Here is a 115,343-nt window from a genome sequence, read left to right on the forward strand (position 1 = left end):
GAACACACGGCGAACAACCCGCTCGGAAGCCCGGCCATCATCCAGATAGCAGAAGCGCTTTCGGAACAAAGACCGTGCGGCTGTCGCTTCCGCACCGACGACCGCCCCGGAGCGGAACATCCCGACGAGTTCGTCCTCGGACTTCGCCGCAACGCCCGGGCCTTCTTCGAACACGTCCAGGTATGCGCCGCGGTTGGTCCGGTACGTCTCCCAGTCGGCAGCAAAGATCACCAGCGGCCGGTCCAGGACCGCGTAGTCGAACATGACCGACGAATAGTCGGTGATCAGGATATCCGCCGCCAGGTAGATGTCCTCCACCAAGGGGTAGTCGCAGAGATCGATGACTCGGGGATGGTCGCCGCTCACGATGGTGCGGTCGAAGTGATGGACTCGAACCAGCAGTACCATCTCGGGGGAAAGCTGGTCGACGAAGCGACCCACGTTCAGTAGTGCGTCGCTACCGAACTCGTAGTCGCGGTAGGTCGGCAGATAGGCGACCGCGACCTGACCCGGCTGCAGACCGAGCCGCTCACGCGCCTCAGCCACATCCTTATCGGTAGCGTTGGCCAGCACATCGTTACGTGGATAGCCGACTTCCAGCGTCTCGTAACCGCACGGGTAGGCCCGCTCCCAGATTTCGGTGGTATACGCGTTCGGGCTGATGCTGTAGGTCCAGCGATCGCACCTCTTGAGCAGCCAGTTCATGTTCATCCCCCGAATGCCGGCGGGATACTTCAACTGGTCCACACCCATCGCCTTCACCGGGGTGCCGTGGTTCGTCGACAGGTGCACGGCACCGGCCCGCTTCACCACCCAGCCGGGATAGTTGACGTTGGTCACGAGAAACTTGGCCCGAGCAAGGGTGCGGTAGTGCCGGAGAGTACCGATGGTCACCGTCTCGACACCAGCAGGAACGGCGCCCTCCTGGCCGGGCTTGACCTCCCACACCCCCGCACGCGAGGGGCAAGTTCGGTCATCTTCTCGTAGACCGCCCGTGGGTTGCAGCCGTATCCCTTGCCCCAGTACGCGGAGAACAGGGCCAGGCCCTCGTCCATCGGCCTGCGCAGTTGGAAGCGGTAATAGCCCATCCGGAGCCGACTACGTAGCCGCACCTTCCGCTGCAACTGCTTCTTCTTGGCCTCCGCCTTGCGGCGCAGTCCAAATCCCATCCGCAGGAGGAACCAGAGGGCGTAGGCGCCGCGGGAGACAAGGAGGTGCTTCACCCGTTCCCGACCAACCAGGTTTCGCGTAGCCCTGCGCTGGTCGGTGCCGGGTGAACGCCTTCGCGAGCGCGGAGAAGAACTCCCGCTGATGCGACCGCGCGACTCGATCCGGGTTCTCCAGCACGAGAAGGCACTGGTACATCATCCGCTCGAATACCAGGCTCCGGAACTGAGTGGCACGCTCTCCGATGTCGTCGAGGCGCGAGAAGAGGCGATCGTACTGGTCGAAGACCTCGAAGTGCCGGTAGCCGGGGGTAGAGGTGATGGCACCCTGCCGACGTTGGCGGTAGTAGATGCAGACCCGCTCCAGAACGGTGATCCGGTCCGCGAGGATCAGCACCGAGTAGCCAACCGGCACATCTTCGTAGAGCCCGGTCGGGAAGGTGATCTCGTTCTGTTCGAGGAAGTCACGTCGGAATATCTTGTTCCAGGCAACGTGGAACAGCTTGATCATGCTGGGGTGCTCGGCGAGCGTGAAGACCTTCGGCAGCTTCTCCGCTCGCACCAGCTGCGAGAGTTTGCTGCGCCGGCTCTGATTGTTCCACCAGACCTTGGCATAGTCCACCACGAGTACGTCCGGGTCCGCGCTCCGCAACTGATCAGCCACCGCTGCGAGCGCTCCAGGAGCGATCCAGTCGTCACTATCGACGAACCAGACGTACTCCCCGGTCACATGCCGCATGCCGACGTTCCGCGCTTGGCCCAAGCCAACATTCTCGGAGAGATGCACAACGCGGACACGTGGGTCACGGGCAGCGTATTCGTCGAGAATCGCTCCGCAGTGGTCCGGTGAGCAATCATCAACTGCGATGATCTCAACATCGCCAAAGGACTGCTGCAGAATCGAATCGAGGCACTCCCGTAGGTAGGCCTGCACCCGGTAGACGGGAAGAACGATGCTCAGTAACGGCATCAGGTCATACCCTTTTCTCAAGCGACCGACGAAGCCCACGGTTCCCCAACGGATACTTCGCCGACCAGCAACGACGCGGCATGCCCCATCGGACGCCCCGTTGTCTCGTCGACCGCTTGCCCATCGCATCCCCGTGTACCACCCGCCGCAAGCGCCGGAACGCTGGAGGCACCTACACACCGGCAGCCGCCAACCGCGCCGCAAGGTGCGATTGGGGTGCTGGCACTGGGCCCGGCGGCTGATCACCTACACCGGACGGCGGCTGCCAGCCGCTAACAGGGCGGGCGCGGAATGTCACTCAACCGCCTGGCGCCGGTCGAAGTGGGAAAGGCTTTTTGGGTTAATTGAAGATTAAATGTACGGTAAGATTCAGCCTTTCGTACATAATCGGCTGACATCCGGCCGACCAGTGCAGGCAGCCTGGCTGACTGTTCCACCGGTGCTGCTGCCGTACTCACCGCTCCCGGATGCTGATCGATGTCCCGGCCTATACCAACCGCCGGTATCAGGCGGCCTCGCGCAGGTCGGCCAGGTCGACCGGGGTACGCCGACGCAGCAACTCCGCCAGTTCGTCCACCGAACCCACCTCGCCGAGCACGTTCCTGCCGCCACCGAAGCGCCGGGGATAGGTGTGCGCCAACCGGTACAGGTACCGGCCGTGGATCAGCTCGACGCTGACCCGCCACCGCCCGCAGCACCCGCACATCCACTCCGCCACCTCGCGAAAGTAGCTCTGAACTGCGGTTTTCCGATCCGCCCGAGCAGGACGTGACGGGCCGGAGGCGGACACGCCGCCCACCGGGCGGGCGTGATCCGGGTCACCGCTGTCGGTGCCGTCTGGTTGACTGATCGCCGTGGACCTGCCGATCAACCCGCCGGTGGAGCCGATGCTCGCCCGCAGCGTCAACTCGATCCCCACCGGCCCGGGGATGACCTACGAACCCAAGTGGGACGGCTTCCGCTGCATCGTCTTCCGCGACGGCGACGAGGTGGAGCTGGCCAGCCGGGGCGGCAAGATGATGACCCGCTACTTCCCCGAGGTGGTGGAGCAGGCCCGCCGGCAGTTGCCGCCGCGCTGCGCGGTCGACGGCGAGCTGATCGTGATCCGCCGCGACGGCCCGGACGGGCAGCCCCGGCTCGACTTCGAGCTGCTGGCCCAGCGCATCCACCCGGCGGCCTCCCGGGTGAAGCTGCTCGCCGAGACGACGCCGGCCGACTTCGTCGCCTTCGACCTGCTCGCGCTCGATGACGAGAGCCTGCTCGACGCGCCCTACCCGACCCGCCGGGCCCGGCTGGAGCAGGCGTTGTCCGGGGTGCAGCCGCCGGTGCACGTCACCCAGATCACCACCGACGCCGAGGTGGCGCGCCGCTGGTTCGACGTCTTCGAGGGCGCCGGCCTGGACGGGTTGATCGCCAAGCCGGCCGACCTGCCGTACGAGCCGGGCAAGCGACTCATGTCCAAGGTCAAGCACGCCCGCACCGCCGACGCGGTGGTGGCTGGCTTCCGCTGGCACAAGTCCGGTCCGGTGGTCGGGTCGCTGCTGCTCGGCCTCTACGACGACGCCGGGGTGCTGCACCACGTCGGGGTGAGCGCCTCGTTCACCATGGCCCGCCGAGCCGAGCTGCTGGAGGAGCTGGCCCCCTACCGCGACGTCGGGCCCGAGCACCCGTGGGTGCACGGCGACCACGAACGCGGGCAACGCATCCCCGGCGGGGTCAGCCGGTGGACCGGCACCAAGAACCTGGAATGGGAGCCGCTGCGCCCGCAACTCGTGGTCGAGGTGGCGTACGACGCGATGGAGGGTGACCGGTTCCGGCACACCGCGCGCTTCGTTCGCTGGCGACCCGACCGTGACCCGCTCTCCTGCCGATACGATCAACTTGACCGGCCGGTCCGGTTCGACGTGGACCAGGTGCTGCGGGGTGACCCGGCGGTGCCGGCCGGGCCCGCGTAGCTTGGCCGTCGACCCGATCACGGAGGTTCGTTCGTGACCCGCACGCCCGACCGGACCCGCCGTTTCCGGCTCACCGTGGCCGGCCTCACCGCCGCCGTGGTGGTCACCGCCGGCTGCACGCTGCCGGCGTTCGCGCCGCGCACCGACGTCGACGGCGAGGCCGCGGCACCGGGGACCGCGCCGACCTGGCGGTCCTGCCCGGAGGTGGCCGACGAGGTGGTCGGGCGGCGCGCTCCGGACATCCGGTACGAGTGCACCCGCATCCAGGTGCCGCAGGACTGGGCGGGCGGCAGCGCCGCCACAACCGGCCCGGGCGCCGGTGAGACCTTCGAGATCGCGCTGCTGCGGGCCCGCTCCACCAACCAACGCGACCGGATCGGCTCGCTGCTGGTCAACCCGGGCGGCCCCGGCGGCTCGGGCGTCGACACCGCCGTCTACCTCACCTTCGGCGAGCAGTACGGCGGCCTGCCCGACGCCATCCTCGAACGCTTCGACATCGTCGGCTTCGACCCGCGCGGGGTGTCCCGGTCCAGCCCGGTCGAGTGCATCTCCGACGCCGACCTCGACGCCGTCTTCGGTTACAACCCCGACCCGGAGAGCCAGGCGTCGTTCGACGACTTCGTCGCGCTCAACGAGCGCATCGGCCAGGGCTGCGGCGCCAAGTACGGCGACCAACTACCGCTGTACGGCACCGAGCAGGCGGCCCGCGACATGGACGCGATCCGGGCCGCCGTCGGCGACGACAAGTTGACCTACCTCGGCTACTCCTACGGCACCCTGCTGGGGGCCACGTACGCCCAGTTGTTCCCGCAGCGGGTGCGGGCGCTGGTGCTCGACGGCGCGGTCGACCCCCGGCAAGACCTGATCGAGGGTTCGGAGAGCCAGGCGAGAGGCTTCGAACGCGCCTTCGACAACTTCACCAGGTGGTGCGCGGCGAACGCGGCCCGCTGCCCCATCGCCCCCGACGCCCGGGCGGCGGTCACCTCGGCGATCGACAAGGCCGAAGTCTCCCCCGTCCGTTCCGCCGACGGGCGGGAGGCCACCGCCGGCTGGATCTTCTACGCGATCGTCTCGTCGCTGTACTCCGAGCCCGGCTGGGAGCAACTGGCCCGGGCCATCGACCGGCTCAACGAGGGCAACCCGAGCGACGTGTTCCGGCTCGCCGACAACTACACCGACCGCGACTCCGACGGCGACTACAGCAACCTCTTCGACGCCAACCTGGCCATCAACTGCGCCGACGAGGAGCAACGCCCCAACCTGGAGCGGATCCGCCAACTCCAGTCCGAGTGGCGCAGCCGGTATCCACTGTTCGGCGCGCCACTGGCCGCCGGCCTGGTCTCCTGCACCGAGTGGCCCGGCGGCAGCGACCCCTACCCGACCGGCCGCGCCGAGGGCGCCCCGCCGATCCTTGTCGTCGGCACCACAGGCGACCCCGCCACGCCGTACGAGCAGACCCCGGCGCTGGCCGAGATGCTGGGCGTGGGGCGGGTGCTCACCTGGGAAGGTGAGGGGCATACCGCCTACCCGCAGACGGCCTGCATCACCCAGGCCGTCAATGCGTACCTGATCGACCTGACCGTCCCGCCCGAGGGCGAGCGCTGCCCCGCGCGCTAACGTCTAGAAAGTCAGGGAATGAACGGAAGCTTGCGGCCTCAGGCGGATGAAGCTGACAGCACGAATACCCTGAGGGTCGACAAGCGCGGCGGAATTCTGTAGTACACGATCGCTGGTCAAACGGCGAGGCCGAGATGCACCGTCAGCCGCAGCTTGATTACCGGCCACGACCACCGACGGCATACGCGACGGAGCGCAGGTAGCATGCTGAATGACCGAGTGCAAGCCTTCTTCCTACGAAGGATTCGCAGCCGAGACAGCTTTTGTGCTGCCCGCGACCACCAGAATGATGGAAGTCTTAAAGCGGCTCGTCGGCCACTCCACTATATCCGACGAGCCCATGCGCCTTTGCCATAGCCAATAACTCGGGAATATAATTTAGCTGCCGAACCGAAAGAGTTAAAAGAACATATTTTGTGACATCTTCTGGGTTCTCTTCCAAATCGTGCTCCGACGGTTCCAAAACGTCACCGATATCCGGCCAACGCGCCAACACATCATCACGAAACCGCAACACGGCGGGGTCAGGCCTCAAGCCCTCAGTAACACCTTCGGCAATATTGTCAAATATATCACCCGGATCACCCGCGCCGTGCTTCCAGAAGCCAAAATCACTACTCACAAAGTCTCCAGTCGTCGCATCCAGCTCGCAGTGCTATGCGTCCGAGAACGCCCCGATCGACAAATGCCCCATCAAGCCAATCACCCCCTAACCATATCAGTCAAATTCCACCGATACGACCTGGCACGTACCTCGGAGCGCTCGACCTTGACGAGGAGGGCTTAGGCTTTGATCCGGAGCAGATAGGGCACTTCGTGTTGCGCCGCAAGACCGTAGTTTTGAAGCCATATGTCTCTTCGAGCCACTTATCCTTCTTGCGCTGCCCTCTCGTGTAGTTGGAGCGATTCACCTTGACCTCATAGAGGTCCAAACCACCATTCCTATTCTTGACTGCGATGTCAACCTGGCGATTTCCGTAAGGCGTCCAGAACTCAAATCCATTACCATACGACTCGCTGTAGATGTCCGATCGGCGATGGAATCGCTCGAACGTCGCCGTCGTTTCATCGACACCCTGAGCGCCCCGGGCTTTATCATGCGTTCGATTGCCGCAGTTGTGGACGAGGACTAGTGCCGTCCCCGCCAAAACGAAGTAGGTATGAATATCGTCTACGGTCAGGTTGTGGACTTTCGCGGCGCCGCGGTAGCCAACGACGACGGTAACGCCGACCTGAGCGCCGTCCGGCTTCAACAACTGATCGCCCGGGGTTAGGCGGTCCGCACCCAGCCACTCCCGCCGGTTGTCGACCCAGAACGGGTGTTCATCAGTGGCGGTCACTCTGCCGTCGGCAGATCCGTCACCGTCGGAGTCGACGCCTATATCGACGAGCGCCTTATCGCCGTCGCCGGTGATAAGTGCCGTGACCGGACGGGCCCCCTCCTCACCCGTCTGGGGGTCGGCGGCCCAGACCACGTCGTCTACTTCAATTTCCTCGATAGCCTTGTAGCTGCCGTCCGCCAGCAACACCTGAGTGCCTGGCAGGAAGCTGTTAGGTCTGCGACAGCCCTGCGCACTGTTCTTGACGGCGTTCTTAACCGCACCGGCACCACGAGCGGCGGTCTTGGCCTGGCGGACGCCGGGAACCATGCCCGCCACGCCCATCGCGCAGTCCAGACCACTGCCGCCCGCGCAGGTCTTGATCGTGTCGATGGCTCCGGCCACCGCGGCCACCGCACCCGCAGCCGCTGCTACCACCTGTGCTGGCGGCGGCAGCACGGCGGACACCATCGCTACCGTGCCGGCGACGGCCGAGATGGTGCCGGCGTTGTTGACCACAGCCTTGGCGACCGACGTGGCGGCGTTGGCGATCCCACCACCGAGTTTCTTGGCCGCACCCCAGAAGAGTCCATCCGGGTCGGCGAAGGTGATCGGGTTGTTGTTCGCGTACGCGAACGGGTGCATCCGTTGCGGGTCGTATTCGTCGGTTTGTGGGTCGACGGAGATGAAGGCACCCAGCGCCGCGTCGTAGAACCGGGCACCCAGCAACGACAGACCTGTGGGGTCCTCGATACCGCCGACGAAGCCACGCTGGCCCGAGGGCCAGGTGCCGCCAGCGCCACCGGAACGCTTGTTGCCGTACGGGTCGGAGTAGCGGACAGTGTCGACCCGGGTCACCGAGTTGACCGCCCAGTGGGCCGAGTCGTGCTGGTCCGAGGCCAGCCAGATCAGGTCCTTCGCACCGCTGGCGGTGGACGCCGTACGCGAGGCGACGACATCACCGGCGTGCTCGTAGTAGCGGGTCGCCGTCTTGTTCTGGCCGGAGACGGTCAACTCTTGGCCGGCCACGAAGACGGTGGCGTCGCCGTTCGGGTCGATCCGAGCGATCCGGTTGCCGTCCACGTCGTAGTGCATCCGGGTCGTGCCGTCGGGTCCGGTGATCTCGCTGAGCTTGCCCTGGGCGTTCCAGTCGAGGGTTTCGGTGACCCCGCCGACCCGCCGGTAGGTCAGGTTGCCGGTGGCATCCCAGTCGTAGTGGTCGACCCGTTCGCCGGTGGTGACCGTCCGCACCGCGTGCGGCTGGCCGCCGGTGGTGGCGTACCCGTAGGTAGAGGTCACGCCGGCGCGCTCGTCGGTCACCGACTCGCGGGAGCCGGCCTTGTCGTAGGCGTACGACTTCCAGTACGGCGACGCTCCACCCACGTCGCCCGACTGCGGAGTGCCGGCACACGTGCTCGTGCTCTGCGTCCATGCCTGGGTAAGCCGACGCAACTGGTCGTACTGGAAGCACTGGACATCGCTGTCCCCGGGCCGGGCGTTGCCGTCGTTGTCCTGCGGCCGGTTGGCCATCGACAGCACGTTGCCTGCCGGGTCGTACTCGTAGTTCAGCGCGGCGACGTTTGTGATGCTGGCGTCGCGGTCGAAGTAGAACTCGGCCAGCCGCCGGGTCACGTCGTCGTAGACGTAGGTCTGGTACGCCTGCGGCTTGTTGTTGACGCCGAGCTTGCGTTGCAGCAGCTCACCGTAGGGCGAGTAGGTCGCGTCGTCGACGTAAACAGTGACCGTGCGGGACGGCAGCAACTCGCCTAGCAGCCGCGTCACGTTGCCCAGGTCGTCGTAGGTGTAGTTGAGCACTTCGCGCTCAAGAGCACCGGCCCGCGGCATGGTGACCCGTTCGGGCGAGCCGTCGACCTTGAACGTGAAGGTGGAGACGTAGGTGCCTGCGGCACCGGCCAGGCCAGGCATGGCCGGCACGACCGACTCCTCGTCGCGGATCTGGTAGGCGTCGTTGTAGTCGAAGATCTGACGGGTGAAGTGATAGCCGTCGACGATCGACAACTGCTTGGTCAGGTGGCCCTTGGCGACGGTGTCGTAGGTCCACTCGGCGGCAAGCTGACCATTCACCAGACGCTTGTATTGCCGCCCGAGCAGGTCGTACTCGGTGGACACCACCTCACCCCGCGCGTCGGTCGACGAGGTCACGTCGTCGCTGTTGTCGTACGTCAGGGTGGTGACGCCCTTGTCCGGGTCGGTGGTGCGTCGCTCCCGTCCCCGCAGGTCGTACTCGTACTGCCACACCTTGCCGGTCGGGCCGGTCACGGTTTTCAGGTCGTCGCGCGGGGTGTAGCTGTACGTGGTGGTGTCGAACCCGCCGGTGGGGGTCCGGCCGTGGAACTGACGCAGCTCGAACGTCCGGCCGTGGACATCGCTCAGAGTGGCGGTGGCGGTGCCGCCGAGCGGCGGGGTGACCGTCACCTGCCAGCCGTCCGGGTTACCGCCGTAACTGGTGACCGTTGCCCACAGCTGGCTGTCCCCCGACCACAGCCCTTCGTTGATCACCCGACCAACGGCGTCGTGGCTGAACACCGTCCGCACCCGGTCCGCACCCGGGTTCAGCGCCAACAGCCCGGTGCCGGGTTGGCCGGTGACGTATGCCGGACCTGCCTGGTACGCCTCCAGACCTCGGTCGTTGTAGCCGGTCGAGGACACCAGGCGTCGGCCGTCGAGGGCGTCCTCCTGGGTCTGCACCGGCCGGTAGAGGGAGTCGAAGAGCCCGATCTCGGTGATGTAGTTGCCGTTGGGGCCGAGCCGCTTCGTGGTCACGGCCAGCGGCCCGTCGGCCCGTACCAGGTAGCCGAACTCCAGGTTCGGTGTCTGGGTCGCCTTGGCCCGGCCGGGCAACCACACCTTGGTGAGCCGGCCCAGCGGGTCGTGCAATAGGTCGGTGCGCTTGTTGTTCGCGTCGACCACCGCGGTCGGCTCGGCCCAGGCCGGCTGCTGATAGGTGGTGACCTTGTGCTGTAGGGGGTTGAGGGTGACCGTCTGGGTCACCGGACCCGGTCCCGCCGGGGTGTACGCGGTGGTGGTGACACCGCCACGGGCGTCCGTGACGCTCTCGACCCGACCCAGATCGTCGTAGCTGGTACGGGAGGTGGTGGCGTAGACCGGCCCACCGTTCCAGGTGTCGAGGATGTCCTCGCGGGTGACCAACCCTGCGCTCGGGGTGGCACCGTGGGTGTCCGAGCCGTCGTGGTAGGTGCGGACGTCGGAGACGACGTCGTCCGGTCGGGAGATCGTCGCGCCGCACGCCTTGGCGACGGTCTCCACCCGGGACACGGCTGCCCGGATCCACGCGGTGTCGTTGCTGACGTACGTGGTGCGGGTGCAGGTCTCGTCGCCGGTCTGCGCGGTGTCTCCCAGGTCGGACACCGTCTCCGGCAGACCCTCCGAGGTGTACGTCGTGCGGGACTCGGTGCGCGCCCACTTGTTCGCCGCGAGGAGCTTGCGGGTCTTCTGCACGGACGGACCGCTGAGGTAGGCGCGGGCGGTACCCCCGTCGTGGTCACGCTCGGCGGTCTGGCGGGTCCAGTACTGCGTGGTTGACGCCTCGACCAGTGTCGAGTTGTCGAGGGTCGCCTCCTCCAGGGGCATTCCGGCCAACGCCGGGTGGTCGGTGAAGGTGTTGCCCTCGGAATCGGACACCTGGACGTCACGCTGCCCTCCGCCGGGCAGCGGCTGGTCGTGCATGCCTCGGTGGAACCGCTTCCGGGTGGTCAGTGGCACGCCCTGGCCGGGCTCACCGACCTTGGTGACCACCTGGGAGTAGCCGCGCCACTGTCCGTACGTGCGGTGCTTCTTCTTGGTGAACTCGCTGTCGTCGTAACCCCACAGCGTCGACGTGCCACCGCCGGTGGTGGAGTACTCGTAGCTGGTGGTGATGGCGGGCTGGTCGGCGGTGCGGTCGATCTCGGAGATCTCGGTGACCACGTACTTGCGGAACCAGTCCAACTTCGGCGAGGCGTAGCCGTCCGGCGTCCAGTACACCGGGAAGCAGAGCCGGGAGTTGTTCTCCGGCGCGGCCGGCACGTCGTTGTAGTCGCAGTCCGCCTCCGAGTACGTGACGTGGATGTCAGCGCCAGATTCGGTGCGGATATTCTGGATCCGCCACCTGGAGAACAGGGGCGCCCCGGCGAGCACGTTGGCCCGGTTGGACAGCTCCACTCCGGTGAACTGCACCGCCGGCTCGGTGACGGTGCCACCGACGTGCCCGGCGTGCACGATCTCCTTGAGCCACAGTGACGCGGACCCGGCCACCTTCGGTGCCTTGAACTCGTGAGTCAGCGCCCACGACTCGACGTCCGAGAAGTCGCTGCCGCTCCACACCTGAGTGGTGATCTTCGTGAGCCGTTTGGTGGTGAAGAAGACCGGAGCCAGCTTGTCCGTGCAGGGAGCCGCGTCGCAGTACTTGTCCCACGGCACGTCCGGCCAGTTCGCCTTGACCGGCTTGCCGTCCTTGTGGCATTCGGTGGCCAGGCACCGGTCGGCGACGTCGAACATGACTCGTCCGGTGGCGGCGACGCTCGGGTGATCCGCGTGTAGGCCGTACTCGATCCGCCTCAGGTGGCCGCCGCGGTGAAACGACTGCCGGTTGTCCTTGTCATCGGCCGCACCGTAGTAGCCGGTCTCGCTCTCGTAGTAGTAGCGGACCGTGTTGCCGTGCACGTCCACGGCCTTGTCCAGCAGCCAACGCCACGCCTGCTTGCACGACGAGTCCTTGAAGGCGGTGCCGTGGCACTTCTCGCCGGCGTGGTTGCCGAAGACGGGGATCGTCCATCGGGAGTTCGCCGAGGTGACCTCGCTGGCGAAGAAGTAGCGGATGCCGTCCGGCGTGGTGATCGTCCAACGTTCGGTCGTGGCGTTACCCGACGTCGCTGCCGCGCCCTCCAGGCGGATCCGCCAGTTGCTGTCGTTCTGGACCCGCCAGGTGCCGCTGCTGTCGTCCCGGATCAGCGAGGCATTGGTGCCGTTGAGTGAGACGGTGACGTTGTGGGAGTCACCCTTCCAGCACTGGTCGTAGGTCTTCTTGTCCTTGTTGTTCGGGTCATTACCGTCGACCGCGTCGCGGTCGTCGGTGCAGGTGACGTAGGAACGCTCGATGAATCCCGGCGCGTACTCCCAGCCGTCGCCGACCCACGACGCCTGGTTGTTGGCACCGGCCATCCGGCCGTCCACCACCTGCGACGAGTAGTCCAACGACACCTCGGGTAGCGGACCCTCCGCCGGGGGCAGCCGCAGCGGGTTCGAGTACGAGAAGGCACCGGAACTGTCGCCCGCCGTCCACGAGCCCGACGCCTTCAGGTCGGTGGCCTTGTAGTCGCCCTCCTCCGAGGACTCGTCGGCCGTCATGGCGAACACCATCGGCGCCGCTCCGGTGAGCGTGACCTGAGTCGAGACCGTACTGGTGACGGGGTTGTTGGTCGCCTGGACCGCCTCGATCTCCTGGCACTCCGACCGCTGCGGGGTGGTCGCCGCGCAGGCCGGTAGCCGCTTGAGGGTCAGCCGCTCCCCCCACCCCGCGCCGTAGAGTTCGCGGATCCCGGCGTAGTCGAAGGCGGCCTCGATGGCACCGGCACTGCCGTCGACGACGACGACCGGGCCACTGACACCCAGCCGACGTGAGTGTTGCTCGGCCAAGACCTGCACCCGCGCCTGGTCCGGAGCCCGTTTACCGGCGACGGCTGAGGCCGTGACAGGAAGGCCGCCTGCGGTTCCCCGCACCGTCCGGCCGGACTGCCGGTCGCCGTCAAGACGTCGGTCCGGCCGAGCGCCCGCGACCGCAAGGCTGGTCTCGCCCGCCGCTGGCCACGTCGCTCGCCCCGCGCCGGTCCATCGGCCGCCGTCATCGGGCAACGGCGTCCGGTCGACCGGTGCTCGCCGGAGCGATTCGGCAGCGATCGTCTTGACCTCGCGGTCGCCGGACGGCACCTCGGCCGCCTGGGCTGGCTGAGTCGCGGCGAGGGTCGAGGCCACCAGCACCGCGACGGTACCGAACGTGACGAGTCGTCGGGGACGGGAGGGGACGGTGCGAGGCTGCGACATGACACCTTCCTGACGCAGAGGGGTGAGGGAAAGTCAGGTGGGCGGGGTTGGGGCGGCTTGAGGCCGCCCCGACCCACGGCTCAAAGAGCAGCGAGGTCGGCGATCCGATCCGGATCGACGGTGGAAGTCCAGATCCGTACGTCGTCAACGACACCGCCCAATGGCGACCAACGGCGTCCGTCGGCGGCACCGTTGCATCCGATCAGCGTCGGTCCGGCAGCCATCCACGGCGTGGTAGGGCCGTCTGCCTCGCCCTGCAACTCACCGTCGACGTAGAGCCGCAGCTTGCCGGCCGCGACGTCGTATACACCGGCCAGGTGCGTCCACTTGCCCAACTCGGGTGGTTGCTGTGACTCGGCGGTGTGCCAGATCGCGGAAGTGCTGTCTCCGGTCGACGGGATGCCGAAGTGCCAACGATCGTGGGTCGGGTTGTACTTCAGGAAGAAGCCGCCGTGCACGTTGCCGACCTGCGAGAGCACCGTATGGTGATCGGTTGTCTGTTCCAGCAGCACCCATGCGGCCACGGTGAACGAGGCATCGGTTCGTACCGCCGGACCGGCCGACTCCGCGCAGGAGTTGTCGGAGAGCTCCAGGCCTAGTGCGCCGTCACGGCCGAAACCCCGGTCACGCGCCCAGGCATACGGTCCAGTGATGCTCAGATCGCGACCGTTACCTGACCAGTCCGTCAGATAGGTAGGGGTGTCGCTCGCTGGACCGTCCAGCGGCCACATCCCCTCCAGCTTCACCTCCGGATTGCCCCCATGCACCTCGGCCACTTCAGCCGCACTCAGCACACCCCGCCAGGCACGAACCCCGGAAACCGCTCCGGTCACGTAGTCGCCGCTTGCTCCGGCATACAGTGCGCATCCGACGGTCAACGGCCCAGACGCCCGCCACGGGCTCCCGGTACGAGTGACCGAAGCTGCCGGAGTGCCGTTGACGTAGAGGCTCATCCGCTGGGCGGTGGCGTCGTAGACGCCTGTCACGTGCGTCCAGCGGCCCACATCGGCGTTGATCGCCGAGGTTGAGCGGGTGAACTGTGAAGGGGAGTTTTCGTCATCCGCCGGCTTCATCATCAGCGCCCAGTACGGCACTCCGCCCGAGTACCGGGTGCCCAGATACCACCCGCTGACGCGGTTGCCGTCCTGCCCGAGAATCGTTTGATTACCGACTCCCACGGTGCTCAATTTGACCCAGGCGGCAACCGTGAATGATTCGTCAGTACGCAACACCGCTCCCGTGCTGCGCCCGCACTGTGTACCGTCCAACTCGACCGCCGACTCGACCCGCCCATACTGGTCGTCCGACCAGGACACGGTCTCCGGCAAGATCACGTCCGTGGATCGACCCGTGGCATCAGTTCCGCTGCCGCGCATCTGCCAATTTCCGACTTCACCGGCGGGCAGTTCGGTGGCCGCGCGCGCGATCTGGGCGTCGGAAAGTAGGCCCTGCCAAACGCCGACGTGATCGATGGATCCGGTCATCTGGTGCCAAGAGAACGACTCACTGCCGGCACACCCGATCAGGAGCCTCGCCTGGGCGTTCCACGGAGTGAAGGGAATAGCCTTCTCCGCTACTAGCGCGCCACCTACGTATAGGCGGACTACCTTCGCCACCGGGTCGACGGTCGTGGCGATGTGCTGCCAGACGCCCATAGCGCCGGCCGGCGCCAAAGTCGCGACGAATCCGAACGCCGACGAATCCGCATCGGTAAGCGACATCTGCCACGCGTCGGCATCGGCGTTGTAGCTCAGTACAAAGGCGGGCGCGGCCGAGCCCGCTTGAGAGACGACGGCCTTGTTGGCACTCTTCGAGTCCAGTCTCACCCAGCCTGCCACGGTGTACTCGGCGTCGGTGCGAATCACTGGGGACGTCTGGGCGCAACCTGTGCCGTCGAAGTTAAGCGCGGCGTTCGCGTTACCTCTCCGGTCGGCGCCATACCCTGCCCCACTGCCCAGTGTCAGGTCATGACCTTGACCGGAGTCGTCGAGGGCGTCGCCGTCGAACCGCCAGGCACCCTGTGACTGGGCCTCGGTGATGCGGCCGGTGAAGAAGTTGTACGCGGTACGCACCGAGTAGTTGCCGGCGATGTCCTGCGCCCAGACGTAGACGACAGTACGTCCGACCTCCGGTGTGAACGTGACCGTCGTCGTGCCCGTCGACGCCTTGAAGTTCTGCTGGGCGTCGACCCCGATGCCGTACGCGAACTGCTTCATGCCTGAGCGAGCGTCGGACGATTTGAAGGACAGCGTCACCGGCTGACCCTCGATCGGGGTACCGGAGGTGCGCGTGACCACCGGCGCGGTGGGTGGGGTGTAGTCCAGCCGGAAGTAGCAGAGGCTTGTCCAGTCGGTGTCGTCCACCCCGTCGGTACCCCGGATTCGCCAGTTGTAGTTCCCCTCGGCCAGGGTGGGCGCGGGCCAGGAACGCTCGGCACCCGACTTGGTCGAACCCGAGGTGCTTTCGGCGGGAGTGGTCGGACCGTTGAGGTCGAACCGGATCTTGACGGTGCCGTCGCCGTCGCTGGCCTTGCCCCACAACATCGGCGTGCGGTCGGTGATCCACGGCCCCGGCGACGTCTTGGCGCAGGCACCGCCAGGGGTAGTTCTTACCGCTACCGGCGAATGCGGCTTGTGCTGGTAATCCGTGATGAGCTTAACCTTGGCCGGGTCGAACTTGGCCCATCGTCCACCGCTCTCGGTCGCCATCCGCAGACCGAAGGTGATCGAGGTGTGGCCTTCGTCAGCGTGGCGTTGAACATGGTGGCCGATCTGCGTGCCGTTGAAGGCCATCCAGTTGGGATCTTGGGAAGGGCTGCATCCGCCGTTCGCTTTGCCCAGCTTGGTCTGCAGCGGCTCGCCGTGCAGCCATTTGTCCTTCATGCCGTTCCAGGTAGGCGTGTTGGCGGCCAGGGAGTTCGTCTGCCAGACGGAGATCGACTCACCGGCACAGTCGGCGGTGTGCACGAGATAGGCGTCCAGACTGGCTCGGTCGATCAAGCGCTTGCCGGCCAGCGCCGACGTGTCAAAGTAGAAGTGCGACCGCCAGATGTCTCCGTGGTCGTCATGGTTCGATCCCACCCGGGCGACCTCTCTGGGCCAGTCGCTGCCGGAGGTCCACTGGGTGCTCGCCCTGGAGTCGTTCACCGGAGCCCAGCTGGCCCACTTCTTGTCATAGGTAGGGTCGATGAAGACGGGAAACCGGCCGGCGTCAAGCAGCTCGGGGTCTGCGGAAACGCTCATATGACCGTCGCCGACCTGGACGTCGACCGCCGCGGTTCTGGCGGCGTCCGCCGGACCACGAGCGGTGGAACGATCCGGCCTCGGATCAGATGGCGCACCGTCAGCCAGGAACCCGGCCCGCGCACCGGCGACCTCATGTGTCGAATCCCATGCTTTGGCCGGTGGGGCGGCCGCCAGCAGCCCCTCCGGGCCGGACACGGTGACGCCTCCGCCCACCGCGGACACCGTCGCTGACCCGCCCACGACGTAGCGTGTCTCGCGGACCAGCGGATTGGCCGCCGCCGCTGCGCTCTTGACCACGAGAAGGTGGGAGAAGCCACCCCGCTCGGCGCGCACCACGAGGTCGACGTCCGGGTACACGTTCGGGTAGGTGATGCTGTCTCCGGCGATCACACCCTGCGGAAGTGGATCCACCCAGCCGAGTGAGAACGTGGCACCGCCCCCGGTCATGGTGGCGAAGGCCCCCGCACCGCCTGAGGAGAAGACCACGTCGGCCGTTGAGGCAACCGGCCGTACCAGACCGTCCTGCCCCACCTGCAACGTCGTGTCGATCTCAGTCCAGTCGCCGTCTTGTCTGGTCCATTGCGGCTCGGCCCACGATTCGAAGGCGAAGTCACCGGACGGCTGGGCAAAGACCTTCGTCGTCTCCGAGGCCGCATCGAGCACTTCCACGGCGACCTCACACGCCTCGGCCATGGCCTGGGCCGCGTGCTCCGAACCCACTCCAGATGGGGCACCACTCGGGCACGGGTCGGTGACTTCGGCGCTGGCAGGAGCAATTGGCGATAACGCGGACAGGGAGCCAGCCAACACCACGAGGGCCACAGTGGACCGAATCCAGGCAGGACGAATCGACAAGCCGCACCCCCGTGAAGCAAACGTGATCAAGCTTGCGGCACAACGTACAGATAGATGAAGCCCAACACCAGAGCGAATCTGCGGCAACACTCTCCGTGTACCCATTACGGCGCAATCGCCGGTTTTGGCGGCCCCTATGTTTCACGGTGGTTGCTGCCCATTCACTCCCGATAGCCCGTTTCGCGCCGTGCTGGCTTCGCTGCTGCGTGGCGTGCCGATGCTCGTCGTACGTCCGCCGCATCGACGCTCACCATCGACCGCAACCCGACCGAACGCACCTCGCTAAGGGCAGGCGGCCGCGAGGTAGAGGCGAACAACGCGGGTGACGGTTTCGCGGTCGCCCTCGATGCGTACGGTGCCGGCGCGTTCGGCGTCGGTGAGCGGCAGGCCACCGAAGAGCACCTCGCTCCAGGCCGTCGAGTCGGCGGTCACGGTCGCCACCGGGCCGACGGCGGCACCGGGCCGGACGTCCAGCATCCCGTTGACGGTGGTCAGCCGGTAGTCGCCGACCGGCGGGTCGGGCTGCCGGGCGTCGTAGAGGCGCAGGGCGGTCAGCGGCAGGCCCTCGGGGACGGGGGGCACCATGGTGCGCATGGCGAGGACCATGGCGTCCGGGGTCATGCCACCGCTGGTGCGCGGGTCCGGCCCAGAGGAGTACCAGCGACCCAGGGACGCGAGGACCGATTCCAGGCCACGGCCCCACTCGGTGACGGCGTACGCGCGGGTGCGCGCCAGGTCGGTAAGCGTCACTTGGTCGACGATGCCGGCCTGACGCAGGGATCTGAGCCGGTCACTGAGGACGGCCGGCGTGATGCCCCGGACGGACTCCTGAAGGTCGGCGAAACGCTTGGGGCCGAGGAGCAGCTCGCGGACGACGATCAACGTCCACCGGTCACCCACCAGGTCAAGGGCGTTGGCAGCCCGGCAGGCGTCGCCGTGGTGGGCGTAGGTCAACTTGACAGGCAATCCCGATCAACTTCTTTCACACGAGTAGACGCTATGTTTATAGTAGCGGTATGCCAAGTATGGATAGACAACCAGCGCCGCCGGTGGTCGACCGCGACACCTGGCTTCGGGAACGGAACGCACTGCTCGTACGGGAGAAGGAGCACACCCGAGCGGGTGATGCCATCGCGGCCGCCCGCCGTCGCCTCCCGATGACCGAGGTCAACCCGGTCAAACTGGTCGGCGAGCAGGGCCCGGTCTCGTTGCTCGACATCTTCGACGGGCGAGACCAACTCGTGGTCTACAAGCACATGTGGCACCTCGGCAAGCCGTTCGAGGAGCAGTGCGAAGGCTGCACCATCAGCATCTGGAACTTTCACGAGGCTAGCCACCTGGCGGCACGGGGCATCAGGTTCGCGGTCTTCGCCGAGGGACCGTACGAGGAGATCGCGCCGTTCCGCGAGTTCATGGGCTACCTCCACCCGTGGTACTCGACGTACGGCATCGACGAGTCCGCCGTCGCCGGCGGCGGCAACATCGCCTGCTACCTGCGCCGGGGTGACCGGGTGTTCCTCACCTACGAGACGACCGGCCGCGGCGTCGAGGCGATCATGAGTTCGCTCAAACTGCTCGACATGACCGCCTACGGACGACAGGAAGCCTGGGAGGACTCCCCCGACGGCTGGCCGCAGGCCGACCCGACGTACAGCTGGTGGCGCAAGGACGGCCGCCCGGTAGCCCAGTGGACCCGCCCCGGCGTCACGCCCGTCCAGTCGGACCAGCACCACTGCCACTGAAGACCAGAGCCGAACGGTTGCCAGCTACCTCGTGGCCGTCGGCGGCAGAGACCACGCCACACCGGCCGGCATGTCGCTAAGGGATGGACGTGGACATTGCGGATCTAATGGGTCGGTGCTGAGAATCGATGTCGTTGCTGCCGCGTTGTTGCTGGCATTGACCGGCTGCGCCGGTGGCTCTCGGACACCCACCAGCACCGAGAAGGCCCCTGGAATCTCGTCGGGGCAGGCGCCGGCACCGGCGCCTGCCCCGATGGTCGGGCGCGGCCGGGTGCTGAACGGCGACGATTACCGGACCCTGGTCGCCGGTGCCACGTACGACTTCCTCGCGGCGATGCACGGTCGGGTAGCCGTCGGTGATGGCGGTTGTCTGATCCTGCGGGACGAAGCAGGGGCCGCACAGGTGGTGGTCTGGCCGCCGGGCACCACGCTGCTTCCGAACGGCCGAGTGGGCGTACACGTGCCTGACGTCGGGGAGATCGTCGTGGGCGATCGGGTCGACGGCGGCGGCGGATTCTTCGATGCCCCGCTCGCCGAGGGCGGCCCGCCGGAACACCTGCCGCCCGTGCCTGTCGGATGCGCACCCGCCGGCGCCTCCGTGGCGGTGCTCGAACGCGTCACCCGGCGCAGCGACAGTTGACGGTGCTCTGTCGCACATCGGGTCGCACCGTTGTGGGACGCTCGCGGGATGGGTGAGGTGATCTTCCGTGAGGCGGTCCGGGCGGACCTGCCGGCCGTGCTCGACCTGCTCGCCGACGACATGCTCGGTCGTACCCGTGACGTCGGGGAGGTCGACGCCACGTACGAGAAGGCGTTCGCGGACATCACCGCCGACCCGCGCAACCAGCTCGTGGTCGGTGAGACCGACGGCGAGGTGGTGGGATGCATGCAGCTCACCTACATTCCAGGGCTCGGCTGGCACGGCGCCGAGCGGTTGCTCGTCGAGGCGGTCCGGATCCGCTCGGACCAGCGCGGACGGGGTCTAGGCCGGCAGATGATGACCTGGGCAATCGAACAGGCGCGGCAGCACGGCTGCGGCCTGGTGCAGCTCACCACCGACAAGGCCCGCCACGACGCGCACCGCTTCTATCTCGGGCTCGGCTTCGTCGCCAGCCACGAGGGTATGAAGCTCAGTCTCTGACACCGGCGGACGGAGGCTCTGCCAGCCTGGGTCGCCCCACGTCGCATCGGAGGACGGTGGCCCAGAAGGTCGTCAGCGTCGCCAGACTCGACCCGTGGGCCAAGGACCGGGTGGACTTCCGGATCAGCCAGAAATCCCCCTCGGGCAGGACGATCGCCCAGCCAATGGGTACGTCGTTCTCCGCCACGAGCACCAGCAGTTCCGGCTTGCTGTCGACTTCGATCTCGGGCAGGTCCGCCATCTCGACGGACCCCATCCCCTGCTCCCCGCTCACCGGTAGCTCCGCCGGTGGCATCGCCGCACGGCGTGGCGAGACCGCCACAGCCTGGCCAGCCGCAGCAACGGCCGCTGCTGCGGCTGAACCGGCATTGGGGCGTACCGCTCGGGTTCAAGGGTGCGGTACGCACCGGCCCGCTCGGAATAGGCGGGCCGCTGTACCACGTCGATCGGGTCGTCCTGCCGCTGAAACCACTTCCACCGAGCCATCACGAGCCTCCGCGAACACGCACCGATACTGCCGATGCCTGCCACAATCGGCCCGCGCTTCGCCGATCTGCAACGTCTCATGCGGAGATTTGGAGAAAGATATTTGCGGTGTGTCATCTGGGCCTCGATGCTGTTCCAAACGAGACACTGGCAGCACCGATCTGAGACGGGGTGACATGAGCGACGTTGGGTCTTCGGTGCCACGGCGGCAACTGGGCAGGTTGCTGCGCCGGGCCAGGGAGGAAGCCGGCATCAACCTGGAGGCTGCCGCCGAGGCCCTCGAATGGTCGCGCGCCAAGATGTACCGCCTGGAGAGCGGACAGACCTCTCTGCGTACCCACGATGTGACGCTGATGTGCCAGCACTACGGCACCTCCGCCGAGCTGACCGAGGTCATGGTCAGCCTGGCCCGGGAAGGCAAGAGTCGGGGTTGGTGGCACGCCTACGGTGAAGCCATCCCGGCGTGGTTCGAGCTGTACGTCGGGCTGGAGGCCGCGGCCCGCCGCGTGCGTCAGTACGAGCCGACGCTGATCCCTGGGTTGCTCCAGACCGCCGAATACGCTGCGGTCATCTTCAGCGCCAAGGCTGGCCGGAGCCAGGATGAGATAGCGCAGAAGGTCGCGCTACGCATGGAGCGTCAGAAGCTGCTCGCTCGCCGCAGCCCAAAAGCTCCGAGCTTCGAAGCCATCATCGACGAGGCCGTGATCCGCCGCCCCATCACCGACCTGGACGCCTGGCGCAGCCAACTCGCACACCTGGTGAACGCCGCACAGCGACCGAACGTCTCGGTCCGGGTGCTGCCGCTGGGCAGCGGCCCCCACGCGGCATCCGTTGCCGGGTCGTTCATCATGCTGGACTTTCCAGCGGTCGGCACGCGGCCCGCAGAGCCGTCGACCGTCTACAGCGAGTCGCTGACCGGCAGCCTTTACCTGGACAAGCCGACAGAAGTGGCGGCGTACGCTGACGCCTGGTCCACCCTCCTGGACCTTTCACTGGGCGTGCGCGAGTCTGAAGATCTGATCGGGACGGTTATCAAGGAGAGCTTCGATGAATGACCTGACCAACGCCCGGTGGCGCAAGAGCAGCCGGAGCGGTGAAGGCGAGTGCGTCGAGGTGGCCGACGACCTGGCTGGCGCGGTCGGGGTGCGGGACAGCAAGGACGTCGCCGGGCCGGTGCTGCTGTTCGCCCCCACCCGGTGGCGGTCCTTCGTCGAGACCCTCAAGGTCAACGGCCTCCCGTAGCCCCTTCGCCACAACCTGCGGGCAGCGGGTCCCACCTCGTTCCGCGCCCAAGTTCACACCTCCTGCCCAAGCCTCGTTGACCATGGGGTTAGCGGCAGTTTGAAGATCCAGTACTGCCGCCAACCTCATGATCAACGGATACGAAAGGTGGGAGGGGACGGAAGAAGCAGGTGGGTCAGCGGGGGCGGTCGCGGTCCTTGGAGGGTTGGACCCGTTTCGGCTCGCCCGGCATCTTCGGGTGGTCGGGCGGGTAGGGCAGGTCACCCTCTCCGGCGGCGGCGTCCCGCTCGGCCCACTCCAAAAGCGGGGTGATGTCCCACCCGGCGTCGTCGATGCCGGCGTGCGGGTCGCCGCGCTGGGCCAGCCGTTCCGGCACGGTACGCAGGTCGAAGTCGTCCGGCTCGACGTCGGGTAGCTCGTCCCAGGTGACCGGGGTGGAGACGGTCGCCCGGGCGTTGGCGCGCAGCGAGTACGCGCAGGCGATGGTGCGGTCCCGCGCCATCTGGTTGTAGTCCACGAAGACCCGCTCGCCGCGCTCCTCCTTCCACCAGGCGGTGGTGACCAGGTCGGGCCGGCGGCGGGCCAGTTCCCGGGCCAGCGCGATGGTGGCCCGGCGTACCTCGACGAACGTCCAGCGCGGCTGGATGCGCAGGTAGACGTGCACGCCCCGGCCGCCGGAGGTCTTCGGCCAGCCCGGCACGCCCAGCTCGTCGAGGATCGCCCGCAGCTCGGCGGCGGCGGTGGCGGCGTGGGCGAAGTCGGTGCCGGGCTGCGGATCTAGGTCGACCCGCAGCTCATCGGGCCGGTCGACGTCGGCGGCGCGGACCGGCCACGGGTGGAACACCACGGTGCCCATCTGCGCCGCCCAGGCGACATGGGCCAGGTCGGCCGGGCACAGCTCCGCGGCCTTGCGACCGCTGGGAAAGCTGATCTCGGCAGTCCGCACCCACGGCGGCACGCCCCGGGTCGGCACCCGCTTCTGGAAGAACATCTCCCCCGCGATGCCGTCGGGGAAGCGCTGCAACGTCGTCGGTCGGTCGCCGAGCGCCCGCATGATGCCGTCGCCGACGCTGACGTAGTAGTGGAAGACGTCGGCCTTGGTGAAGCCCCGCTCCGGGAAGATCACCCGATCGGGGCTGGACAGTCGTACGGTGTGCCCGGCCACCTCGATCTGCTCGGCCGCAGCCTTCGTGCCACCCATTGCGCGACCATATGCGATGGGTCCGACCTTCGGCGTACCGTTGACCTGTGACTGTTCCCGACAGCGAACTGCCCCGCACCGAGGACGAGTGGCGGGTCCGGCTCAGCCCCGCCGAGTTCCGGGTGCTGCGCGAGCACGGCACCGAACCGGCGTGGACCGGCGAGTACGTCGACACCAAGACGCCCGGCATGTACCGGTGCCGGGCCTGCGGTGTCGAGCTGTACCCGAGCGACACCAAGTTCGATTCGCACTGCGGCTGGCCGAGCTTCGACGACGCCATCCCGGGCGCGATCAAGGAGATCGAGGACAACTCCCTCGGCATGAGTCGCACCGAGATCCGCTGCGCCCGCTGCGACAGCCACCTCGGTCACGTCTTCCGGGGTGAGGGCTTCACCTCGAAGGACACCCGGCACTGCGTGAACTCGCTCTCCATCCGCCTGGACCCGAGCGCAGCCTGACCCGGTCACCCGGCCCGCGCCGCCGGGCGGTCAGCCGGCTGCGGGCCGGCCGGCCATCAGCGCGACCTGAGCGGTACGCGACTGCTCGACGCGTCGGGCCAGGTCGAGCACCCGTGCGTCGGTACCCGCCGCCTGGTGTGCCCGGGCCAGGTCGGCCGCGGCCTGCTGGTGCGCGCTGAGCACCTCGATCAGCACCGCGTCGACCTCGGCGTCCGGGGCGTCGCGCAGCCGTGCCAACTGCTCGGGGCCGGTGCCGTGCCCGGCGTGGTCGTCGGCGCGGGCGCTGCGCCCGGCCCGTGCCAGCCAGCCGCGTGCGGTGGCCAGTTCGTCGGACTCGGTCGCCTCGACGGCGGCGACGAGCGTGCGCAGCTCGCTGTCGCTCAGTCGGTCCCGGACGAGCCGGACGATCTGGAGGGTCTGCTCGGTGTGCCCGGCCATCATCGACAGGAACAGCAGGTCGATGCCGGTCATCTCGCTGGTGACACCAGGCGTCGCGGCGGAGGTCGCGGCCACCGGCGGCAGCGGCGCGTCGGAAGGCGCGGGCGCGCCGCCACAGCCGGCAACCAGCAGCACCGCGATCAGGTGCAGCGGCAGCACGCGCAGCGTGGCACGCCGTACCCCCGACACGGCGGCTCCGGCCGACAGCACACCAGCTCCCGCCCGCAGCACTGCGCGCGGGTGCGACGGTACGGCGGGCGGGAGGTGCGGCCAGCTCCGGCCGCACCTCCCGTCGGTCAGATCTGGCTCCACAGCGCCGGTACGTTCGGCGGCTCCCAACCGGCGATAGCGGTGTGCGCCTGCCGGCAGCGGTAGGTGCGGCCACCGTAGGTGACCTGGTCCCCGACCGCGTACGCGCGACCGGCGGTCCAGGTGCCGCCGGTCGGCGGGTTGGTGGTCGGGGCGACCGTCGGGGTGGGCGACGGTGCGGGCGGGTTGATGGTGGGGCTCGGGCTGGGCGTGGGGTTGCCGCCGCCACCGCCGATCTGCAGGTCGACGCAGGAGTAGAAGGCGTTCGCGGTGTCGGAGATGTTCCACACCGCCAGCAGCTTCTGCCGGCCGGAGTAGCCCGACAGGTTGACGGTGTGCGAGACGGTCGCGCCGGGCTGGCGTCCGCCACCGGAGAAGACCGCGACCCGGGTGTTGCCGATGAAGTACTCCCAGTCGCGGGTGGCATGCATGGCCGTGTTGACCCACGTGAACGTCACGGTGGTGCCGACCGAGGTGGCCGGCCAGCCCCGGTTGTCGTCGTTGAGGACGGCGAAGTGCGAGATGTTGGCGTGGCAGTTGCGCAGCCCCTTCGGGCCCTCGACGCTCTGCGGTTCCCATCTGATCTGCCCGCAGTCGGGCACCCGGTTCTGGGCGCAGAGCGCCTGGCGGCTCGGTGGTGACGAGACGTAGCCGTGGGCCTGGGCGGGAGTGGCGACGGCCAGGGTGGAGACCATCGCGCCCGTCGCGACGAGCGGAAGGGTGAATCTTCGACGCATGGCGGCAGCTCCTTGTCGGCGTGGTGCCTGGTGAGGTGCCACAAACATAATTTAAACCTTGTTAACAGTAAAGACCGCTGTCGATAAAACGGGGGTCAGCCAGCGCCGTGCCGCAAGATGGGACAAAAGGTCTCTCTGATGGAGGTACGGGGCGTGGCTACCTGCGAGGTCTGCGGCAACGACTACTGGTTGGCGTTCGAGGTGCGTACGGTCAGCGGTGACGTGCACACCTTCGACAGCTTCGAGTGCGCCGCCCACAAGCTCGCCCCGATCTGCGAACACTGCAATGTCAAGATCGTCGGCCACGGGGTCGAGGTCTCCGGTCGGTTCTTCTGCTGCGGTCACTGCGCCCGCGCGGTGGAGACGGAACAGGGCGCCGAGATCCGCGACACCGTCGGCGCCCGCCCCGCCTGATCGTCCCGCACCGACACCAGCACCAGGTGCCAGCAGGGTCGCGGGGACACGGCACTAGCCTGGCGGGATGCCTGACACGCCGCTGCACAGCGCGAGTTTCGCCGAGTTGGACACGCACACCTTCCACGACCTGGTGCGGCTGCGCGTCGACGTGTTCGTGGTCGAGCAGGAGTGCGCGTACCCGGAGCTCGACGGGCGGGACGTCGAACCCGGCACCCGGCACCTGTGGCTGACCCGCGACGGCGCTCCGGTGGCGTACCTGCGAATCCTGGCCGACCCAGGCGGGGTAGCCCGGATCGGACGAGTGGTGGTCGCCCCGACGGCCCGGGGCGACGGGCACGCGGGCCGGCTGATGACGGCGGCCCTCGCGGAGATCGGTGACCGGCCGTGCGTGTTGGACGCCCAGTCGCATCTTGTCGACTTCTACACGCGACACGGCTTCACGGTCAGCGGGCCGGAGTACGTCGAGGACGGCATCCCGCACACACCCATGAGCCGGAAGCGGTGACCGACCGCGAAACCAGTGCTGGAAGCGCTTCGACGACCCCGTGCACCCGGTGCTGGAAATCGCTTTCCTCATTGACGGATGACGATCGAACGTGCCATCCTTCCGGTCGAGTCAGCACGCGAGGGCCACACCGACGGCACGGGAGAGGGCAACTCCCGAGCGTCCGGGCGATGTCGAGATCCGACGACTCCCCCTGGGGGCTCCCATGTCCAACTCGCTCAGATCATCACGGGCGCTCTGGCTGCTGGCCGTCGCGGCCGTCGCCACGCTGCTGCTCTCCACGGCATACGTACGACCCGCCGCCGCGCACGGCTCGGTGGCCAACCCCATCTCCCGCAACTACGGCTGCTGGCAGCGCTGGGGCGGTGACTTCCAGAACCCACGGATGGCCACCGAGGACCCGATGTGCTGGCAGGCGTGGCAGACCGACACCAACGCCATGTGGAACTGGAACGGCCTCTACCGCGAGGGCGTGGCCGGCAACCACCAGGCCGCCATCCCCAACGGCCAGCTCTGCTCCGGCGGGCGCACCGAGAACGGGCGCTACCGGGCGATGGACGTGCCGGGTGCCTGGCGGACGACCTCGGTCGGCAACAGCTTCCGGCTGAAGTTCTACGACCAGGCCAGCCACGGCGCCGACTACATCCGGGTGTACGCCACCCGGCAGGGCTACGACGCGCTGACCACGCCGCTGGCCTGGTCGCACCTGGAACTTGTCGGCCAGATCGGCAACACGCCGGCGTCGCAGTGGCAGCAGGAGCCCGGCGGGGTCTCCATCGAGATCCCGGTCAACGCCCCGGGGCGCACCGGTCGGCACGTCATCTACACGATCTGGCAGGCCAGTCACTCCGACCAGTCGTACTACATCTGCAGCGACGTGCAGTTCGGCGGCGGATCCAACCCTCCGCCCACCACGCCCCCGCCGACCACGCCCCCGCCCACGACGCCGCCGCCCACCACGCCCCCACCCACCTCGCCGCCGCCCACCAACCCGCCACCGGCAGGGGCATGCTCGGCGACCTACCGGGTCACCTCGACCTGGTCTGGCGGATTCCAGGGCGAGATCCAAGTGACCGCCGGCAACGCCGCCATCCGCGGCTGGCGGGTGAACTGGACCAACGGCAGCGGACAACAGGTCAACCAGGCCTGGAACGCCACCGTCACCTCCAGCGGCGCCACCGTGACCGCCACCAACGTCAGCTACAACGGCAACCTCGGCGCCGGCGCCAGCACCAGCTTCGGCTTCCTGGCCTCCGGCAGCAGCACGAACACCCCGACGCTGACCTGCACGGCCACCTCCTGACCCCGGCCGGGGCCGCGCCACACTCCCTCGGGCGCGGCCCCGCCCGGCTCACTGAGCGGCAGCCAGCACCTGGCTGGTGGTGGTGCCGGAGCCCCGACCTGGAGAGCGCTTCCCGCGTTGACGTACGCCGATGCCCCATGGCACGCTTCCTCCGGAGCCAACACCACAGGGCAACGCGGATCGGCCACGGGAGAGGCAACTCCCGAGCGTCCGGGCGCAGTCGCGAACTGACGATTCCCTTGGGGAGCTCCATGTCGAACGTACTCAGATCACCACGCGCTGCCTGGCTGCTGGCCGTCGCGGCCGTCGCCCTGTTGCTGCTCACCACCGCGCTGACCAACTCCGCCTCCGCGCACGGCGCCACCGTCAACCCCGGGTCCCGCGCCTACGGCTGCTGGGAGCGCTGGGGTGGTGACCACATGAACCCGCGGATGGCCACCGAGGACCCGATGTGCTGGCAGGCCTGGCAGGCCAACCCGGCCGCCATGTGGAACTGGAACGGCCAACTCCGCGAGGGTGTGGGCGGCAACCACCAGGCGGCCGTACCGAACGGCCAGCTCTGCTCCGGCGGGCGGGCCGAGGGCGGTCGCTACAACGCCCTCGACACGCTCGGTGCCTGGCGGACCACCCCGGTCCCCAACAGCTTCCAGTTGAAGTTCTTCGACCAGGCCAGCCACGGTGCCGACTACATCCGGGTGTACGCCACCCGGCAGGGCGTCGACACGCTCACCAAGCCACTGGCCTGGTCCGATCTGGAACTGGTCGGCCAGATCGGCAACACGCCGGCGTCGCAGTGGCAACGGGAGGTCGACGGGGTGTCGATCCAGATTCCGGTGAACGCGCCGGGCCGCACCGGCCGGCACATCATCTTCACCGTCTGGCAGGCCAGCCACTTCGACCAGTCGTACTACCACTGCAGCGACGTCCAGTTCGGTGGCGGCACCACCCCGCCGCCCACGACGACGCCGCCGACCACCACGCCACCCACCACCACCCCGCCGACCACTACCCCGCCCACCACCAACCCGCCGGTGACCGGGGCCTGCTCGGCGACGTACCGGGTCACCTCGACCTGGTCCGGCGGATTCCAGGGCGAGGTCCAGGTGACCGCCGGCAACGCCGCCATCCGCGGCTGGCGGGTGAACTGGACCAACGGCAGCGGACAACAGGTCAACCAGGCCTGGAACGCCACCGTCACCTCCAGCGGCTCCACCGTGACCGCCACCAACGTCAGCTACAACGGCAACCTCGGCGCCGGCGCCAGCACCAGCTTCGGCTTCCTGGCCTCCGGCAGCAGCACGAACACCCCGACACTGACCTGCACCGCCACCTCCTGACCCCGGCCGGGGCCGCGCCACACTCCCTCGGGCGCGGCCCCGCCCGGATCAGCCGGCCAGATCGGCAGGCCAGAACCGGCCAGCCGGCCGGCGCCTCAGGCCAGTGCGGAGACGATGTCGGCGACCGAGCGGCGACGGCCGGTGTAGAACGGCACCTCCTCGCGGACGTGCAGCCGGGCGCGGGAGGCACGCAGGTCACGCATCAGGTCGACGATGCGGTGCAACTCGTCGGCCTCGAAGGCGAGCATCCACTCGTAGTCGCCGAGCGCGAACGAGGCGACCGTGTTGGCCCGTACGTCGGGATAGCCGCGGGCCATCTTGCCGTGCTCGGCCAGCAGTTCCCGCCGCTCGGCGTCGGGCAGCAGGTACCAGTCGTACGACCGGACGAACGGGTAGACGCAGAGGTAGGCGCGAGCCTCCTCGCCGGCCAGGAACGCCGGGATGTGGCTCTTGTTGAACTCGGCCGGCCGGTGCAGCGCCATCTGCGACCAGACCGGGGTCATCGCCCGGCCCAGGGCGGTCCGCCGCAACCGCAGGTACGCGTCCTGGAGCGCGTCGCTCGACGCGGAGTGCCACCAGACCATCAGGTCGGCGTCGGCGCGCAGCCCGGACACGTCGTAGGTGCCGCGCACCACCACGTCCTTGCCGGCCAACTCCTCGATCAGCGACTCGACCTCGCCGGTGACGTTGTCCCGCAGCGACGGCAGCGGCGCGCTGGCCCGGAACACCGACCACATGGTGTAGCGGATGGTGTCGTTGAGTTCCTTCAGTCGGGCCGCGTTGCTCTGCTCGGTCATCTCCCCGATCCTTCCAGTGCCGTGATGATCTCCTCGGCCGCCGTCTCACCGGAGCGGACGCAGACCGGGATGCCGACCCCGTCGTAGCCGGCACCGGCCAGCCGCAGCGTCGGATGTGCCGCCCGCAGCGCCGAACGGGCGGCGACGACCCGGTCGAGATGACCGGGGGTGTACTGCGGCAGCGCGCCGCCCCAGCGCTGCACGTGCCCGGCGACCGGGGCGGGCAGCGGGGCACCCAGCACCGCCGACACCTCCCGGTGCACGGTGGCGGCGAGGTCCTCGTCGGGGCGCTGGAGCTGCTCCTCGTCGCCGTACCGGCCGACCGAGGCGCGCACCAGGGCCAACCCGTCCGGCCGGCGCAGGTGCCCCCATTTGGTGGTGAAGAAGGTGGCCGCCTTGACCAGCAGCCCTTCGGTGGCGGGCACCAGGAAGCCGGAGAGGTCCGGCAGCACCGCTGCGGGCAGCGCGAGGGTGACCAGCGCGACGCTCGCGTAGTCCAGTCCGCCGATCTCCTTCGCCGCCTCCGGGGCGACGTCGGCGAGCAGCCGCGCCGCCGGCCGGGCCGGCACCGCGAGCACCACCGCGTCCACCTCGACCTGCTCCGGGTCACGGGTCGGGCCGACGGTCAGCCGCCAACCGACGCCGGTCGGAGTGAGTTCGCGTACCGCCGCGTTGCGGCGGATGGTCGCGCCGCTGGCCGCCACCGCCGCGTCGACCAAGGTGCTCAGCCCGCCGTCGAGGGTGCCGAAGACCGGCTCGCCGGGGGCGCGCGGCGCGGCGGCCTGGGCCGTGCGGACCGCAGCGAGCAGCGTGTGTTCCACCCGGGCGGCCCGGGCCAGCGCCGGCATGGTGGTGACCAGGGACAGGTCGTCAGCGCGGCCCGCGTACACCCCGCCGAGCATCGGGTCGACCAGCCGGTCGACCACCTCGTCACCGAACCTCGCGCGGACCAGTGCCCCCACGGCGACGTCCTGGTCGGCACCGAGCAGCGGCCCGCCGCCGTCGCGGTCGGCCTCCGGAGTCGGCCGCGCCACCGCCGCCGCCTTGTCCAGATCACCGGGTACGCCGACAAGCGTGCCGCCCGGAATCGGGCGCAGCCCGGCGTCGACGGCCAGCGCCGCCTGCCCGACGGTCGGGTGCACGATCCGTGCCGCCAGGCCGAGCCGGCGGATCAGGGCCACGGCGGCGGACTCCCCGCCGGTTGGGTCGCGCATCAGGAACGACTCGGCGCCGAACTCGACCGGCCCGCCGGCCAACTCGCCGGTGCGCAGCTTGCCACCGAGCGCGCCGGACTGCTCGTACACGGTGATGTCGACGTCGGCGGGGGCGCGGTCGCGCAACCGGACCGCGGCGGCCAGGCCGGCGATGCCGCCGCCGACCACCGCCACCCGCCGCCTCGCCACGGCGGTCAGCCCCGGTCGACCGGTCGCGCGGACAACTCGTGCACCAGGGCGACCACCCGGGTCAACACCTCCGGGTCGGTCTCCGGCAGCACACCGTGGCCGAGGTTGAACACGTGCCCCGGAGCGGCCCGGCCCTGCTCCAGGATCCGGCGCACCTCGGCCTCCACCACCGGCCACGGAGCCAGCAGCAGGGTCGGGTCGAGGTTGCCCTGCACCGCCCGGTCCGACCCGATCCGGCGGGTCGCGACGTCCAGCGGCGTACGCCAGTCGACGCCGACCACGTCGGCGCCGGCCTCGCCCATCGCGCCGAGCAGTTCGGCGGTGCCCACCCCGAAGTGGATCCGGGGCACGCCGGTGTCGGCGAGCCCGGTCAGCACCTTCGTCGAGTGGGGCAGCACGAACCGGCGGTAGTCGGCCTCGGAGAGCGCGCCGGCCCACGAGTCGAACAGCTGCACCGCCGACACCCCGGCTTCGATCTGCACCCGCAGGAACGCCAGGGTCACCTCGGCCAGCCGGTCGGCGAGGGTGTGCCACAGCTCGGGCTCACCGTGCATCAGCGCCTTCGTCTTGGCGTGGGTACGCGACGGACCACCCTCCACCAGGTAGCTGGCCAGCGTGAACGGGGCCCCGGCGAAGCCGATCAGCGGGGTGTCGCCCAGTTCCTTGACCAGCAGCCGGACCGCCTCGTCGACGTAGTCGACGTCGTCGCGGCCGATGGGCCGGATCCGTTCGACGTCGGCGGCGGTACGCACCGGTTCGGCCACCACCGGACCGGTGCCGGGCACGATGTCCAGGTCGACCCCGGCGGCGGCCACCGGCACCACGATGTCGCTGAACAGGATCGCCGCGTCCACGTTGTGCCGGCGTACCGGCTGAAGGGTGATCTCGGTGACCAGGTCGGGCCGGCGGCACGACTCCAGCATCGCCACGTTGGCCCGGATCTCGCGGTACTCCGGCAGCGACCGGCCCGCCTGGCGCATGAACCAGACCGGGGTGTGCGGAACCGGCCTGCGGCGGCACGCCCGCACGAAGGGCGAATCGGCGGGCCCGCCGGGGCGGGATTCGTCGTCTCGGGCGGCGGTGCCCGTGGTGTCGGTGGTCATCGCGGCAATCGTGCCACGCGGCCGATCGTCACCCCCCGCCCACCGCCACATTTGTGACGTGAGAGGAGAAGCACGCCGTCGACAGTCATGGATCATCGGGGCGTCGGCTCGGCGTGCCGACGCGACCGAACCGGTACGGCGGCCTAGGCTGCGGGACATGGCCCCCCCGATCGCGCTTCCGGACACGTTCGCCCGCGCGGTCGCGGGTCTCCGGTCGGCGACGCCCCGGCCGGAGATCCTGCTGGAGGAGGTGGGGGCGCCGCAGCGGCTGGCCCCCTACTCCTTCGCGCTCTCCGCCTCCGTGCTGCGCGACGGTGACGAGGTGGCGTCCGGGCGGCTGATCCTGCTGCACGATCCGGCCGGGCACGAGGCGTGGCAGGGCACGCTGCGGCTGGTCACCTACGTGACCGCCGAGATGGAGGTCGACCTCGCCGCCGACCCGCTGCTGCCCGGCGTGGGATGGACCTGGCTCACCGACGCCCTCGACGCCCAGGACGCGGGGTACCGGGCCATCGGCGGGACGATCACGCAGACGATGTCGACCCGGTTCGGTGAGCTGGCCGGCCCGCCCGCGACCGGCGACGTGGAGATCCGCGCCTCCTGGACACCGACCGGCGTCGACCTCGCCGCGCACCTGGACGCCTGGTGCACCCTGCTGGCCTCCACCGCCGGCCTGCCGCCGCCCGGCGTCATCGCCCTGCCGGAGCGCCGCCCGGCCGCCGCCGGCTGAGTCGGCCGCGCCTCTCCCGGCCGGTCAGCCGACACGCGGCGGGGCGGGTGGCGGCACTCGATCCACTCGGGCACTAGGGTTGTCAGGTGACCGACGAACCACCCCTGCGCCGTCGGGCCGCCGCAAGCCGTACGGGAAACGACACGCAGCACCCGCCGTCGGCGCGGTCGGAGCCCTCGGACGCGGGGACCGAGCCCACCGGCGGCGAGTCCGTGCCGCTGACCGCGCCCCGCGAGGGCACCCCCGAGCCAGTCGCCACCCCGGATCAGCTCGCCGAGGTGGTGGCGCGTTTCGCCGGCGGTGCCGGCCCGGTGGCCCTGGACGCGGAACGCGCCTCCGGCTACCGGTACAGCCAGCGCGCGTACCTCGTACAGCTGCGTCGCGCCGGTGCCGGCACCGCATTGATCGACCCCTTGCCGCTGCCCGACCTGAGCACCCTCGACGCCGCGATCGCCGAGACGGAGTGGGTGCTGCACGCGGCGAACCAGGATCTGCCCTGCCTCGCGGAGTTGGGGCTGCGGCCACGCCGGCTGTTCGACACCGAGTTGGCGGCGCGGCTGGCCGGCTTCGAGCGGGTGGGTCTCGCCGCCCTCACCGAGCAGTTGCTCGGATTCAGCCTGGAGAAGCACCACTCCGCGGCGGACTGGTCGAGCCGGCCACTGCCCGAGTCCTGGCTGACCTACGCCGCGCTGGACGTCGAGCTGCTGACCGACCTGCGCGACGCGCTCGACGCGGAGCTGGTTCGGCAGGGCAAGTCCGAGTGGGCGGCGGAAGAGTTCGCCGCGCTCGTGGCCAGTGGCACCCGACCGCCCCGGGTACGCGCCGAACCGTGGCGACGGACGTCCGGGATCCACCGGGTGCGGGGCGCGCGGGCACAGGCCCGGGTCCGTTCCCTGTGGTACGCCCGGGACCAGATCGCCGCTCGGCGGGACTCGGCACCGGGCCGGGTGCTGCCCGACTCGGCCATCGTCGCGGCGGCGGAGTTGGATCCGAGAGACGAGAAGGCGTTGCTCACCCTGCCCGGCTTCGGCGGCCGGTCGGTGCGGCGGTTGGCGCGTACCTGGCTGGCGGCGCTGGACGACGCGCGGCAGTTGCCGGACGACGCCCTGCCGGTGGCGCCGACCGTGGAGGGCCCACCCCCGCCGCACCGGTGGGCCGAACGGGACCCGGTTGCCGCCGCCCGGCTGACCCGCTGCCGGGAGGTGGTGTTGCGGGTGGCCGGCGAGCACAACCTGCCCCCGGAGAACCTGATCTCGCCCGACACCATCCGCCGGGTCGCCTGGCAGCCCCCCGAGGAGATCACCGAGGCCACCGTCGCCGAGGCCCTGCGCGCCCACCACGCCCGCGATTGGCAGATCACCCTCCTCCTCCCCCACCTCCCCACCGCCCTCACCCCCACCTCCTGACAGCGCCCCCGCCCGCACCCCCGCCCGGTTCCAACCCGGCGCGCGGGCACGGGCGGGAGCCCGGTGGGTGTGGGATGGGTTACAGGGGGAGGTGGCGCGGGGGTTATTACTGGCGAGTAGCATCGGGGAAACGCCAGTGCTGGCGACCTTTGTCCGGTCCGTCGCGCGCCTCGGGCGACACGAACCGGATCGTGGTCGAATAGGAGGCTCATCGTGCCCCGTGAAGTCCGGGATGTCGTCTTCGTCGACGGCGTCCGCACCCCCTTCGGCAAGGCGGGTGGCATGTACGCCAACACCCGCGCCGACGACCTGGTGATCCGCTGCATCCGCGAACTGCTGCGCCGTAACCCGCAACTGCCGCCGGAGCGGGTCGAGGAGGTGGCGATCGCCGCCACCACCCAGATCGGCGACCAGGGCCTGACCATCGGCCGCACCGCCGCGCTGCTGGCGGGCCTGCCCAAGACCGTTCCGGGCTTCGCCATCGACCGGATGTGTGCCGGGGCCATGACCGCCGTGACCACCGTCGCGGGCGGCATCGCCATGGGCGCGTACGACATCGCGATCGCCGGTGGCGTCGAGCACATGGGCCGGCACCCGATGGGCGAGGGTGTCGACCCGAACCCGCGCATCATCGCCGAGAAGCTTGTCGACCCGTCCGCGCTGGTGATGGGCTCCACCGCGGAGAACCTGCACGACCGGGTCCCGCACATCACCAAGCAGCGCACCGACGCGTTCGCGCTCGCCTCGCAGCAGAAGACCGCGAAGGCGTACGCCAACGGCAAGCTCCAGGACGACCTGGTGCCGGTGGCGATCCGCGATGAGGAGAACGGCTGGGGCCTGGCCACGGTGGACGAGGCGCCCCGGGACACCTCGATGGAGAAGCTCGCCACCCTCAAGACCCCGTTCCGTCCGCACGGCAAGGTCACCGCGGGCAACGCGGCCGGTCTGAACGACGGCGCCACCGCCAGCCTGCTCGCCGACGAGGCCACCGCCCGCGAGTTGGGCCTGCCGGTGGCGATGCGGCTGGTGTCGTACGGCTTCGTCGGCGTCGAGCCGGAGGTGATGGGGGTCGGCCCGATCCCGTCGACCGAGAAGGCGCTGCGCATCGCCGGCCTGACCATCGACGACATCGGCCTGTTCGAGCTGAACGAGGCGTTCGCCGTGCAGGTGCTCGCCTTCCTCGACCACTTCGGCATCGCCGACGACGACCCGCGGGTCAACCCGTGGGGCGGCGCCATCGCCATCGGGCACCCGCTCGCCTCCTCCGGCGTACGGCTGATGACCCAGCTCGCCCGGCAGTTCGCCGAGCACCCGGAGGTCCGTTACGGCATCACCGCCATGTGCATCGGCATCGGCATGGGCGGCACCGTGATCTGGGAGAACCCGAACTGGGAGGGTGGAGACAAGTGAGCCTCACCGCACCGAACGAGGTGGTCACCAAGGCGCTGCTGCGGCAGGTGAACGTGCCGGGGCTGGACCGCCCGGCCGCCCTGATCACCCTCGACAACGGATTCGACCACACCAAGCCGAACACCTTCGGCCCCGGCGGCCTGACCAGCCTGGACGAGGCGATCAGCGCCGCGCTCGCGGCCGACCCGGCGTTCATCGCGGTCACCGGCAAGCCGTACATCTTCTGTGTCGGCGCGGACATCACCGGCCTGCCGCAGCTCGCGGACCGCGAGCAGGCGCTGGAGATCGGCCGGCTGGGTCACCGGGTCTTCGCCCGGCTCAAGGACAGCTCCGTACCGACCTTCGCCTTCGTCAACGGCGCGGCGATGGGCGGCGGCCTGGAGCTGGCGCTGCACTGCCACTACCGGACCCTGTCGGCCGGCGCGGCGGCGCTGGCGCTGCCGGAGGTCTCGCTCGGGCTGATCCCGGGCTGGGGCGGCACCCAACTGCTGCCGAACCTGATCGGCATCCCGGCCGCCACCCAGGTGATCATCCAGAACCCGTTGATGCAGAACAAGATGCTCAAGCCGAAGCAGGCGGCCGAGCTGGGCATCGCGGACGTGCTGCTGGAGCCGGCCGACTTCCTGGAGCGGTCGCTGGAGTGGGCCGCCGGTGTCGTCCGGGGCCAGGTCGAGGTGACCCGGCCCGAGGTCGACAAGGACATGTGGGCGGGCGTGCTCTACTTCGCCCGGCAGACGCTGGACCAGCGGCTGCACGGCGCGGTACCGGCCGCGTACAAGGCGCTCGATCTGCTGGAGACGGCGAAGGACGCCGACTTCACCACCGGCACCGCGGCGGAGGACGAGGCCCTGGCCGACCTGGTCTTCTCCGAGGAGCTGCGCAGCGGCCTGTACGCCTTCGACCTGGTGCAGCGGCGGGCCAAGCGGCCGGCCGGCGCGCCGGACAAGGGCCTGGCCCGGCCGGTGACGAAGGTCGGCATCGTCGGCGCCGGTCTGATGGCCAGCCAGCTGGCGCTGCTGTTCGCCCGCCGCCTCCAGGTGCCGGTCGTGCTGACCGACCTGGACCAGTCGCGGGTCGACAAGGGCGTGGGCTACGTGCACACCCAGATCGAGAAGGCGGTCAGCAAGGGCCGGATGGACAAGGGCACGGCCGCGAAGCTGTACGGCCTGGTGTCCGGCTCGGTCGACAAGTCCGTCTTCGCCGACGCCGACTTCGTCATCGAGGCGGTCTTCGAGGACCTGAACGTCAAGAAGCAGGTCTGGGCCGAACTGGAGAAGATCGTCAAGCCGGAGGCGGTGCTCGCCACCAACACCTCCTCGTTGTCGATCACCGAGATGGCGGCGGAGCTGGAGCACCCCGAGCGGGTGGTCGGCTTCCACTTCTTCAACCCGGTAGCGGTACTGCCGCTGCTGGAGATCGTCCGGGGCGAGCGGACCGACGACGCCACCCTGGCAACCGCGTTCGCGGTCGGCAAGCAGCTCAAGAAGTCGAGTGTGCTGGTGAAGGACGCCCCCGCGTTCGTGGTGAACCGGCTGCTGACCCGCTTCCTGGGCACCGTGTTCGCCGCCGTCGACGCCGGCACCCCGCTGGAGGTGGCGAACCGCGCGCTGGACCCGCTGGGTCTGCCGATGCGTCCCCTCGCCCTGCTCCAGTTGGTCGGGCCGGCCGTCGCGTACCACGTGGGCGGCACCCTGCACGCGGCGTTCCCGGACCGGTTCGGGGTCAGCGAGAACCTCAAGCGGATCGCCGACTCCGGCCAGCCGATCGTGGTCGACGACGAGATCAACGCCGAGGTGGCGAAGCTGCTGGTGGTCGGCGACCAGCCGCTCACCGAGGAGCAGGTACGCCGCAACGCGCTCGACGCGCTGGCGCAGGAGATCCGGCTGATGCTGGACGAGGGCGTCGTCGCCGAGGCGCAGGACATCGACCTGTGCATGATCCTCGGTGCCGGTTGGCCGTTCCACCTGGGCGGCGTCACGCCGTACCTGGACCGGACCGGCACCAGCGAGCGGGTCACCGGTAAGCGGTTCCTGCCGCGCGGCGCGGCCAGCCTGGCCGGCTGAGCGGCAAACGACACCGATCGCGGTGGTCGCCCGACCAGGGCGGCCACCGCGAATCGCGTTCTCGTGGTGCTGCTGGTGCGGATGCGACACCTGGCTACGATGACCGATCCACCCGAACCCAGGAGCTGACCGCATGTCCCACCCCTCGGACGAGCACCACAACCCGCCGCCCGCCGGCCCGTACCCACCCCCGGGTACGTACCCGAACCCGGCCCCGGGGGCGTACCCCCAGCCGGGCCAGGCGCCGTACCCTCAGCCGGGCCAGGCGCCGTACCCACCGGCCGGCACCCAGCCGGCCCCGCCGCAGCCGCCCGGCGGCCAACCGGTGCCCGGCACCTACCCTCCGCCCGCCTACCCACCACCCGGCCAGCCGTACCCAACCGGTTCAGGCTTCCCCGGCCCGGGGCCGGCCGGTCCGGGATTCGCTGCTCCAGGGCTCGCCGATGCAGGGCCGGTCGGTGCAGGGCCGGTCGGTGCAGGGCCGGTCGGTGCAGGGCCGGTCGGTGCAGGGCCGGTCGGTGCAGGGCCGGTCGGTGCAGGGCCGGTCGGTGCAGGGCCGGTCGGTGCAGGGCCGGTCGGTGCAGGGCCGGTCGGTGCAGGGCCGGTCGGTGCAGGGCCGGTCGGTGCAGGGCCGGTCGGTGCAGGGCCGGTCGGTGCAGGGCCGGTCGGTGCAGGGCCGGTCGGTGCAGGGCCGGTCGGTGCAGGGCCGGTCGGTGCAGGGCCGGTCGGTGCAGGGCCGGTCGGTGCAGGGCCGGTCGGTGCAGGGCCGGTCGGTGCAGGGCCGGTCGGTGCAGGGCCGGTCGGTGCAGGGCCGGTCGGTGCAGGGCCGGTCGGTGCAGGGCCGGTCGGTGCAGGGCCGGTCGGTGCAGGGCCGGTCGGTGCAGGGCCGGTCGGTCCGCCGAAGAAGAAGTTCCGGGTCTGGATGATCGTACTGATCGTTCTCGCGGTCCTGCTGGTGCTCTGCGGCGGGGGTGGCGCCGCCATCTGGTTCGCGGTCAAGGACGACGTCAGCGAGGCCGTGGACGCTTCCCGGACCCGGATGGTCGCCCCGGCCACCCTGGCCGGCCGGCCCAAGAACACGGACCCGGAGTTGCAGCGGGCGGCCGATGAGATGGTCAGCGAAATTCGGTCCACGGTGAGCAACGAGACCAGCGCGGTGGGTGCCTTCTACGGTGACCCGGCCGGCGAGGACCTCGTCATGATCACAGGCGCGTCCGGCCTGATGTCCGACCCGAAGCAGGAACTAGATGCGGCGGTCCAGGGCCTCTCCGCCGACTTGGGCCTCAGCAACATGACCTCGGTCGATCCAGGTCCGCTCGGCGGTGAGGCCAGCTGCGGCGACGGCCTGACCGAGGACGTGCCGCTCGGTGTCTGCACCTGGGCCGACCGGGGCAGCGTCGGCCTGATCGTGATGTTCTTCTCGTCTCGCGCCGACGCCCAGGCCGAGTTCGTCACCATTCGCAGCCAGATCCAGCAGCGCGACTGATCGCAGCCGGCAACAGGGCGGCGGAGGCGACCCCGCCAGCCCTGTTGCCGGCCGTTTCGCGTCGCGCGCCGGGGTCGGTGGTGTACGACAGGCGCCGCGTCAGGAGGCGGATGCGTCGTAGTCGTCGCGGTGCGCGAGAACCTCGCCCATATTGGCCTGAGCCCAGTACCTGATCTCGCGTGTCGTGCGGTGGAGCGACAGACCGAGGTCGGTCAGCTCGTAGGTGACGGTGACCGGGACGGTCGGCGTCACGGTACGGGTGAGCAGGCCGTCACGTTCAAGCGAACGCAGGGTCTGGGTCAGCATCTTCTGACTGACCCCGGCCAGCAGGCGAGCAAGCTCGGAGTACCGCATCGCCCTCGGCCCGTCCGAACCGCCGGGTTGCGGGGAGGCGTCGCCGCCCAACGCGCACAGGATCAGCACGACCCACTTGTCCGAGATCCGATCGAGCAGTTGGCGGCTGGGGCAGGCTGCGAGGAACGCGTTGTAGTCCGCTCTGGCCTGCGCCTGCCGCTGAGCTGCCCTCATCGTGGTCATTGCCGTCCTCTCGCTGCTGGGGCGTTACGCACTTTGAAGTGCCTACTTCCCGATGGAAAGTGGCTCTCCAAGAATGATGCGGGCAAGCAAGACATGCCACCGTCTCTCCAGCGAGGAAGCGACACCATGAGCACCCGCACCACTCCCCTTCCCGGCGGCACCTGGACACTTGGCGATCGGGCAGTCACCCGTTTCGGGTACGGTGCCATGCAACTCGCCGGGCCATGGGTGATGGGGCCACCCGCCGACCGCGACGGCGCCCTGGCCGTGCTGCGCGAAGCCGTCGACCGGGGAATCACCCACATCGACACGAGCGACGCCTACGGGCCGCGCGTCACCAACGAGCTGATCCGCGAAGCACTGCACCCCTACCCCGAGTCGCTGCTCATCGCCACCAAGGTCGGGGCGAACCGCGACGCACAGGGCGGCTGGCCGACGGCCCGCCGACCCGAGGATCTTCGCCGGCAGGTCCACCAGAACCTGCGCTCCCTCGGGGTCGACACCCTCGATCTGGTCAACATGCGGATGGGTGACGCCGAAGGCCCCCAGCCCGGCTCGATCACCGAGGCGTTCGAGACGCTCGCCGCGCTCCAGCAGCAGGGCCTGATCCGTCACCTTGGCGTCAGCAACGTCACCGCAGAGCAGGTCGCCGAGGCCCGGGCCGTCGCCCCGGTGGTGTGCGTGCAGAACCTGTACAACCTCGCCCACCGCCACGACGACGACCTCGTCGAGCAGCTCGCCGCCGACGGCATCGCCTACGTGCCGTTCTTCCCGCTCGGCGGCTTCTCGCCGGTGCAGTCCAAGGCACTCTCGGCCGTCGCCGCCCGGCTGAACTCGACACCGATGTCCGTCGCCCTCGCCTGGCTGGTGCAGCGCGCACCGAACATCCTGCTGATCCCCGGCACCTCGAAGGTGGCACACCTACGCGAGAACATCGTCGGCGCGGGGCTCTCGCTGTCCGCCGAGGACGTCGCCACGCTGGACGGCATCGGCCGCTGATCGGTACGCAGGGCTGACATCGGAGCGGCGGGGTGCCGCTCCGATGTCACGCGTCGCTCCGCTCAGCCGTCCGTCCCGGGGCCTTCCGCCGTTTGCCCGGCCGCCGCCTTCTCGGCAGCGCTGCGCAGTACGCAGAACTCGTTGCCCTCCGGGTCGGCGAGCACCACCCAACCGGCACCGGTCGGCCCGATGTGGTCGGCGACGTGCCGGGCCCCGATGCCGAGCAGCCGCTCGACCTCCTCGTCCCGGGTCCGGTCGGTCGGTTCCAGGTCGAGGTGCAGTCGGTTCTTCACCGTCTTGCCCTCGGGTACCGCCAGGAACAGCACCTCCGGACCGCCTGGCGGCAGCAACATGGCCTCCGGGTCGCCCGGGAAGTCGTCCGGTTGGCGGGGGCACTCGAAGACCTGGGCCCAGAAACCGGCCAGGGCGTACGTGTCGTGACAGTCGATTCCGATGTTGTGGATCCGTGCGCTCATGTGTCGTCCTCGTGGTCTTCGCCACCGACTGAGTAGCCCCACCGGCCGCCGTCCGCCCGTGCCGACAAGCCTGCGACAGGCTGGACGTGGCACGGCGGGATCGGAGGCGGCCTTGCGGGCACGGACGTCGGGGCGGTCAGAACTGGCGTGACTGGTCCGCTGAGTTGCGGGACAGCGATCCCGCTTGAGGTGCCCCGCGAAGGTGAGCGGTCAGCCGGCAGAGCGGGGCGCGGACAGCATCATGGTGAACATCGACGCACCCCCCTCCTCGATCGAGCTGACCCGAAGATCTTTGCACTAGTGATCCCGGGCTGCAACCATAGCGCGTCACAAAACACAGACCTGCACCAACTGTCGATATAAGGTCACGATTACCGTCGGCCAGGGCACCGGGGCCCCTCCTTCCAGGCGAGGGCTCGGCAGTTGTTGAGCCTGGGACGAGCCCGGAACGCCGAAGGATTTGCCCGATAGCCGGCACGAGCCGCAGATCCCCGGGCCGAGCCATCGGTCTCGGTCGCTTAATCGGATTTGCCGGCCCCACCGACAACAGTGGCGGTGATCCCGGGCGGCGGAGTTACCGCCCGAGATCACCAGCCAGCCGGTTACTTACAATTGCTCGTTCCGGTGGTGCCTCTGCTTCTTGGCAAGAGTGGATGCGGCGAGCCCAACCGCAAACATAGCCGGGACACCCGCCACAATCCCCATCCACAAGGGGCTGCCTGTAATGAGGCAGTAGATCAGCGCCGCAGGAATCCACGCCGCAGCGACACCTAGTACAATTTTGGCAGTTTCACTCTTCAAAGTCGGCTCCTAGCTTGTCGGCTACCGGGGCGGGATACTAGTACCCATCCGCTTCAGCCTCTTCCTCCACGTAGGCACCTGCTGCGACGCCCAAAGTGAAGCATCCGGCCGCACCGACCGCTCCAACCCCACCAGTCGCCATCGTGATTACCGCCGTGCAGGAATAGGTAACAGCACCTGTGGTGATTCCCCCCATAAATTTGGCCCAGAAATCCTGACCCGAAGGATCGACATAGTTCGTTGGATTGCCTCCCGCATATGCGTATCGGTTGCCGCGCTGCGTGCTGCCGATGAAGCTGAGGTTGTCCTGCTGGGTGAAGCGGCCCTGGGTGGGGTTGTACCAGCGCTGGCCGTATTTGGTGTAGGCGGTTGCCGGGTCGTAGGTGCCGCCAGCGTATCGGAGGATGTTGGCCTGCCCGAGGCCCGTTTCTGAGGCGCTGAGGGTGTTGCCGTAGGGGTCGTAGGTGTAGTTGGCGGACAACGAGCCATCGGCTTTGACGGCGGCGACGACGGAGCCAAGGCCGTCTAGGACGAAGGCGTGGTCGGTGGTGCCGATGCGCAGGCCGAGCGGGGTGCCGAGGCCGTCGCGCTCGACGTAGGCGTTCAGGTTGACGCCGTTCTTCCAGGACTGGAGCCACGGCATGCCGTGTTGGTCTTCGTACCCGTAGGTCAGGTTGATTCCACCGGCACGGGTGAGTTCGACCTGGTCGGTGCCGGCGTAGCCGTAGGTGGTGGTGCCGGTGGTGGTGGCAGTGGTCATCTGTCGGGCGGCGTTGTAACCGATGCCGCTGACCGCCGGCGTGCTGGTCCGGGTCTGGTTGCCGCGGGTGTCGTAGGTGTTGTTAGTGGTGGTGACCTGGTTGGCGCTGTTGTAGGTCAGGGTCTGGGTGGTGGTGCCGTCGACCTTGACGGTCTCCCGGTTGCCGTTGGTGTCATAGGTGTAGTCGTAGGTCTTGGCATGATGGTTGGCGGCCTTGGTGAGTCGGTCGCCCTTGTCGTAGGTGTACTGGGTGACCTGTCCGCTGGCTTCGTGCTTCTGCCACTGCCGTAGGCCGGTGTCGTCGGCCTTTGCGGTGGAGCAGGGCTGCCCGGAGACGTACTTCGCGTAGCAGTACGTGACGTCGAAGACGGTGGCGGGAGTGGCTGAATTGCGGGTGGCGGTGATGCGCTTGGGCCGGTCGGACTTGTCGTACGTGGTAGTGACGCGCAAGGCCCAGGTGCTGTTGGTGTCGTTTGTGGCGAACCACATGTTGGTGCGGTTGCCGTCCTTGTCGTAGGCGAAGTTGTAGCGGGTGCCGCCGGCGGTGTCCATCCGGACCAGCCAGTTGCGGGTGTTGTAGTAGTACTTCGTGGTGCCGCGCCCGTCGACGATTTCGTCGAGGTTGCCGGCGGCGTCGGGGCGGTAGGTCTGCTCCGGGGTGCCGGGGGCGGTGCGCTTGCGCAGGCGGTTGAGCTGGTCGTACTGGTACAGGGTGGTGCCGGTTACATCGGTACGGATCAGCAGGTTCCCGGAGCCACCGTGCTCGTAGGTGACCGTGCCGGTGGCGGCGCAGCCGGAATAGCTGGTCTTCGTCATCCGGTCGTCGAGGCTGTATTCGTAGGTGGTGGTGCAACCCCCTGCGGTCTCGGTGCGCAGCCGGCCGTATGTGTCGTAGGTGAACGTCTTCGCCGACAGATTGTTACCGGTCGGCGGCGTCATCGTCTTGAGTTGCTTGTCGCTGTCGTAGCTGTAGGTCGTGGAGTTGGTGCCGTTCCCGGGGTCGGTGGACGACTTGACGGTGCCGTCGCTGTTGTAGTCGACCTTCGCCTCGGCGGCGAGGGCGTCCTCGCTGGAGGTCTTGTTGCCGGCACCGTTGTACGTGTAGGTCGAGCTGTTGCCCTGCGTGTTGATTGACGACGACGGCTGGAAGTTCGCTGTCGGATTCGTCGAGGTCGCCGTGTTCGCGTACGCGGCCGACGCGCTGGCGCCGGTGGGCGACTCGGACTTCGTCTGGGATTGGCCGCTGTTGGCGCCGTGCGTGTTGGTGGTGGTGCCGCCCTCGGCGGAGACGCTCGTCGCGACGTCGCTGAACGGGGTGTACGTCTTGCTACGGCTGTTTCCGGCCGGGTCGGTGACCTTCGTGACCCGCTTGTTGGAGTTCAGCTCGTAGGTGGTGTGCGGCACCGAGGTGACCGGCAGCGACAGATCCTGCCGGGGGTCAGCCACGTCGGTGACCGTGGAACTGGTGTAGGCCAGGCGGGTGGTGGAGCCCTTCATCGTGGCGTTGTCGGTGACCTGGGTCAGCGAGGTCACCCGATGCTGCCCGTCGTAGGTGATCGTGACGAAGGTGTCGTCCTCCATGAGGATCTTCGTCAGGTCACCGGAGCCGTCGTACTCGAAGGACACCTTGCGCCAGGTCGCACTCTGGATCGTCTTCAGTCGGTTGTTGGCGTCGTAGACGTACGACACGTCACGCCAGTTGCCGTCGCTGCCGGTGTGCCGGTAACGGGTCAGCCGGTCACCGGTGTAGGTCACCGCTGCCGTGCGCACCGACCCGACGCCCCGGTTCGAGGTCACGGTCGACATCTTCCCCCCGCTGTAGGAGAAGTCGACGATGTTGTCGTTTCGATCCTCGGTCTTGTCCAGCACCCCGTCCGAGGTAAAGAACAACTCCTTGCCGCTGTCGTTCTCGGTCAGCTTCCAGCCCGTGCCGTTGCGGGCCAGCTTCGCCTTGAACTCACCCGGCGAGGTGTAGCCCGAGCCCGACGCGGTGAACTTCCCGACCACCCCGTCGGCGGCCACGTAGGTGACCGAGTTGTCGTCGGTGGCCTCGATCAGCCGTACGTCCACTCCCGAGCGGGTCCGCCACCCTGGGCCGTGCGCCCCGTTGGCGATGTCGCTGCCCAGGAGCAGGCTGTTGAACGACGCCCCGAGGGTCACGTTCTCCGCGATCCCCGGCAGCGTCAACTCCGTGCTGGTCAACAGCAGATTCCCGGAGCCGACGTTCACCTTCGCCTGCAGTCGGTCGGTCAACGAGAACGACAACTGCGTACCGTTGCGCACCGGCCCGGTGCCCTTCGGCACCGACGGTGCCGCCCCCGCCGCCATCGCCCGCGCCACCGGCTCAGACGCGGAGTCGAACAGCCACACGTTCGGCCCCGACTGCGGCGACACCACCGGCTCAATTCCGGCGGACGGCGGAACCGCAGCCTCCGGTGCCGCCGCCTGCACCGGCAGCGCAACCAGGGTCGACGCGGCGATGAACACCGACGCCACCCCGACACTTACCTGACGAGATAACACGCATCCTCCCAATGTGAAATCCAATGTGAAATTCGGCGGGCCGATCCCGCCGAATGAACAACCACCTTCGAATCGCCGACAAAGCGCACGGTGCCGCGCGACGCATCCCAAGACTGGTAATGCACCGCTCAGCAGATAGAACTAGGCGACTTGCCTCAGTTCATCGTCCTTGTCAGGCGCCGAATCGTCCTGCCGATTCGACGGCAGCGACGCGAGAATGCGCAAATCGCGGTCGACTCTGCGAGACGCTCGAACCAACGCCCATGTGGCGTACAAACTCAGGAGAAGACAAAATAATCCGACAGCAGCCGCCCTCATGGACAGCGCACAATGGCATAGCGCACGAAGCTCCCCGTAACAGCTCGTCCAGCCGATAGTTGCTTCACGACAAGCTATAGCAGCTCTTGAATCAGGGCAATGCACGTTACAAATTGCACGGAGCTTCCCTCTCAAACCGGGCAATAAGAATCTTTGGTATCACAGTCAGTTACTTGTGACGGTCCTGTCTGAGTGACGTCGAAGAGGCATCTGACGGACAACCCGTACCCGACCCTGGCATCAGCCGACGAATGGCGTCACCGTCGCCTCCGCAGCGGTCGGGTTTGGCCGCCGAACCGGCCGGGGGATCGCGTCCTGCCTGCGCAGACATTCAGTCTCCGGGCAGATGCACCGGAAGCACTACTCTTCGGTGGGGATCTTCGACCCGCCGCAGTCGTGCTCGATGCCGGGCAGGATCGTCGGCACGCATCCCATGCACCGGGTCGCCGCGATGGGCTGCGCACGACGCACCCAGCCGACGATCCGCAGGTGCAGCTCCTGCGGCGACACGTCGGTCAGGTCGGCGATGGCGTCGTAGTAGTGGGCCGCCATCGCCAGGGACAGGCCGGACACATCCGAACCGTACGCGTGCAGCAGGTGGGCCCGGACGTGCCGCACGGCCACGCGTCGCCGCACCCGGCGCAGTCCCAGGAAGGGCGGTCCGGGTGGTGTCGGTCAGGATCGGTCGCGACGACGAACCGCAGCCGATCCCGTGACTCACTGTCGGTCATCGCGCGCCGGCCAGGCACGCCCTGTTGGCGGCGACCAGCACGTACGCCTCCCTGCAGTGATGGCGTCCGCATTCGGGATGCCGGTGGTCGCAGTCGTGCGCATGCGTCAGGACCAGTCCGGCGGCGACCTGCCGGCTCACCGCGACCACCGACACGAGGACGCCGCGCCCGGCGGCCCTGCCCGGCTCCGGATACCACTCGCCGGGCAGCAGAAGCAGCACCTGGCCGGGTGGCACGTCAAGGTCTACCGGCACGCCACACCACTCCTTCGTGGAAGGGCTGCGGCGACCGTGCGCCACCTTCGCCGACGGGGGATGCCACGTATGGCTGGCCCGGTCACCGCAGCCCTGAGGACGCCACAGCTACCCGCCTCGACCACGACGTCAGCGATCATGGCCATGGGCGTATCCACGACCGCATTGCACGGCACGGCACGTCGCTGGTGGGATGACGCTTTGCCGCTACGCCGACCGATCTGGCTGCCTCGACACCCGCCTGTGGGTGAGGGACTGGGAAACGGTCAACGGCACCTATGAGGGCCGCCCGATCGCGGCGATCCTGGATCGGGCGGACGAGACGGTCAGGCTCGCGGGAAACAGGGTCTGCGTTGGGCACGTCGGCGTGCTCTCCGGACGGGCACAGGCGCTCGCCGTTGCCGACCGGGTAACCGAGGCGAGATCAGCCCTTGCGGCGACGGCGGAGATGACCGACCGGATGCCGCCCGACACGGTGGCCGACGCCGACAGCATTTTCGGATTGGCCCGAGGTCAGGTTGCGGCACACCGAGTCGTACGTCTTGACCAACATCGGAGACACCGCCGCCGCAATGGCGGCGCAGGACCGGGCCTTGGAGCTTTACCCGACGGAACTGCGCCGAGAGCGGGCGCAGCTGCTCATGCACCGCGCGTCCTGTCTCATCCAGGATGGGGATGTCCCGGCCGGGCTCCGTTATGCCGCCGACGTACTCGACGGACTACCAGTCATTGATCACACAGTACTGCTGTACCAGGTGGCCCGGTCAGTGATCGAGGTAGTGCCCGAGCGGGAGCGACGCCGAATCGAGGCCATCGACCCGCGGGACCGGATCATCACACTGCCCACTGGATAGGGTGCTCGGCATGGGCCTCACCTGGACGCTCGCCGACGCGGACACGGCGCGGCCGGCCATGGCCATCGCCTACGCCCGGCACACCAGCCTGACCAGCGCTTTGGTGGCGGCCCTCGCCGACCTGTACGCGGTGGTGTACGCCGAACCTCCGTATGAAGAGGGGCCGGACGAGGTGGCCGGTTTCCGCGACGGCCTACCCGAGCAGGCCGAACGCAAGGGCTTCACCCTGCACACCGCCCACCAGGGTGATGTGTTGACCGGAGCCGCGTACGGATGGACGATGCCGGCCGGGGCGTGGTGACGCAACGCCGACCGGAATCCGCCCTGCGATCTCCACGCCGCCGACAAGCTCGCGGTCATGGAATGGATCGTCCATCCACGGTTCCGCCGTCGAGGTGTCGGTGCTGAGCTGATGCGACGCCTGCTCGACGGGCGGCCTGAGCCGGTCGCGACCCTGGCAGCCAACCCGGAGTCGGCCGCCCGAAGCATGTACGAGCGGGCCGGGTGGATGCGGGTCACGAAGTCGACGTTGCCGTGGGGCACGCCGATGGACGTATTGGTGTTGCGGCTATCCGCCGACAGCCTCGACGGCTGACGCCTGCTCAATGACCCCCGTGTCACCGACCACCGGAGCGGGCTCCAACGACGTCCCTGTCACACCTTGAGGAGATCGACGTCGTACATCGCTATCGACATGTCACGGGAGGCCAGCGTCAAGCCTTCGGCGGTCGCTTGCGCCACCAACATCCGATCGAAGGGGTCGCGGTGATGCAGTGGGAGACGGCCGGCGAGAATCGCGTGCCCGTGGGTCACCGCCAGTTCACGAAAGCCCATGTCCCGTACCCGCTCGGCGAGATCGGGCAGTCCGGCGAGTTTGCCGGCCGCCTGCTTGATGGTGATCTCCCACAGGCTGACCGGAGACAGGAAGATGTCCGGGTCGTGGCGAAGCCGCTCGAGGAACTCCGCGTCAAGAGTGTCATCACCAACGATGGCCCACAGTGCGACGTGGGTGTCGAGCAGCAAGCTCATGCGCCGATACCGAAATCGGTGGCGATCGGCGCGTTGGTCTGGGGCGAGTCCCAGTCACCCGACAGATCCACCTGCCCCGCGAGGGAGCCGATCGCGGTGCGGTTGACCCGCCGCACCAACGGCACGACTTTCGCCACCGGCGTGCCCGCCCGGTCGATGATGACCTCCTCGCCGCGTTCCACACGCTCGATGATGCGCGACAGATGGGTCTTGGCGTCATGCATGTTGTAGTGCACAGCGTCGGCCGACATGCCCACCTCCCAGGTTAGCTAGCACGTTAGTCTACCCCGCCTTTGCTGGGCCTTGGGCGGTACTCGCCGCGCCTCACCGGGCGGCTTCGGCAGCCGGCAGGCTGACGGTCACCTCCAGGCCGCCGCCGGGCTGCGCGACGGCGGTCACCGTGCCGCAGTGCGCGTCGCAGACCGCCCGCACGATGGACAGGCCGAGGCCCGACCCGCGTGCCCCGGTCCGTTCCCGGCCGCCCCGCCGGAAGGGCTCGAACAGCCCCGGCACGTCGGCCGGGTCCACCTCGAAGCCGGTGTTGCCGACCACCAGCCAGGACCGCTGCCCGTCCGAGCCGGTGTGCACCCAGAGCCGACCGTGCAGGTGGTTGTAGCGGACCGCGTTCTCGATCAGGTTGCCGGCCAGCCGGTCCAGCAGCCCGGGATCACCCACCACCGGCGCCGGCTTCAGCGACGTCTGGACCGCCAGCTTGATCCGCTCCACCTCCCGGCGTACGGCAGAGAGCGCGTTGACGGTGCCGGCGGCCAGGTCGAACTCGCTGCGCCGGCCGAGCCGTTGGCCGGCCTGCGCCTCGCTGCGCGCCAGCACCAACAGCGCGTCGACCAGACCGTTGGCGCGCTCGGAGGCGTCGCGGACCACGGTCGCCATCCGGCGGTACTCGGCCGTGTCCGCTTCGTCGTCGCTGAGCGTCACGTCGATTTCGGTACGCATCACCGCCAGCGGCGTACGCAGTTCGTGCGAGGCGTTGGCCACGAACCGTCGCTGCGCCTCGAAGGCGGCGGCGATCCGGTCCAGCATGGCGTCGAACGTGTCAGCCAACTCGGCCACCTCGTCGTCCGCCCCGGAGTAGCCGATGCGCTGGTCCAGCGTGGTCTCGCCGAGCCGGCGCGCGGTGGCGGTGACCTGGTGCAGCGGGCGTAACGCGCGCCCGGCGACCGCGTACGCCCCGACCACGCCGACGATGCCGATCGCCAGCAGCGCGGCCAGCCCCTTGGCCAGCAGTTCCCCGGAGGCCGCGTCGACGAGCCGCTGCTGCCATGCGGCGGCCTCCAGGGTGCTCCCGTCGGCGAGCACCACTGTGGTGCCGGGCAACAGCTCGTCGGTGGGGCGCAACGCGTCCCGCACCAGCAGCCAGGCCAGCAGCACCAGGATCGCGCCGGCACCGACCAGCAGCACGCCGTTGAGCAGGGTCAGCCGCAGCCGCAGCGTGGGACGTAGCCGCAGGGCGGGCCGCCGCAGCGCGGGCAGCCGGCGGCGCGCCGTACCCGTCACTGCACGACCTCGGCCGTCCGGTAGCCGGCGCCGACCACGGTCTCGATCAGCGGTGGGTCACCGAGCTTGCGACGTAACGTCATCACGGTGACCCGGACGATCGTGGTGAACGGATCGGTGTTGGCGTCCCAGACACGTTCCAGCAGTTCCTCGCTGGAGACCACCGCACCCCGGGCCTTGAGCAGCTCGCAGAGCACGCCGAACTCCTTGTTGGTCAACTCGACCGGCACTCCGCCGCGGGTGGCGGTGCGGCGGGCCGGGTCCACCACCAGGTCCGCGACCTCCAGCACCGGCGGGGCGGCCGGGGTGGCCCGCCGGCCGAGTGCCTGCACCCGGGCGACCAGTTCGTCGAAGGCGAACGGCTTCGGCAGATAGTCGTCGGCACCGAGTTGCAACCCCTCGACCCGGTCGGCGACCGTGCCGCTGGCGGTCAACATCAGCACCCGGGTCAGTTCGCCGGACGCGGCCAGCTCCGCGCAGATCTGGTCGCCGTGCCGGCCGGGCAGGTCACGGTCGAGCACCACCACGTCGTACCGGGTCACGAAGGCCATCTCGTGGCCACTGTCGCCGTCGTACGCGACGTCCACCGCCATGCCCCGTTTGCGCAGCCCCCGCGCTATCGCGTCGGCGAGGTTGCGCTCGTCCTCGACCACCAGTACCCGCATGCCCGCCTCTTTTCGCCCGCCGACCACCGACAACGTAACGCCGCCGACCAAGCCGGCCGGCACGGGTGCCGACCGGACCGGCCGGGACGAAGGTGCGTGCCAGCCGCGCGGGACGGGATCAGTCGGGCAGTTGCCAGATGCCGTAACGACCGTCGCGCAGGCGGCAGCCGACCAGGTCGTACCGGCTCTGGCAGTCACCGCCGGCGTCGAGCAGCAGGTCGAGCCGGCGCGCCGGTGCCCCGGTGGGGTCGAGTCGGGCCAGCACCAGCCCCACCTCGGGCACCGGACGCACCACGTGCACCTGCGGCGCGTACTCGTAGCGGGCCACCATGTTCCACGATCCGTGTTCGGTCAGGGTCGCGCCGGTGTCCAGGTCGAGGGTGAGCATCTCGTTGGTGTTCCGCGCCACCGCGAGGACGTGACGCTCATCGACAAGCACGAGGTCGAGAATGTCGTCACTGCTCCAGCGCACCGCCCCGGTGGCCGGGTCGAGGACCTGCAACCCGCCGCCGGCCAGCCCGGCGCAGAGCAGTGGCCCACAGTCGGTGACGTAGGTCGCCGTCGGCACGGTCACCTGCCAGCGCTGGGTCAGACCGTCGACGCTGAGCGCGGTGATGCTGCTGGAGTTGCGTACCACCGTCACCAGGTCGCCGGCGACCCACGCCTGCTGGTAGCCGCTCGCGTGGTCGGCGGGTGGGGGAAGGCGATGGCGTACCGTCCCGGTCATCGGGTCGATCACCTGGACCTCGCCGTCGACCGTGGCCACCACGATGCTGTCGAGCGTCCCGTCGTCCCGCTGCCGGTAGTCGACGCTGGCCGCCGACAACGACATGGACCACAGCTCACGGGCGTCGGCCAGCTCGATCACCCGTAGCACGGTCGGCTCACTGTCGGTGAAGGTGCGCAGCAGCGCCCAGCCGGGCGTGTCGAGAACCGCGATACCGGGTACCCGCCAGCGTTCCTCGCCGGTGTGGGCGTCGAGTCGCAACGTCTGGCTGGTGCCGGTTTCCTGCCGACCCATGGCGACCAGGACCCCGGCGTCGGCGACCGGATGCACCCGGTAGACCCGGTTGCCCGGGGGCACTGGCACCCGCCACAGCGGTGTCAGCAGCTGCGGTGCGTCGGTGGGACGATCGGGCCGCGGATAGGCGAGCAGTTCCTGGCTGCCGTCGGTGGCCCCGGGCGTCGGGGAGACGGTGAAGACCTGATCGGCGGCGATGAACAGGTCGCTGCCCAGGGTTGCGGGCACGATCGCGTGGATCCGTCCGGCCGGCGGTGCGCCGCCCGCCAGGGTCAGCAGCGCGACAAGTGCCACCACGACGACCGCCACCCGGTGACCACCCGGCCCGGATCGACGGCGTGGCACTGGCGGATCGGTCCGCTCGGTCAGCTCACCGAGGTCGATCAACGTCACGCCTGTCCTCCCCTGACACACACCAGACGCGCGGCGGGCGGGCGGGGTTCCGCCTGTACGATGGCCCGTCGTGGCTGTGCCGGTGGTGAATCCCTCGCTGAACCCCGTCTCCGAGACCGTCGAGACGCGATCAACGACAACACGTCCCCGGCGGCGGCCGACACGCGCCGACGTGCTGGCCATCGGAGCCTACGTGCTGCTCGGCGTCGTCGTCTGCCTGAACTACTGGGCCGACGTGAACAACCGGGTCTCGTCGCACCTGCCCACCGACCACAGCTGGTTCGAGTGGCTCTTCGCACACGGTGCGTACTCGGTGCAGCATCTGGAGAACCCGCTCTTCACCGCCCGGCAGAACGCCCCGGACGGGGTCAACATGATGGCCAACACCTCGCTGCTCGGGGTGACCCTGCCGTTGGCGCCGCTGACCATGCTGCTCGGTCCCCAGGTCGTGTACGCGCTCTACCTGGGTGGGGCGTTGGCCGCCACCGCCGGCACCTCGTACTGGATGCTGTCGCGGCACCTGGTGCGCTCCCGCGCGGCGGCCTTCGTCGGTGGCGCGTTCCTGGGCTTCGCCCCGGGCATCGTGCACCACGCCAACGGTCAGCCCAACTTCGTCTCCAACTTCCTGCTGCCGCTGATCGTGGTGCGGGTGTTCCGGTTGGTCGAGCCGGGCCGGTGGCGGCGCAACGGGCTGGTGCTGGGGCTGCTGGTCGCGTACCAGATCTTCATCAACGAGGAGATGCTGCTGCTCACGGCGCTGGCCTGCCTGGTCGTCGTGATCGCGTACGCGGCGATGCGTCCGCGCGTGGCGTGGGCACGGGCCGGCACGTTCGCGGCCGGCCTGGGCGTCGGTGGTGGGGTGGCGCTGCTGCTGACCGCGTACCCGATCTGGTTCCAGTTCAACGGTCCGCAGTCCTACCGGGGGCTTCAGGGCGGGGTGTTCCACAGCTGGGGCGAGGACGTCGTCGCGTTCGTCACCTTCCCCCGCGACACCATCGCCGGTGACGAGGCGGTGGAGGCGACCATCGGCATGACCGAACAGAACACCTGGTTCGGCTGGCCGCTGGTGCTGCTGTCGGTGGTGGCCCTGGCCCTGCTGGTACGCCGCTCGCTGGTGGCCCGGATCCTGGCCGTGCTGGTGGTGGTCTTCTCGGTCGCCGCGCTCGGCCCGGAGATCCGGTTCAACGGCGAGCTGACCGGGATCGCCGGCCCGTGGTCGTACATTCCGGCGGATCTGCCACTCGTCGAGATGATGATGCCGACCCGGCTGACCCTGGTGACCACCGCCGCGCTCGGCGTACTGCTGACGTTGGCCTGGGACGCGGTGGCACGCAGCCACCGGCCGCCGGTGCCGGCGCCCCGCGCCCCGGAGGCCACGGTCACCGACCGGCGGCGACTGCGCTGGCAGCACGTCGTCGGGTACGCCGCGATCACCCTCGCCCTGCTGCCGCTGCTGCCCCGTCCGCTGCCCGCCGAGCCGGTCGACGCGCCGCCGGACTTCATCACCTCGGGCGCCTGGCGACCGTACGTGCCGGACGGCCGCACGCTGGTGCCGGTGCCCATCCCCAGCAACGTGCACGGCCTGTCCACGCTGCGGTGGAGCGCGCTGACCGGGCACGAGTTCCCGATCCCGGCCGGCTACTTCATCGGCCCGAACGAGGACGGCGAGGGGGTCTTCGGTGCCCCGAACCGGCCCACCAGCACCCTCATCTACCAGACCATGGACGCCGGTGAGCTGCCCGAGATCAGCGACGAGAACCGCCAGCAGGCGGTGGCGGACCTGCGCTTCTGGCGGGCGTCGGTGGTGGTGCTCGGCGCGCATCCCCGCGAGCCGGTGCTGCGGGAACTGCTGACCGCGCTGCTCGGTGAGCCGCAGCGGGTCGACGACGTCTGGCTCTGGGACGTACGCGACCGGGTGTGAGAGGTGGTCATCCCGGGTCGGACGGCAGCGGCTCGGAGACGTGGGCGGTGACGATCCGCCAGCCCTCCGGTAGGCGTACCCAGGTCTGCGTCTGCCGGCCCGTGGTGGCGCCGCCCGCGTACCCGAACCGGGTCGTGACGACCGCGAGGTCCGCGCCGAAGGCGGTGACCACCGTGTCGACCAGCCGGCGGCCGGGCGGCAGCGGTGGTTGCACGGCCCGCCACTTGCGCTGCTCGTCGAGCCCGTACTGGTGGTCGGCCAGGCCGAAGCGCACGGTGGCCTCGGAGTCCCAGAAGTATCCACAGATTCCGTCGACGTCGCCGGCCACGAGCGCCTGCTCGTAGCCGGCGAAGGCGGCCGTCACCTCGGCGACCACGTCCGTCCGGTCGATCTCCATCCGGCGAGGGTCCTTTCTGGGCGGGCGGGACGTGGGTGGGCGCACCCGGCCGGGCGGCGGCGGGCTGGTGCGGGCCGCACCGCCGCCCGGCCGGAGTTCAGCTGTTCACCGCCGGTTCGCGCTTCTCGTCGCCGACCGGCTCGCCGGTCGCCACCGGAACCGCCGGGCCGGTGACGGCGGGAGTCGGGGGTGCCGGAGAGTCCCCGCCGTGCAGGCGGTCCAGTTCGGCCTCCTCCGGCTCGGGCACCCGGGGCGGGTACTTGCCGAGCGCGAAGATCGCGCAGATCACCGCCACGAACAGGTAGCCGAGCGCCACCTGACCGTTGGCGTTCCACCGCACCTCCTCGCCGTGGATCAGGCCGATGAAGGCGAGCACCGATCCCGAGGCGGCGAAGATGGCCGCCTGGACGAAGCGTTTGTCGATGATGAAGGCGACGATCGCGCCGAGCACCAGACCGGCGAGGATCGCGCCCTCGCCGAGAATGCGCAGGCCGTCGTAGACCACTCCGGCACCGGCCAGGGCCTCGTCGCCGACCTCGGCGGCGGTGGTGCCGGCCGCCGCCAGGGCGTTGTTCATCTGCCCGGTCGCCCACGCGGCGATGTTGGGTATCAGGGCCGCCACCACCGCCGCGGCGTGTGCCCGGGGCGTCGCCTGGAACGCCTGGGCGCCGATCAGCAGCCCGATGTAGAGCAGGATCGGCACGATCGCCGCGGTCGGGAAGATCGCGCCGAGCAGGGAGAACATCCCGAGGAAGCAGAGCAGGGCGATGACGATCCCGGTCGCCATCGAATAGCCGGTACGCCCACCGGCGGCCTTCCAGCCCGGGTGGCCGACGTAGACCGCCGGGGGGAACGGCGAGCCGAGGGCGGAGCCGATGACCGCGCCGGCCCCGTCGGCGAGCAGCACACTGCGCAGGTTGTAGTTGTCCCCGGCGGTGGCCGCGCTCTCCACGTTCGTCATCGCCTCGGTGAAGTTGTAGACCCCCAGCGGGATCGCGGTCGCCAGCAGCGGCGCCATGTCGGAGAGCCCACGCAGCAGCAGGTCGAGTTGGAAGGTGGGGACGGCGAACGCGATGTCCCGGGCCGCAGCGGTGACGTCCGGCACCGACATCGCCCCGCCGAGCCAGCCGATCGCCGTACCGAGCAGCAGGGCGGCCAGCCCGATCGGGAAGTTGAACGGCAGTTTCACGTCGGTGAGCAGGCCGATCAGCAGCAGCGCCAGGACCGGCAGAGCGATCCAGGCCAGCCGCCACATCTGGCCGGCCGGGTTCATCGAGATGAAGGTGATCGAGATGCCGGCGAGCGTGCCGAGCAGCGCCGCACGCGGCGTGTAGCGACGGATGTACGGACCGACGAACGCACCGATCAGCACGATCACGCCGATGATGAAGGCCCAGGCCAGCCCCGCTTCCCAGGCGCGCACCGGGTCACCGGTGCTGAGGTAGATGGGCAGCATGATGACGAAGATGACGATGAACATGTGCGGCACGCTCGGCCCGTACGGCAGGGCGGTCACGTCGGAGCGGTTCTCCCGCCGGGCCAGCCGGCGGGCCAGGTGCGTGTAGTAGATGTTTCCCGCGACCAGGGCGATGCCGAGGGCCGGCAGGATCGTGCCGAACACCTCCCGCTCGGGCAGGTTCACCACGAAGAGGCAGAGCCCGGTCAGGGTGAGCACGTTGACCAGGACGTTGACGCCGAAACCGAAGAACGCGTTGGTGTCGCCGCGCACCCAGTACGGCAGCGACGCGACGGAGGGTCTGGTGGGGACCATGGTTGCTCCCGGTCAGGAGGAGGATTGCAACACGGGGGTGGTGGGCAGCACGGCGAGCACGTCCGTCGAGTCGGCGACCCACCCGAAGATGCCGCCCTGGGCGGCGATCATGTCGAGCCCCACCCGATGGAACTCGGGGAAGTAGGACCCGACGCAGTCGGCGAGCACGAGGCACTCGTACCCACGGTCGTTGGCCTCCCGGACCGTGGTGTGCACGCACACCTCGGTGGTCACCCCGGTGACCAGGAGACTGTGGATGGTCCGCTCGGTGAGCAGGGCGTCCAGCCCGGTGGCGTGGAAGGCGCCCTTGCCCGGCTTGTCCACGACCGGCTCGCCGGGCAGCGGCGCCAACTCGTCGACGATGTCGTGGCCGTACTCGCCCCGGACGAGGATCCGGCCCTTGGGCCCCGGGTCGCCGATCCGCTTGCTCGGCAGGCCCCGGTTGAGCTTGGCCGGTGGGCAGTCGGAGAGGTCGGGCAGGTGCCCCTCCCGGGTGTGCACGACCGTCAGTCCGGCGGCCCGGGCGGCGGCCAGCAGCCTCGTCAGCGGCGCGATGGTCCGCCGCAGCTGGCCGACGTCGTTGCCCAAACTCTCGCCGAAACCGCCGGGCTCCAGGAAGTCGCGCTGCATGTCGATGACGAGCAGCGCGGTGGTCGCGGGGTCGAAGGTGTACGGGAAGGGCCGCGCCGCGGCAACTGTCAACATGGCTCACCTCACCTGGTCGTGGCGGCGATGACGGCGTCGGAGGTGGCGACGCAGCCGAACACGCCGCCCTGCATGGTCACCATGTGCAGCGCGGCGTCGTGGTTGTCCTTGTCGGTGGCACCGGTGCAGTCGGCGAGGATCAGACACTCGTAGCCCCGGTCGTTCGCCTCGCGCATCGTGGTGTGCACGCAGACGTCGGTGGTGATGCCGGTGAGGATCAGGTGGGTGATCCCCCGGGTACGCAGCACCAGGTCGAGATTCGTGGCGTAGAAGGCGCCCTTGCCGGGCTTGTCGACGACCACCTCGCCGGGCGCCGGGGCGACCTCGGGCACGATCTCCCAGCCGGGCTCGCCCTTGACCAGGATCCGTCCGCACGGTCCGGCCGCGCCGATCTCGGCGCCGATCTGCGCCGAGCGCCAGCGTTTGTTCGCCGGCAGGTCGGACAGGTCGGGGTCGTGCCCCTCCCGGGTGTGCACGACGAGCATGCCGAGCGACCGGGCGTGCTCCAGCAGCCGGGCGGTGGCCGGCAGCCCGGCCCGGGTGAGGCCGATGTCGTAGCCCATCGCGTCGACGTAGCCGCCCGGGCCGCAGAAGTCGGTCTGCCAGTCGATGCAGAGCAGTGCGGTACGCGCGGTGTCGGCCGTGCCGTCGTACGGCCACGGGTAGGGGTTCGCCGTTACCGGCCCGATGCTGCCCATCCTCTCCTCCTCCGGTTGTCAACTCCGCTGCGCCGCGGCCCGGCGGTAGGCCCGCCACCCGCCGGCGGCGCTGATGTCCTCGGCACCCGAAACGGCCGCGTACGCCTCGCAGAGGAAACCGAGCACGTCCCGCCCGTCGTGCAGCCGGACCCAGCCCAGCGACAGCGGGGCCGGCACCCCGGTCAGCAGCTCGCCGACGGCGGCCACCGGCAGCCGCCACAGCTCGACCTCGATCGGGTGCCCGTCCGGGTCGGTGTCGGCGACCCGGACCAGGCCGGGCAGTCCTGCGCCGTCGGCCGTCGCCAGGCGGTAGAGCCGGTAGCGCGGCGCGGTGCGTGCGGCACCGGCGAGCGTGGCGCCCCGTTCGGTCAGCTCCGCGTTGCGGGACTCGCCGGCCAGGTGCCGCCCGACGACGGCGATCAGCACCTGCGCCGACCCGGTCACCGAGGCGGTGGGTACGGCCGGCGGACGGGCACCCACCGGGGTTGGCGCCGGCAGGTCCGTGCCGGCCTGGTCGGCGGGCGCGGCGGCAGCAGGGGTGGCCCGGGAAGCGGCGGTGAAGGCGGCGGCGAGCTGCGCCAAAGTGGTGTCGCTGAACGCGGGGCCGAGCAGGGTCAGGCTCGCCGGCCGGCCCGCTGCGGTGAACCCGTTGGGCACGGTCACCGCCGCCAGGTCGAGCAGGTTGGCGAACTGGGTGTAGCGGCCGAGCACCGTGTTACGGCCGATCGGGTCCTCGGCGACCTCGGCGAGCGTGAAGGTCGTGCCGACGGTGGGCAGCACCAGCACGTCGACCTCGTGCCACAGCTGGTCGACCTGGGCCCGCAACTCGCGCAACCGGTGCTGCCCCCGGAAGGCGTCGATCGCGTCGTAGCGCCGGCCGGTCTCCAGCACGCTGCGGGTCACCGGCAGGACGGCCTCGGGATGTTCCCGCAGGAAGCCGTCCAGCCCGGCGAGCCGTTCGGCCACCCACGGTCCCTGGTAGAGCAGCTCGCCCGCCTCGAGGAAGCTCTGCAACGGCACCGACCCGACCTGGCCGACCAGACCCCGTAGCGCCTGCACGCCCGCGGCTAACCGGACCGCCTGTCCGGCGTCGCCGAAGAACTCCAGGTCTTCTGCGTGGGGCACACCGAGGCGTAGCGTGCCCGGCATGCGGGCCACCACCCGCTCCGCCGGTAGCGGACGCCCCCACGGGTCGGCCGCCGAGACGCCGCGCGCGGCGTGCAGCACGTCCACCGCGTCCGCGACGTCGGTGGCGAAGACCGAGACGCAGTCGAGCGAACGGCAGGCGGGCACCACTCCGGCGGTGCTGAGCAGGCCCCGGGTGGGCTTGAGGCCGACGATGCCGTTCAGCGCCGCCGGCACCCGGCCGGAGCCGGCCGTGTCCGTGCCCAGGGCGAAGCTGACCTGGCCGGCGGCGACCGCCACGGCCGAGCCGGAGCTGGAACCGCCGGAGATCAACCCTCCGCCGAAGACGCTCGCGCAGCTGCCGTACGGCGAACGCGACCCGGTCAGGCCGGTGGCGAACTGGTCGAGGTTGGTCTTGCCGACGAGCAGGGCACCGGCGTCGAGCAGCCGGCGCACCACGGGCGCGTCCTCGACGGCGGCGTACCCGAAGTCGGGGCAGCCGGCGGTGGTGGTCATGCCGGCGACGTCGATGTTGTCCTTGACCGCGAACGGTATCCCGTACAGCGGCAGGGTCGCGGGGTCGGCGGTGGCCGCCAGCCGCTCGGCGCGGGCGAGGAGCTGGCCGGCCGGCACGGTGCTGATCCAGACCGGCCCGTCGTCCGCTCCGGACAGCCCGGCCAGGACCCGTTCCGCCAGGTCGGTGGGGGTCAGGCCGCCGTGGCGGTACGCCGACCGCAGCTCCGAGATCGATCCGATCCGCTCTGGCATACAGTCGATTGTCGACAGTTGTGTTTCCAGGGGGCGCGCGCCAGGTAACGACGCCGTGACGGCCGACCGGAGGAGCTAGCCGAGATACGAGCGCGCCCCGTGCTCGGACAGCACGGCAAGCACCAGCTCCGGGTCACCGGCGGCGACCGCCTCGAAGAGCCGTTCGTGCCGGTGGACGCCGTCCTGCGGCTGCGCCACCTCCGCCTCGCGGCGCAGGTTGATCGCCATGTACAGCTGCAACTTCACCAGAATCGAGTCGTACACGGTGGAGAGCTGCCGATTGCCGGCCAGCGCCACCAGCGCGACGTGGAACGCCCGGTGCGACTCGGCCACCGCCAGCCGATCACCGTCCCGGGTCGCCTCCCGCATCTGGTCCAACGCCGCCCGCAGTCCGGCCAGGTCGCTGTCCCGACGCACCGGGATCGCCGACCGCACCGCGAAGCGTTCCAGCACGTCACGCAGCTCGTACAGCTCCCGCACGTCGCGATCGGACAGGGTGGCGACCCGGACCCCCCGGCGCGGGACGTGCTCGACCAGGCCCCGCTGCGCCAGCAGCCGCAACGCTTCGCGCAGCGGCGCCCGGCTGATCCCGAGCCGTCGGGTCAGTTGCTCCTCCACCAGCCGTTCACCGGGATCACTCCGGCCGCTGAGGATCTCCCGGGTCAGCCGGGCGACGGCGAGCTCCACCAGACTGACACTCTCCAGCTCGCCCTCCGCCGGCGATGCGGCCACGTCGTTCACCCCGACGAGTGTGCCACCTGCCGCCGGAGCCGCCCGCGGACGCGTCAGCCCACGAGAGGCCGGACATCCCAGACGAGGGCACCGTCGATCTCCCGGGCCGGGCCGAGCAGCGCCTCGACCGTCCTACGCACCGGGTCACCGTGGTGCAGTCCGCCCTGCACGACCACGGCCGCCCGCCAGTGCCTCAGGTCGGCCACCGCCTGCCGGCGGTCGGTGTCGCTGATCGGCGGCAGCTCACCGGTGTCGGCCACCCGGCGCAGCAGCAACGACGTGGGCCGGTCCGGGGCGCCCCACCGGGCCGCCGGGTCGTCCGGGGAACGGGGGCCGATGAAGAATCCGCCCGGTGCGGTGAAGGCCAACCCGGTGCGGGCGGACCAGAGCATCGCCGGGCTCTGGCCCGCGTTGGTCACCGGCGGCACGGCCACCACGGTCCGCCCCGCCGGCACGTAGGCCCGCCAGGTGCCCTCCGCCACGAACGCCGGCACCTGCCAGACCGGGACGGTACGGATCGGGGTCGGGGTCAGCGGCAGCAGCGCGGCGGCCATCGCGCCGGCCCAGAGCAGCCGCACCGGCACCGCGTCCGGTCGCGTCGCGGTGCTGACCGCCTGCCGTCGCACCCGGTCCACGGAGAGGGCGAGCAGGATGCCCAGCACCGGCACGCAGACCAGCGCGAACCGGGCCGGCACCACGTGGTCGAGCAGGGGCAGCTCGGCGATCAGCCGGTACGGACCGGGCAGGTCGGTCAACGCTCCGTCGAGGCGTACCCGGGGACCGAGGGAGAGCAGGGCGAACACCACTGCGCAGCCGGCCAGCGCCCGGACCAGCGGGCGACGCCACAGCCACACCGTCACGACCAGGGCCAGCACCAGCAGACCCGGCCCGAAGAAGGAGTTCTCCTCGGTGGCGTTGGGTGCCAGCAGAGCCGGCAGGCGATGGTCGCCGAAGACGGTCTGCCGGGCGGTGGCGGTGAACGACGCGGCGTCCAACTGAAAGCCGTACGCGTGGAACGGCATCCCCCGGTAGTGGCCGGGGCCGAAGAACTGGAACCACAGCGGGTAGGCCAGCAGCGCCGCCGCCACCACCGCGCCGACCGCGATCCGGCCGGCCGTGGCCGGGGCGAGCCGACGTGCGGCGGCCCGGTCGGCCAGCGCGTACCCGACGACGAGGACGCCGGCGGCCAGCGCCGCCAGGAGCAGCACCTCCTCGCCGAGGAAGACCTGGTACGTCACGACCAGACCGAGCAGCACCCCGGGGCGCCACACCCGCGACCAGATGCCCGACGAGGACGCGTTCGCATCGGCGGGGTCGGGGGCGAACACCAGTGCCAGGATCACCGGCACCAGGAACTGGGCGGCCATGTGCAGGTGCGATCCGGCCTGCGCGACCATGCCGGGCGCGAAGCCGCAGACCAGTCCGCCGACCGCGGCGGCCAGCCGGGATTCGACCAGCCGGCGGCGCAGCAGTACGTACCAGGCGGTGGCCGTGCCGGCCAGGCACCCGACCACCGCCACCCCGAAGGCCACCTGCGAGCCGAACAGCAGGGTGACCGGGGCCAGCGGGACGCCGAGGCCGAGCACCGAGGTGTTGGCCATCAGGTTCACCCCGTCGGGCGCGTTCAGCGCTTCGCTCCACAGTGGATGTGCCCGACCGGAGACGACCCGGGCGGCGTGGGCCAGCATCCACTCGAAGAGGATCTGGTCGCCGGCCTGGTGGAAGAGTCGGTCCGGTCGGCCCCACTGCCGGCTGGTCAGCCAGCCGGCCAGCGCCAGGTAGCCGGCCACCACCGCCAAATCAGGCATACCCGGGCGGAGCCGCCAACGGCGACGGGGGCGGGTCTGCGCCTCCCGATCGAGCGTACCGACCGACATCAGGCCCGGGGGTCGGTGAGTGACCGTACGTCCCACACCCAGACGTCCAGTTCGAGCCGGGCCGGTCCGACCAGTTGCTCGACGGTCTGCCGCAGTGACTCCGAGTGCGGCTGCCGGACCGGCAGCACCAGGATCGCCGCCCGCCAGTACCGCAGCTCGTCCAGGGACCGGCGTCGCTGGCGGTCGTTCAGCTCAGGGGTCCGGCCGGTGGTGGCGACCTCCTCCAGCAGCTTCCCGATGCCGCTGGGTCGGCCACCGAAGCGACCGGGGTCGCCGGTGTTGCCGTTGCGGGGGGCGAGGAAGTAGCCGCCGGGGATCTTGAAATCGAGGTTGGTGGCGGCGGCCCAGCGCATGCCGTGGGTGTTGCCCATGCTCGGCACCGGGATCGGCACCAGCGTCTGGTCCGGCGCGACGTAGGCGCGCCACCGGTCGGAGGTGATGAAGTCCGGCACCGGCGGTCGGGACGTCATCGGCAGCGGCATGGGGGTGATCGGCAGCAACGCGAGCACCAGACCGGCGGCGGTGAGCGTACGCACGGTCCGCCGGTCCAGGGACAGCGTACTGGTCCGCTCGATGGCCAGGGCCAGCAGGATCGCCACCACCACGCTGGTGATCATGCCGAACCGGGTCGGCACCACCGCGTCGAGCAACGGCAGCCGGACCAGCCACTCCCACGGACCGACGACCAGTTCCCGGTCCCACCAGCTGACCCGCTCGCCGAGGGAGAGGATGGCGTAGAACGCGGCGGTCGCGGCGAGCGCCCGGACCAGCACCTCCCGCCGGAGCCAGAGGACGATCCCGACGGCGATCAGCGCCAGACTCCACCCGAAGAACGCGTTCTCCTCCGAGTAGTTCGGCGCGAGGTTGACGTTCGCCCGCTGGTTGCCGCCGACGGTGGGTGAACCGGGGGCGAAGTAGGCGGCGATGTCGTTGCCGTAGTCACGCACCGCCTCACTGAGCCCGTGATACGCCATCGGACCGGCGAACTGGATGTACAGCGGGTACGCCAGCAGCGCGCCGGCGATCACCGTGCAGGTGGCCAGCGCCTTGGCCAACGGCCGCCAGGCCGCCGACCAGAGCCCGGGCCGCTGGACGACCACCGCGATCAGGAAGATCCCGCAACCCATCGCGGTGAAGAGCAGGATCTCCTCATTGATGAACGCCTGCACGGTGACCAGCAGGGCCAGCAGCGCACCGTCCCGAAACGGTCGGGTCGACCTCGTGATCACCATGACCCGCCACACGATGAACGGCAGCAGGAACTGACTGATGATGTTCGGATGCCAGCTGGCGTGCGACAGCATCGCCGGTGAGAAGCCACAGAACCAACCGCCCACCACCGCGGCGAGCCGGTTGCTCACCACGTGCCGGGACAGCACGAAGTACCAGGCCGAGGCGGTCCCGGCCAGACCGAGCGTCACCAGCAGCACGAAGGTCACGGCCGGTCCGAACAGCAGGGTCACCGGCACCATCGGGATGCCCAGGGCGAGGATGGCCGTGTTGGCCATCAGGTTGACCCCGTCGGGGTAGTTGAACTGCTCGGTGAAGAAGGGGAACTCGCCGTGCAGGACCACTCGTACCGAGTGGGCGAGGAAGAACTGCACCTGGGCCGGGTCGCTGCTGTAGAGCGAGGCCACCCGCCCGGCCGGGTCCATCCAGATCTGGCTGGTCACCCAGAGCGCGGTCACCAGGAACCCGCCGAAGACGGCGAGATCCCGTCGCCGGGGAGTCCACCTGAACCGGCGTCGGCGTTCCGGTGCGGCGTCGACGTCGTCGGCACCTCGCGTACCGTCGGCCGACGCGGTCTCCGGCAGCTGCCCGTCAGCCCCGGCCTCGGTGGCGGGTGCCTCGGTGGCGGGTGCCGCTCCGTCGATCGCCACGGCCTGGACCATGGCCGGCTCGACGGTGGGTGCGGTCTCCGGTGTGAGCGCGTCGGCGTCGTTGCGCGCCCCGTCACCCACGGTGACAACTTCGGACGGAGAGTCGGCGACGTCGGCGGATCTCGGCAGCGCGGCGGCGCGGGTCTCGGCAGGCGTCACAGTCGGCGGAGTCTACCCGAGTGGGGAAAGTGCCCCAAGTCAGACGCGATGTCCCCTGTGGCCGGTGTGGTGACCGCGCGACGCAGCGTACGGTGGCCCGAAGCATCGGCGGGACATCTCGTACTATTGCCCTCCGACACGACGACGCGATCCGATCGGGGGCGTGACAGGTGGCTCCAGCCCGTTGGCGCGGCTTGACCGCCACCGGCCTGTCCACCCTGCTGATCGCGGTCACCGCGTGCGGGCCGGTCGCCGAGCGTCAGGCACGGGACCTGCGGGTCGGCTACGACAGCATGGACGGCGCCTTGACGGTGTGGCCGCCGCGCGGCTCACTGGCCGAGGACACGACGGCGACCGCCGCCGTCACCGAGGCGGTACGCGACTGGCGCTCGCCCGTGGACGACCGGGTGCACGTACCCTCCTCCGGCATTCTCTTCTCCGGTGAGGTCGACGGCCGTCCGCTGGCCCTGGTCGCCGCTTCGGTACCCGGCGAGGCCGCGTCCTGGCTGCTTCAGCTCACCGGCGACGGCGACCGGTACACGGTCAGTCACGCCACCGAGTACACCGACCCCGGCTACCTGGTCTACTCCGACGTGCTGCCGGTCCAGTCCGCCGACGGCCGGCGCTACCTGACCTCCGAACGGGTTCGGCGGCTCGTCGGGCCGAACGGTCGCATCGTCTCCGACCGCGACGGCCTGACCAGCCCCGTCGAGGTGCCCCGGTGCCGAGCGGTGACCGTCACCGCCACCCTGCGCTCCACCGAGTCGTTGCCTCGGGGTCGGGCCACCGACCGGCTGCTCGACCTCGGCACCGGCATCACCGCCCCGCGATATCCGCTGGTACGCGACGAGAGCGGCTCCGGCCGACGCGCCCTGACCGGCCTCGACACCTGCCTGCTGGCCGACGAGGACGGCCCGTTCGGCAGCATCGACCGGCGGGTCGGCGACCGGGACGTCCCGCAGTCGGTGCCGGCGTCCTGGCCGATGGCGAAACTCGCGGTGCGTACGCTCGGCGAGTTGTCGCTCGACGGGGGCGAGCCGGCCGAGTTGGAGCAGCTCACCTGGGAGAGTGCCGAGGGCACGATGAGCGCGGTGGTGTACCGGCCCGCCGGCGACGGTGCGGTGGTGCTCTCCCCCGCCGACCGGACGAACCCGTTGCAGGTCTACGAGCTGCCGGTGCCGGATCAGCCGCTGGTCGTGCTGAGCTGGCGCGCCACCAAGGACACCGCGCTCTCGGTGCCGCCCAACACGATCCGCCTGGTCGACCGCCCCGGCCTGGTGGTGGCTCCCCTCCCCGAGCGCCGCGAGACCTTCAGCCTGGCCGCCGCCGAAAAGACCCACTACCGCTCCGCCGGCTCCCCCCGCCGCTAACCCCCACTCCCCACCCCCACCCCCCGGCCCCCGCCCCCGGGTTGATCATGAAGTTGTTGTCGCGCCACGCCGGAGGCAGTGACAACAACTTCATGATCAACGCCGCGAGGCACCCGCGCGGGGTCGGGCGGGAAGGTTAGTTGGGGGTGGAGTTGGCGGTGAGGTGGGGTGGGTCGACCGGCTCGGTGTCGAGGCGGGAGATCCAGCCGGTCACGTCGCGGGCCACGTCCTGAGCGGTCAGGCCGAGGTCGGTCAGGAGCTGGTTGCGGGAGCCGTGCGGATACCAGCCGGCCGGTACGCCCAGATCGCGCAGCGGCACCCGGACACCGGCGTCGCGCATGGCCTGGGCGAGCGCGTCGCCGACCCCGCCGGAGCGGACGCCGTCCTCGACGGTCACCACCAGCCGGTGCTCGGTGGCCAGCTCGACCAGCTCCGCCGGAACCGGACGGACCCAGCGCGGGTCGACCACGGTCACCCCGTAGCCCTGCTCGGCCACCCGGGCGGCGACGTCCACGCCGAGCTGACCGAAGGCACCCACCGCGACCAGCAGCACGTCGGTACGCGCCGACTCCGCCAGCACGTCGACCGGCCCGACCCGCCGCAGAGCGGGCAGATCGGCGGCGACCGCGCCGGTCGGGAAGCGGACGATCGTCGGGCCGTCGTCGACGGCGACCGCCTCGCGCAGCTCCTCACGCAGCGTGGCGGCGTCCCGGGGGGCCGCGATCCGCAGGCCCGGCACCACGCCGAAGACCGACATGTCCCAGATGCCGTAGTGGCTCGGCCCGTCGGGCCCGGTGATCCCGGCCCGGTCCAGCACGAAGGTGACCGGCAGCTTGTGCATCGCCACGTCCAGCAGGACCTGGTCGAACGCCCGGTTGAGGAAGGTCGCGTAGACCGCCACCACCGGGTGCAGCCCACCGAGCGCCAGGCCGGCCGCCGAGGTGGCGGCGTGCTGTTCGGCGATGCCCACGTCGTAGGTGCGCTCCGGGTACTTGCGGGCCAGCTTCGCGATGCCGGTCGGCCCGGCCATCGCCGCGGTGATGCCCACCACGTCGGGCCGCTCGTCCGCGATCGCGACCAGCTCGTCGGCGAAGACGTGGGTCCACTTCACCGACGGCGCGGCGGTGGCCTTGCCGTCGGCGATGTCGAAGGCGCCGGGGCTGTGGAAGCAGTCCGCCTCGTCCTCCTCGGCGGGGCGGTAGCCGTAGCCCTTGCGGGTCACCGCGTGCACGATCACCGGGCCGCCGAAGTTCTTCGCCGCCCGCAACGCCGTCTCGACGGCGGCGATGTCATGCCCGTCGACCGGGCCGACGTACTTGATGCCGAGATCCTCGAACATCGCCTGCGGGGCGACCGCGTCCTTGATGCCCTTCTTGACCGCGTGCAGCACCTCGTACATCGGCTTGCCGACCAGCGGGGTCGAGCCGAGGGCGTCCTTGACGGCGTCCAGCACCTTCTCGTAGCCGGGGTTGAGCCGCAGCGTCGAGAGGTGATGGGCCAGACCACCGATCGTCGGCGCGTACGAGCGGCCGTTGTCGTTGACCACGATGACCAGCGGGTTGTCGGTGGCGGCGATGTTGTTCAGCGCCTCCCAGCACATGCCGCCGGTCAACGCCCCGTCACCCACCACGGCGACGACGCTGCGCGACTCGCCACGCAGCGCGTACGCCTTGGCCAGCCCGTCGGCGTAGGACAGGGCGGTCGAGGCGTGCGAGTTCTCGATGAGGTCGTGCTCGCTCTCGGCCTGGTTGGGGTAGCCGGAGAGCCCGCCCCGCTGGCGCAGCTGGTCGAACCCGCCCTGCCGGCCGGTGACGATCTTGTGCACGTACGCCTGGTGGCCGGTGTCGAACAGCAGCCGGTCCCGGGGAGAGTCGAAGACCCGGTGCAGGGCCAGGGTGAGTTCCACCACGCCCAGGTTGGGCCCGATGTGCCCACCGGTACGCGACACCTTGGCGATCAGGAAGTCGCGGATCTCGGCGGCGAGGATGTCCAGTTCGGTGGCGGACATCCGCTTGACGTCCTGGGGACCGTGCACCGTGGCCAGCAGCCGGCCGTGGTTGGCCGTGTCCTCTTCAACACTCATGACCGCAGAGTCTATCGGCCCTCGCGCACCCCGCAGCCCGGGCGCGGTGACCACCGGTCCTGAGCACCTGGTCAGGCCGGCACCAGCAGTCCGACCAGTTCCACGTGCCGGGTCATCGGGAACAGGTCGTACCCGCGCAACGCCGCCAACCGCCACCCCGCCTCGGTGAAGACCCGCAGGTCCCGCGCGAACGCCGCCGGATCACAGGCGACGTAGGTCACCGCGCGCGGCCCGGCGGCCAGCACGTCGCGTACCACCCGCGCCCCGGCACCGGTCCGGGGCGGGTCGAGCACCACCACGTCGACCGGCCCGGTGACCCGGCGACGGGCCAGGGCGGTCTCCACCCGGGCCGCCACCACCTCGACGGCGGGCAGGTCACGCAGGTTCTCCCGGGCCGCCGCGACGCCGTCGCCGGCCGCCTCGACCAGGGTGACCCGCCCGGTCTCGCCGACCCGAGGGGCCAGCGCGGCGGCGAACAGGCCGGCGCCACCGTAGAGATCCCAGGCCCGCTCCCCCGGCCGGGGGTCGGCCAGCTCCAGCACCGCGTCGACAAGGGTGTCCGCGGCGGCGGGGTGCACCTGCCAGAACGACGAGGCGGGCAGCATCCACTCGCGGCCGGCGGCCCGCTCCCGTACCCGTTCCGGGCCGCTGACCCGCCGACCGGCCCCGGCCGCCACGGCGGTCACCGCCACGTCCCCGCCGGTGGTGGCGACGGTCTCCACCGCCTCGGCGTCCGGCCAGCTCACCCCGCTGGAGGTGAGCACCGGCAGCTGCTGGATCGCCGGATGGGCGATCAGGCAGCGGTCGACCGGCACCACCTCGTGGGAGCGGTGCTTGAGCAGCCCGGCGCGACCCGCCGCGTCCACCGCGTACCGGACCCGGGAACGCCAACCGAGCGGACCACCCGGCAGCGCCTCCACCCGCAGGTCCAGCGCGTCACAGCCGGCCTCGTCCAGCCCGCCGAGACGGACGAGCTGTTCCCGGACCACCGCCGTCTTCCAGCGCAGCTGCGCGTCCGGGGCGACATGTTGCAGGTCGCAGCCGCCGCAACGACCCGGTCGGGCGTACGGACAGGGCGGGTCGACCCGGTCCGGTGCCGCCTCCAGCACGGTGACCGCGTCGGCCCGGACGAACCCCCGGTGCACCTCGGTCACCTCGGCCAGCACCCGCTCACCCGGCAGGGCGTGCCGGACGAAGACCACCTGGCCGTCCACCCGGGCCACGCAGTGCCCTCCCGGGGCGACGGCCGCCACGGTCAACTCGACCCGCTCGGCCTCCTCCAGCCCGCTCACCGGGCCTCCCCGTCCGACGACTCACGCTCGGCAGGCGGCGGCAGGGTGGCGCGTGGTGCCACCCGAGGCCCCCGGACCGGTCCACGGCCGAGCGTGGCGTCCATCCGGGCGAGGTCCTTGCCGGCCGTCGAGGCGAGCTGCCACGGCACGCTCGTCACCATTACACCCGGCTCGAACAGCAGCCGCCCCTTGAGCCGCAGCGCGCTCTGGTTGTGCAGCAGGTTCTCCCACCAGCGGCCCACGACGTACTCCGGGATGAAGACCGTGACCACGTCGCGCGGCGACTCCCGGCGGACGCTGGCCACGTAGTTCAGGATCGGTCGGGTGATCTCCCGGTACGGCGAGTCGATCACGGTGAGCGGGATCGGCACTCCCCGACGGTCCCAGTCGGCCTGCAACTGCCGGGTGTCGTGGTCGTCGACGTTGACGGTCACCGCGGTGAGGGTGTCCGGTCGGGTGGCCTGTGCGTACGCCACCGCCCGCAGCGTGGGTTGGTGCAGCTTGCTGACCAGCACGATCGCGTGGTTACGGGCCGGCAGCACCGGCCGTCCGTCGTCGGGGGCGAGTTCGACGGCCACCCGGTCGTAGTGCCGGCGGATGGCCAGCATCAGCACGTAGATCAGCCCCATCGCGACGATGGCGATCCAGGCGCCGAGCAGGAACTTGGTGATCAGCACGATCACCAGCACCGTGGCGGTCATCGCCATGCCGAAGGTGTTGATCGCCCGGGACCGGAGCATCCGACGACGCACCTGCGGGTCCCGCTCGGTGCGCAGCAGCCGGTTCCAGTGCCGGATCATCCCGGCCTGGGAGAGGGTGAACGAGACGAAGACACCCACGATGTAGAGCTGGATGAGCTTGGTCACCTCGGCCTGGAAACCGATGATCAACAGGATCGCGAAGCCGGCCAGGAAGAGGATCCCGTTGGAGAAGGCGAGCCGGTCACCCCGGGTGTGCAGTTGGCGGGGCAGGTAGCGGTCCTGGGCGAGGATCGAGCCGAGCACCGGGAAGCCGGTGAAGGCCGTGTTGGCGGCCACGAACAGGATCGTCGCGGTCACTCCGACGACCAGGAACAGCAGCACCGACCCGGGTCCGAAGATCGTCTCACCGAGTTGTGCGGTGACCGTCTTCTGCACGTACCCCTCCGGGCTGGAGACGATCTGCAGGGCGGGATCCTCGACGAACTGCAGCCCGGTGAGCCGGGCCAGCCAGACGATGCCGACCAGCATGGTCACCGCGACCAGGCCGAGCATCAGCAGCGTGGTGGCGGCGTTGCGGCTCTTCGGCGCCTTGAACGCCGGCACCCCGTTGGAGATCGCTTCCACACCGGTGAGCGCGGCGCACCCGGAGGAGAAGCTGCGCAGCAGCAGGAACGCCATCGCCCAGCCGGTGGTGTCGTGCCACTCGGCGGCGATCACCAGGTCGGCGCTGGGGGCGCGCAGGTCCTCGCCGAGCACGACGACCCGGACCACCCCGGTGAGGATCATGCCGATGATAACGATCATGAAGCCGTACGTCGGGACGGCGAACGCGCTGCCCGCCTCCTTGATCCCGCGCAGGTTGACCGCGGTCAGCAGCGCCACGGCGGAGACCGCGATGAGCACCTTGTGGGTCGCCACGAAGGGAATCACCGAGCCGAGGTTGGCCACCCCGGAGGAGACCGACACCGCGACGGTGAGCACGTAGTCGACAAGCAGCGCACTGGCCACGCCCACCCCGGCGCGCGGGCCGAGGTTCACCGTCGCCACCTCGTAGTCGCCGCCGCCCGAGGGGTACGCGTGCACGTTCTGCCGGTAGCTGGCCACCACGGTCAGCATGACCACGACCACGCCGAGGGCGACCCACGGTGAGAACACGAACGCCGAGGCACCCGCGATGGAGAGCATCAGCAGGATCTCGTCCGGCGCGTACGCCACGCTCGACAGCGCGTCCGAGGCGAAGACGGGCAGCGCGATGCGCTTCGGCAGCAGGGTGTGCTTGAGCCGGTCGGACCGGAACGGCCGGCCGACGAGCAGCCGCTTCAGCAGGGAGGTGGATCGGGCCACAACGGCCAAGCGTACGGCCACCGGCGACGGGCACGTGGGGTGGCCGGTCACGGGCGTATCCGAGGCGGGAGTACCGTCGGTCCCCGGCCGCGGCCCGGACGTGGCAGGCTCGCAGGCGACGAGGCGCAGCGGTACGCACCGTGGGAGGCAGCGTGCATGTCGTGATCATGGGTTGTGGCCGGGTCGGCTCGACCCTGGCGCACAGCCTGGAGGCCCGGGGACACTCGGTGGCGGTCATCGACCAGGACGCGGACGCCTTCCGCCGGCTGCGGCCCGACTTCGCCGGGGTCACCGTCACCGGGGCCGGCTTCGACGGCGACGTGTTGCGCCAGGCCGGCATCGAGCGGGCCGACGCCTTCGCCGCCGTCTCCAGCGGCGACAACTCCAACATCATTTCGGCCCGGTTGGCCCGTGAGACCTTCGGCGTGGTCCGGGTCGCGGCTCGCATCTACGACCAGCGCCGCGCGCAGGTCTACGAACGACTCGGCATCCCCACCGTGGCCACCGTCCGGTGGACGGCCGACCGGATGCTGCGGCACCTGCTGCCCGAGGGCAACGTGGAGATCTTCCGCGATCCGACGAGCACCGTCTCGATCGTCGAGGTGCCGGTGCACAAGGACTGGATCGGTCGCCCGGTGCGGGCCCTGGAGGAGGCGACCGGTGCCCGGGTGGCGTACCTGATCCGCTTCGGCATCGGCACGCTGCCCACGGTGGCCAGCGTGGTGCAGGAGGGTGACCAGATCTTCATGCTGGTCACCGACGACATGGTGGCGGCGGTCACATCCGTGGCGGCGACGCCGGAAGGGGGTCAGTGATCATGCGGGTCGCTATCGCCGGCGCCGGCAACGTGGGCCGCTCCATCGCCCAGGAGCTGATCGAGAACGGCCACCAGGTGATGCTCATCGAGCGGCAGCCCCGGATGCTCCGGCCGGCCCGGGTGCCGGACGCCGAATGGGTGCTGGCCGACGCCTGCGAGCTGGCCAGCCTGGAGGAGGCCGAGTTGGCCGGCTGCGACGTGGTGGTCGCGGCCACCGGCGACGACAAGGTGAACCTGGTGGTCTCGCTGCTGGCCAAGACCGAGTTCGCGGTGCCCCGGGTGGTCGCCCGGGTCAACCGGGCCGAGAACGAGTGGCTGTTCACCGAGCAGTGGGGCGTGGACGTGGCGGTCAGCAAGCCCCGGGTGATGGCCGCGCTGGTCGAGGAGGCGGTCACCGTCGGCGACCTGGTCCGGCTGATGACGTTCCGGCAGGGCGAGGCGAACCTGGTCGAGATCACCCTGCCGCCGACCGCGCCCTACGTCGGGCACCCGCTGCGCGAGGTGCCCCTGCCCCGGGACTCCGCGCTGGTGGCGATCCTGCGCGGCAAGCGCGTCCTGGTGCCCAGCCCGGACGACCCGGTCGAGGCCGGTGACGAGCTGGTCTTCGTCTGCACCGCCGAGGTGGAGGACGCGGTACGGGCGGTGGTGCTCGGCCCGGACAGCGTCGAGCGCACCCGCGAGTCACGCTGACCGCTACGCCGGGCCGGGCCCGGCGCCCCGACCGCCGGTGCGGCTCAGCTCGGCAGCGGCTCCGTCGGGCGCTCGCGGGTCACCCGCCGCACCGTCCAGACCGTGATCAACAACAGCAGCACGTACGGCGGGTAGCCCAGGGCCAGCCGCGCCACCCCGAGGGCGGTCTCCATGTCGGCGGCGGCGGCCTCGTCGCCGAGCTGGTCGAACCGCCGGGCCGCCAGGTAGATGCCGGCCTGCACGCCCACCTTGGCCAGCCAGACGACGCCCCAGAGCACGGTCAGTCTGGTGAAGGTGCGCACCAGCAGAGGGTCGTCGCGCCACTGCGAGCTGCCCTTGGCCACCAGCACCGACCAGATCCAGCCGACCAGCGGTTGCCGGATCACCGCCGACAGCAGCAGGGCCAGGCCGTAGCCGATGCCGTAGAGGATCCCCGGCAGGTAGAAGTCGCGCGCGTCGCCGGTGCGCCAGGCGATGGCGGCGCCGATCCCGATGCCGAACAGCCCGTTGACCGCGTGCCGCACCGGTCGGCGCTGAGCCAACCGCAGCCCACCGATCAGCACCGCCACCGCCACCGAGGCGATCACGGCTGGCCGCAGGTCGGTGACGATGTTGGCGATCACGAAGACCACCACCGGAATGCTGGACTCGGCCAGCCCTCGCCAACCGCCGAGCTGGTCGGCCATCTGCTCGGCGACGGTGGGCAGCCGCTCCTCGTCCACCGGCCCGGTCTCCGGCTGGGTCGCCGGGTGCTGTCCGGTGGTCATCGCCCGCTGTCCATCCGCAACGCCCGCAGCTTCACTTCGACGGCTCCAGCTCGTAGTACGGGTTGTAGATCACCTTGCGGTCGTCGCGCACCGCGACCCGCCCCCGGGCCGTCAGGTGCCGGCCCGGCTCGATGCCGACGATGTGCCGTCGCCCGAGCCAGACCAGGGTCACGACGTCGCTGCCGTCGTAGAGATCCGCCTCCAGCGCCGGCAGGTTCGTCCGGGGGGTGTAGACGACGGTACGCAGTCGGCCGCTGACCGACACCACCTGCCCCCGACCGCACTGCAACACCGGCATCGCGCCACAGCGGGCACTCTCCCGCTGCAACTGCTGCGCCTCGATCTCGGCCTCGCTCGCGGTCAGCCGTCGCAGCATCCGCCGCAGCGAACCCCGACCCTCGTCGGTGGTCATGTGCTCCGCGTCACCCTCTCCACACCGGCCGGCTGGCACCGGAAGCCACGGCCGCCGGACGACTGCCGCGACGGCATCCGCCAGCGTACGCCGGACAGGGCGTTTCCGGCGCACCGGAAGCGCTCCTGCGGCCGTGCCGGGCACGCGCGCGGGGGCGGGGCCGCTGCTGGCCGATCAGCGGTTCCCGGGTGCCGACGCGGCGTCGGCCGGCCCGGTGGCCGGACCGGCCGCCGCGGCCTCTCCCGCCTCGCGGGGCAGCCGCAGCGGCAGCGGCTCACGTACCGGCTTGGCCTCCACCCCCCGGTCGACGACCAGCCCGTCCAGGCAGTGGGCCAACGGGCCGGCGGCGGACGGATCGGTGGCCGCCGCGCCCTGATAGACCGCCCGAACCATCCAGCGCGGGCCGTCGATGCCGACGAACCGCAGATCGGTCAGGCCGTCCTCGGTGCGTACCCGGGCGTGCAGCTCGGTGCCGTACTCGCCGGTGGCCTCCTGCGCGGCGGCACCGTCGGCGAGCAGCGACTGGCGGATCTCTTCGCGTACCTCGTCCCAGATTCCCTCCGACCGCGGGGCCGCGAAGACACCGAGTTGCAGGGCGCTCTGGCCGTGCACCAGCACGACCTGCTGGACCACCCCCTGCTGGTCGGCCTGCACCCGCACCTCGACCTCGGGCACCGCCGGGATCTGCAGGCTGCCCAGGTCGAGCCGCTGCACCTCGGCCGGGGCCTCGGTGACGTCGTACGGCCCACGCGCCGGCTCCGCCGGGGCCGACGGGGCGTCCTCGATCTCGGGCAGGTTCGTGGCCCGCTCGTCAAGGGCGTGCCGTCCCGCGGCCCGCTTCCGGGAGAAGATCACTGCGTCCAACCTCCGCTGTTCGCACTCACGGTGCCATCTTTTCCGTTCGCGCCGTCCGTGGCCGGCGGCGGTACCAACCCGGCGTGCCCGCCGGTGGAGCCGTGCCCGCCGGTCCCGCGTCCGGACGCGGGCAGCTCGGCCACCGGCTGGAAGATCGCTCGTTCCACCCGCTGCACGATCAGCTGCGCGATCCGGTCACCCCGGGCGATCCTCACCGCCGCGGCTCGATCATGGTTGATCAGGTTGACCAGGATCTCACCCCGGTAGCCGGCGTCGACCGTACCGGGCGCGTTGAGCACCGTCACGCCGAGTCTGGCCGCGAGCCCCGATCGTGGATGGACCAGGCCCACGTACCCCTCGGGCAGGGCGATCGCCACGCCGGTCGGCACCAGCGCCCGACCGCCCGGTGGCAGCTCCACGTCGGCGGCCGCCACCAGATCGGCACCGGCGTCACCGGGATGGGCGTACTCCGGCATCGGCAGCTCGGGATCGAGCCGCCGGACCGGCACGGGCACCACGTCGGTCATGATGTCCCTCTTTCGTCCGTTCCGCTGGGGGTGACCCTGTCATCCTGCCCGGTACCCGAGGGCCGCCGCGCCGTACCCTGGCATGAGTGAGCCAGTCAGCGTCACCTTCGTCCGTCTCGGCCCCCCCGGCGTACGCCGAGCGTCTGCGGCTGCCCTGGTGGTTGTGGCTCGCCGGGCTCGCGGCCGCCGCCCTGCTCGCCGTGGAGGTGTGGATGGGCGCGGCCGGTGCGCGCGCCTGGCTGCCGTTCGCGGTGTTGCTGCCCGCCGCTGCCGCCGGGCTGGCCTGGTTGGGCCGGATCCGGGTCGCGGTGACCGACGCGGAGCTGCGGGTCGACGACGCCCGGCTGCCTGTCCGGTTCGTCGCGGACGCCGTCGCGCTGGACGCCGCGGGGCGGCGTGAGGTGCTCGGTGTGGGCGCCGATCCGCTGGCGTTCGTCGTGCAACGCCCGTGGGTCCCCGGTGCCGTCCAGGTGGTCCTGAACGACCCGGCCGACCCCACGCCGTTCTGGGTGGTCAGTTCCCGGCACCCGGTCGAGCTGGCCGAAGCGCTGCTGGCCGCGCGGGACGCGGCCCGCTGATCCGAGCCGCCACCGGTCACCGGATCGTGCGGTGTCCGCCGACGCCGCTGCCGGCGGTCAGGACGACTCCGGCAGGGCCGGCGGGGTGGGCGGCGCAGCGGGCAGGGTGTGCCGCTGCCGGCGCAGGTCGGTGCGGAGCTGGTCGGCCAGCGTCCGGGTCGCCCGTCGGTTCAGGTAGCTCGCCACGGCGGCTCCGGTGAGGAAGGGACCGAGCGTGGTGAGGTTCCGGCCGAAGCGCTTGAGCAGCGTGTCCCGCAACTCGTTCCGAGCGGCCGTACCCAGCACGGCGCCCACGCCGACGCCGGGCATCATCGGGTTGACACCGCGCTGGCTGGCCCATCCCTGCACCAACGCGATCGTCCGCTCGGTGCCGCCGGCCGGCAGCGGTACGCCGTAGATCTCGTGCAGCTCACCGGTCAACTTCAGCTCCACCGCCACCACCGCGACCGTCTCGGCGGCGAGCAGTACCGGAGCGGAGAGCAGGGTCGGTGTCACCGTCCACTGCACCGCCGAGGCTCCGCCGCCGGCCGCGCCGACCCCCGCCGTGGCCCGGGAGGCGTTGCGGACCAGCCGGTCGGCCAGTTCCTCGTCCGACAGCCCGGGAAAGTGGCGGCGCAGGGTGTTCAGATCCCGGACCGACACGTGCGGGGCGATCTCCGCGACGGTGTCCACCATCCAGCGCAGCGCGGCCCTCGGCTTGAACAGGTCGCCGATCCCCCGGGCCCGAGCCTGTCCGACCAGCCGGGTGAGCAGTTGACGCCGTCTCGCCGGCTCGATCTCGTCGGCGGTCAGCGCCGCGACGGTCTTCCCGAGCTCGTCCCGGTCCTCGGTGCGCTCGCTGTCCTCGCTCATGACCGCACCACGGCGCCGCGCCCGCCGATTCGCTCGCTCATGGCTATCGAGTCAACCAGGTTGCGCGGCGTCGCGCTCGCCGAGCCGGGCGGCGGCGACTCCACTTGGGAGTCGCCGCCATGGTCGTGGTCGTCGCCCTGCGGTCAGACGCACTCTCGGCAGATCAGCTCGCCGTTGCGTTCGACCGCGAGCTGGCTGCGGTGGTGCACCAGGAAGCAACGGGCGCAGCGGAACTCGTCCTGCTGCATCGGTAGCACCTTGACCGTCAGTTCCTCGTCGGCAAGGTCGGCGCCGGGCAGCTCGAAGCTCTCAGCCACTTCGGCCTCGTCGACGTCCACGGCGCCCGACTGCGAGTCGACGCGCCGGGCCTTGAGCTCTTCCAGGCTGTCCTCGCCGAGGTCGACCTCGTCTCGGCGCGGAGCGTCGTAGTCGGTGGCCATCGGTTTCACTCTCCCATTTCGATGTTGTCGCTTCCGGTTGTAACGCCGGACGACGCTGTTTCGGTTCCGCTGGCCGGCCACCGCTAGTGTCGGCCACCTGACCCGACGACCGCTCGGACCAGACCGCCAGAGGATCTCCCCGGCGAGCGCGGAACCCTACCCCCCCTTTGGGCGAGGCATGTATACCGCCCTCGTGGCTGAGATGTACGCCCCTGCACGGGAAGTTGTTCCCAATGTGACTCAGGCGACACGAAGATAGGGGTAGTACTACCCCGTTCTCCGGTGGCGCGCCGGCATGTCGGACTGTTTCCACGCGACGGTCGGACACCCGTTAACCTCAGCGGCGTACCCGACGACCGACGGAACGGCCCGATCGTCGGCCGCCGCCACCCACCACTGCCCGGGAGTGACCTGATGAGCTTTGCGCGAGTGCGAGCACTCGTTGTCGTCGGTTTACTGGCGGTGGTCGCCCTGGTCTTCGTGGTCGTCGCCCTGGTCAGGGACACCCAGAGCAACGCCGGCGCCGGTGAGGGTTGTCCGGACGACTGGCCGCGCGCCGACGTCACCCTACGCGACCACAAGGACGTCAAGATCAACGTGCTGAACGGCACGGACCGTCCCGGTTTGGCCGCCGACGTCGCGGGTGACTTCCGCAACCGCGACTTCCAGGTGCAGAAGGAAGCCACCCAGAAGAAGAAGATCGACGACGTGGCGGTGCTGCGCTACGGGCCCAAGGGAGTCGGCTCGGCGCACCTGCTGCGGGCGTACTTCCTCGGCGACGCCGAGCTGGAGTACGACCCCAAGCGCGAGAACGACGTCGTCGACGTGGTCCTGGGCGGCAACTTCCAGCAGTTGGCCACCATCACCGAGGTCAACCAGTCGCTGGGCGACCTGGGTGCCCCGGTAGCCCCGCCCGGTTCCTGCCCGATGTCGGTCGAGGGCTGACCACCGGGTCGTCCAGCGGGCCCGACGGGCACCACACGGCCTCAGGGGCCGCCGGAGGCGTCCAGGGCGGCCAGGCGGTCGTGCAACGCGTCGAACAGCGCCGGCGGGGCGGCGACGACCATCTCCGGCCCGGGGGCCGCCCCCTTGAGCCCGCCGACCCGCAGACCGGCCTCGGTGGCCACCAGCGCCCCGGCGGCCTGGTCCCAGGCGGCCAGACCCTTCTCGTAGTAGGCGTCGGCCCGCCCCTCGGCGACCAGGCAGAGATCGACGGCGGCGGCGCCGAGACGGCGGATGTCGCGCACGTGCGAAATCAGCTCGGTCAGTACCCGGGCCTGGTGAACCCGGCGGGCGGCGTCATAGCCGAAGCCGGTGATCACCAGCGCCTGACCGAGATCGGTCTCGGTGGAGCAGTGCAGTCGCCGACCCGCCCGCCAGGCACCCCCGCCGACGGTCGCGGTCCACTCCTCGCCGGTGTGGATGTTGCGCACCACACCCGCCACCACCTCGCCGTCCAGCTCCGCGGCGATGGACACCGCGCAGTGCGTCAGGCCGTACAGGTAGTTGACGGTGCCGTCGATCGGGTCGACGATCCACCGCACCCGGGCACCCGGGCCCTCGCCACTGGCCGCGGCACCGTACTCCTCGCCCAACACGGCGTCGTCCGGCCGTAGCCGGCGCAGCTCGGCGGTGATCTGCCGCTCCACGGCCCGGTCAGCCGCGGTCACCACGTCCGTGACGGTGCTCTTGGTCGCCGCGACCGAGACTCCCTCGGTACGCATCCGGTACGCGGTGGCCGCCGCGCCCCGGGCCACCTCGATCGCGATCTCCAGCAGTTGCGGTGGCGGTGGCGCCGCGCGCTCCATATCCGTTCCCTCCCCGCACGGCCAGGTATCCGGCTTCCGCGCGGGTATCATCCTTACAAAGTCCAAAAGCGCACCGAATCGGCGGTCCCGACCGCCGATCAGCCGTGCGGCGCAGGATGATCGCCGCAGACGGCGTTACAATTCACCCCTGCCCACGCGCCACGGACCGCCCGACAGCCGGCCGGCCCGGGACACGGGGGTTCCTCAACCACATCGCCCGGCGCGGTGCCCTACGCTGCGTTGGACGAACCCGGCCGTGCTCGCTCTTCGCCTCCGGAAGGTCATTCGTGACAGAACCCCGCCAGACCGGCGCCGACGTTCGCTCGCTCACCGACACCTTGATCGCCCACGCGCAGAGCGCTGGCGGCCAGCTCACGTCGGCCCAGCTCGCGCGCACCGTCGAGTCCGCCGAGGTGACTCCGGCCCAGGCCAAGAAGATCCTGCGGGCGCTCTCCGAGGCCGGGGTGACCGTCGTGGTCGACGGCTCGGCCAGCACCCGCCGCCGGGTCGCCGCCGCCCGGTCCGCCACCCCCGCGTCCCGGGCCACCACCGCCAAGACCACCAAGAAGGCCGCCGCGCCCGCCCCGAAGCAGGCGCCCTCGGCCGAGGAGGCACCGGCGCCGGCACCGCGCAAGGCGACCTCGCGCAAGGCTGCCGGCACCACCGCCGAGGTGGCCGCCAAGGCCGCCGCGCCGGCCAAGAAGTCCACCCGGGCCACCAAGGCCACCGTGGCCGCTGCGGCGGGCGCGGCGAAGCCGGCCAACGCCGCCGAGGGCGAGGCCGCCGAGGGCGAGGTCAATCCCGAGGAACTCGCCGCGGAGATCGAGGACGTGGTGGTCGAGGAGCCGGCGGAGCTGGCCCAGGCCGCCGCGGCCGACGCGGCGAACTCCGCCACCGACAACGACTTCGAGTGGGACGACGAGGAGTCCGAGGCGCTCAAGCAGGCGCGTCGCGACGCCGAGCTGACCGCCTCGGCGGACTCGGTCCGGGCGTACCTCAAGCAGATCGGTAAGGTTCCGCTGCTCAACGCCGAGCAGGAGGTGGAGCTGGCCAAGCGGATCGAGGCCGGGCTCTACGCCGCCGAGCGGCTGCGGGCCGCCGACGAGGGCGAGGAGAAGCTCGTCCGGGACATGCAGCGCGACCTGCTGTGGATCTCCCGGGACGGCGAGCGGGCCAAGAACCACCTGCTCGAGGCGAACCTCCGCCTGGTCGTCTCGCTGGCCAAGCGGTACACGGGCCGGGGGATGGCGTTCCTCGACCTCATCCAGGAAGGCAACCTCGGCCTGATCCGCGCGGTCGAGAAGTTCGACTACACCAAGGGCTACAAGTTCTCCACCTACGCCACCTGGTGGATCCGACAGGCCATCACCCGCGCCATGGCCGACCAGGCCCGCACCATCCGCATCCCGGTCCACATGGTCGAGGTGATCAACAAGCTGGGCCGGATACAGCGCGAGCTGCTCCAGGATCTGGGCCGGGAGCCCACGCCGGAGGAGTTGGCCAAGGAGATGGACATCACACCGGAGAAGGTGCTGGAGATCCAGCAGTACGCCCGGGAGCCCATCTCGCTCGACCAGACCATCGGTGACGAGGGCGACAGCCAGCTCGGTGACTTCATCGAGGACTCGGAGGCGGTGGTCGCCGTCGACGCGGTCTCGTTCTCCCTGCTTCAGGACCAGCTCCAGCAGGTGCTGCAGACGTTGTCCGAGCGTGAGGCGGGTGTGGTGCGTCTGCGGTTCGGGCTGACCGACGGCCAACCGCGCACCTTGGACGAGATCGGTCAGGTCTACGGAGTCACCCGCGAACGGATCCGGCAGATCGAGTCCAAGACGATGTCCAAGCTCCGGCATCCCTCGCGTTCCCAGGTGCTCCGGGACTACCTCGACTGATCAGCATCCGTCAACTGATCGTGCCGTTTTGACCACCTGGCGTACAACGTCGGATGGTGATCAGGTGGTTGCACGAATGTGATCGTTGACGTGGCACCCTGGGTGCACGGCACACTGTCCGTGCCAGGTGTGACCTCGGTCCCCCGCGGGCACACAGGGAAGGCGAGGCCCGACAAGGGTGTTGCACGATAGGTGACCAAGACCGAAGAGAGTGTTCATCGGTGACGACCAGAGGAGGAAGGCGATGACCCCGACCCTCACGCCGCCGCCCGAGACGGTGAGCCCCCCGGCCGCCGATGAACGGTGCGACCGCTGCAATGCCGCCGGCAAGCTCCGGATCACCCTGGCGGGTGGCAGTGAGCTGGTGTTCTGTGGGCACCACGCCAACAAGTACGCCGAGGATCTCGTCAAGATCACCGTGCGGTACGCGACGGACCCGGAGTTCACCTGGCGCGGCGCTGACCTGATGGCCAACTAAGGCCTCAGCAGACCGGACAAAAGCCGGCCGGAGACATCCACAGGATGTCTCCGGCCGGCTTTCCCATACCCCCCACCCACCCCCCACCCACCCCGGTTGATCAAGAAGTTTTCGTCACCGCCAGCGCGTTTCACGACGCAAACTTCTTGATCAACGCGGCGGTGGGTGGGGTCGGGTGGGGTGGGTGGGGTTAGAGGGTTTGGACGGTGGCTATGCGTTCTTCGAGTTGCTCGATGGTGGCCTGGGCGCTGGGTGGGCCGCCGCAGATGCGGCGCAGCTCTGCGTGGATCTTGCCGTGGGGCTGGCCGGTGCGGTGGTGCTGGGCCGCGACCAGGGCGTTGAGCTGACGGCGCAGGGCCACCCGGCGCTGGGCGGCACTCATCGGTGCCGGCGGAGCGGACGCGGGCGCGGCGGACTCCGTCCTCTGCTCGGTCGCTCGACGTCGCTGGGCAGCGAGCTGGTCGGCCTGTCGCTTGGCGAGCAGTGACGCCACCTGTTCCGAGGTGAGCAACCCGGGCAGGCCGAGGTACTCCTCCTCCTCGGGAGTGCCGGCCTGGGCCGCCGTACCGAACGAGGCCCCGTCGAAGATCACTTGATCCAGTTCCGCCGTGGCGGACAGCGCGGCGAAACGCTTCTCCAGTTCACCGCTGGCCTGCTCGTCGCGCTGAGCCCGGTCCAGCAGCTCGTCGTCGAAGCCCTCGCGGTCCTTGGGCTTGCCGAGCACGTGGTCCCGCTCGGCCTCCATCTCGCTGGCCAGCCCGAGCAGGTGCGGCACGCTGGGCAGGAAGACCGACGCGGTCTCCCCGGGGCGCCGGGCCCGGACGAAGCGCCCGATGGCCTGCGCGAAGTACAGCGGGGTGCTGGCACTTGTCGCGTACACACCAACGGCCAGCCGGGGGATGTCGACGCCTTCGGACACCATTCGTACCGCGACCAGCCATCGTTGCTCGGACGCCGCGAACGTCGCGATCCGGGCCGAGGCACCCGCGTCGTCGGAGAGCACCACGCCCGCCCGCTCCCCCGTCACCTGCTCGATGAGCCTGGCGTACGAGCGGGCCGTCTGCTGGTCGCTGGCGATGACGAGGCCGCCCGCGTCGGGCATGCCCGCCTCCCGTAGCACGGTCAGCCGAGCGTCGGCCGCCCGCAGCACCTGCGGCATCCAGTCACCCGCCGGATCCAGGGCGGTACGCCACGCCTGGGCGATGAGATCCTGCGTCATCGGCTCGCCCAGCCGGGCCGCCAGTTCCTCCCCGGCGTTGGTCCGCCATCGGGTCTCACCCGAGTACGCCAGGAACAGCACCGGCCGTACCACGCCGTCGCGCAGCGCGTCGCTGTAGCCGTAGACCGAGTCGGCCCGGGAACGCAGCAGGCCGTCGCCGCCCCGCTCGTAGCTGACGAACGGGATGGGGTTGTCGTCGGACCGGAAGGGCGTACCGGTGAGCATCAGCCGGCGTACCGCCGGCTCGAAGGCCGCCTTCACCCCGTCCCCCCAGGTACGCGAGTCACCGGCGTGGTGGATCTCGTCGAGGATGACCAGGGTCCGGCGGGTCATGGTGCGCCGCCGGTGCACCTGCGGCGCCATTCCGACCTGTGCGTAGGTGACCACGGCGCCGTGGAAGTCGGCCGAGGAGTGCAGGTCGGCGTTGCGGAAGGCGGCGTCGAGTTGGATACCCACCCGGGCCGCCGCCTCCGCCCACTGGGTCTTCAGGTGTTCGGTCGGCGCGACCACGGTGACCGCCTCGACGCTGCCGTCGGCGAGCAGTTCGGCGGCGATCCGCAGGGCGAAGGTGGTCTTACCGGCCCCCGGCGTGGCGACCGCGGTGAAGTCCTCAGCCCGACGGCGCAGGTACTCCACCAGAGCCTTGCGCTGCCAGGCGCGAAGGGACGGGAACGTGTCGAGCGCCGGCGTCCGGACTGCCACGCGTTCGCTCCTCTCCGGCCACGGAATGTCCCGGCCGCAGGCCGGCGGGCCCGGGCCGGGGGGCACGGCGGTCGCCCCACGAAAATGCCTCCGCGCAGCCGAGCCGCGAAGGCCGACACAGCATAACCAGCAGCCGTCCGGCCGCCCACGCGACGCCACACCCGTCACCGAGGTGCCGTTCGCCACTGCTGGCTCACTCCGGCGGCGGCCCCGACAGACCGGTGCGTGGTGGTCGCACCGTCGCCACCGGAGCCGACCAGCGCCGACGCAGGGCGACCAGGCGTACGCCGAAGACCAGCACCACGGCGACGGTGAGCGGGATCGGCCCGGTGTGTCCGAGGCCGTGGAGGAGCACCACCACGATCGAGCCGACGAGCGACGCGACCGCGTAGATCTCCCGCCGCAACACCACCGGAATCTCACCGGTGAGCAGGTCGCGGACGAGTCCCCCACCGATCGCGGTGATCATGCCGATCAGGCAGGCACCGACCGCCGGGACCCGGGCGTCGAGGGCCTTGAGGGTGCCGGCGACGGTGAACAGGCCGAGCCCGGCCGCATCCAGCACCAGGACGGTGGTGCGCAGCCGGGCGAACTGTGGGTGCAGCCAGAAGATCGCTGCGGCGGTCACGGCGGCGGTACCCGCGTAACGCCAGTCGGCGAAGGCCAACGGCGGAACCTCGTCGATGACCAGGTCCCGGACGATCCCGCCGCCGAGGGCGGCGACGAAGCCGACGAAGACCACGCCGAAGAGGTCGAGCCGTTTGGCCACCGCCGCGGAGGCGCCCGAGGCGGCGAAGACCGCGACTCCGGCCAGGTCAGCCAGGAGAAGGGCGGTGGAGGTGGTCACCGCCGCAGGTTACGCGGGCCGCCGCGCGGACCGAGGGCGTCACTCGCGGTACGAGTCGTAGATCTCCTTGCACTTCGGGCAGACCGGTGAACCCGGTTTGGGCGTCTTCGTCACCGGAAACGTCTCCCCGCACAGCGCCACGACGAAGGTGCCCATGACGGCACTCTCGGCGATCTTTTCTTTCCGGACGTAGTGGAACATCTCCGGACCGGTGTCGGCGTCCTTCAGCTCGGGACGTTCGAGGATCTGTGTAGTCACGTCTGCACCTCCAACCGACAAGTCTGGCAGGTCACCCGCACCCGGTCCACCTGAGGTGACCCGGATGGCGAGCGTACGGTGAGCGATTGTGACCGACTTTCATCTTCGCTACGGCACCGAGGTGGCCCGGGCACTGCGCGAGCAGGGGCCCGTGGTCGCTCTGGAGAGCACCATCGTCTCGCACGGCCTGCCCCGGCCGGACAACCTCCGGGTGGCCCGGCAGATCGAACAGGCCGTCCGGGACGCCGGCGCGGTGCCGGCCACCATCGGCATGGTCGCCGGCGAACTCGTGGTCGGGCTCGACGACGCCGAACTGACCCGGCTGGCCACCGCCGACGGGGTGACCAAGCTCTCCGTACGCGACCTCGCGGTGGCGGCCGCATCCGGCGCTGACGGTGCCACCACGGTGGCCGCGACAAGTGCCGTGGCGGCCGCGGCGGGCATCGGCGTGTTCGCCACCGGCGGGCTGGGCGGGGTGCACCGCGAGGCGGCGCAGACCTTCGACGAGTCCGCCGACCTGGTCACCCTGGCACGTACGCCGATCGCGGTGGTCTGCGCCGGGGTGAAGTCGATCCTCGACGTGGGCGCGACCCTGGAGCGGCTGGAGACCCTCGGGGTGGCCGTGGTCGGCTACCGGACCCGCCGGTTTCCGGGCTTCTTCATCACCGACGGCGGCTTCGACCTGGACTGGTCGGTCGACTTCCCGGAACGGGTCGCCGACGTGCTGGCCGCCCGCGAGCAGCACCGGGCACACCATGGCGGGCTGATCGTCGCCAACCCGCTGCCCACCGACGAGCAGCTCGACCCGGACCTGCACGACCGTACCCTCACCGAGGGTCTCGCCCGGCTGGAGCGCGACGGGGTGACCGGCAAGGCCGTCACGCCGTACCTGCTTGCCCACTTCCACTCCGCGACGCAGGGCGCCAGCCTGGCGGTGAACGTCCGGATCATCCTGCGCAACGCCGATCTGGCCGCCCGGATCGCGGTCGCCGCCGCCCAGCGCCGGGTCGACGCGTCGGCGTGACCGGGGTGACCGAGAACGACAGCGGCGGTACCGGCCGGGTCCTGGTCGTCGGCGACGTGGTCACGGACGTGGTGGCGGTGCTCTCCGGACCGTTGGCGTCCGGCTCCGACACCCCGGCGGCGATCAGGTCCACCGGCGGCGGGCAGGCGGCCAACACCGCGTCCTGGCTGGCCGCCCAGGGGGTACCGGTGACCCTGGTGGGCGCGGTCGGCGACGACGGCGCCGGGCGTGACCGGGTGGCGGAGCTGACCGCCGCCGGAGTCGACTGCGCCGTGGAACGGATCGCCGGTACCACCACCGGCACGGTGATCGTGCTGACCGCCGGCGGCGAACGCACCATGGTCACCGAGCGTGGGGCGAACGTACGGCTGCGTCCCGACCACGTGGCCGCGGCGCTGTCCGGTGCGCCGGATGCCACCCACCTGTACCTGTCCGGGTACACCCTGTTGGACGCGGAGTCCCGACCGGCCGGCCTGCGGGCGCTGGCCGGCGCCCGCGAACGCGGCCTGACCACGAGCGTCGACGCGGCCTCCGCGGCACCGCTGCGGGCGGTCGGGCCGGCGGCCTTCCTGAACTGGGTACGCGAGGTCGACCTGCTGCTGGTCAACGTCGACGAGGCCACCGTGCTGGCGGGTGGGCTGGAGCCGGCGGCACAGGGCAGGGCACTGCTCTCCGTGGCCCGTCGGGTGGTGGTCAAACGCGGCGGGGCCGGTGCCGTCTGGGTCGACCGGGACGCGACGATCGTCACCTCGGCGGCGCATCGGGTGACGGTGCGGGACGTGACCGGGGCGGGTGACGCCTTCGCGGCGGGCCTGCTGCGTGCCTGGCTGGCCGGGGCGGCACCCGACGCCGCCCTGGCCCGGGCGGTCGATCTCGGTGCCGCGGCGGTGGCGCAGGTCGGGGCCCGACCCGTTCGTTGAGCCACGCCGGGCGGGTCAGGGCTCGGCGTCGATCACCTTGTGCGGCCGCTCCTCGGCGGCGAGGCTCATCGGGGGCGGCGCCGCCTCGGTGGCCGACCGCGACGAGAAGCGGTTGGCGAGGCGGTGGCGCTCCTTGGGCGGCCGGTCGTTGGCCAGCAGTACCGCGAGCCACGGGATGAGCACCATGCCCAGCGCGACCAGCGGCAGCCAGAGCCAGAGCAGTGGTGCCCGCACCCCGACCAGGATCGCGCCGACGATCACACAGGCGACGCGGACACCCATCATCACGACGTAACGCCGCTGCCGGCTGGTCAGTTGATCATCCTGGCTGCGGGCGGCGTCGGTGATGAGAATCGGCTGGTACGCCTGGCGCTTCACCCGTGGTACCTCCTCTGGAGGGGTCGCACTCCATCCTGTCACTCGGAGCGGGCGAGCGACGAGGATCGTCGCCCCCGAAATTCGTGTTACGCCCGTGGTACGCTCGCCGCGTGGGCAGCAGGTTCAGCTTCACTGACGAGGCGCTGGCCAATCTGCGGGTCTACGACGTCACGCCGGGGGAAGTCTGGGAGGCGCTGCACAGCGGCCGGCGGGTGATCCGCCACCTCGGCGACGACGTGATGGTGGTCTACGCCCCCACCGCCCGCGGACGCCGGGTGGCCGTGCTGCTGGCCGAGACCGACGGCGCCGACAACGACTGGGACGTCCTCTCCGCCCGCGAGTTGAGCGACGTCGAGGCAAAACGCTACGACGAGGCCGTGCGGAATTCTCCGGAGACGAGGAGGCGGTGACGATGAACCGTCACGACGCGATCAAGCAGTTCCACGGCGGCGGCGACCGGATCGCCGATCTGATCGACGAGAGCCAGGCGGTGGGACTGCCCACCCCCGACACCGAGACTCCGATGATCAGCCGGTCGGTCCGGCTGCCGCTGGAGACGTACGAACGGGTCCGGGCCGCCGCCGACGCCCGGGGCATCGGCGTGACGACGCTGATGCGGCAGTGGATCGAGGCGGGCCTGGCCGACCTGGACGACTCGGCGACCGTCTCGCTGGCCGACGTCCGGCGGGCCATCGCCTCGCTGGCCCATCCGAGCGCCGCCTGACGGAATCGTCAGCCGTGCCCGGCGACCCGCGCCGGGCCCACGCGGCGGGGCCGTGGCGCGCACGTCAGGTCGGGAAGTTGGCATCACCCGGATCCGGGCGGTCCAGCGGGGAGGCCGACGACTCCATCGGCTGATCACGAGCCCGCAACCCGTCCACGACGGCCACCACGGCCAGCCCACCGGCAACCACGGACAGCGCCAGCATCGGCGTGCCGAGCAGGAGCAGCGGAGCGGACCCGACCAGCACGAGCGTCATCAGCACCCGTCGGCGGGAGACCCGGGCGAAGATCTCGTACTCGAAACGGGTCCGCCCCAACAGGAACAGGACCGGCCCGCCGACGATGAAGACCAGCCAGGCCGGCTCGACCCGGTCGAACGGTTTCACGATGACCAACTCGTAGCCCACCCCGGTGAGCAGCACGCCGAGCACCATGACCAGGTGCGTGGTGGAAGCGGAGGCACCGAGCCGACCGGGCGACCGGGCCAGCCGCAGCGCCTCGACGAGCAGGTGACCGGCCCGATGGAAGTAGATCCGCCAGAGCAGCGCGGTGGTGAGGAAGGCGACCGTGAAGGCCGCCGCCGCGAGCCGGCCGAACCCCTCGCCGCTGTAGGTGATCCCGATGACCAGGATCGTCTCGCCCAGCGCGATGAGGAAGATCTGCTGGTAGCGCTCCGCGATGTGCTCCCCGGCGATCCGCCAGGCCGAGACCGGCGCCCGCCCCAGCCCGGGCACCGGCCAGCCCAGCAGGTATCCGGTCAGGTCGATGGTGATGGCCAGCGCCCACAGCCCGAATCGCAGGTCGGCGTGCCCGAGCGCGCCGGCCAGCCAGAACGCGCCGGACAGCGCCGCCCAGGCGGCCAGCCGCCACGGCACGGTACGGCGTGGATGTCGACCCAGCACGGCGGCGATGATCAACGGTCGCGCGATCACCGTCACCAGGTAGGCCACCACGAACGGCAACGCCCGCTCCTCGAACCCCCGGGGCACGGTGACGGCCATCACCAGGCTGCCGAACATCGTCCCGACCACGACGAGCTGGATCGTCAGGGCGTCCGGCTCGTACCGGCTGGTGACCCAGTTGATCAATGTCCAGACGTGCCACAGGGCGAGGAAGAGGATCAGGGTCTCCAGGAAGCCCAACACGGTCAGCCCGTGCTCGACCTCGTCGATGAAGCGGACCGAGACCCGGGTGAAGGCGAAGACGAAGGCCAGGTCGAGGAAGAGTTCCAGGAAGGTGGCCCGCGACATGCCGTGCCCACCACGCAGCAGCGCGCCGCCCCGCTGCGCCATCGACCGCCCCCCGCCGTCGTCGGAGGCGGCCCGGTCAGTCGCCGAGTGCGTTCACCTTCGCCGCCGCCTTCATCTGCTGTTTGTACTCCCGAACCAGGCGCAGTGACTCGGCATCGGTCACATCGGCGACGGACCGGTGGGCCTCGGGATCGCCGTAGTGACCCGCAGCCTCCCGCCAGCCCGGCGGTCGCACCCCGAACCGCTTGCCGAGCAGGGCGAGGAAGATCTGGGCCTTCTGCCGACCGAATCCGGGCAGGGCGGTGATCCGCCCGAGCAGCTCGCGGCCGTCGGCCGGGTCCGCCCAGAGCCGGGCCGCATCGCCGTCGTAGCGCTCGACCAGCACCCGGCACACCTGCTGTACCCGGGCCGCCATCGCCTTGGGAAAGCGGTGCAGCGCGGGTGGCTGGGCGAAGATGGCCACCAGGGCCTCCGGATCGAAGTCGGCCAGCTCCCGGGCGTCCAGGTCGTGGCCGAGCCGCTGGGCCAGCACGTACGGCGAGGAGAAGGCCTTCTCCATCGAGACCTGCTGGTCGAGCACCATGCCGACGAGCAGGGCCAGCGGGTCGCGGGCCAGCAGCTGGTTCGCCTGCGGGTCGATGGGCAGCGCGAGCGTCATGCCCTCATCCTGCCCGTACGCCGGTCGGGACGGGCGCCGACACCCACCTCGGACCGACCGGTCGGGGCACGACGTGACGTGGCCCGGCGGATCGGTTTCGCACCGTCCGCCGGGCCGGTTGTGCCGGTGAGGGTCAGTTGACCACGAACAGCAGGCGGTTCGGCGAGCCGCTGCCCGGGCTGGTCACCACGCCCGTGGTGGCGTTGTTGACCAGGTAGCTCTTGACCTGGGCCGGCGAGTAGGACGGGTTGGCGCCGAGCACGAGCGCGGCGGCACCGGCCACGTGCGGCGAGGCCATCGAGGTGCCGCTGATGGTGTTGGTGGCGCTGTTGCTGGTGTGCCAGGCCGACGTGATGCTCGAACCCGGCGCGAAGATGTGCACGCAGGAGCCGTAGTTGGAGAAGGAGGACCGGGCGTCGGTGCTGGTGGTCGAGCCGACGGTGATCGCGGTCGAGGTCCGGGCCGGCGAGTAGTTGCAGGCGTTGGCGTTCGAGTTGCCCGCCGCGACCGCGTAGCTGACGCCGGAGGCGATCGAGTTGCGCACCGCGTTGTCGATGGAGGTGCTGGCGCCGCCACCCAGGCTCATGTTCGCCACGGCCGGCTTCACCGCGTTGGCGGTCACCCAGTTCACCCCGTTGACCACGCTGGTGGTGGTGCCGCCGCCGGAGCAGTTGAGCACCTTCACCGCGACCAGGCGGACCCCCTTGGCCACACCGTGGGTCGAACCGCCGACCGTGCCGGCGACGTGGGTGCCGTGGCCGTTGCAGTCGGTGTTGTTGCTGTCCACGGTGTTGGTGCCCCAGGTGGCCCGGCCGCCGAACTGGCTGTGGGAGGTCCGGATTCCGGTGTCGATGATGTACGCCCGCACGTTCGAGGCGGTGTTCGGGTAGGTGTAGGTGGTGCTCAGCGGCCGGTTGCGCTGGTCGATGCGGTCCAGACCCCAGGTCGCGTTGGTCTGGGTCGCCTGGATCGTGACCACCTGGTCCTGCTCCACGTAGGCAACCGCCGGGTTGGCGGCGAGCCGGGCCGCCTGGGCGGCGGTCATCTTCGCCGCGAAACCGGTGAGCGCGGCGCTGTAGGTGTCGGAGACACTGCCCCCGTACCGCTTGACCAGGGCGCTGGCCCGATCCGGAACGGCGGAGCGAGCCGTCGACGAACCGGCGGCACCGACGGCGTCGGTGCGCAGGACGACCAGGTAGCTGCCGCTGACCGCGTTCGACGCACCGGCGCCACGGATCTCGCCGGTGGGCGCGGCGACCGCCGCGGTGGTGCCGGCCGCCGAGACGGCCGCCGCGGTGGCGACGACGGCGAGCGCCCGGATGAGCTGCCGTCGCGCGGTGGACCCTGAGGACATCGTGCCTCCCTTACCTGGGCGGCCGACCGGGCTTCTGGCCGGGCGGTCCGCACCCTGGACTGAGTTGGAGGGAATGCTAGCGTTAGATCGACAGATATGACATAGATGTCGGTAGATTTAACTTCGGATGTCACGGGCGGTGCTCTCCGGACCCGACGCCACCAGGCAGGATGACGGTGTGCACGGACATGACATGCTGCTCTCCCCCGCCGGCATCGAAGCGCTGCGGACCGCGCTGACCCGGGCGGGCTTCACCGCGAACGGCATCGCCGCGCGGCTCGGCCCGCAGGCGACCGGCGGGGTCGCCCGCAACGACTTCCGGGCCGCGCTGCGCGCCACCGCCGACCGGGATCCCCTGGCCACCCTGATCCGGGTGTTCATCTGCGAGCAGACCGAACCGGAGGCGGCGGTGGCGGCCGCGCTGGCGCCGCTGCCGCTCACCGACGCGCTCGACGCCGGGATCGTCGAACGGCACGGCGACGGGCTGCGGATGGGACTGGACCTGGAGCCGTACGGCGACGACTGGTGGGTCCTCGCGGACGTGCCGGCCAGCGCCCGCCCGGGCCGCCCGCTGCACGCCGAACACGTGCTCGGCATCGGCGGCGCGACCCAGACGATGATCGGGGCAGCCGTCCGACGGCCGGTGGACAGCGCGCTGGACCTGGGTACCGGCTCGGGCGTGCAGGCACTGCACCTGGGCACCCACGCCCGGCGGGTCACCGCCACCGACGTGTCCCGGCGGGCGCTGCGCTTCGCCGCCACCACCGCCGCCCTCAACGGTCAGGAATGGGAGTTGCTGCACGGTGACCTGGTGGCCCCGGTCGCCGGCCGGCGGTTCGACCTCGTGGTGAGCAACCCGCCGTTCGTGGTCGGGCCGGGCACCACCACCCACGTCTACCGCGACTCCGGCCGGGTCGGCGACGCCATCGGCGCGGAGCTGGCCGCCGCCGCCCCCGGCCTGCTCACCGAGGGCGGCACCATGCAGTACCTCGCCAACTGGGTGCACGTGACCGGCGAGGACTGGGGCGAGCGGGTCGCCGGCTGGTTCGCCGGTACCGGCCTGGACGCCTGGGTCATCCAGCGCGAGGTCGCCGACCCGATGGCGTACGTGAACCTGTGGCTGACCGATGTCGGGGAGGCCACCGACCCGCAGCGGATGGCCGACTGGCTCGACTGGTTCGACGCGCACAAGGTGGAGGCGATCGGCTTCGGCATCGTCTCGCTGCGTCGCGGCGACCGCGACGACCCGGTGCTGCGGGTGGAGGACCTGCGCCAGCGGGTACAGCCACCGATGGGCGACCGGATCGCCGACTGGTTCGACCGGCAGGACTGGCTGCACGGACGCGAGACCGACGGGCTGCTGACCGCGCGGTATCGCGCCGCCGACGGGCTCCAACTGCGCCAGGAGGCGACGATGGGCACCGACGGTTGGGGGGTGGACCGGCAGGTCCTCGCCCTGCCCGACGGACTGCGCTGGACCGAGGAGATCGACCCACTGGTGCTGGCCCTGGTGGGCGGGGCCGACGGGCGGTTGCCGCTGCGTGACCAGCTCGCGCTGCTCGCCGTCGCCCACGACGTGGCCGTCGACGAACTGGCCGAGGCGGCCGGGCCGATCGTGGCGCACCTGGTGGAGCGCGGCTTCATCGCGCCGGTGCAGCCGTGAGCCGCCCGATGCCTGCACGCTCGGCAAGCGGTCGCGCGCCGGTGGTCGCCTGATGCGGGCCGTGGTGCAGACCGTCGGCCGGGCCAGCGTGACCGTCGACGGCGAGGTGGTCGGCGCGGTCGACGACGGGTTACTGGTGCTGCTCGGAGTCACCCACAGCGACACGGCCGAGATCGCTCGGACGATGGCCCGCAAGGTGCACGAGCTGCGCATCCTGGACGACGAGCGGTCGGCGGCGGAGATCGGCGCGCCGATCCTCGTGGTCAGCCAGTTCACCCTCTACGGCGACGCCCGCAAGGGCCGCCGCCCGAGCTGGACCGCGGCCGCCCCGGCCGAGGTGGCGGAACCGCTCGTCGAGGAGACGATCCGGGCGCTGCGCGAGCGTGGTGCGACGGTCGAGACCGGCCGCTTCCGCGCGCACATGCTGGTGGAGAGCGTCAACGTCGGCCCCCGCACCATCCTCCTCGACCTGTAGCGCAACTTTTTGTTGCACGTTCCACCGGCGCCCCCTAGAGTCATACGCAACCACAGGTTGCAGGTATGGAGGAGCGGATGGAGTACGGCAGCATCGAACGCGAGATCCACATCGACGCCACGCCCGAAGTGGTCTACGAAGTCGTCACCGCGCCCGAACACCTGCGGCAATGGTGGCCGGACGACGCGGACCTCGAACCGGTCCCCGGCGCGACCGGGACGATCACCTTCGGCGACACGCCGAACACCCAGGTCGTGCCACTGACCGTGGTGGCGGCCGACCCGCCCCGGCGCTTCTCGTTCCGGTGGGTGTACGACGATCTCGCCGTCGCGACGCCGACCAACTCGCTCCTGGTGACCTTCGACCTGGTCCCGTCGGGCGCCGGGACGCTGCTGCGACTCACCGAGACCGGGTTCCGGGAGCGGGGCTGGCAGGCGGCCGTGCTCGAGGAGCACTACCGCGACCACGTCACCGGCTGGGACCACTTCCTGCCCCGCCTCGTCGATTACGTGGCGCGCCTGGTGTCGGCTCGATGAGCGTCGGCGTCGACGACGACCTCTGGTCCGCCGTCGGGGATCCGACCCGGCGGCGGATGCTCGACCTGCTGCTGACCGACGGCGGCGGCACGGCGACCACGCTGAGCGAGCAGCTGCCGGTCACCCGGCAGGCGGTCGCCAAACACCTCGGCGTACTCGGCCGGGTCGGGCTGGTCCACGGCACGCCGTCCGGCCGCGAACGCCGCTACGAGGTCGACGAGACACAACTCGCCCGTGCGGTCGCGCAACTGTCATCGGTCGGCGCTACCTGGGACGCGCGGTTGCGACGGATCAAGCGGATCGCCGAGGCGATCCAGCGCGGCCAGCAGAGCTGAATCCACCCACCCGATCGCCGCCACGTCCGTGGCGGCGCGATCCATCCTGCCCATGGATGGGCGTCATCACCCAGAAACGAGGTATCGAGATGCTGGACATCCTGCACCGGGTCGGCGTCACGTCGGCTGCCGAGGACGTCTACACGGCCCTGACCACCGTCGACGGGCTCGCGAACTGGTGGACCGAGGACACGGGCGGCGACGGCGACGTCGGCGGGGTGCTCCGGTTCCGCTTCATCCCCGGCGGCTTCGACATGAAGGTCCTGGAGACTCGGCCGGCCGAGCTGGTGCTCTGGGAGGTCGTCGACGGTCCCGAGGAGTGGATCGGCACCCGGGTCCGCTTCGAGCTGAAGCGGGAGGGCGACTTCACGATCGTGCTGTTCCGGCACGAGGGTTGGCGCGAGCCGGTGGAGTTCATGTACCACTGCAGCACCAAGTGGGCGATCTACCTGATGAGTCTCAAGCGGCTGGTCGAGACCGGTAAGGGCGAGCCCGCGCCGCACGACGTGCAGATCAGCAACTGGCACTGAGGTACGGCGCGGGTTCGCGGAGTTCAGCCGAAGAGGCCGCGGCGTTGCAGCGACTGACGCAGCCAGCCGTCGAGCTGGGCGGCAAGGTCGGTGTTGGCCGCCGAGGCGTGCTCGACGGCGAAGCGACCGAAGACGTCGCGGCCCTCGGTGAACAGTCCGCCCCGCTTGTCCAGCTCCAACACCACCTGCACCTGCCGAGGATCGGTGACGAAGGTGACCTCCAGCTGCTTCATCGCGCCCGCGTACTGCGGCGGTGGGTAGAACTCGATCTCCTGGTAGAACGGCAACGTCTGGTGTACGCCGTAGATGTGCCCGCGTTCCACGTCGGCACGGGAGAACCGGAAACCGAGCCGTAGCAGCGCTTCCAGCAGTCGCTCCTGGGCCGGCAGCGGGTGCACCGCCACCGCGTCCACATCACCCTTGTCGACCGCGCGGGCCACCTCCAGTTCGGTACGCAGACCCATCGTCATGCCGTGCAGGTGCTGCCCGTACAGCTCGGTGAGCGGGGTCTCCCACGGCACCTCGAACCGGAACGGGACGTCGTATCGCTGCCCCGCCTCCAGCCGGAACGGGCCGGTGACCTGCTGGCGCTGGAACTCCTGGTTGGTGGTGTACTCGTTGTCCCCGCTCTCCACCTCCACCCGGGTGAGCAGCCCCAGGGCCACATAGGACACGTCGACCCCGTGGTCGCCGCCGGTGACCGCGATGCTGCCCTCCAGGTGGCCGCCCGGCCGGCAGTTCGGATTCGACAGCACCGTCTCCACCGACGGACCACCGACTCCCATCGCCTGCATGAGCCGTTTGAACACCACGATTGCCTCCGTCGCTCGATCGCCCGCATCCGGGCCGGTACGCCGGCCCGACGGCCGACCGCTGGCACGGTAACCGGCGCCGACAAGCCCGGTCGGCCGAACCGCCGAACCGCCGTGTCGCCGAGTGCCGACTCAGAGACTGTCGGTTCCCCGATCGCCTCACTCCCGTTTTACGCCCCGACCGCCAAGCTGTTTGTCACCGGCGCGACTGGCCGGCGGGACACGGCACGGACGTGGACACGGGGAGAGACTGAGATGGCCCAGCAGATGACGGAGCACCGGACGCACGCCGGCACCGAGGCGGAGCACGGCGTCGACACCCTGACCGACCTGGACGCCACCGACGAGCGCGGCGTCTCCACCGACCTGGTCCGGGCATACCTCAACGGAATCGGTCGGACCAAGCTGCTCACCGCCGTACAGGAGGTGGACCTGGCGAAGCGGATCGAGGCCGGCCTGTTCGCCGAGGAGAAGCTGAGCACCTGCACCCCGGTCTCCGAGGAGCTGCGTGCCGACCTGGAACTCGTCGCGCGGCAGGGCCGGGCGGCCAAGAACCACCTGCTGGAGGCGAACCTGCGGCTGGTGGTCAGCATCGCCAAGCGGTACACCGGTCGGGGCATGGCCTTCCTCGACCTCATCCAGGAAGGCAACCTCGGCCTGATCCGCGCGGTGGAGAAGTTCGACTACACCAAGGGCTACAAGTTCTCCACCTACGCCACCTGGTGGATCCGACAGGCCATCACCCGCGCCATGGCCGACCAGGCCCGCACCATCCGCATCCCGGTCCACATGGTCGAGCAGGTGAACCGGATGGTTCGCGCCCGTCGGGAGCTGGCGGTGTCGCTGGGTCGGGAGCCCACGGTCGCCGAGGTGGCCCGCGCGCTCGACGTGCCGGAGTTCCAGGTGATCGAGCTGATCTCCTATGACCGGGAGCCGGTGAGTCTGGACCAGGCTGTCGGCGAGGACGGTGAGAGCGCCCTCGGTGACTTCGTCGCCGCCGTCGACCCCGCCGCCGGACCGGGGGACGCCGCCACCCAGGGCGAACTGCGCAACGAGGTGAGCATCGTGCTGGCCACGCTCTCGCAGCGCGAGCAGGCCGTGATCCGGTTGCGGTTCGGCCTCGACGACGGCCGGCAGCGCACCCTGGACGAGGTCGGCCGCGAGTTCGGCCTCTCCCGGGAACGGATCCGGCAGATCGAGAAGGTGACGCTGCTCAAGCTGCGGGCACCGGAGCGGGCGCAGCGGCTCGAGGCGTACGCCTGCTGAGCTGAGCGTTCGGCCATCGGCCCCCGGCGGTTCGCCGGGGGCCGATGCGCTGTTCCCACTTGACGGCAGGGACACGGTCAGATACAAACCTCTTGGTTATCAAACCGAAAGGTTATATGACGTGCTCACCGATCTGGACGCCACCTTCGCCGCCCTCGCCGACCCGACCCGGCGGGCCATCCTCGCCCGGTTGGCGACCGGCGAGGCCACCGTCACCGAACTCGCCGCCCCCTTCGCGATGAGTCAACCGGCCGTCTCCAAACACCTGCGGGTGCTGGAACGTGCCGGACTGGTCAGCCGAGGACGCGACGCCCAACGGCGCCCGTGCCGCCTCGAAGCCGCGCCGCTGCGGGAGGCCACCGCCTGGCTCGCCGCGTACCGCGACCACTGGGCCGAGCGCTATCAACGTCTCGACGCCCTGCTCGCCGAGCTGCGCGCGGCCGGGGAAGGACAGCACGGCGGTACGGCCCGGTGATCGACGACCATCTGGTGGTCGACACGCCGGGAGATCGGGAAATCGTGCTGAGCCGGGTCTTCGACGCACCGGCACAGCTCGTGTTCGCCGCCTTCACCCGCCCCGAGCTGCTCGTCCGCTGGTACGGCGCACGCGGCTGGCAGTTGGTCGGGTGCGAGGTGGACCTGCGGGTGGGCGGGCGGTGGCGCTTCGAGTCGCAGGGCCCCGACGGGGAGCGGATGGTCCAGCGCGGGGTCTACCGGACGATCAACCCGCCGCACGGCCTCGTCTGCACCGAACGCTTCGACGACCAGTCGTACCCCGGCGAGACCCTGGTCAGCCACACGTTCACCGAACTGGCCGGGCGGACCACCGTCACCACCGCCCTGCGCTACGCCACCCCCGAGGGACGAGACATCGCCCTGCGGTACCCGATGGTCCGCGGGGTCTCCGAGAGCTTCAGCCGACTCGCCGAACTGCTGGCGACGGGAACAGGAGGACCGCAATGAACTGGACGCTGGAAGTGGTCGTCGTACCGGTCTCCGACGTGGACCGGGCCAAGGATTTCTACGCCGAACGGCTCGGTTTCGCCGTCGACCACGACACGGTGATCAGCGACGACGTCCGCATCGTGCAGCTGACCCCGCCCGGGTCCGGCTGCTCGATCGTCATCGGCAAGGGTGCCGTGCCGATGATGCCGCCGGGGTCGCTGAAGGGGCTTCAACTCGTCGTACCGGACCTCGGCAAGGCCCGCGCCGAGCTGCTCGAACGCGGCGTCGAGGTGAGCGAGATCCAGGTGCTCGGCGAGAACCCGCGCCCGGTGCCGGACCCGCTGGACAACGTCGGTTTCGTCTTCTTCGCCGACCCCGACGGTAACGCCTGGGCGGTGCAGCAGATCTCCAGCCGAGCCTGACCCACCACCCTTCACAGCCGGCGGGGGCCGGTGTCGGGGCGCGGCACGTCGGCCGAGCCGATCCGGACGTTCGCGTGCAGCACCGACAGACCGTCGGGCCGGGCGAGCACCGGGTTCAACGTCAGCGCCCGGACCCGGGGCTGGTCGTCGGCGAGACGACCGACCCGCAGCAGCAGATCGGCCAGGGCGGCGCGATCGACCGGCGCGGCGCCCCGATGGCCACGGAGCAACGGGGCCGCCCGAGGCGCGTCGACCAGCTCGGCGGCGTCCCGGTCGGTCAACGGCACGGCCCGCCACGCGCGGTCGCCGAGCAGTTCCGTGGCGACCCCGCCGAGCCCGAACCCGACCACCGGCCCGAACGCCGGGTCCTCGACCAACTCCACCACACAGGCCACCCCGGGCGGCACCATCGGCTGCACCAGAACCTCCGCACCGAAGGCCGCCGCCAGCTCCGAACCGGCGCGGCGCACGGCGGCGGCGTCCGACAGGTCGAGGCGGACCGCACCGAGGTCGAGTCGGTGCCGCAGCCCCGGCGCCGCGGCCTTGAGCGCCACCGGGAACCCGAGCCGGGTGGCCGCCTCGACAGCCTCGTCGACCGAGGCGGCCGGCACCGACTCGACCACCTCGATGCCGTACGCGGCCAGCAGCGCCGCCACGTCGGTGTCGTCCGCCCGCAGCGCCGCCTGCGCCGCCCTCGGGTCGACCCCGGACAGCTCCGGCAGGGTGCCGGTCGGCCGGCGCAGCCACTGCGCGTACGCGGTGACCCGGCCCAGCGCCCGGACCGCCTCCTCCACACTCGGGTACGAGGGCATCCCGGCCGGGGCACGGCCGACGAGGAAGGTCGCCACCGCCGGCTTGCCGCCGGACAGCGCCGCGGGCAGGGCCGCGGTGAGGTCGGCCTCGGTGCCGGTGAACTGGCCGGGCAGCGGCGGCGCGAAGAGCGCCACCAGGGCGTCGACCGAATCGTCGGCGGCGGCACCGGCCAGCGCCTCGGCGAACTCGGCCGCGCTCGCCCTCGGCCCCACGTCACGCGGGTAACCGTCGGCCACGGTGAGACCCTGGGCCGCGCAGGCGGTGGCCGCGAGCCCGGTCAGCGCCGACGAGTTGCCGACCACGCCGACCCGGTCGCCGGCCGGCAGCGGCTGGTTGGCCAGCAGCACCCCGACGTCGAGCAGCTCGCCGACGGTGTCCACCCGGATCACCCCGGACTGGGCGAACAGCGCGCTTACGGCCGTGGCGTCCGGGCCGGTGGCGTCACCCACCCCCGGCGGGCGGGCCGGTGAGGCCAACGCCACCACCGGTTTGTCCCGGCCGATGCGCCGGGCCAGCCGGGCGAACTTGCGCGGGTTACCGAAGGTCTCCAGGTACAACATGATCACGTCGGTGCCGGCGTCGTCCTGCCAGTACTGCAACAGGTCGTTGCCGGAGACGTCGGCCCGGTTGCCGGCCGAGACGAAGCTGGACAGGCCGAGCCCGCGCCGGTCCGCCTCGGCCAGCAGCGCCACGCCGAACGCGCCGGACTGGCTGAAGATGCCGACCCGGCCCGGCACCGGCAGGCGCGGGGCGAGGGTGGCGTTGAGGCGTACCGCCGGGTCGGTATTGGCCACCCCCAGGCAGTTCGGGCCGATCACCCGCATGCCCGCCGCGTGGGCCGCGCGGACCAGCGCACGCTGCGCGGCGGCGCCCTCGACACCGGCCTCGGCGAAGCCGGCGGAGATCACCACCAGTCCGTGCGCCCCGGCCGCCGCGGCGTCGGCGACCACCGCGGCGGCGGCCTCGGGGGGCACCGCCACCACCGCCAGGTCGACCGGCAGCCCGGCATCGGCCGCCGACGGGTACGCGGGCAGCCCCGCCACCCGCGCCGCGCTCGGGTGCACCGGCACCACCGACCCGGTGAACCCGCCGTCGCGCAGGTGTCCGAGCACCGCCGCACCGACTCCCTGACCGGTGGCGCTGGCCCCGTAGACGGCGACGCCACGCGGGGCGAGCAGCCGGGCGATGGACCGTGCCTCGGTGCGGTGCTCCCGCCCGCGCTGCACCTCCAGGGTCGCCTCGGTGGGCGCGATCGGGAAGCTCAGATGCACCACCCCGTCGGCGAACTCGCGCTGGATCTGGTACCCGAAGTCGGCGAACACCCGCAGCATCTGCCCGTTGGCCGGCAGCACCTCGGCCACGAAGTTGACGATCCCGGCCCGGCGGGCGGCGTCGGCGAGATGCTCCATCAACACCGAACCGATGCCCCGCCCCTGGTAGGCGTCCTCCACCACGAAGGCCACCTCGGCGTCGGGCGCGGCCGGGCCGAGCCGTTCGTAGCGGCCCACGGCGACGATCCGGTCGCCGGCCAGCACCACGAACGCCTCCCGGTCGCGGTGGTCGACGTTGACGAAGCGGTGCAGGTCCCGCTCCGGGATCCGGGGGTACGGCGAGAAGTAGCGCAGGTACCGGGTGCGTTCGGAGAAGCGGGAGTGCATCGCCACGATCTCGGGCGCGTCGGACGGGTCGATCGGCCGCAACTGGACCGTGCTGCCGTCGCTGAGCAGCACGTCCACGGCGTATTCGGCAGTGGTCACCTCGGACGGCCCTCCCCGGCCGGCTCAGTCAGTCACGCGGATCGTGCGGGTCGAGGCCGAGCAGCGGGAAGACCGCTTTGCGGGTCGCCGCGATCGCCCGGTCGACCGCGCTCGGTTCCCCGGTGGGCTGCCACGGCTCGTACCCCGGGTCGACGTCGTCGGTCATCCGCAGCGGCACGTCGAAGCCCGGCCGGCGGGTGGCGGCCAGTTCCCGCCAGGCCGGCGGAGTCAACGTCGCCGGATCCAACGGCGCGCCGGTGGCCACCGCCAGCAGATGCGTCCAGGCCCGGGGCACCACCTCGACCAGGGCGTACCCACCGCCGCCGGTGGCCACCCAACGCCCGTCGCACAGCTCGTCGGCGAGCGCCCGCAACGCCAGGTAGGTGGCGCGCTGCCCGTCGACGGACAGGTGCAGGTCGGCGAGGGGGTCGACCCGGTGGGCGTCCGCCCCGCACTGGGTGAACAGGAGTTGTGGACGGAACGCCCGCAGCACCGACGGCACGACCGCGTGGAAGGCACGCTGCCAACCGGCGTCCTCGATGCCGGGCGGCAACGGGATGTTGACCGCGGTGCCCGCGGCGTTCGGGCCACCGGTCTCGTCCGGGAAGCCGGTGCCCGGGAACAGCGCGAGCGGCGTCTCGTGCAGGCTGACCGTCAGCACCCGGGGGTCGTCCCAGAAGATCTGCTGCACCCCGTCGCCGTGGTGCACGTCCACGTCGACGTACGCGATGCGCTCGGCACCCAGGTCGAGCAGGCGGGCGATGGCCACCGCCGGGTCGTTGTAGACACAGAATCCGGCCGCTCGGGCCGGCATCGCGTGATGCAGGCCGCCAGCGACGTTGACCGCCCGGCGGGCCGTGCCCCGCCACACCGCCTCGGCCGCGATCACGCTCGCCCCCGCGACCAGCGCGCTGGACTCGTGCATTCCGTCGAAGACGGGATTGTCCGACGTGCCCAGACCGAACCCGGCGAAGAGCGGATCGCGCGGCGCGATCCGGACCGCGTCCAGGTAACGCGGATCGTGCACCCGGGTGAGCAGAGCGTCGTCGGCCGGTGTCGGCGGCACCAGGCGCACCCCGGCCCGTTCCAGCACGCCCAGTTCCCGAGCCAGGGCGATGGTCAGTTCCACCCGCACCGGATCGAGCGGATGGTCACCGAGGTCGTAGGCGAGCAACGACTCGTCCCACACCACCACCGTGTCGTCGGACATCTGCCCATGGTCGCACGACGGCCGGTCGGCGGCCCGGCGGCCGGGCCCGGCGACCCGGGCCTGCCGCCGCCGGGCCCGCGACACGGCCACCGGGTGTCGGGACGGTCAGGTGTCGGTGGCGACCGGTCGGTCCGGGTCGGCGACCCAGTTGCTCCACGAACCCACGTAGAGCGCGGCGTCCGTGCGGCCGACCAGATGCAACGCGAGCACGGCCTGGGCTCCGGTCACCCCCGATCCGCAGTACGCCCCGACGGGAGCCTCGGCGGCCACGCCGACAGCGGCGAAACGGTGCCGCAGGGTCTCGGCGGCCGGGAAGCGACCCTCGGTGACGTACTCGGGCGCCGGCAGGTTCACCGCGCCGGGGATGTGACCGGCGACCGGGTCGATCGGCTCGTGCTCGCCCCGGTAACGGGGCGCGGCCCGCACGTCGATCAGTACGCCGTCGCCGGCCGCCAGGCGGGCGGCTGCCGTGGCGTCCAGCACCGGCAGGGCCCCCGGGCGGACGGTCACGTCGCCCGGTACCGGAGCGGGTCGGTCGGTGCTGACCGGCAGGCCGGCCGCCGTCCAGGCCGGGTAGCCGCCGTGCAACAGCCGGACCGCCCGGTGCCCCGCCCAGCGCAGCGTCCACCAGGCCCGCGCCGCGGACATCCCGTCACCGCCGTCGTACACCACCACCGGGTGCCCGGCCCGCACGCCGGCCGCCCGCAACGCCGCCTCCAGCGCGACCGGTTCGGGCAGCGGGTGCCGCCCGGCCGGGCCGGGAGCGCCGCACAGCGCGGTGTCCAGGTCGACGAAGACCGCGCCCGGTAGATGTCCGGCCAGGTAGTCGTCCCGTCCGGGCGGCCCGATCAGACGCCAGCGGACATCGAGCAGGGTGGGCGGGTCGACGCCGTCGAGCTCGGCGGCGAGCCGCTCGGCCTCGACCAGAAGTTCCTCGCTAGCGGGCATGGCCCCCAGTCAACACCACGAGTGACATGCCCGACGGCTCGGCAACCGACCTCCAGGGTGCGGCAGGGTACCATCGAGGCCTGGAGGGCCGCTGACACCATGAAGACCCACGACCTGGTCGATACGACCGAAATGTACTTGCGTACGATCCTCGAACTCGAGGAGGAGGGTGTGCCTCCGCTGCGCGCCCGGATCGCCGAACGCCTGCGCCAGAGCGGCCCCACGGTCAGTCAGACCGTTGCCCGGATGGAACGCGACGGCCTGCTCACCGTGGAAGGTGACCGGCACCTCAGCCTCACCGACCAGGGGCGCAACGCCGCCGTCTCGGTGATGCGCAAGCACCGGCTCGCCGAGCTGCTGCTGGTCAACGTGATCGGGATGCCCTACGAGGAGGCCCACGAGGAGGCCTGCCGCTGGGAGCACGTGATGAGCGACGCGGTCGAGAAGCGGGTCTACGACCTGCTCAACCGGCCGACCCGGTCGCCCTACGGCAACCCGATCCCGGGACTGGACGAGTTGGGCTCGCCCCAGTCCGAGCCTGAGCCGACGGACGTCGAGCGCAACCTGGCCTTCCCCGGTCTGACCGGCACGGTCATCGTGCGACGGATCTGTGAGAGCGTGCAGACCGACGCCGAGGTGCTGCGGCAACTACACGCGGCCGGTGTCGACCCGGGTGCCACGGTGACGGTGGCGCAGGAACGCGACGCCGTGTCGATCGACCGCTCCGGCGAGAGCGTCCGGCTGCCCCGCGAGATCGCCTCCCGCGTCTTCGTCGCCGCCGCCTGAGCACGGCGAGCTCACTCCACGTACGGGCAGTGTCGACAGCCCCGGCCGCAACAGGTGCCCCGGCGGGCCAGGAAACCGGCCGTGAGGACGAACAGCCCGGTCTCCGGGTCCAGGTAGCCGGCGTCGCCCGCGGCCAGGGCGGCGGCATGCTCGGTGAGGATGCGCTGCCGGCCCGGGTGATCGAGCGGCAACCGGGACGGGTGCGGCTCGGTCAGCGGCCGAGCCGCCAGGGGCCGTCGTTCTCCGCTCATCACCGGCAGTCTAGGTTCTCCCCGGTCGCGTCCATCCGCACTGGCACCGCCCAGTGACGGGACGGAGGATCAAGTCGATGAAGGAGTCCCCATGGCCCAGTACGCGGTCCTGATCTACTCGCCGGCACCGGCCGACCCGATGGACCTCACCCCCGACTACATCGCCCTGCTGGACCGGTACCCCGCGCAGGTGGCCGAGCTTGGCGGGCAGATCGTGACGGGCTTCGCCCTGCAACCGAGCACCACCGCCACCGCGGTGCGCGGCGACCTCGTCACCGACGGCCCGTTCATCGAGGCCAAGGAGGTCGTCGCCGGGTTCTTCGTGCTGGAGGCGCCCGACCTGGACACCGCCGTGCGAATCGCCAAACTGAACCCGGCCACCATTCACGGCGGGGTGGAGGTCCGGCCGCTGTTCGAGCCGCCCGCCGAGTGAACGCCGCCGAGCGCGCCGTCGTGCCGGCCACGACCGCCGAGGTCGAACGGGCCGTCGCGGACGCACACCGCCGCGAGTGGACCTTCGTGCTCGCCGCCACGGCGCGCGTCGCCGGTGACTTCGACCTCGCCGAGGAGAGCGTCCAGGAGGCGTACGTGGCCGCGCTCGGCGCCTGGGCCCGCGACGGCGTACCGGAGCGTCCCGGTGCCTGGCTCACCGCCACGGCCCGGCGCAAGGCCCTCGACGTGCTGCGCCGACGGCAGGTGCTCCGCGCGAAACTGCCCCTGCTCGTGGAACCGGACCAGGTGGAACCGGACGTCCCGGACGAGGTGGCCGTGCCGGACGACCGGCTGCGCCTGGTCTTCACCTGCTGCCATCCGGCGCTCGCCCGGGAGGCGCAGGTGGCGCTCACCCTGCGCCTGGTCTGTGGGGTGAGCACCGCCGACATCGCCAGCGCCTTCCTGGTCCCCGAGCCGACCATGGCGGCGCGGATCACCCGCGCCAAGAAGAGAATCACCGCCGCCCGGATCCCCTACCGGGTCCCCGAGGCCGTCGAACTGCCCGACCGGCTCGACGGGGTGCTCACCGTCGTACACCTGCTCTACACCACCGGGCACACCGCACCCAGCGGCGGCGACCTGGTCCGCGCCGACCTGGTCGACCGCGCGCTGCACCTGGCCCGGATGCTGGCCGCCCTGCTGCCCGACGAGCCGGAGGTACGCGGGCTGCTCGCGCTGCTGCTGCTCACCGACGCCCGCCGGGCCACCCGTACCGACGCCGAGGGCCGGCTGCTGCGCCTGGAGGACCAGGACCGCACCGGTTGGGACCGGGACGCCATCGCCGAGGGGCACCGTCTGGTACTCGACGCGTTCCGCACCGGACGCACCGGCCGGTACGCGATTCAGGCTGCCATCGCCTCGCTGCACGCCCACGCGCCCAGCTACCAGGCCACCGACTGGCCGCAGATCGTCCGGCTCTACGACGCGTTGCTGGCTCGCTGGCCCTCCCCGGTGGTCTCGTTGAACCGGACGGTCGCGGTGTCGATGGTGGACGGACCGGCCGTGGCGCTCGCCGAGGTCGACGCTCTCGCCCGGGACCCGCGGCTGGCCGGCTACCACTACCTGCCGGCGATCCGGGCCGACCTGCTGCGCCGGCTCGGCCGCGACGCCGAGGCGGCGGGTGCCTACCGGGATGCCCTGGACCTGGTCGACAACGATGCCGAACGGGACTTCCTCACCACCCGTCTCGGGGAGGTCCTCGCCTCCTGACGACGTTTGCGCTGGGCTATCGGGCGGAGGGCGGGAAGGTCGCCCGGTAGTCGCGGGGACTGACGCCGACAAGCTGCCGGAAGCACGCCCGGAAGGCCGTCGGGGACGTGAAGCCGACCAGCTCACCGATCCGCTCGACCGGCTGGTCGCTGCGCTCCAGCAGGTGCTGCGCCCGACGGACCCGGTGTCGGCTCAGCCAACGCATCGGGGTGGTGCCGGTCTGGTCGCGGAAGTGCCGGCTCAACGATCTCGGGCTCATCGTCGCGTACGCGGCGATCTCGGCCAGGGTGAGCGGACGATGCAGGTTGTCGGTGAGCCAGGCCAGCAGCGGTTCGAGACTGTGCCCGGCCGGCGCGGGTGGCTCGTACGCGATGAACTGTGCCTGCCCACCGGCCCGCTCCAACGGCATCACGCAGCTACGGGCGGTCTCGGCGGCCACGGCGGCGCCGTGGTCGCGGCGTACCACGTGCAGGCAGAGGTCGAGCCCGGCGGCGGCACCGGCCGAGGTCAACACCGGCGCGTCCTCGACGAACAGCACGTCCGGGTCGACGATGACGCTCGGATACCGGCGGGCCAGCTCGGCCGCGGCGGCCCAGTGGGTGGTGGCCCGCCGACCGTCGAGCCGGCCGGCGGCGGCCAACACGAAGGCGCCGGTGCAGATCGACAGCAGCCGGGCCGGGCTGTCGGCCAGCGCCACGCGGACCGCCTCCGGCAGCGGCGCGTCCAGGTCGGCGATTCCCGGTACGACCACCGTGTCCGCCTCGGCCATCGCGGACAGGTCGTACGGCACCCGCAGCCCGAACGCTCCGGCCCGGACCTCGTCGGTCGCCCCGCAGACCCGGACCTGGTACGCGGCAGCACCGTCGGCCCGTCGAGCCCGGCCGAACACCTCGACCGGCACGGACAGGTCGAACGGGACCACACCGTCGTACGCGACCACCACCACTCGGTGCATCCGCCCATTCTGGCGAGAACCCGTCGGTCGATGGCTCGCCGGCCCCTGCTCTCCAGCGCCGCCGGTACCTAGATTCACCGCTCGTGAACATCGTCGTGCCGCTGCTCATCGGCATCCTCTACGTCTGCCTCAACTCGCTGATCCGGGAACCGCACCGCCGCCGTCTCAACGCCATCATGATCGCGGGAGCGGGCGCGGCGTACCTGAGCGGTGGTGGGCTCGGTGCGTGGGAGTTCCCGTTCGTGGCCGTGCTGGTCTACGTGGCCTTCCGTGGGCTGGAGTCGTGGCGGTGGATCGGCGTCGGCTGGCTGCTGCACACCGGCTGGGACATCGTCCACCACCTGAAGGGCAACCCGATCATCCCCTTCGCCCACGACTCGTCGTTCGGCTGCGCTATCTGCGACCCGGTCATCGCGCTCTGGTGCCTGACCGGCGGCTGGTCATTGCGGGACCTGCTCCACCTCCGCTCGTCACGAAATCTTGGTGCGAAACCGCCCTCGGAGGGGCGGCTTCGCACCAAGATCCCATGGTTGTCGCTCGGTACGGTGCGGGGATGGACTGCTATGTGTGCCGCAGCGAGGAGCGGTTCGACGCGTTGCCGCCACGGGAACGCGTAGACACCGACGAGCACTGGCGGGTGGTGCACGCGTTCGACAGTCGGCTACCCGGCTGGCTGGTGCTCGTCCCCCCGCCGGCACGTCACGTCGATCGCCGACCTGACCGACGCCGAGGCGGCCAGCCTCGGCACCTGGCAGGTCCGGCTCTCCCGGGCGCTGACCGCCGTCACCGGCTGCGTGAAGACCTACGTCATGCAGTACGCCGAACAGGCCGGCTTCGCCCACCAGCTTGACCAATCTTGGTACGGCAGTGCCCACGGGAGGGCCGTTTCGGTCCACGGTCGCCAAGAGACGAACGAGCCCCGGGCGGATCACCGCCCGGGGCTCGTCGCGTACTCGGTCAGCTGCAGCCGCTGGTGGAGCCGCAGCCCTCGCAGACGTAGCAGCTACCGGCCGGGCGCATCTTCGTACCGCAGGTGAAGCAGAGCGGTGCGTCGGCGGCCTTGCCGATCACGGCCTCCAGCAGCTCGGTGCTGGAACCGACCGGCGGTGCCGGCTTGACCGCGGCGACGTCGGCGAGTTCCTGGGCCGGCTGGGCGACCGGGCCGGCCTTCGGCTCCTCCGGCTTGGCCTCCACCGGGGCGGAGGCGGCCATCGCGGTCAGGTCCGCGCCGTTCGCCTCGGCCTCGGCCTCGGCGGCGAGCTGGGCGGCCCGCTCCTTGGCGGTGAAGATGCCCAGCTCGGCGCGACGCTCGTAGGGCAGGAAGTCCAGCGCCAGGCGACGGAAGATGTAGTCCATCACCGAGGCGGCCATCCGCACGTCCGGGTCGTCGGTCATGCCGGCCGGCTCGAAGCGCATGTTCGTGAACTTGCTGACGAACGTCTCCAGCGGCACGCCGTACTGCAGGCCGATGGAGATGGCCACCGAGAAGGCGTCCATCACCCCGGCCAGGGTGGAGCCCTGCTTCGACATCTTGAGGAAGACCTCGCCGAGACCGTCGTCCGGGTACGACGAGGCGGTGAGGTAGCCCTCGGCCCCGCCCACGGAGAAGGAGATGGTCTCCGACGGGCGCTTCTTCGGCAGCCGCTTGCGCACCGGGCGGTACTCGACGACCTTCTCCACCACCGGCTCGACGGCGGTGGTGGTCGCCTCCGGCTCGGCGGCCTTCTTCTTCGCCGCCGACAGCGGCTGGCCGACCTTGCAGTTGTCCCGGTAGATCGCGAGGGCCTTGAGGCCGAGTTTCCAGCCCTCGAAGTAGATCTTCTCGACGTCCTCGACGGTGGCCTGCTCCGGCATGTTGACCGTCTTGGAGATGGCGCCGGAGATGAACGGCTGGACCGCCGCCATCATCCGCACGTGCCCCATCGGCGCGATGGACCGCTCGCCCATGGCGCAGTCGAAGACCGGGTAGTGCTCCGGCTTCAGGCCGGGGGCGTCCACCACGTGGCCCTGGTCGGCGATGTGCTCGACGATCGCCTCGACCTGCTCCTCCGGGTACCCGAGGGAACGCAGGGCGCGCGGCACGGTCTGGTTGACGATCTGCATCGAGCCGCCGCCGACCAGCTTCTTGAACTTGACAAGCGCCAGGTCCGGCTCCACACCGGTGGTGTCGCAGTCCATCATCAGGCCGATGGTGCCGGTCGGCGCGAGCACGCTGGCCTGGGAGTTGCGCCAGCCGTTCTTCTCACCGATCTTGTTGCCGAGGGTCCACTGCTTGGTGGCCTCGCGGGTCAGGGCGGTGGCCACCGTGCCGGACGGCTTGATCTCGTCGTTGGCCGCGGCGTGCTTGCGCATCACCCGCTTGTGCGGCTCCGCGTTGCGGGCGTAGCCGTCGTACGCGCCGACGATGCCGGCCAGCTCGGCGGAGCGGCGGTACGCCGTGCCGGTCATCAGCGAGGTGATCGCGGCCGACAGCGAGCGGCCCTGGTCCGAGTCGTACGGCAGGCCGGAGGCCATCAGCAGGGCGCCCAGGTTGGCGTAGCCGATGCCGAGCTGCCGGTATGCCCGGGTGGTCTCGCCGATCTTCTCGGTTGGGAAGTCGGCGAAGCAGATCGAGATGTCCATCGCGGTGATGACCAGCTCGACGCTCCGGACGAACTTCTCCACCTCGAAGCCGCCGTCGGCGCGGAGGAACTTCATCAGGTTCAGTGAGGCCAGGTTGCACGAGGAGTTGTCCAGGTGCAGGTACTCCGAGCACGGGTTCGACGCGGTGATCCGGCCGGTCTCCGGGCAGGTGTGCCAGTCGTTGATGGTGTCGTCGTACTGCAGGCCCGGGTCGGCGCACTCCCAGGCAGCCTGGGAGATGGTGCGGAACAGGTTCTTGGCGTCGATGGTGTCGATCACCGCGCCGTCGAGCCGACCACGCAGGTCGAAGCTGCCGCTGTTCTCCACCGCCGACATGAACTCGTCGGAGACCCGGACCGAGTTGTTGGCGTTCTGGTACTGCACGCTGACGATGTCGGAGCCGCCCAGGTCCATGTCGAACCCGGCGTCGCGCAGCGCGCGGATCTTGTCTTCCTCGCGCGCCTTGGTGACCACGAACTCCTCGATGTCCGGGTGGTCGACGTCGAGGATGACCATCTTGGCCGCGCGACGGGTGGCACCACCGGACTTGATGGTGCCGGCGCTGGCGTCGGCACCGCGCATGAAGCTGACCGGGCCGGAGGCGGTGCCGCCGGAGGAGAGCAGTTCCCGGGAGGAGCGGATCCGGGACAGGTTGACCCCGGAGCCGGAGCCACCCTTGAAGATCAGCCCTTCCTCTTTGTACCAATCCAGGATGGAATCCATCGAATCATCCACGGATAGGATGAAACAGGCGGATACCTGCTGGGGCGAGGGGGTGCCGACGTTGAACCAGACCGGGGAGTTGAAGCTGAACACCTGGTGCAGCAGCATCCAGGTCAGCTCGTGCGCGAAGACCTCGGCGTCGGCCGGGGAGGCGAAGTAGCCGTACTCCTCGCCGGCGGTGCGGTAGGTGGTGACCACCCGGTCGATCAACTGCTTGAGCGACCACTCGCGCTCCGGGGTGCCCACCGCGCCCCGGAAGTACTTGGTGGTCACGATGTTGGCCGCGTTGACGCTCCAACTCTCCGGGTATTCCACACCCCGCTGCTCGAAGTTGATCGAGCCGTCCCGCCAGTTCGTCATCACGACGTCGCGGCGTTCCCAGGTGACCTCGTCGTACGGGTGCACTCCCGGGGTCGTCCAGACCCGCTCGACCTTGAGCCCCGCGCCCGCCTTGTTTCGTGACCTGCTTGTCGTCACACCGTCCCCCGGCATCTCATCCGCCCCCTCGTCCGCGCGGGCCCGCCGCGCGATCCGACTGTCACTGGTACTGCTGAAAATTCACTGCGCGCTGGCCGGCTCGGCACCGGCAGCCTCGCGGGCACGCGCGGCGGCCCGTAGCGTGTCGATCTCCCGCTCGAAGTCCGCGAGCGAGTCGAACGACCGGTAGACGCTGGCGAACCGCAGGTAGGCGACCTCGTCCAGGTCCCGTAGTGGACCCAGGATGGCCAGCCCCACCTCGTGGCTGGGGATCTCGGCGGCCCCCTTGGCCCGGACGGTTTCCTCGACCCGCTGCGCCAGCAGCGCGATCGAGTCCTCGTCGACCGGCCGGCCCTGGCACGCCTTGCGCACCCCGCCGATGATCTTCGTCCGGCTGAACGGCTCGGTCACGCCGCTGCGCTTGACCACGGCGAGCACCGCCTCCTCGACGGTGGTGAACCGCTTGCCGCACTCGGGGCAGGCCCGCCGCCGCCGGATCAGCTGGCCGTCGTCGGCCTCCCGCGAGTCGACCACCCGGGAGTCGGCGTGCCGGCAGTACGGACACCGCATCGCCCGACCTCCTCGATCGACCATAGGGTTAGCCGCCCGCCCCCGGGCACGCCTCGGCAAGCCGGAGCCATCCCCGCAGGATGGCCGCCGGCCCGGCGGTACGGGAGTGCGGTCGGTAGTCGAACCCAACCTGTAGGCAACTTACGCCCATGTGACTACTACATCTAGGGGTCGACCGTAGGCCGCCGACGATCCGGGGTCAAGTTGGTCGGCGTGTCCGGCGCGTCACCCGAGCCCTCGTTTCTGCACAACCGGAGGGCCCAACGCGACGCGGCCCACGCCGGTTACCACCGACCCGGCGCGGGCATCGACAATTCCCAACCACTCGAACACCAGTACTATTTATCAGGAAGGACCCGGCGTCGCGCTGATTTCCGGATCGACACGCGACCGAAGGTCGTACAGATGTTTGAAAAAGACCGATCTCACCTATACGGTCATGAACAACCGGAGGTGACCATGGTCGACCCGCCGGCCAGCAGACCACCGCGCGCACCACGAGCCGCCGAGGCACCCAGCGCCGACCAGGGAGGACGGACGTGACCGAGGACCGGGCCAACCGGCCACAGAGCCCGCAGCAGAGCATCGAGGCGGGTCCGCCGGCCGCCCGACGCCGGAGTGTCACCCGAGCCCGCTCCGGTCAGCCGACCGTGCGTCCGGTGACCCCGGTGGTCAGCAGCTTCCCCGACCCGGCGACCGTCGACCTCACCGCCCGGCAGCGACGCATCCTCGACTTCATCCGCACCTGGGTCGAGCGCCACGGCTACCCGCCGAGCGTGCGCGAGATCGGCGAGGCGGTCGGGCTGGTTTCCCCGTCGAGCGTCGCCTACCAGCTCAAGGAATTGGAGAAGAAGGGCTTCCTCCGGCGCGATCCGAACCGGCCCCGGGCCGTCGACGTCCGCTCGCCGAACGACGTCGACGACGAGCTGAGCCGCTCCCAGCGCCCCACGCCGGCCTACGTCCCGATGCTCGGTCGCATCGCCGCCGGTGGCCCGATCCTCGCCGAGCAGTCGGTGGAGGACGTCTTCCCGCTGCCGCGCGAGCTGGTCGGCGAGGGCGAGGTCTTCATGCTCCAGGTCAAGGGTGACTCGATGCTCGACGCGGCGATCTGCGACGGCGACTGGGTGGTGGTCCGGCAGCAGCCGACCGCGGATTCGGGTGAGATCGTCGCCGCCATGCTCGACGGCGAGGCGACCGTGAAGACCTACCGGCTGCGTGACGGTCACGTCTGGCTGATGCCGCAGAATCCGGCCTTCGATCCGATCCCCGGCGACGACGCCACCATCATGGGCCGGGTGGTCGCGGTGCTGCGCCGCATCTGAATCGGCGACCGGTGACCGGGTACCGACCCACGCTCGGTACCCGGCCGTCACATCAGTACCGGTCGCCCCGGTAGCCGTAGTGGCCGCCGCGCACCTGACCATACGGTTCGCCGTCGTCCTCCCGGTAACGCCCGGACCGCCGCCCCCGGTAGTCGGGCTCGGCCGGGCCGCCACGTCGGGGCGGCTCCGCTCGCCCACCGGCACCGGGCTGCCCACCGGCACCGGGCTGCCCGCCGCCACGGGCACCGCCGCCGTAGACACCGCCGCCCGGGCGTCCACCGCCGCCGGACGGTCGACCACCGCCCGGCCGCCCACCGTAGACGGGAGCGCCCTCACCACCGGGCCGGGCTCCACCGCCGCCGTAGACGCCTCCGCCGCCCTGCCCCGGGCGAGCACCGTTGCCGGCGGCCGGTCGGCCATTGCCGCCACCGTAGACGCCGCCCGGGCCTGCACCGCCGGCCGGAGATCCGCCGTATACGCCACCGGCCGCTGCCCCGCCGTACACCCCGCCCCGGCCCCGGTCCTGGGCCGAGCCGAATCCGTCGCCCTTGCGCTTCGCGGCGTCCACGTCGTCGTCGCCGCGGTTGCGACCGGCCGGTGCCGGGCGCTTGCGGGCGCGCAGGATGCCGAAGATGCCCGCGCCGACCAGCAGGGCTCCGAGCACGCCCACCGCGGCGATCAGGTACATGATGTCGGTCGGGGTCAGGCCGTCGAGGAACGACTGACCCGACTTCTGCGCCGCGTCGGGATCGTTCGCCAGATCTTTCGGCCCCTCGGTGGAGGGGGTGTAGCTGAGGATGTTGACGGGGTCCTCGTCCTCCAGGTGACCGGCGTCGGAGACGGTCAGGAACGTCTTGCCGTCGGTCGAGTAGGAGATCGCCTCGCCGAACGGGTCGGCCAGGGCGGTGACCCGGGGAGTGGTCGTGGTGAGGGCGGTGACGATGTCGCCGTTGGCGACGTCGTACTCGAAGGCGTCGGCGTAGGTGCGCAGCACCACCCGTGAGCCGTCCAGGGATCGGGCGGCACCGGTGATCGCAACGCGCCCGAAGGTGCTCAGCGGGTTCTCGGTGTCCGTTCTGGGCAGTTCGATGTCGCCGAGCTTCTTCATCGGCACGGGCTCGGTGTCACCGGTCTTGAGCGGCCCGTCCGGGGTGAAGATCTCGGCCTTGCCGGCGGTGACCTTGGTGATGATCAGCGGTAGTTTGTCGTCGCCGATCAGCAGCGCCTCGGCATCGCGCGGCTTGCCGTCCGGGTACGACAGCCGGTGCAGCTTCGGCTGGCTGCCACCGCCGATCGGCATGCTCCAGACCGCCACCCGCTCACGGCGTTCGCGGCTTGTCACGTTGTCGCCGGTGTCGGCGATCCACAGCGTCTTTCCGTCCGGGGCGACCGCGAGATCCTCGGTGTCGAACGGCCCCGCCCCCGAGTAGGGCACGTCGCGGACGACCTGGCAGTCCTTGTTGAGGTAGAAGACCCGTTTGCGGTCGTCCTGCTCGGTGCTGTCGTTGACGACGATGTAGCCGTTCTTGGTCGCCACCAGGCCGGACAGCTCACGCAGTCGCGAGTCGGTGACCGAGCACTGCTTCTTGCCCGCCGCGGTGACCGGCGGTCCCGCCACGGCGGCCGGAGGGGCCGCCACCAGGGAAGACGCTGCCTTGGCGGGGGTCGAGCCGGGCGCGGCGAGCGCGGCACCGGTGACCGCCACGGTGACCCCGGCCAGGCCAAGGGCAACCGTGACGGAGGAAACAGTGCGGAGCATGAAAGAAGTGTCGCATGCCGCAGGTTTCCGCCGGGTGACGCGGCAGCCCGATCACCGCAGGCGATCACCGCGCGACACGGGCCGCCTGCGCCGTGTCATGGTACGGGACCAGTTCGGCCGCGAGTGCCTCGTTGACCCGGACGTGCAGCATCGTCCCTTCGGGCAGGTGGGCGGTGCTGAGCACCTCGCCCTGCCGGTGCAGCCGGGCCACCAGGTCACCCCGGTCGTACGGCAGCACCACGCGCATCTCGACCGCCGGGCGGGGCAGCCGCCGCTCGATCGTCTCGCGCAGGTCGTCGATGCCGCGGCCGCTGTGCGCGGAGACGAAGACCGCCTCGGGCCAGAGCCGCTTGAGCCGGAGCAGGGTCTCCTCGTCGGCCGCGTCAATCTTGTTGACCACCAGCAGCTCGGGCAGCCGATCGGCACCGACCTCGCCGAGCACCTCGCGGACGGCCCGGACCTGCTCCTCCGGGTCGGGGTGGGCGCCGTCGACCACGTGCACGACCAGATCCGCCTCGGCGACCTCCTCCAGCGTCGACCGGAACGCCTCGACGATCTGGTGCGGCAGGTGCCGGACGAAGCCGACGGTGTCGCTGAGGGTGTAAACCCGTCCGTCGGACGTGGTGGACCGGCGGGTGGTCGGGTCGAGCGTGGCGAACAGGGCGTCCTCCACCAGCACGCCCGCCCCGGTCAGGCGATTCAGCAGGCTGGACTTGCCAGCGTTGGTGTAGCCGGCGATCGCCACCGCGGGCACCGCGTTGCGGGTGCGGCGGGCGCGCTTGGTCTCGCGTACCGTCCGCATGGCCTTGATCTCCCGGCGGAGCCGGGCGATGCGGTGGCGGATGCGCCGCCGGTCGGTCTCCAGCTTGGTCTCACCTGGGCCACGGACGCCGACGCCACCGCCGGCACCGCCACCCCGACCAGACCCACCGGTCTGCCGGGACAGCGTCTCGCCCCAGCCGCGCAGCCGTGGCAGGAGGTATTCCAGTTGGGCCAGCTCGACCTGCGCCCGGCCTTCCTTGCTCTTGGCGTGCTGGGCGAAGATGTCGAGGATCAGCGCGGTGCGGTCGACCACCTTGACCTTGGTGCGCTGCTCCAGGTTGCGCAGTTGGGACGGGGACAGCTCCCCGTCGCAGATCACCGTGTCGGCGCCGGCGGACAGCACCACCGAGCTGAGGTCGTCGACCTTGCCGCGACCGATGTAGGTCGCCGGGTCGGGGCGGTTGCGTCGCTGGATGAGCCCTTCGAGCACCTGCGAGCCGGCGGTCTCCGCCAGCGCGGCCAGCTCGGTGAGGGAGTTCTCCGCGTCGAGGAGGGTGCCCTCGGTCCAGACGCCCACCAGCACCACCCGCTCCAGCCGGAGCTGTCGGTATTCGACCTCGGTGACGTCGGTCAGCTCGGTGGAGAGACCGGGGACCCGTCGTAGCGCCTGCCGTTCGGAGAGCTCGTACTCGCCGGTGGTGGTGTCGAGCTCGTCGTCGGGGATGGAAACGTAGGTCTCCTGGTCTCGCAAGCGATCTCTCCTGTCCGTTCTGTGCACGTACTGAGTAATCCTGACATGTGTCAACGCCCGGTGCACCTGGTATATGCCCACCTGTGGACCGGCGGGAGCGGGGGCGGATGCCGGCGGCCGGGGGCGGGCGAGTAGAAATGCGGACGAGCCGTTCAGCGCCGACGGAGGGACCTGCGTGGCCACGACCCGACTGCCCAGTGCCGGATTCTCGATCACGATCCGGATCGCCGTGCCCGCCGACGCCTCCTCGATCGGCCGGCTCACCACGTCGGTGGGTGAGGCCGGGGCGATCGTCACCGCGCTGGACGTGGTCGACTCCGATCCGACGAACGTGATCGTCGACCTGACCTGCGACACCGCCGACGCCGGTCACGCCGACCAGGTGGTCGACGCGCTCAGCGCGCTCGACGGCGTGGACGTCCGCAAGGTTTCCGACCGCACCTTCCTGCTGCACCTGGGCGGCAAGATCGAGGTGAGTCCGAAGGTCGCGCTGCGCAACCGGGACGAGCTGTCGCGGGCGTACACCCCCGGGGTGGCCCGGGTGTGCCAGGCGATCGCGGACAACCCCGCCGACGCCCGCCGGCTGACCATCAAGCGCAACACGGTGGCGGTGGTCAGTGACGGCTCGGCCGTGCTGGGGCTGGGCAACCTCGGTCCCGCCGCGTCGCTGCCGGTGATGGAGGGCAAGGCGGCGCTGTTCAAGCGCTTCGGCGGGGTGGACGCCTGGCCGGTGGTGCTGGACACGCAGGACACCGACGAGATCGTCACCATCGTCAAGGCGATCGCGCCCGCGTACGGCGGGATCAACCTGGAGGACATCGCCGCGCCGCGGTGCTTCGAGATCGAGGCCCGGTTGCGCGAGGCGTTGGACATCCCGGTCTTCCACGACGATCAGCACGGCACCGC

At 70.6% G+C, this 115,343-nt stretch carries 107 protein-coding genes and 1 pseudogene (2 of these 108 only partly in view); 48 read left to right on the plus strand and 60 right to left on the minus strand.

Annotation, left to right across the window (positions count from 1 at the left end; translation table 11 throughout):
- The 4 genes from O3597_RS17170 to O3597_RS17185 form a co-directional block, all read right to left on the minus strand.
- Window positions 1-1,005: the 5' portion of a CDP-glycerol glycerophosphotransferase family protein gene (locus O3597_RS17170; protein ID WP_281604567.1), read on the minus strand. 168 nt of this gene lie to the left of the window's left edge; the window shows 1,005 of its 1,173 coding nt (coding positions 1-1,005); the start codon lies at window positions 1,003-1,005; the stop codon falls past the left edge of the window.
- Window positions 891-1,169, minus strand: coding sequence for a CDP-glycerol glycerophosphotransferase family protein (locus O3597_RS28575; protein ID WP_348650290.1), 279 nt, complete (start codon window positions 1,167-1,169; stop codon window positions 891-893). The genes O3597_RS17170 and O3597_RS28575 overlap by 115 nt, the downstream gene beginning before the upstream one ends.
- Complete coding sequence (locus O3597_RS17180) at window positions 1,099-2,175, minus strand: glycosyltransferase family 2 protein (protein WP_281601752.1); 1,077 nt, start codon at window positions 2,173-2,175, stop codon at window positions 1,099-1,101. The genes O3597_RS28575 and O3597_RS17180 overlap by 71 nt, the downstream gene beginning before the upstream one ends.
- 466 nt (window positions 2,176-2,641) lie before the next feature.
- Window positions 2,642-2,854, minus strand: a complete 213-nt coding sequence (locus O3597_RS17185) for a hypothetical protein (RefSeq protein WP_281601753.1) — start codon at window positions 2,852-2,854, stop codon at window positions 2,642-2,644.
- A 136-nt stretch (window positions 2,855-2,990) separates the two neighbouring features.
- Here O3597_RS17185 and O3597_RS17190 point away from each other — a divergent pair, with 136 nt between their 5' ends.
- Both O3597_RS17190 and O3597_RS17195 read left to right on the plus strand, forming a co-directional pair.
- Complete coding sequence (locus O3597_RS17190) at window positions 2,991-4,091, plus strand: ATP-dependent DNA ligase (protein ID WP_164445528.1); 1,101 nt, start codon at window positions 2,991-2,993, stop codon at window positions 4,089-4,091.
- A gap of 75 nt (window positions 4,092-4,166) precedes the next feature.
- Complete coding sequence (locus O3597_RS17195) at window positions 4,167-5,708, plus strand: alpha/beta hydrolase (RefSeq protein ID WP_281604568.1); 1,542 nt, start codon at window positions 4,167-4,169, stop codon at window positions 5,706-5,708.
- Between the two features lie 298 nt (window positions 5,709-6,006).
- Here O3597_RS17195 and O3597_RS17200 read toward each other — a convergent pair whose 3' ends face one another.
- From O3597_RS17200 to O3597_RS17215, 4 genes are all read right to left on the minus strand, one after another.
- Entirely contained in the window at window positions 6,007-6,330 is a 324-nt protein-coding gene (locus O3597_RS17200; protein WP_281601754.1) for a hypothetical protein, read from the minus strand.
- A 100-nt stretch (window positions 6,331-6,430) separates the two neighbouring features.
- Window positions 6,431-12,682, minus strand: a complete 6,252-nt coding sequence (locus O3597_RS17205) for a polymorphic toxin-type HINT domain-containing protein (protein WP_281601755.1) — start codon at window positions 12,680-12,682, stop codon at window positions 6,431-6,433.
- A gap of 485 nt (window positions 12,683-13,167) precedes the next feature.
- The gene (locus O3597_RS17210) at window positions 13,168-17,052 is read right to left on the minus strand and encodes a LamG domain-containing protein (RefSeq protein WP_281601756.1); all 3,885 of its coding nucleotides are present in this window, start codon (window positions 17,050-17,052) and stop codon (window positions 13,168-13,170) included.
- A 417-nt stretch (window positions 17,053-17,469) separates the two neighbouring features.
- The gene (locus tag O3597_RS17215) at window positions 17,470-18,153 is read right to left on the minus strand and encodes a winged helix-turn-helix transcriptional regulator (protein WP_281601757.1); all 684 of its coding nucleotides are present in this window, start codon (window positions 18,151-18,153) and stop codon (window positions 17,470-17,472) included.
- A gap of 50 nt (window positions 18,154-18,203) precedes the next feature.
- Here O3597_RS17215 and O3597_RS17220 point away from each other — a divergent pair, with 50 nt between their 5' ends.
- From O3597_RS17220 to O3597_RS17230, 3 genes are all read left to right on the plus strand, one after another.
- Window positions 18,204-18,929, plus strand: a complete 726-nt coding sequence (locus O3597_RS17220) for a DUF899 family protein (protein WP_281601758.1) — start codon at window positions 18,204-18,206, stop codon at window positions 18,927-18,929.
- A gap of 115 nt (window positions 18,930-19,044) precedes the next feature.
- On the plus strand, window positions 19,045-19,569 hold the full coding sequence (locus O3597_RS17225) for a hypothetical protein (RefSeq protein WP_281601759.1): 525 nt from the start codon (window positions 19,045-19,047) through the stop codon (window positions 19,567-19,569).
- Between the two features lie 48 nt (window positions 19,570-19,617).
- Window positions 19,618-20,070, plus strand: a complete 453-nt coding sequence (locus O3597_RS17230) for a GNAT family N-acetyltransferase (RefSeq protein ID WP_281601760.1) — start codon at window positions 19,618-19,620, stop codon at window positions 20,068-20,070.
- Here the strand turns inward: O3597_RS17230 and O3597_RS17235 are convergent.
- Window positions 20,060-20,344, minus strand: coding sequence for a hypothetical protein (locus O3597_RS17235; protein WP_281601761.1), 285 nt, complete (start codon window positions 20,342-20,344; stop codon window positions 20,060-20,062). The genes O3597_RS17230 and O3597_RS17235 overlap by 11 nt on opposite strands.
- A 388-nt stretch (window positions 20,345-20,732) precedes the next feature.
- On the opposite strand from O3597_RS17235, the gene O3597_RS17240 reads away from it, so the two are divergent.
- Both O3597_RS17240 and O3597_RS17245 read left to right on the plus strand, forming a co-directional pair.
- Window positions 20,733-21,611 carry a helix-turn-helix transcriptional regulator gene (locus tag O3597_RS17240; RefSeq protein ID WP_281601762.1) on the plus strand — a complete coding sequence of 293 codons (879 nt, stop codon included), beginning with the start codon at window positions 20,733-20,735 and terminating at the stop codon, window positions 21,609-21,611.
- Window positions 21,604-21,798 carry a DUF397 domain-containing protein gene (locus tag O3597_RS17245; protein ID WP_281601763.1) on the plus strand — a complete coding sequence of 65 codons (195 nt, stop codon included), beginning with the start codon at window positions 21,604-21,606 and terminating at the stop codon, window positions 21,796-21,798. The genes O3597_RS17240 and O3597_RS17245 overlap by 8 nt, the downstream gene beginning before the upstream one ends.
- Before the next feature lie 175 nt (window positions 21,799-21,973).
- On the opposite strand, the gene ligD is transcribed toward O3597_RS17245, so the two are convergent.
- Window positions 21,974-22,999 (minus strand): non-homologous end-joining DNA ligase, encoded by a 1,026-nt coding sequence (ligD, locus tag O3597_RS17250; protein ID WP_281601764.1) that lies wholly within the window; start codon window positions 22,997-22,999, stop codon window positions 21,974-21,976.
- 47 nt (window positions 23,000-23,046) lie between these two features.
- On the opposite strand from ligD, the gene msrB reads away from it, so the two are divergent.
- Complete coding sequence (msrB, locus tag O3597_RS17255; protein ID WP_281601765.1) at window positions 23,047-23,457, plus strand: peptide-methionine (R)-S-oxide reductase MsrB; 411 nt, start codon at window positions 23,047-23,049, stop codon at window positions 23,455-23,457.
- Window positions 23,458-23,487: 30 nt separating this feature from the next.
- On the opposite strand, the gene O3597_RS17260 is transcribed toward msrB, so the two are convergent.
- Both O3597_RS17260 and O3597_RS17265 read right to left on the minus strand, forming a co-directional pair.
- Window positions 23,488-24,084, minus strand: coding sequence for a DUF305 domain-containing protein (locus tag O3597_RS17260; protein ID WP_281601766.1), 597 nt, complete (start codon window positions 24,082-24,084; stop codon window positions 23,488-23,490).
- 107 nt (window positions 24,085-24,191) lie between these two features.
- A complete protein-coding gene (locus O3597_RS17265; protein ID WP_281601767.1) occupies window positions 24,192-24,941 on the minus strand; it encodes a lytic polysaccharide monooxygenase in 750 nt (249 codons plus the stop codon).
- Between the two features lie 153 nt (window positions 24,942-25,094).
- Here O3597_RS17265 and O3597_RS17270 point away from each other — a divergent pair, with 153 nt between their 5' ends.
- The 4 genes from O3597_RS17270 (at window position 25,095) to O3597_RS17285 (ending at window position 28,503) form a co-directional block, all read left to right on the plus strand.
- Window positions 25,095-25,355, plus strand: a complete 261-nt coding sequence (locus O3597_RS17270) for a Prokaryotic metallothionein (RefSeq protein WP_164445973.1) — start codon at window positions 25,095-25,097, stop codon at window positions 25,353-25,355.
- A gap of 67 nt (window positions 25,356-25,422) precedes the next feature.
- Window positions 25,423-25,863: a GNAT family N-acetyltransferase gene (locus O3597_RS17275; RefSeq protein ID WP_164445541.1), complete on the plus strand. Its 441-nt coding sequence runs from the start codon at window positions 25,423-25,425 to the stop codon at window positions 25,861-25,863.
- A gap of 205 nt (window positions 25,864-26,068) precedes the next feature.
- Entirely contained in the window at window positions 26,069-27,166 is a 1,098-nt protein-coding gene (locus O3597_RS17280; RefSeq protein WP_281601768.1) for a lytic polysaccharide monooxygenase, read from the plus strand.
- Between the two features lie 251 nt (window positions 27,167-27,417).
- Window positions 27,418-28,503: a lytic polysaccharide monooxygenase gene (locus O3597_RS17285; RefSeq protein ID WP_281601769.1), complete on the plus strand. Its 1,086-nt coding sequence runs from the start codon at window positions 27,418-27,420 to the stop codon at window positions 28,501-28,503.
- A 95-nt stretch (window positions 28,504-28,598) separates the two neighbouring features.
- Here O3597_RS17285 and hemQ read toward each other — a convergent pair whose 3' ends face one another.
- Genes hemQ through hemE form a run of 3 tightly spaced genes read right to left on the minus strand, consistent with a single transcriptional unit; the run spans window position 28,599 to window position 31,806 of the window.
- Complete coding sequence (gene hemQ, locus O3597_RS17290) at window positions 28,599-29,300, minus strand: hydrogen peroxide-dependent heme synthase (RefSeq protein WP_164445544.1); 702 nt, start codon at window positions 29,298-29,300, stop codon at window positions 28,599-28,601.
- A complete protein-coding gene (gene hemG / locus O3597_RS17295; protein WP_281601770.1) occupies window positions 29,297-30,703 on the minus strand; it encodes a protoporphyrinogen oxidase in 1,407 nt (468 codons plus the stop codon). Before hemG ends, hemQ begins: the two co-directional genes overlap by 4 nt.
- A 5-nt stretch (window positions 30,704-30,708) precedes the next feature.
- Complete coding sequence (gene hemE / locus O3597_RS17300) at window positions 30,709-31,806, minus strand: uroporphyrinogen decarboxylase (protein ID WP_281601771.1); 1,098 nt, start codon at window positions 31,804-31,806, stop codon at window positions 30,709-30,711.
- A 157-nt stretch (window positions 31,807-31,963) separates the two neighbouring features.
- Here hemE and O3597_RS17305 point away from each other — a divergent pair, with 157 nt between their 5' ends.
- From O3597_RS17305 to O3597_RS17330, 6 genes are all read left to right on the plus strand, one after another.
- Window positions 31,964-32,536: a DUF3000 domain-containing protein gene (locus O3597_RS17305; protein WP_164445546.1), complete on the plus strand. Its 573-nt coding sequence runs from the start codon at window positions 31,964-31,966 to the stop codon at window positions 32,534-32,536.
- Window positions 32,537-32,622: 86 nt separating this feature from the next.
- Window positions 32,623-33,942, plus strand: a complete 1,320-nt coding sequence (locus tag O3597_RS17310) for a ribonuclease D (protein WP_281601772.1) — start codon at window positions 32,623-32,625, stop codon at window positions 33,940-33,942.
- 213 nt (window positions 33,943-34,155) lie between these two features.
- Window positions 34,156-35,352, plus strand: a complete 1,197-nt coding sequence (locus O3597_RS17315) for an acetyl-CoA C-acyltransferase (protein WP_164445547.1) — start codon at window positions 34,156-34,158, stop codon at window positions 35,350-35,352.
- Entirely contained in the window at window positions 35,349-37,415 is a 2,067-nt protein-coding gene (locus O3597_RS17320) for a 3-hydroxyacyl-CoA dehydrogenase NAD-binding domain-containing protein (protein WP_281601773.1), read from the plus strand. Before O3597_RS17315 ends, O3597_RS17320 begins: the two co-directional genes overlap by 4 nt.
- Before the next feature lie 443 nt (window positions 37,416-37,858).
- On the plus strand, window positions 37,859-38,341 hold the full coding sequence (locus O3597_RS17325) for a hypothetical protein (RefSeq protein WP_281601774.1): 483 nt from the start codon (window positions 37,859-37,861) through the stop codon (window positions 38,339-38,341).
- Window positions 38,338-38,901, plus strand: a complete 564-nt coding sequence (locus O3597_RS17330) for a hypothetical protein (RefSeq protein WP_281601775.1) — start codon at window positions 38,338-38,340, stop codon at window positions 38,899-38,901. The genes O3597_RS17325 and O3597_RS17330 overlap by 4 nt, the downstream gene beginning before the upstream one ends.
- A 99-nt stretch (window positions 38,902-39,000) precedes the next feature.
- Here O3597_RS17330 and O3597_RS17335 read toward each other — a convergent pair whose 3' ends face one another.
- A complete protein-coding gene (locus O3597_RS17335) occupies window positions 39,001-39,438 on the minus strand; it encodes a helix-turn-helix domain-containing protein (protein ID WP_281601776.1) in 438 nt (145 codons plus the stop codon).
- Window positions 39,439-39,564: 126 nt separating this feature from the next.
- Here O3597_RS17335 and O3597_RS17340 point away from each other — a divergent pair, with 126 nt between their 5' ends.
- On the plus strand, window positions 39,565-40,437 hold the full coding sequence (locus tag O3597_RS17340) for an aldo/keto reductase family oxidoreductase (RefSeq protein WP_281601777.1): 873 nt from the start codon (window positions 39,565-39,567) through the stop codon (window positions 40,435-40,437).
- Between the two features lie 62 nt (window positions 40,438-40,499).
- Here the strand turns inward: O3597_RS17340 and O3597_RS17345 are convergent, their stop codons facing one another.
- The 4 genes from O3597_RS17345 to O3597_RS17360 all read right to left on the minus strand — a co-directional run bounded on the left by O3597_RS17345 (window position 40,500) and on the right by O3597_RS17360 (window position 46,300).
- On the minus strand, window positions 40,500-40,913 hold the full coding sequence (locus tag O3597_RS17345) for a VOC family protein (RefSeq protein ID WP_281601778.1): 414 nt from the start codon (window positions 40,911-40,913) through the stop codon (window positions 40,500-40,502).
- A gap of 838 nt (window positions 40,914-41,751) precedes the next feature.
- The gene (locus O3597_RS17350) at window positions 41,752-44,961 is read right to left on the minus strand and encodes an RHS repeat-associated core domain-containing protein (RefSeq protein WP_281601779.1); all 3,210 of its coding nucleotides are present in this window, start codon (window positions 44,959-44,961) and stop codon (window positions 41,752-41,754) included.
- Between the two features lie 714 nt (window positions 44,962-45,675).
- Complete coding sequence (locus O3597_RS17355; RefSeq protein ID WP_281601780.1) at window positions 45,676-45,951, minus strand: hypothetical protein; 276 nt, start codon at window positions 45,949-45,951, stop codon at window positions 45,676-45,678.
- 91 nt (window positions 45,952-46,042) lie between these two features.
- The gene (locus O3597_RS17360) at window positions 46,043-46,300 is read right to left on the minus strand and encodes a hypothetical protein (RefSeq protein ID WP_281601781.1); all 258 of its coding nucleotides are present in this window, start codon (window positions 46,298-46,300) and stop codon (window positions 46,043-46,045) included.
- A gap of 864 nt (window positions 46,301-47,164) precedes the next feature.
- Between O3597_RS17360 and O3597_RS17365 the strand changes: the two genes are divergently transcribed.
- Window positions 47,165-47,455 carry a hypothetical protein gene (locus O3597_RS17365; protein WP_281601782.1) on the plus strand — a complete coding sequence of 97 codons (291 nt, stop codon included), beginning with the start codon at window positions 47,165-47,167 and terminating at the stop codon, window positions 47,453-47,455.
- Between the two features lie 54 nt (window positions 47,456-47,509).
- Window positions 47,510-47,749 (plus strand): annotated as a pseudogene (locus O3597_RS17370) (GNAT family N-acetyltransferase); the annotation flags it as partial.
- Window positions 47,750-47,808: 59 nt separating this feature from the next.
- On the opposite strand, the gene O3597_RS17375 reads toward O3597_RS17370, so the two are convergent.
- The 5 genes from O3597_RS17375 to O3597_RS17395 all read right to left on the minus strand — a co-directional run bounded on the left by O3597_RS17375 (window position 47,809) and on the right by O3597_RS17395 (window position 51,777).
- A complete protein-coding gene (locus O3597_RS17375; RefSeq protein ID WP_281601783.1) occupies window positions 47,809-48,183 on the minus strand; it encodes a type II toxin-antitoxin system VapC family toxin in 375 nt (124 codons plus the stop codon).
- The gene (locus O3597_RS17380) at window positions 48,180-48,434 is read right to left on the minus strand and encodes a type II toxin-antitoxin system prevent-host-death family antitoxin (protein WP_281601784.1); all 255 of its coding nucleotides are present in this window, start codon (window positions 48,432-48,434) and stop codon (window positions 48,180-48,182) included. The genes O3597_RS17375 and O3597_RS17380 overlap by 4 nt, the downstream gene beginning before the upstream one ends.
- Before the next feature lie 73 nt (window positions 48,435-48,507).
- A complete protein-coding gene (locus O3597_RS17385) occupies window positions 48,508-49,698 on the minus strand; it encodes a HAMP domain-containing sensor histidine kinase (RefSeq protein WP_281601785.1) in 1,191 nt (396 codons plus the stop codon).
- Entirely contained in the window at window positions 49,695-50,363 is a 669-nt protein-coding gene (locus tag O3597_RS17390) for a response regulator transcription factor (RefSeq protein ID WP_164445553.1), read from the minus strand. The genes O3597_RS17385 and O3597_RS17390 overlap by 4 nt, the downstream gene beginning before the upstream one ends.
- Window positions 50,364-50,481: 118 nt before the next feature.
- Entirely contained in the window at window positions 50,482-51,777 is a 1,296-nt protein-coding gene (locus O3597_RS17395; protein ID WP_281601786.1) for a PQQ-binding-like beta-propeller repeat protein, read from the minus strand.
- A gap of 97 nt (window positions 51,778-51,874) precedes the next feature.
- Between O3597_RS17395 and O3597_RS17400 the strand changes: the two genes are divergently transcribed.
- A complete protein-coding gene (locus O3597_RS17400) occupies window positions 51,875-53,698 on the plus strand; it encodes a hypothetical protein (RefSeq protein WP_281604569.1) in 1,824 nt (607 codons plus the stop codon).
- 7 nt (window positions 53,699-53,705) lie between these two features.
- Here O3597_RS17400 and hpxZ read toward each other — a convergent pair whose 3' ends face one another.
- From hpxZ to O3597_RS17440, 8 genes are all read right to left on the minus strand, one after another.
- Window positions 53,706-54,095, minus strand: a complete 390-nt coding sequence (gene hpxZ / locus O3597_RS17405) for an oxalurate catabolism protein HpxZ (protein ID WP_164445556.1) — start codon at window positions 54,093-54,095, stop codon at window positions 53,706-53,708.
- 97 nt (window positions 54,096-54,192) lie between these two features.
- Window positions 54,193-55,866: a regulator gene (locus tag O3597_RS17410; protein ID WP_164445557.1), complete on the minus strand. Its 1,674-nt coding sequence runs from the start codon at window positions 55,864-55,866 to the stop codon at window positions 54,193-54,195.
- Between the two features lie 12 nt (window positions 55,867-55,878).
- A complete protein-coding gene (locus tag O3597_RS17415; RefSeq protein ID WP_281601787.1) occupies window positions 55,879-56,571 on the minus strand; it encodes a cysteine hydrolase in 693 nt (230 codons plus the stop codon).
- 8 nt (window positions 56,572-56,579) lie between these two features.
- Window positions 56,580-57,269 (minus strand): isochorismatase family cysteine hydrolase, encoded by a 690-nt coding sequence (locus tag O3597_RS17420; RefSeq protein WP_164445559.1) that lies wholly within the window; start codon window positions 57,267-57,269, stop codon window positions 56,580-56,582.
- An 18-nt stretch (window positions 57,270-57,287) separates the two neighbouring features.
- Window positions 57,288-59,162: an allophanate hydrolase gene (gene atzF, locus O3597_RS17425; protein ID WP_281601788.1), complete on the minus strand. Its 1,875-nt coding sequence runs from the start codon at window positions 59,160-59,162 to the stop codon at window positions 57,288-57,290.
- 75 nt (window positions 59,163-59,237) lie between these two features.
- Entirely contained in the window at window positions 59,238-59,903 is a 666-nt protein-coding gene (locus tag O3597_RS17430; RefSeq protein ID WP_281601789.1) for a GntR family transcriptional regulator, read from the minus strand.
- A 44-nt stretch (window positions 59,904-59,947) separates the two neighbouring features.
- Complete coding sequence (locus O3597_RS17435; RefSeq protein ID WP_281601790.1) at window positions 59,948-61,702, minus strand: hypothetical protein; 1,755 nt, start codon at window positions 61,700-61,702, stop codon at window positions 59,948-59,950.
- A 68-nt stretch (window positions 61,703-61,770) separates the two neighbouring features.
- Entirely contained in the window at window positions 61,771-63,663 is a 1,893-nt protein-coding gene (locus O3597_RS17440) for a hypothetical protein (RefSeq protein ID WP_281604570.1), read from the minus strand.
- Between the two features lie 317 nt (window positions 63,664-63,980).
- Between O3597_RS17440 and O3597_RS17445 the strand changes: the two genes are divergently transcribed.
- Complete coding sequence (locus O3597_RS17445; RefSeq protein ID WP_281601791.1) at window positions 63,981-65,180, plus strand: hypothetical protein; 1,200 nt, start codon at window positions 63,981-63,983, stop codon at window positions 65,178-65,180.
- A 136-nt stretch (window positions 65,181-65,316) separates the two neighbouring features.
- Here O3597_RS17445 and dxs read toward each other — a convergent pair whose 3' ends face one another.
- From dxs to O3597_RS17460, 3 genes are all read right to left on the minus strand, one after another.
- Window positions 65,317-67,263 (minus strand): 1-deoxy-D-xylulose-5-phosphate synthase, encoded by a 1,947-nt coding sequence (dxs, locus tag O3597_RS17450; RefSeq protein WP_281601792.1) that lies wholly within the window; start codon window positions 67,261-67,263, stop codon window positions 65,317-65,319.
- A 71-nt stretch (window positions 67,264-67,334) separates the two neighbouring features.
- Entirely contained in the window at window positions 67,335-68,555 is a 1,221-nt protein-coding gene (locus O3597_RS17455) for a TRAM domain-containing protein (RefSeq protein WP_281601793.1), read from the minus strand.
- Window positions 68,552-70,600 (minus strand): APC family permease, encoded by a 2,049-nt coding sequence (locus tag O3597_RS17460; protein WP_281601794.1) that lies wholly within the window; start codon window positions 70,598-70,600, stop codon window positions 68,552-68,554. Before O3597_RS17460 ends, O3597_RS17455 begins: the two co-directional genes overlap by 4 nt.
- Window positions 70,601-70,752: 152 nt before the next feature.
- On the opposite strand from O3597_RS17460, the gene O3597_RS17465 reads away from it, so the two are divergent.
- The gene (locus O3597_RS17465) at window positions 70,753-71,415 is read left to right on the plus strand and encodes a TrkA family potassium uptake protein (protein WP_164445566.1); all 663 of its coding nucleotides are present in this window, start codon (window positions 70,753-70,755) and stop codon (window positions 71,413-71,415) included.
- 2 nt (window positions 71,416-71,417) lie between these two features.
- Window positions 71,418-72,107: a TrkA family potassium uptake protein gene (locus O3597_RS17470; RefSeq protein WP_166457899.1), complete on the plus strand. Its 690-nt coding sequence runs from the start codon at window positions 71,418-71,420 to the stop codon at window positions 72,105-72,107.
- A gap of 44 nt (window positions 72,108-72,151) precedes the next feature.
- On the opposite strand, the gene O3597_RS17475 is transcribed toward O3597_RS17470, so the two are convergent.
- The 4 genes from O3597_RS17475 to dut all read right to left on the minus strand — a co-directional run bounded on the left by O3597_RS17475 (window position 72,152) and on the right by dut (window position 74,668).
- The gene (locus O3597_RS17475; protein ID WP_164445568.1) at window positions 72,152-72,874 is read right to left on the minus strand and encodes a DUF3159 domain-containing protein; all 723 of its coding nucleotides are present in this window, start codon (window positions 72,872-72,874) and stop codon (window positions 72,152-72,154) included.
- Window positions 72,875-72,905: 31 nt separating this feature from the next.
- The gene (locus O3597_RS17480) at window positions 72,906-73,286 is read right to left on the minus strand and encodes an OB-fold nucleic acid binding domain-containing protein (RefSeq protein ID WP_164445569.1); all 381 of its coding nucleotides are present in this window, start codon (window positions 73,284-73,286) and stop codon (window positions 72,906-72,908) included.
- A 174-nt stretch (window positions 73,287-73,460) separates the two neighbouring features.
- Window positions 73,461-74,141, minus strand: a complete 681-nt coding sequence (locus tag O3597_RS17485) for a DUF3710 domain-containing protein (RefSeq protein WP_164445570.1) — start codon at window positions 74,139-74,141, stop codon at window positions 73,461-73,463.
- Window positions 74,138-74,668, minus strand: a complete 531-nt coding sequence (gene dut / locus O3597_RS17490) for a dUTP diphosphatase (RefSeq protein ID WP_164445571.1) — start codon at window positions 74,666-74,668, stop codon at window positions 74,138-74,140. Before dut ends, O3597_RS17485 begins: the two co-directional genes overlap by 4 nt.
- Window positions 74,669-74,754: 86 nt before the next feature.
- On the opposite strand from dut, the gene O3597_RS17495 reads away from it, so the two are divergent.
- Complete coding sequence (locus O3597_RS17495; protein ID WP_164445572.1) at window positions 74,755-75,246, plus strand: DUF3093 domain-containing protein; 492 nt, start codon at window positions 74,755-74,757, stop codon at window positions 75,244-75,246.
- Between the two features lie 57 nt (window positions 75,247-75,303).
- Here O3597_RS17495 and O3597_RS17500 read toward each other — a convergent pair whose 3' ends face one another.
- Together O3597_RS17500 and O3597_RS17505 are read right to left on the minus strand one after the other, a co-directional pair.
- Complete coding sequence (locus O3597_RS17500; protein WP_281601795.1) at window positions 75,304-76,098, minus strand: hypothetical protein; 795 nt, start codon at window positions 76,096-76,098, stop codon at window positions 75,304-75,306.
- A 143-nt stretch (window positions 76,099-76,241) separates the two neighbouring features.
- Window positions 76,242-76,538, minus strand: a complete 297-nt coding sequence (locus O3597_RS17505) for a DUF4193 domain-containing protein (RefSeq protein ID WP_007075406.1) — start codon at window positions 76,536-76,538, stop codon at window positions 76,242-76,244.
- A 429-nt stretch (window positions 76,539-76,967) separates the two neighbouring features.
- Here O3597_RS17505 and O3597_RS17510 point away from each other — a divergent pair, with 429 nt between their 5' ends.
- Window positions 76,968-77,483 carry a LytR C-terminal domain-containing protein gene (locus O3597_RS17510; protein ID WP_216592635.1) on the plus strand — a complete coding sequence of 172 codons (516 nt, stop codon included), beginning with the start codon at window positions 76,968-76,970 and terminating at the stop codon, window positions 77,481-77,483.
- 41 nt (window positions 77,484-77,524) lie between these two features.
- Here O3597_RS17510 and O3597_RS17515 read toward each other — a convergent pair whose 3' ends face one another.
- Window positions 77,525-78,346 (minus strand): inositol monophosphatase family protein, encoded by an 822-nt coding sequence (locus tag O3597_RS17515; protein ID WP_164445575.1) that lies wholly within the window; start codon window positions 78,344-78,346, stop codon window positions 77,525-77,527.
- A 287-nt stretch (window positions 78,347-78,633) separates the two neighbouring features.
- Between O3597_RS17515 and O3597_RS17520 the strand changes: the two genes are divergently transcribed.
- Together O3597_RS17520 and O3597_RS17525 are read left to right on the plus strand one after the other, a co-directional pair.
- A complete protein-coding gene (locus O3597_RS17520) occupies window positions 78,634-80,235 on the plus strand; it encodes an RNA polymerase sigma factor (protein ID WP_164445576.1) in 1,602 nt (533 codons plus the stop codon).
- A gap of 244 nt (window positions 80,236-80,479) precedes the next feature.
- The gene (locus O3597_RS17525) at window positions 80,480-80,713 is read left to right on the plus strand and encodes a hypothetical protein (protein ID WP_093410327.1); all 234 of its coding nucleotides are present in this window, start codon (window positions 80,480-80,482) and stop codon (window positions 80,711-80,713) included.
- Window positions 80,714-80,903: 190 nt separating this feature from the next.
- Here the strand turns inward: O3597_RS17525 and O3597_RS17530 are convergent, their stop codons facing one another.
- From O3597_RS17530 to O3597_RS17540, 3 genes are all read right to left on the minus strand, one after another.
- On the minus strand, window positions 80,904-82,634 hold the full coding sequence (locus O3597_RS17530) for a DEAD/DEAH box helicase (protein ID WP_281601796.1): 1,731 nt from the start codon (window positions 82,632-82,634) through the stop codon (window positions 80,904-80,906).
- A 193-nt stretch (window positions 82,635-82,827) separates the two neighbouring features.
- The gene (locus tag O3597_RS17535) at window positions 82,828-83,481 is read right to left on the minus strand and encodes a trimeric intracellular cation channel family protein (protein WP_164445578.1); all 654 of its coding nucleotides are present in this window, start codon (window positions 83,479-83,481) and stop codon (window positions 82,828-82,830) included.
- Between the two features lie 39 nt (window positions 83,482-83,520).
- Window positions 83,521-83,739 (minus strand): DUF3039 domain-containing protein, encoded by a 219-nt coding sequence (locus tag O3597_RS17540; protein ID WP_164445579.1) that lies wholly within the window; start codon window positions 83,737-83,739, stop codon window positions 83,521-83,523.
- Between the two features lie 88 nt (window positions 83,740-83,827).
- Here O3597_RS17540 and O3597_RS17545 point away from each other — a divergent pair, with 88 nt between their 5' ends.
- Window positions 83,828-84,763 carry a pseudouridine-5'-phosphate glycosidase gene (locus O3597_RS17545; RefSeq protein WP_348650291.1) on the plus strand — a complete coding sequence of 312 codons (936 nt, stop codon included), beginning with the start codon at window positions 83,828-83,830 and terminating at the stop codon, window positions 84,761-84,763.
- A 5-nt stretch (window positions 84,764-84,768) separates the two neighbouring features.
- Window positions 84,769-85,683, plus strand: coding sequence for a PfkB family carbohydrate kinase (locus O3597_RS17550; RefSeq protein WP_164445581.1), 915 nt, complete (start codon window positions 84,769-84,771; stop codon window positions 85,681-85,683).
- A 15-nt stretch (window positions 85,684-85,698) separates the two neighbouring features.
- Here the strand turns inward: O3597_RS17550 and O3597_RS17555 are convergent, their stop codons facing one another.
- Window positions 85,699-86,061: a DUF3099 domain-containing protein gene (locus tag O3597_RS17555; protein ID WP_164445582.1), complete on the minus strand. Its 363-nt coding sequence runs from the start codon at window positions 86,059-86,061 to the stop codon at window positions 85,699-85,701.
- Between the two features lie 110 nt (window positions 86,062-86,171).
- Here O3597_RS17555 and O3597_RS17560 point away from each other — a divergent pair, with 110 nt between their 5' ends.
- Window positions 86,172-86,471 (plus strand): hypothetical protein, encoded by a 300-nt coding sequence (locus O3597_RS17560; protein ID WP_232511440.1) that lies wholly within the window; start codon window positions 86,172-86,174, stop codon window positions 86,469-86,471.
- A gap of 2 nt (window positions 86,472-86,473) precedes the next feature.
- Window positions 86,474-86,785 (plus strand): hypothetical protein, encoded by a 312-nt coding sequence (locus O3597_RS17565; protein ID WP_164445584.1) that lies wholly within the window; start codon window positions 86,474-86,476, stop codon window positions 86,783-86,785.
- Between the two features lie 64 nt (window positions 86,786-86,849).
- Here the strand turns inward: O3597_RS17565 and O3597_RS17570 are convergent, their stop codons facing one another.
- The 3 genes from O3597_RS17570 to O3597_RS17580 all read right to left on the minus strand — a co-directional run bounded on the left by O3597_RS17570 (window position 86,850) and on the right by O3597_RS17580 (window position 90,046).
- Complete coding sequence (locus tag O3597_RS17570) at window positions 86,850-88,076, minus strand: low temperature requirement protein A (protein WP_281601797.1); 1,227 nt, start codon at window positions 88,074-88,076, stop codon at window positions 86,850-86,852.
- 34 nt (window positions 88,077-88,110) lie between these two features.
- A complete protein-coding gene (locus O3597_RS17575) occupies window positions 88,111-88,692 on the minus strand; it encodes an HhH-GPD-type base excision DNA repair protein (protein ID WP_281601798.1) in 582 nt (193 codons plus the stop codon).
- Window positions 88,693-88,825: 133 nt separating this feature from the next.
- Window positions 88,826-90,046, minus strand: a complete 1,221-nt coding sequence (locus O3597_RS17580; RefSeq protein WP_164445587.1) for a S8 family peptidase — start codon at window positions 90,044-90,046, stop codon at window positions 88,826-88,828.
- A gap of 178 nt (window positions 90,047-90,224) precedes the next feature.
- Between O3597_RS17580 and O3597_RS17585 the strand changes: the two genes are divergently transcribed.
- The 5 genes from O3597_RS17585 (at window position 90,225) to O3597_RS17605 (ending at window position 93,585) form a co-directional block, all read left to right on the plus strand.
- Window positions 90,225-91,709 carry a methyltransferase gene (locus O3597_RS17585; protein WP_281604572.1) on the plus strand — a complete coding sequence of 495 codons (1,485 nt, stop codon included), beginning with the start codon at window positions 90,225-90,227 and terminating at the stop codon, window positions 91,707-91,709.
- Between the two features lie 52 nt (window positions 91,710-91,761).
- Window positions 91,762-92,184, plus strand: coding sequence for a D-aminoacyl-tRNA deacylase (gene dtd / locus O3597_RS17590; protein WP_281601799.1), 423 nt, complete (start codon window positions 91,762-91,764; stop codon window positions 92,182-92,184).
- A 77-nt stretch (window positions 92,185-92,261) separates the two neighbouring features.
- Window positions 92,262-92,720, plus strand: a complete 459-nt coding sequence (locus O3597_RS17595) for an SRPBCC family protein (RefSeq protein WP_164445977.1) — start codon at window positions 92,262-92,264, stop codon at window positions 92,718-92,720.
- Complete coding sequence (locus tag O3597_RS17600; protein WP_164445589.1) at window positions 92,717-93,055, plus strand: metalloregulator ArsR/SmtB family transcription factor; 339 nt, start codon at window positions 92,717-92,719, stop codon at window positions 93,053-93,055. The genes O3597_RS17595 and O3597_RS17600 overlap by 4 nt, the downstream gene beginning before the upstream one ends.
- Window positions 93,056-93,144: 89 nt before the next feature.
- Window positions 93,145-93,585 (plus strand): SRPBCC domain-containing protein, encoded by a 441-nt coding sequence (locus O3597_RS17605; protein ID WP_208020812.1) that lies wholly within the window; start codon window positions 93,145-93,147, stop codon window positions 93,583-93,585.
- Window positions 93,586-93,608: 23 nt separating this feature from the next.
- Here the strand turns inward: O3597_RS17605 and O3597_RS17610 are convergent, their stop codons facing one another.
- Window positions 93,609-94,397 (minus strand): sporulation protein, encoded by a 789-nt coding sequence (locus O3597_RS17610; protein ID WP_281601800.1) that lies wholly within the window; start codon window positions 94,395-94,397, stop codon window positions 93,609-93,611.
- 255 nt (window positions 94,398-94,652) lie between these two features.
- On the opposite strand from O3597_RS17610, the gene sigB reads away from it, so the two are divergent.
- The 4 genes from sigB (at window position 94,653) to O3597_RS17630 (ending at window position 97,030) form a co-directional block, all read left to right on the plus strand.
- Entirely contained in the window at window positions 94,653-95,663 is a 1,011-nt protein-coding gene (gene sigB, locus O3597_RS17615) for an RNA polymerase sigma factor SigB (protein ID WP_269739252.1), read from the plus strand.
- Window positions 95,664-95,784: 121 nt separating this feature from the next.
- Complete coding sequence (locus O3597_RS17620; RefSeq protein ID WP_281601801.1) at window positions 95,785-96,138, plus strand: metalloregulator ArsR/SmtB family transcription factor; 354 nt, start codon at window positions 95,785-95,787, stop codon at window positions 96,136-96,138.
- Complete coding sequence (locus tag O3597_RS17625) at window positions 96,135-96,626, plus strand: SRPBCC family protein (RefSeq protein ID WP_281601802.1); 492 nt, start codon at window positions 96,135-96,137, stop codon at window positions 96,624-96,626. Before O3597_RS17620 ends, O3597_RS17625 begins: the two co-directional genes overlap by 4 nt.
- Window positions 96,623-97,030 carry a VOC family protein gene (locus O3597_RS17630; RefSeq protein WP_164445593.1) on the plus strand — a complete coding sequence of 136 codons (408 nt, stop codon included), beginning with the start codon at window positions 96,623-96,625 and terminating at the stop codon, window positions 97,028-97,030. The genes O3597_RS17625 and O3597_RS17630 overlap by 4 nt, the downstream gene beginning before the upstream one ends.
- A gap of 11 nt (window positions 97,031-97,041) precedes the next feature.
- On the opposite strand, the gene O3597_RS17635 is transcribed toward O3597_RS17630, so the two are convergent.
- From O3597_RS17635 to O3597_RS17645, 3 genes are all read right to left on the minus strand, one after another.
- Window positions 97,042-99,600 carry a bifunctional GNAT family N-acetyltransferase/acetate--CoA ligase family protein gene (locus O3597_RS17635; RefSeq protein ID WP_281601803.1) on the minus strand — a complete coding sequence of 853 codons (2,559 nt, stop codon included), beginning with the start codon at window positions 99,598-99,600 and terminating at the stop codon, window positions 97,042-97,044.
- A 28-nt stretch (window positions 99,601-99,628) separates the two neighbouring features.
- The gene (locus O3597_RS17640) at window positions 99,629-100,810 is read right to left on the minus strand and encodes an acetoin utilization protein AcuC (protein ID WP_164445594.1); all 1,182 of its coding nucleotides are present in this window, start codon (window positions 100,808-100,810) and stop codon (window positions 99,629-99,631) included.
- Between the two features lie 105 nt (window positions 100,811-100,915).
- Window positions 100,916-101,758, minus strand: a complete 843-nt coding sequence (locus O3597_RS17645; protein ID WP_281601804.1) for a sulfurtransferase — start codon at window positions 101,756-101,758, stop codon at window positions 100,916-100,918.
- A 99-nt stretch (window positions 101,759-101,857) separates the two neighbouring features.
- Between O3597_RS17645 and O3597_RS17650 the strand changes: the two genes are divergently transcribed.
- On the plus strand, window positions 101,858-102,544 hold the full coding sequence (locus O3597_RS17650; protein WP_164445595.1) for a metal-dependent transcriptional regulator: 687 nt from the start codon (window positions 101,858-101,860) through the stop codon (window positions 102,542-102,544).
- A gap of 11 nt (window positions 102,545-102,555) precedes the next feature.
- Here O3597_RS17650 and O3597_RS17655 read toward each other — a convergent pair whose 3' ends face one another.
- Window positions 102,556-102,795 carry a DUF5522 domain-containing protein gene (locus O3597_RS17655; protein ID WP_164445596.1) on the minus strand — a complete coding sequence of 80 codons (240 nt, stop codon included), beginning with the start codon at window positions 102,793-102,795 and terminating at the stop codon, window positions 102,556-102,558.
- Between the two features lie 91 nt (window positions 102,796-102,886).
- On the opposite strand from O3597_RS17655, the gene O3597_RS17660 reads away from it, so the two are divergent.
- Together O3597_RS17660 and O3597_RS17665 are read left to right on the plus strand one after the other, a co-directional pair.
- The gene (locus tag O3597_RS17660; protein WP_281601805.1) at window positions 102,887-103,228 is read left to right on the plus strand and encodes a YciI family protein; all 342 of its coding nucleotides are present in this window, start codon (window positions 102,887-102,889) and stop codon (window positions 103,226-103,228) included.
- An 86-nt stretch (window positions 103,229-103,314) separates the two neighbouring features.
- Complete coding sequence (locus O3597_RS17665; RefSeq protein ID WP_281604573.1) at window positions 103,315-104,496, plus strand: DUF6596 domain-containing protein; 1,182 nt, start codon at window positions 103,315-103,317, stop codon at window positions 104,494-104,496.
- A 16-nt stretch (window positions 104,497-104,512) separates the two neighbouring features.
- Here O3597_RS17665 and O3597_RS17670 read toward each other — a convergent pair whose 3' ends face one another.
- Window positions 104,513-105,451 (minus strand): helix-turn-helix domain-containing protein, encoded by a 939-nt coding sequence (locus O3597_RS17670; protein WP_281601806.1) that lies wholly within the window; start codon window positions 105,449-105,451, stop codon window positions 104,513-104,515.
- A gap of 83 nt (window positions 105,452-105,534) precedes the next feature.
- On the opposite strand from O3597_RS17670, the gene O3597_RS17675 reads away from it, so the two are divergent.
- Window positions 105,535-106,068, plus strand: a complete 534-nt coding sequence (locus O3597_RS17675; protein WP_281601807.1) for a DUF6010 family protein — start codon at window positions 105,535-105,537, stop codon at window positions 106,066-106,068.
- A 340-nt stretch (window positions 106,069-106,408) separates the two neighbouring features.
- Here O3597_RS17675 and O3597_RS17680 read toward each other — a convergent pair whose 3' ends face one another.
- The gene (locus tag O3597_RS17680; protein WP_281601808.1) at window positions 106,409-109,288 is read right to left on the minus strand and encodes a vitamin B12-dependent ribonucleotide reductase; all 2,880 of its coding nucleotides are present in this window, start codon (window positions 109,286-109,288) and stop codon (window positions 106,409-106,411) included.
- Between the two features lie 66 nt (window positions 109,289-109,354).
- A complete protein-coding gene (gene nrdR / locus O3597_RS17685) occupies window positions 109,355-109,843 on the minus strand; it encodes a transcriptional regulator NrdR (protein ID WP_164445600.1) in 489 nt (162 codons plus the stop codon).
- Between the two features lie 539 nt (window positions 109,844-110,382).
- Between nrdR and lexA the strand changes: the two genes are divergently transcribed.
- On the plus strand, window positions 110,383-111,165 hold the full coding sequence (gene lexA, locus O3597_RS17690) for a transcriptional repressor LexA (protein ID WP_281601809.1): 783 nt from the start codon (window positions 110,383-110,385) through the stop codon (window positions 111,163-111,165).
- A gap of 52 nt (window positions 111,166-111,217) precedes the next feature.
- Here the strand turns inward: lexA and O3597_RS17695 are convergent, their stop codons facing one another.
- Window positions 111,218-112,924: a hypothetical protein gene (locus O3597_RS17695; protein WP_281601810.1), complete on the minus strand. Its 1,707-nt coding sequence runs from the start codon at window positions 112,922-112,924 to the stop codon at window positions 111,218-111,220.
- A gap of 64 nt (window positions 112,925-112,988) precedes the next feature.
- Complete coding sequence (gene hflX, locus O3597_RS17700; RefSeq protein ID WP_281601811.1) at window positions 112,989-114,437, minus strand: GTPase HflX; 1,449 nt, start codon at window positions 114,435-114,437, stop codon at window positions 112,989-112,991.
- A gap of 175 nt (window positions 114,438-114,612) precedes the next feature.
- Here hflX and O3597_RS17705 point away from each other — a divergent pair, with 175 nt between their 5' ends.
- Window positions 114,613-115,343, plus strand: partial view of an NAD-dependent malic enzyme gene (locus O3597_RS17705; protein WP_281601812.1) — the 5' end (the start) only. The gene runs 742 nt beyond the window's last position; only the first 731 of its 1,473 coding nucleotides appear in the window; the start codon lies at window positions 114,613-114,615; its stop codon lies beyond the right edge, outside the window.

Source organism: Verrucosispora sp. WMMA2044, from assembly GCF_027497155.1.
In the GTDB taxonomy this organism is placed as follows: Bacteria; Actinomycetota; Actinomycetes; order Mycobacteriales; family Micromonosporaceae; genus Micromonospora; species Micromonospora palythoicola.

Bases quoted from the DNA above. Each gene is read 5' to 3' on its own strand.
- O3597_RS17230 (WP_281601760.1), top strand. From the start codon at position 19,618: ATGGGTGAGGTGATCTTCCGTGAGGCGGTCCGGGCGGACCTGCCGGCC.
- O3597_RS17440 (WP_281604570.1), bottom strand. From the start codon at position 63,663: ATGGTCCAGGCCGTGGCGATCGACGGAGCGGCACCCGCCACCGAGGCA.
- O3597_RS17630 (WP_164445593.1), top strand. From the start codon at position 96,623: ATGAACTGGACGCTGGAAGTGGTCGTCGTACCGGTCTCCGACGTGGAC.
- hemQ (WP_164445544.1), bottom strand. From the start codon at position 29,300: ATGACCGAGCAGAGCAACGCGGCCCGACTGAAGGAACTCAACGACACC.
- dxs (WP_281601792.1), bottom strand. From the start codon at position 67,263: ATGAGTGTTGAAGAGGACACGGCCAACCACGGCCGGCTGCTGGCCACG.
- O3597_RS17470 (WP_166457899.1), top strand. From the start codon at position 71,418: ATGCGGGTCGCTATCGCCGGCGCCGGCAACGTGGGCCGCTCCATCGCC.
- dtd (WP_281601799.1), top strand. From the start codon at position 91,762: ATGCGGGCCGTGGTGCAGACCGTCGGCCGGGCCAGCGTGACCGTCGAC.
- O3597_RS17305 (WP_164445546.1), top strand. From the start codon at position 31,964: ATGGCCCCCCCGATCGCGCTTCCGGACACGTTCGCCCGCGCGGTCGCG.
- O3597_RS17605 (WP_208020812.1), top strand. From the start codon at position 93,145: ATGCTGGACATCCTGCACCGGGTCGGCGTCACGTCGGCTGCCGAGGAC.
- O3597_RS17525 (WP_093410327.1), top strand. From the start codon at position 80,480: ATGACCCCGACCCTCACGCCGCCGCCCGAGACGGTGAGCCCCCCGGCC.
- O3597_RS17365 (WP_281601782.1), top strand. From the start codon at position 47,165: ATGGGCCTCACCTGGACGCTCGCCGACGCGGACACGGCGCGGCCGGCC.
- O3597_RS17500 (WP_281601795.1), bottom strand. From the start codon at position 76,098: ATGAGCGAGGACAGCGAGCGCACCGAGGACCGGGACGAGCTCGGGAAG.
- O3597_RS17565 (WP_164445584.1), top strand. From the start codon at position 86,474: ATGAACCGTCACGACGCGATCAAGCAGTTCCACGGCGGCGGCGACCGG.
- O3597_RS17475 (WP_164445568.1), bottom strand. From the start codon at position 72,874: ATGACCACCGGACAGCACCCGGCGACCCAGCCGGAGACCGGGCCGGTG.
- hpxZ (WP_164445556.1), bottom strand. From the start codon at position 54,095: ATGGAGATCGACCGGACGGACGTGGTCGCCGAGGTGACGGCCGCCTTC.
- O3597_RS17650 (WP_164445595.1), top strand. From the start codon at position 101,858: ATGAAGACCCACGACCTGGTCGATACGACCGAAATGTACTTGCGTACG.
- O3597_RS17390 (WP_164445553.1), bottom strand. From the start codon at position 50,363: ATGCGGGTACTGGTGGTCGAGGACGAGCGCAACCTCGCCGACGCGATA.
- ligD (WP_281601764.1), bottom strand. From the start codon at position 22,999: ATGGGTGGCACGAAGGCTGCGGCCGAGCAGATCGAGGTGGCCGGGCAC.
- O3597_RS17655 (WP_164445596.1), bottom strand. From the start codon at position 102,795: ATGAGCGGAGAACGACGGCCCCTGGCGGCTCGGCCGCTGACCGAGCCG.
- O3597_RS17505 (WP_007075406.1), bottom strand. From the start codon at position 76,538: ATGGCCACCGACTACGACGCTCCGCGCCGAGACGAGGTCGACCTCGGC.
- O3597_RS17600 (WP_164445589.1), top strand. From the start codon at position 92,717: ATGAGCGTCGGCGTCGACGACGACCTCTGGTCCGCCGTCGGGGATCCG.
- atzF (WP_281601788.1), bottom strand. From the start codon at position 59,162: ATGCCAGAGCGGATCGGATCGATCTCGGAGCTGCGGTCGGCGTACCGC.
- O3597_RS17240 (WP_281601762.1), top strand. From the start codon at position 20,733: ATGAGCGACGTTGGGTCTTCGGTGCCACGGCGGCAACTGGGCAGGTTG.
- O3597_RS17245 (WP_281601763.1), top strand. From the start codon at position 21,604: ATGAATGACCTGACCAACGCCCGGTGGCGCAAGAGCAGCCGGAGCGGT.
- sigB (WP_269739252.1), top strand. From the start codon at position 94,653: ATGGCCCAGCAGATGACGGAGCACCGGACGCACGCCGGCACCGAGGCG.
- O3597_RS17340 (WP_281601777.1), top strand. From the start codon at position 39,565: ATGAGCACCCGCACCACTCCCCTTCCCGGCGGCACCTGGACACTTGGC.
- O3597_RS17575 (WP_281601798.1), bottom strand. From the start codon at position 88,692: ATGACGCTCGCGCTGCCCATCGACCCGCAGGCGAACCAGCTGCTGGCC.
- O3597_RS17695 (WP_281601810.1), bottom strand. From the start codon at position 112,924: ATGCTCCGCACTGTTTCCTCCGTCACGGTTGCCCTTGGCCTGGCCGGG.
- O3597_RS17640 (WP_164445594.1), bottom strand. From the start codon at position 100,810: ATGTCCGACGACACGGTGGTGGTGTGGGACGAGTCGTTGCTCGCCTAC.
- O3597_RS17670 (WP_281601806.1), bottom strand. From the start codon at position 105,451: ATGCACCGAGTGGTGGTGGTCGCGTACGACGGTGTGGTCCCGTTCGAC.
- O3597_RS17285 (WP_281601769.1), top strand. From the start codon at position 27,418: ATGTCGAACGTACTCAGATCACCACGCGCTGCCTGGCTGCTGGCCGTC.
- O3597_RS17345 (WP_281601778.1), bottom strand. From the start codon at position 40,913: ATGAGCGCACGGATCCACAACATCGGAATCGACTGTCACGACACGTAC.
- hemE (WP_281601771.1), bottom strand. From the start codon at position 31,806: ATGACCACCGACACCACGGGCACCGCCGCCCGAGACGACGAATCCCGC.
- O3597_RS17515 (WP_164445575.1), bottom strand. From the start codon at position 78,346: ATGGAGCGCGCGGCGCCACCGCCACCGCAACTGCTGGAGATCGCGATC.
- O3597_RS17380 (WP_281601784.1), bottom strand. From the start codon at position 48,434: ATGTCGGCCGACGCTGTGCACTACAACATGCATGACGCCAAGACCCAT.
- O3597_RS17275 (WP_164445541.1), top strand. From the start codon at position 25,423: ATGCCTGACACGCCGCTGCACAGCGCGAGTTTCGCCGAGTTGGACACG.
- O3597_RS17335 (WP_281601776.1), bottom strand. From the start codon at position 39,438: ATGACCACGATGAGGGCAGCTCAGCGGCAGGCGCAGGCCAGAGCGGAC.
- O3597_RS17480 (WP_164445569.1), bottom strand. From the start codon at position 73,286: ATGACCACCGACGAGGGTCGGGGTTCGCTGCGGCGGATGCTGCGACGG.
- O3597_RS17645 (WP_281601804.1), bottom strand. From the start codon at position 101,758: ATGCCCGCTAGCGAGGAACTTCTGGTCGAGGCCGAGCGGCTCGCCGCC.
- O3597_RS17595 (WP_164445977.1), top strand. From the start codon at position 92,262: ATGGAGTACGGCAGCATCGAACGCGAGATCCACATCGACGCCACGCCC.
- O3597_RS17415 (WP_281601787.1), bottom strand. From the start codon at position 56,571: ATGTTGACAGTTGCCGCGGCGCGGCCCTTCCCGTACACCTTCGACCCC.
- O3597_RS17435 (WP_281601790.1), bottom strand. From the start codon at position 61,702: ATGCCTGATTTGGCGGTGGTGGCCGGCTACCTGGCGCTGGCCGGCTGG.
- O3597_RS28575 (WP_348650290.1), bottom strand. From the start codon at position 1,169: ATGGGATTTGGACTGCGCCGCAAGGCGGAGGCCAAGAAGAAGCAGTTG.
- O3597_RS17220 (WP_281601758.1), top strand. From the start codon at position 18,204: ATGCCAAGTATGGATAGACAACCAGCGCCGCCGGTGGTCGACCGCGAC.
- O3597_RS17265 (WP_281601767.1), bottom strand. From the start codon at position 24,941: ATGCGTCGAAGATTCACCCTTCCGCTCGTCGCGACGGGCGCGATGGTC.
- O3597_RS17570 (WP_281601797.1), bottom strand. From the start codon at position 88,076: ATGGCGCAGCGGGGCGGCGCGCTGCTGCGTGGTGGGCACGGCATGTCG.
- O3597_RS17280 (WP_281601768.1), top strand. From the start codon at position 26,069: ATGTCCAACTCGCTCAGATCATCACGGGCGCTCTGGCTGCTGGCCGTC.
- O3597_RS17410 (WP_164445557.1), bottom strand. From the start codon at position 55,866: ATGGTCCCCACCAGACCCTCCGTCGCGTCGCTGCCGTACTGGGTGCGC.
- O3597_RS17680 (WP_281601808.1), bottom strand. From the start codon at position 109,288: ATGCCGGGGGACGGTGTGACGACAAGCAGGTCACGAAACAAGGCGGGC.
- O3597_RS17375 (WP_281601783.1), bottom strand. From the start codon at position 48,183: ATGAGCTTGCTGCTCGACACCCACGTCGCACTGTGGGCCATCGTTGGT.
- O3597_RS17580 (WP_164445587.1), bottom strand. From the start codon at position 90,046: ATGTCCTCAGGGTCCACCGCGCGACGGCAGCTCATCCGGGCGCTCGCC.
- O3597_RS17325 (WP_281601774.1), top strand. From the start codon at position 37,859: ATGCAGGGCCGGTCGGTGCAGGGCCGGTCGGTGCAGGGCCGGTCGGTG.
- O3597_RS17660 (WP_281601805.1), top strand. From the start codon at position 102,887: ATGGCCCAGTACGCGGTCCTGATCTACTCGCCGGCACCGGCCGACCCG.
- dut (WP_164445571.1), bottom strand. From the start codon at position 74,668: ATGACCGACGTGGTGCCCGTGCCGGTCCGGCGGCTCGATCCCGAGCTG.
- nrdR (WP_164445600.1), bottom strand. From the start codon at position 109,843: ATGCGGTGTCCGTACTGCCGGCACGCCGACTCCCGGGTGGTCGACTCG.
- O3597_RS17330 (WP_281601775.1), top strand. From the start codon at position 38,338: ATGATCGTACTGATCGTTCTCGCGGTCCTGCTGGTGCTCTGCGGCGGG.
- O3597_RS17420 (WP_164445559.1), bottom strand. From the start codon at position 57,269: ATGGGCAGCATCGGGCCGGTAACGGCGAACCCCTACCCGTGGCCGTAC.